Consider the following 90,458-nt stretch of genomic DNA (forward strand, 5'->3'; position numbering starts at 1 on the left):
GACGTTGACGGAGGCACGTCCCGTGGCGGCGGCATGGAAAGCGGGATCGATATAGTCGGGCCCGCTCTTGAAGCACTGCACGTTCAAGCCGCGATTGCGCCAGGCGCGTGCGAGCGCCAGCGTCAGCGTGGTCTTGCCGACACCGGAGGCCGGTGCGGAGATGACGAGGCCCGCCGCCATCACGACACCTCCGGAAAGCGCGGCGCGGCACCGACCGGCCGATAGCGGCGATCGTAGTCGGCCGCATAGAGGCGGCTCTCATCGAAATCCGCAGCGCCAAGCGTCTTGCCGACCAGGATCAGCGCGGTGCGCTCCATCTCGGCGCCGACGGCTGCATCGAGCGTTGCGAGCGTCGCGCGGATGATGCGCTGGTCGGGCCAGCTCGCGCGCCAGACGATCGCGACCGGGCAATCTGCGCCGTAGTGCGGCGTCAGCTCGGCGACGACCTTGTCGAGCAGATGGATCGACAGATGGATCGCCAGCACGGCGCCGGTCGCAGCGAATACGGCAAGCTTCTCGCCCTCGGGCATCGCGCTGGCGCGGCCCGGCGTGCGCGTCAGCACCACCGTTTGCGCTAGGCCAGGCAGCGTCAGCTCGGCCTCCAGCGCGGCGGCTGCGGCCGAGAAGGAGGGAACGCCCGGTGTGACCGAGTAAGGAATCCCGAGCGCGCGCAGGCGGCGAAGCTGCTCGCCCATCGCGGACCAGATCGAGAGATCGCCGGAATGCAGCCGCGCGACGTCCTTGCCCTCGGCATGGGCGGCGGCAATCTCCGTGATGATCTCATCGAGCGACAGCGGCGCGGTATTGACAATGCGCGCGCCCGGCGGGCAATGCGCGAGCACGCCCTCCGGCACCAGCGAGCCGGCATAGAGGCAGACCGGACAGGCCGCGATCAGATCGCGGCCACGCAGCGTCAGCAAGTCAGGCGCGCCCGGCCCGGCGCCGATGAAATGCACGGTCATGCGCCATCTCCTTCAGCGATCGCCGCGGTCGCGGTGCGATCCTGCGAGACCACCCGCGTCGCAATCAGCCGCGCGCGAGGCCCTGCCGCTGCGAGCGCCGCGGCTTCGGCGACGGAGCCCGTGCCGAACTTGTCCGCGACGAGCTTTGATTGCGTTGGTGTCTCGACGCGCGCGAGCAGATCGGCCGGAACAGCCTTGATCGGCACACCGCATTCGCGCGCGAGCTGCTTCAACGGCTCCGCATCGGCCTTGTCGCTGACGGTCGCGACCGCCGCCAGGCCTTCAGTACCGCCGGCCGCCTGCAGCGCCTCGCGCAGCGACGCCAGCGTGACATCCGTCTTGAATCCGAGCCCGGCGACCTTCATCGGACCGCACTCCACTGCACCACCGGCCGCGCCGCCTCCCAGGAGCGATAGCGGCCGAGCGGACCGGCATGCGCGATCTCGACCCGCATCAATTCGCCGCCATGACGCTGATGCAGCTCGCCGAGCAGGGCTTCCGTCTCCAGCGTGACTGAGTGTGCAACGAGCCGCGCGCCCGGCGTGAGTCGCGACCAGATCGCCTCGAACATCGCACGATCGAGGCCGCCACCGATGAAGACGGCATCTGGCGCGTCCAGCGCCGCGAGAGCTTCGGGCGCCCTTCCCGTGACGACAGTAATCCGATGCGCCAATCCAAACGCGGCCGCATTGCTGTGAATGTTTGCGGCGCGATCCTCGCGCGCTTCGATCGCGGTCGCCGTCCCGCCGCACAGGGCCCACTCCACCGAGATCGAACCCGAGCCCGCACCGATGTCCCACAGCCGTTCGCCCGCACGCGGCGCCAGTGCCGAGAGCGCGAGCGCACGCACCGGTCGTTTGGTGATCTGTCCGTCGTGGACGAAGAGATCGTCCGAAAGACCGGAACTGCGGGGAATGCCCTGGCCTCCCCACGCCTGCAGGGCCACCGCAACCAGATTGCCGTCAAGATCCTCAGCAAACAGGTCGGCGCGATGCTGGCCAATGTATTCGCGTGGGCCGCCCAGCGCTGCGAGAGTCCACACGAGTGAGGCGCCCCATCCACGTTCGGTCAACCATTTCGCGAGATCGCCTGGGGCCTTCGCATCACGCACGAGACAAATGATCCGCGCGCCCGGCGCAAGGTGCGGCACGAGGCGCTCGAACGGCGCGGCATGGAGACCAAGGCAGGCAATTGTCTCGAGGCGCCAGCCAAGTCGCGCGGCGGCAAGCGAGAACGTCGACGGCGCCGAATGCGCGCCCCACTCGCCTGCTTCAAGCTTCTCGGCAAGGCTTGCGCCGGCGCCGTACCAGAACGGATCGCCCGAGGCGAGTACTGCTGTCGGCCGGCCGCGGCAGCTCAGCACGACCTCTGCGTCGAATGGCACAGGCCACGCGCGGCCGCGGCTTTCTACATCTGCAAGAGCGAGATGACGCTCACCGCCAAAAACAGTTTCTGCTTTGGCAAGCGCCTTTCGGCTTGCTTCGGACAGGCCTGCAAGGCCATCTTCGCCGATACCGATGATAGTCAGCCAGGGATCAGCCAAGGAATCAGCCATGACGCGCGCCCTTATTCTGGGCGGAACTGCCGATGCGAGCCTGCTCGCCGCGGCGATTGCGCGCGCCGGCATCGACGCCGTCTATTCCTATGGCGGCCGCACCCGCGCGCCAGCCGATCAGCCCCTGCCGACCCGCATCGGCGGCTTTGGTGGCGTCAGCGGGCTTGCCGCATACATCAGGCGTGAAGGCATCACGCATGTCATCGACGCAACGCATCCCTTCGCGGCCGAGATGAGCCGTCATGCGGTCGAAGCCTGTGCGGACACCGGCACGCCGCTGATCGCGCTGGAGCGCGCGCCCTGGATCAGAGCGGCCGCTGACAACTGGATCGAGGTCGCCGACGTCACCGCCGCGGTCGCCGCGCTGCCCGAAGCGCCCACAAAGGTGTTCCTCGCCATCGGTCGCCAGCACATCGCGCCCTTCGCGCGCAAGCCGCAGCACGCCTACACGCTGCGGTTCGTCGATCCGCCCGAAGCGCCCCTGCCCTTTGTAGCTGACGTGATCGTGTCGCGCGGACCGTTCACGCTTGACGGGGAGCTGGAGATGCTGCGCACGCGCGGCATCGCCTGGATCGTTGCCCGTAATTCCGGTGGCGACGGCGCCCGCGCCAAGATCGACGCCGCGCGTAGGCTCGGCCTGCCCGTGATCATGATCTCGCGGCCGCAATTGCCCGCGCGATTGCAGGTCGAGAGCGTGGCCGAGATCATGCAGTGGCTCGGTCATTCGACCCGCCTTGGCGCATAGACCCAACGGCCGACGCGGCGCGTCTGCGAGTTGCCGACGATGACAAGCGTGCGCATGTCGGCCATCTCGGGCGTCGCGTCGTTCAACATGACGGTCGTGATCGTCTCGTCGGCCGCGCTGATCGCGCGCGCGAAGATCACGAGGCGATCGCCACAACCGGCATCCTTCAAGACCGCGAGCGCACGGCCAAATCCTTCCGGCCGGCTCGCCGAACGCGGATTGTACATCGCAATCGAAAAATCGGCTTCGGCAGCAAGCCGCAGGCGCTTCTCGATCACCGTCCAAGGCTTGAGGTTGTCCGAGAGATTGATCGCGCAGAAATCGTGGCCGAGCGGCGCACCCGCGCGCGCAGCCGCAGCCAGCATCGCGGTGATGCCGGGCAGCACACGGATCGGAAGCTGCTGCCATTGCGGCGCCTGTTCCAGCGCCTCGAACACGGCCGAAGCCATCGCAAATACGCCGGGATCGCCGGAGGAGACGACGACGACCTGCCCGCCTTCGGCTGCAAGCCGCAGGGCTTCGCTCGCGCGCCGCAACTCCTCACGGTTATCGGAGGGATGCAGGGTGAGTCCGGGCCGCGGCGGCACGCGCGCGACATAGGGGGCGTACCCCAGAATGTCCGTTGCGGATGCGAGCGCGGCGGAGACCTCCGGCGTCACCAGCGCATCGCTGCCCGGCCCGAGGCCCGCGATGGTCAGCGTGCCGGTCATTCGGCGGCGTCCAGATGCCGGCCCTTACCGTGCACGAGCACGATCGCAAAATAAGGACAATCGGCGGCATCGATTTCGGCGAGCCGCAGCACCCGCTCGCCCGGCATGGTGCCGCGCTCGACCAGCCAGGCATCATCCAACCGGTCGGCAGCAGCGAGCGCACGGCGGACTTTCGCGAGATTGCGCCCGGTCTTCATGATGACCAGCGCATCGGAATCGCGCATGCGGCGTTCGAGCTCGCCTTCGGGAAGCGTACCCATCAGCACCGTCGTCACGTCGTCGCCGAGCGCGATCGGCTGGCCGACGCCATTCCAGCAGCCGACCATGCCGGGGATGCCGGCGATCACCTCGATCTCGACGCGCCCCTGCAGACGGCTGTGCAGATGCATGAAGGAGCCGTAGAAATAGGGATCGCCCTCGCAGAGCACGACGACGTCGACCGCGCGCGCAAGCCGCGCCAGCCGCTCCGCCCATTCGTCGTAGAAGCCGGCGAGCAGCTGGACGTATTCAAGACTGTCAAACGCGATCTCCGTCGTGACCGGATACTCCATGGGATATTCGGTGACGTCGGCCGCCAGCATGCCCTCGACGATGCGCCGCGCCTGGCCGGGCCTGCCCTTCTTGCGGAAATAGGCCACGTGCTTTGCGCCGCGCACCGTGCGATCGGCGCGCACGCTCATCAGATCAGGATCGCCAGGGCCGAGACCGCAGCAGATGATGCGTCCCATCTCTATTCGCTCCGGCTCGCCAGCGCGTTCACGGCGGCAACCGTGATGGCGGAGCCGCCGAGGCGGCCCTCGACCGTCAGCGCCGGCACCGGCGGATCGGCCATCAGCGCCGCCTTGGATTCGGCCGCGCCGACGAAGCCGACGGGGCAGCCGATGATCGCCGCCGGCCGCGGACAGCTTTGGTCCTCGAGCATATTGAGCAGATGAAACAGCGCGGTCGGCGCGTTGCCGATCGCGACGATCGCACCACTGAGATGCGGACGCCACAGCTCCAGCGCGGCAGCCGAGCGCGTGTTGCGCATGGATTGCGCCAGCGCGGGAACGGACTCGTCACTGAGCGTGCAGATGACGGCATTAGCCGCAGGCAATCTGGCGCGCGTGATTCCTTCGGAGACCATGCGGGCGTCGCACAGGATCGGTGCGCCCTTCTGGAGGGCAACACGCGCTGCCGTCGCCATGCCTGATGTGAAGCGGATATGAGCTTCGAGGCCGACCATGCCGGCGGCGTGGATCATCCGCACCACCACCTGCTCCTCGTCGGGCGTGAAGCGGGCGAGATCGGCTTCGGCGCGGATGGTCGCAAAGGATTGCCGGTAGATCGCCGCGCCGTCGGTTTCATAAGTATGCGGCATCAGTGCCCTCCCATCAGGATGGAGGGATTCTTGACGATGTCGTCGCGATCCAGGCCACGCAGGATAGGCTCATCGCGCGTCGATCCGCCGCGCACGAGGTCGAAGCCGGCGCCGGTCGCAACCAGCGTGACCGCGGCCGCACCGGAATGCGCGCAGCCCTTGGCACAGCCGGAGACGTGGAGCCGCGCGGCCGAGCCGATATTCGGCGCAAGCGCCGCCGCCAGCGCGCGGGTGTCGGCATGAGCCTCGCGGCAGCGCGGCGCGCCGCTGCAGGCGATGACGCGCAGCGCCGGATCGTAGGCCTCGGTTATGAGGCCCGCCGCCGACGGCATCGTCCGCTTGCCTTCGCTCAGCACCATGCGCCAGGGCGTCATGCGTAGCGCATGCCCGCAGCCAGCGAACTGGCTGAGCGTCGCATGCGGCATTTGCCCGAAGGCGACGCCGACCATCGCACCTTGCGGATAAAGGCCGGGGCGCGCCGCAGCCATGATCGGCGCCGGCTCGGCCTCGCCACGCAGCGTCTCGGGCAGGATGGCACCGGCGGCGAGATGCGCCGCCATGCGGCCGCGCCCGCCTCTCGCACCGCCCAACGTCACGAACCAATGGGTGAGCGCGAGTGCAGCGGCCACGGCTTCGCCGCGCGCAACGGAGCGGCCGAGCTTCGCACCATCAGCCCGCACCAGGAGGCCGCCGGCACGATCACGCTCGATCCGCACATCCGCGGAATCGCCTGCCAGCACGCGCGAGGTGCCGTCATCGATGGCAAAGCCGAACTTCGTCGGAAGCGCGAGCGCGCAGCCCTCGAGCGCCTCTTCAAGCTCCGCAGCAAGCGATTGGCTCTCGTCACCATCGCGCCAGAACGGTGTGACGATGATGTTCCGCCGGGATTCGGTCTCGGTGTCCGGATCGAGCAACGCAAGCTGCGCAAGACCGTCAAGCAGCAGGCGGTGGCTGGTCTCAGTGACGCCCCTGATCTGGAGATTGGCGCGACTGGTCACGTCGATCAGACCATTGCCATGGCGCTCCGCCAGATGCGCAAGCCCGGAGATCTGCGCTGCATCGAGCCTCCCGCCGAACGGGCGCACGCGGACCACCAGCCCGTCGCCCGATTGCATCGGGCGCAAGGCACCGGGACACCAGCCCTTGATCATGGACGCGCTCATGATGCCTCCCGCAGCGCAGCCGCAATCGAGTTGCGGCGCGTTCGCCAGAGCGAGGCTTCGTGCAGGCGCGTGAAGCAGATCTCCATCGCCGCGAGTGCCGCCGGATTTTCGCGGGCCATGAAGGTGCGAACGTCGGCATCGCCGAGCGTCGCGTCATAATAGAGATCGAACAGGTGCGGCGGCACGGCATCGGCCAGATGCGCAAACGCCGCCATATGTTCGAGCGTCGCGGTAATCTCGGCGGCACCGCGAAAACCGTGGCGTATCATGCCGGCGATCCAGGCCGGATTGGCCGCGCGGGCGCGGACGACGCGAGAGATCTCTTCCGTCAGCGTGCGCGCGTGCGGCTCGTCGGGGCGCGTCGTGTCGAGATGATAGAGCGAGGGTCCCGTCGCGCCGAGATGAACTGCGGCCGCCGCAATGCCGGCTTCATGCGCGGCATAGTCGGCCGCAAGCAGCAGATCGGTTTCCGGCAGATCCTGGACGTGAACGAACGCGTCCGCAGATGCAAGGCGCTGCTCGATGCCGATGCGATCCGGCTTGATCTCGCCATCGGCGGAGAACGCCCAGGACGATGCCGACAGCCAGGCTTCGCCGGCGGCATCGCGGGTCTCGGGCGTAAAGGCATCGGGGATCGCAGAGAGGCCAACACCATATTGACCGGGGCGCGGCGCGAACACGCGGGAGGCGCGATGGCGATACGGATTCTCCTCGCCCTCGTCTTCACGGCTTGCGAGCGCTGCTGTGGCGGCGTCGAACAATTGCGCAAGACCCGCGAAGACATCGCGGAACAGGCCTGAGACCCGCAGCGTCACGTCGATGCGCGGGCGGCCGAGCTCGGCCGGCGCGATGATGTCATAGCCGGTGACGCGGCCGGAGGCGTGATCCCAGCGCGGCGCAAGGCCGGCGAGATGCAGCGCCATCGCAAACTCCTCGCCCGCGGTGCGCATCGTCGCCGAGCCCCAGAGGTCGACGACGAGGCCCTTCGGCCAATCGCCGTGATCCTGGAGATGGCGGCGCAGCAGCTCTTCCGCGAGCTTGATGCCCTGCGCATGCGCCGACGGCGTCGGCACCGCGCGGGGATCGACCGCGAAGAGATTGCGTCCCGTCGGCAGCACGTCCTGGCGCCCGCGATAGGGCGAGCCGGATGGTCCCGGCGCAACGCGCTGTCCTGCGAGCGCCGCACGCAGCGCGTCCCGCTCGGCATCGCCGCAGGCGCCGCGGCCGAACACGTGCAGGCCGTCGCCGAACTGGCTTTCCTTGAGATCGCAGACGAAGCGATCGATGCGCGGGATCGCTTCGGCGGGCGCGGCCGATGCATCGAGACCGAGATCGTCTTCGAGGCCTGCTGCGCGCGCCTCGTCGCGGATCGCGGCGATCAGGCGCCGGCGGCGGGCGGGATCGAGACCATCGGCGGTCGAATATTCGTCGAGCAGGCGTTCGAGCCGGCGCAAGCCTTCCGGCACCGCGGATATTTCCAGCAGTGGCGGCAGATGGCCGATGGTGACGGCACCGATGCGCCGCTTGGCCTGCGCAGCCTCGCCGGGATCGTTGACGATGAAGGGATAGATGATTGGGAGATCGCCGATCAGAGCTTCGGGCCAGCAGGCGGACGACAGCGCCACGGATTTCCCGGGCAGCCATTCCAGCGTGCCATGCGCGCCCATGTGCACGACGGCATCAATCCCCTGCCCGCGAAGCCAGAGATAGAAGGCGACATAGGCGTGGCGCGGCGTGCGGGCGAGATCGTGATAATCGCTATCGCGTGTCACCGCATCACCGCGCTCCGGCTGGACCGCGATGATCGATTGGCCGCACGCGACGGCCGGGAAATGGAACGCGCCATCGCGGCAGCTCGGATCGCTGTCCGGCGCCCCCCAGGCTTGTGCGAGATCGTCCTGCAAGGTCTGCGGCAAACGCGCGAGCGCCGCGCAGTAATCGGCGACGCTCCAGGTCAGATGCTGATTCAGCAGCGTCTCGCCGAGCGCTGGGACCGGCGCGACACCGAAGCCGGCCTCCGCAAGATCGGACATCAAGGCCTCGACGGAAGCCAGTGCATCCAGACCAACCGCATGCGCGATCTGGTGCGGGCGACCCGGATAGTTCGAGAGCACCATGGCGACGTGCTTCTCCGCAGCAGGCTTTTCCGCAAGGCTCCGCCACGCCGCGACGCGCGCGGCGACAGCCGTCACGCGTTCCTCGTCGGCCCGATGCGCGAGATGCGAGAACTGCAGATCGGAATCGCGCTCCGCGGCGGATTTGAAACTCACCACGCCCGTGAACACGCGGCCATCGACCTCGGGCAGCACAACATGCATCGCGAGATCGCCGGGCGACAGGCCGCGCAGCGACTCCGCCCAGTCCTCGCGCCGCGCGGTCGAGAGCGCGACCTGGAACACGAGGCAAGACGCCGCATCGAACGGCGTCGTACCGTCGTCACCGATGGCGGAGAACGCCGTCGCATTGACGATCGCCGCCGGAGGATTCTTCGCGAGATGCTCACGCAGCCAGTCCGCAACACCCGCAGCTTTCAGCGAGGTGGCGAACACGCCGTACGCGTCAAATCCCTTCTCGCGCAGCGCCGCGATCAGGGCATCGACCGGGCCGGAGTCCGCGGCAGTGAGATAGGAGCGATAGAAGGTCACCAGCGCCCGCGGCTTCCGTTCACTGGCTGTCGGCGCGGCAATGACACCGCGCTCCGGATCGTAGAAGCCCATTTCAGGCACGGTCATCTCGCCGACGACCGGACCGGCATAGAGGCCTGAGGCCAGCGCGAGCTGCGCGATCGCCGCCTGCGCCGCGACGGGACCGCCGGTGTCGCAGAGCACTTTGAGCCGCCGCAACGTCGAGACCGGCAAGGTGGAATACGAATCCAGCCGCGTGTCGTCGCGGCCATCGGCCGGCAGCACGGCCAGCACGATGTTGTGGTCCTTGGCGAGCTGCTGCAGAGCCGCAAGGCCATAGGGCCAATAGGACTCACCGCCGATCAGCCGCACCAGAATGCCCCGCGCCTGCGACAGCGTGCGCTCGATATAGGTATCGACCGACAGCGGATGACGCAGCTCCGCAAGATTGGCGAGCCGCAGCGACGGCAGGCTGCTCTGGCCGCGCCGCCAGCCGGCCGCAAACGCTGCAAGGTCGGAATCCGAGTACGAGAGCACCACGAGATCGGCCGGGTCCTGGCCGATGTCCCTTGGCGTCGCGGTCTCCTCCAGACCGCGGCTCTCGCGGAAGACGACGTGCATCAGACTCCCAATCCCGCCTTGATCGCGGCCTCGTCGATATCGCCGTGCTCGCCGATCACGACGAGCTTTGACTGCCTGTTGCCTGCGCCCCAGGGCTTGTCGAACTGGTGGCGCACACGCTCGCCGACGGCCTGCAGCAACAGGCGCATCGGCTTGCCTGCCACCGCGATGTAGCCCTTGGCGCGCAGCACGTTCTGCTCGCGCGCCAGCTTCTGCACGGAGGCGACCAGTGCGTCGACATCCGCCACTTCCGGAAGATCGATCACGACGGAGGCGAAATCATCGTGCTCGTGCTCCTCCTCGCCATCGTGATGCGAGGGACGCGCGGCGAGATCGTTCTCGGCGGCAGCGCCGAGGCCGAGAATGACGCGCGCATCGATCGCGCCGTCGGTGATGGGAAGCATCGGCACGCGGCGCGGCATCTCGGCGATGATCGCCGCCTTGGCCGCTTCCAACCCGGCCGCACCGGCAAGGTCCGCCTTGGTCAGCAGCACGATATCGGCGCAGGCGATCTGGTCCTCGAACACTTCCGAGAGCGGCGTCTCGTGATCAAGATTCTCGTCCGCCGCGCGCTGGGCTTCGACCGCATCCGGATCCGGCGCGAAGCGGCCGGCGGCGACGGCCTCGGCATCGGCGAGCGCGATCACGCCATCGACCGTGATGCGCGAGCGGATCTCCGGCCAGTCGAATGCCTTGAGCAAAGGCTTGGGCAAAGCGAGGCCCGAGGTCTCGATCAGAATGTGATCGGGCCGCACCGGGCGCGCCAAGAGCTGCTCCATGGTCGGAATGAAATCGTCGGCGACGGTGCAGCAGATGCAGCCATTGGCGAGCTCGACGATGTTCTCCTCCGGGCAGTTGGCGTCGGCGCAAGATTTCAAGATCTCGCCGTCGACGCCCTCGCTGCCGAACTCGTTGACGAGCACGGCGAGCTTCTTGCCGTTGGCATTGCTGAGCAGGTGCTGGATCAGCGTCGTCTTGCCGGAGCCGAGGAAGCCCGTGACCACCGTCACCGGGACTTTTGCAAGCGAGTTCATTCAGCGGCCTCCGGCAACACGGCAATGGGGGGAATGCGGGCAAGCGACTGCTTGCGGAAGATTTCGGGACGGCTGCGCCAGGGCACGAGGCCGTCGGGCGCGGCCGCATAGGCCGCGGCGCCGGCGACCACGTCCTGCGCATTCGCATCCGACAGGCGGCCATAGACATAGGACCAGCGGCCGGGCGCACTGAGCGCCACAGAGCAGCCTTGGCTGCATGCAGACAGGCATTCTACGGGAACCACGCTGACGCCCTCGGGCACGCCGGCCTCGAGGATCGCGCCATGCAGTCGCTTGCCCGGGGTGGTCTCGCCCTCGCCCAGCGTCTGGCCGGCGCGGCAGGTGATACAGACGTGAAGTGTGACCGTCATCGCCTCTTCCAGGATAAACAGCGGGAGGCGATGAGGCGCACGGACCCTGACTTGAGAGGCCGTTTCCCCGTCGCGGAACACCCCGTCCGCCGGTCCAAAACTCGTCCGCGCTGGCAGGTCTCCCGGCTTGCGGAGCAGGGTTTGGGCCCTTCGATCCCCGCCTTCCCGATCCCGCGAGGGATCAGTGGCTTTGGGCATCTCTCCGGTCACGGTCGCGGGGGCGGCTGCAGTTTGGATCAAAATCTTGCCGATTCGGACCCTATCGCATTCCCTCTTCGCCTGTCATAGGACAGGAACCAACGCCGGGCCACCATTTGCCCCCGGCCGCCTCTTGTCAAGCCGAAGGACCGGGTACGATGACGCCAGAACCGGATACCCAAACAGCTGAGGAAACCGACGCCCGGCACGCCCAGAAAATGGCGAAGAAGAAGGCCGCCCGCGACAAGATCATGGCGACCAAGAGCGGCGAAAAGGGCCTCATCATCGTCCACACCGGCGCCGGCAAGGGCAAGTCGTCCTCCGCCTTCGGCATGATCGTCCGCTGCGTCGCCCATGGCTTCCCCTGCGCGGTCGTGCAGTTCATCAAGGGCGCCTGGGATACCGGCGAGCGGCGGCTGCTCACCGGCCATTTCGGCGAGCTCTGCCAGTTCCACGCCATGGGCGAAGGCTTCACCTGGGAGACGCAGGACCGCGCCCGCGACATCGCCGCCGCGCGCGCCGGCTGGGAGAAGGCCAAGGAGCTGATCCTCGATCCGAACCTGCGCATGGTCGTGCTCGACGAGATCAACATCGCGCTGCGCTACGACTATCTCGACATCGCCGAGGTCGTCGAATTCCTGACGACGCAAAAGCCCGAGATGACGCATGTCGTGCTCACCGGGCGCAACGCCAAGGACGAGCTGATCGAGATCGCCGATCTCGTCACCGAGATGACGCTGGTCAAGCATCCGTTCCGCTCCGGCATCAAGGCGCAGGCCGGCGTCGAGTTCTGAAGTCGATGGCACGCGCGCTGATGATCCAGGGGGCCGGCTCGGACGTGGGCAAGTCGCTCATCGTCGCCGGCCTTGCGCGCGCCTTCACGCGGCGCGGCCTGCGCGTGCTCCCCTTCAAGCCGCAGAACATGTCGAACAACGCCGCCGTCACCGTCGATGGCGGCGAGATCGGCCGCGCCCAGGCGCTGCAGGCGCTCGCCGCCGGCGTCGAGCCGCACACCGACATGAACCCGGTGCTGCTCAAGCCCGAGACCGATGTCGGCGCGCAGGTCGTCGTCCACGGAAAACGTATCGCGACCGCCCGTGCGCGCGAATACGCGGCCATGAAGCCGTCGTTGATGGGCGCGGTGCTGGAGAGCTTTGAGCGGCTGAAGGCTCGCGCTGATCTGGTGCTGGTCGAAGGTGCCGGCAGCCCGGCCGAGGTCAACCTGCGCAAGGCAGACATCGCGAATATGGGCTTTGCGCGCAAGGCCGACGTGCCGGTGGTGCTGGTCGGCGACATCGACCGCGGCGGCGTCATTGCGCAGCTCGTCGGCATCAAGACGGTGATCGATCCTGACGATGCCGCGATGATCCAGGGCTTTGTCATCAACAAGTTCCGCGGCGATCCCACGCTGTTCGACGACGGTTATAGGCTTATTGCGGAAAAGACCGCGTGGCGCGGCCTCGGCGTACTGCCCTGGTTTTCGCGCGCCGGCGAGCTGCCGGCCGAGGATGCGCTGGGCCTCAGTGACTCGCGCAAGCCCGGCCAGTGCAAGATCGCCTGTCTCGCGCTGTCGCGCATCGCCAATTTCGACGATCTCGATCCGCTCAAGCTCGAACCCGGCGTCGATCTCGTGATGGTGCGCCCGGGCGAAGCGATCCCGGGCGATGTCCGCCTCGTCATCATCCCCGGTTCAAAATCCACCCGCGGCGACCTCGCCTTCCTGCGCGCGCAGGGCTGGGACATCGATCTGCTCGCCCATCACCGCAGGGGCGGCCACGTGCTCGGCCTCTGCGGCGGCTATCAGATGCTCGGGCAGAGCGTCGCCGATCCCGATGGCATCGAAGGCCCTGCCGGCGACACACCGGGCCTCGGACTTCTCGACGTGGCGACAGTGATGAGCCCGCAAAAGACGCTGACGCGTGTCGCGGCCGTGCATGCCGCCACCGACCAGCCGATCGCGGCTTACGAAATCCACATCGGTCGCACCTATGGGCCCGATCGGGCCCGCCCGTTCGCGAAGCTGAACGGCGAGCCGGAAGGCGCGATCTCCGGCGATGGCCGCGTGCAGGGCAGCTATCTGCACGGTCTGTTCACGTCGGATAATTTCCGCAAGGCTTATCTGGCAAAACTGGATATTCCAGCCGGCAACGAGCCCTATCACGCCAGGGTCGAAAGTGCGCTCGATGCCCTCGCCGATCACATCGAAAAGCATCTCGATGTCGAAGGCCTGCTCGCGCTAGCACGCTAGAACCTCGGCGAGGCGCTCCCATTCGGCTTCGCTGCCGGGAAGCCCGAGCCGCAACCATGTTGGCTCTCTGGAGAATACGCGCGACCAGATGTGGCTGCGCGCCAGCTTTTCCTGCGCGGCGCATGCATCTGGCGTCTCGTAGAGACGAAATAGCGGTGCACCGCCAATGAGCGTCCAGCGCTGCGCGTGCGCCATCTCGTCGAGGCGAACACAGTCCTGGGTGAGCCGCGCGGACGTGGCTTCGGCCCAGGCGCCGTCACGCAGGGCGCGGCAGCCGATTGCGATTGCCGGTCCGGACACGGGCCATGGGCCTGACAATGTCGCTAGCTTGTCGATGTCGACCGCATTGCCGATTGCGAACCCAAGCCGCAAGCCGGCGAGGCCATAAAACTTTCCGAACGAGCGCAGGATCAGCAGTCCCGGCCGATCCGCTTCCGGCGCAAGCGAGAGCTGCGGAACGGCATCGGCAAAGCTCTCGTCGGTCACGAGACGGCCGACGCGCGGCAGCAGCGCGAGCAAATCCGTTGGCGCAAAACTCCGGCCATCGGGATTGTTGGGATTGACGACGATGGCGAGGTCCGCCCCTGCCAGCGCGTCGAGTTGCGCGACCTCCTGGACATCCCAGCCCGCAGCCGACAGCACGCCGGCATATTCATTGTACGTCGGCGCCAGGATGCGCGCGCGGCCGGGCGCAGCGAGCTGCGGCAGCAATTGAATGGCGGCTTGCGCACCGCCGAGCGCGACGACCGGCGCGTTCGTGCGATAGGCGTGCCGCGCCGCCTGGTGCAGCGCCTCGATCTCGGCGCGCGCCGGCAGCGCGCTCCATGCGCGCGCGCTCACCTCGCCCACGGGATAAGGCACCCGGTTGATCCCGGTCGACAGATCGATCCAGTCCTCTGAGCGTCCGCCAAAACGCTGCTGGGCCAGATCGAGATTTCCACCGTGCTCGCGCATGCCCTGTTCTTTCACGCGAAGGCGAGGATCGCAAGGACGCCGGCGAGCAGCAGCATGGCGCGGCGGTAGACGGTCAATCCCTCGGCGATGTCGGCGGCGAGCGGGTCGCGCTCACCTTCGTTGAGCCAGGGCTCGTCGGTCGCGCTGCCGTGATAGATGCGGGGGCCGCTGAGCCGCACGCCGAGTGCGCCGGCCATTGCCGCTTCCGGCCAGCCGGCGTTGGGCGAACGGTGATGGCGCGCATCCCGTGTCATGCACGACAGCGCCTCCGATCGTCGTGGGGCCAGCAGCACGAACAGAAAACCGGTCAGGCGCGCCGGAATGAAGTTAGCGACGTCGTCGATGCGCGCCGCGGCCCAGCCGAAGGCTTCGTGCCGTTCGCTGCGATGGCCGATCATGGAATCCAGCGTGTTGATCGCCTTATAGCCGAAGATGCCGGGCAGACCGAACAGCGTGCCCCAGAAGACCGGCGCAACGATGCCGTCAGAGGCGTTCTCGGCGAGGCTCTCGATCGCCGCGCGTGCGATGCCGGCTTCATTGAGCGCCGCCGGATCGCGGCCGACGATGCGCGAAACAGCTTCTCGTGCGGCGGCGATGTCACCGGCCCGCAACGGGTTCGCGACGGCAGCCACGTGATCGTGCAACGAACGCAAAGCAACCAGCGGCCAGGCCAGGACGCCGACCAGCACGATCTGGATCCAGCCCCATGGGAGCATGGACTGCAGCACCGAGCCGAGTGCAACGGAGATCGCGATCACCACAAGCGCTCCGGCGATACCGGCGGCACGGCGGAGCGCCGGCGTAGCGGCCTCGCGATTCCAGGCGGAATCGACGGCGCCGATCAGCCGGCCCAGCCAGGTCACGGGGTGGCCGATCCGCGCGAACAGCCATGACGGCCAGCCCAGGAGGGCATCCACCGCCATCGCCACCACCATCGCGCCCGCAAAGCCCAAACCCGCCTCCTGTCCCGCCCCTGTTGCGCAAAGCCAGCGGCGAGCGCAAGCCCCTACCCGCCTGATTTCGGCTTTGTCTTTGGCCGCGTTTGGTGATTAGTCACGCCCACAGGAGAGTTTGATGGCCGTCATCTTGATCACGGGCGGAACGCGATCGGGCAAGAGCAAGCGTGCAGAAATGCGCACGCGCGCCTTCCCCGGGCAGCCCGTCTACGTCGCGACGGCCGAGGCGCTCGATGCCGAAATGGAAGCACGCATCGCAAAGCACCGCGCGCGGCGCGGAACCGACTGGATCGAGCGCGAAGTGCCGCTCGACCTCGTGCCCGCGCTGGTCGCAAGCGATGGCGGTGGCGCGAGACTGGTGGACTGCCTGACGCTGTGGCTCTCCAATTTGATGCACGCCGAGCGCAACTGGGAACGCGAGGTGAGCGAGCTCGCGGGCGCCCTGCCCCGCCTGAAGAGCCCCGTCGTCTTCGTCACCAATGAGGTCGGCCTCGGCATCGTGCCCGACAATGCCTTGGCGCGCAGCTATCGCGACGCCGCCGGGATCATGAACCAGATCATTGCTGGCGTCGCCGACGAGGTCGAGTTCGTCGTCGCCGGCCTGCCGATGAAGCTGAAATGATGCCGCGCGCCGACTTTCTCAAAGACATCGTCGCCGATCTCCGGATGGCGGCATCGTTCGTCACGATCCTCCCGGTGGCATCGGCGAAGCCCGCGGCCGACGGCACTGTTGCGCGCGCGACCTGGGCGCTCCCGCTCGCGGGGCTGCTGGTCGGCCTTGCCGGCGCTTTCGTCTACAAGGTCGCGAGCCGGCTCGGGTTGGCGCCGAACATTGCCGCCCTGCTCGCTCTCGCGGCCACCGCCCTCATCACCGGTGCGTTGCACGAGGACGGCCTCGCCGATACCGCCGACGGGCTCGGCGGCGGTCGCACGCGCGAGCGCAAGCTCGAGATCATGCGCGACAGCCGGATCGGCACCTATGGCGTCTGCGCGCTGATCCTGTCGTTCGGCCTGCGCTGGAGCGCGCTCGCGACGATCGCAAGTCCCTGGGCCGTCACGCTCGCGCTGTGCGCGGCGCATGCCGCGGCGCGCGCGGGCGTGCCTGCCTTCATGTCGCTGGTGCCGGCGGCGCGGCCGGACGGACTTTCAGCGAGCGCGGGCGTGCCGCCGGGCCGCAGCGTCGCCATTGCCTTCGCGCTTGGAACGCTTGCCCTCACCCTCGCGCTCGGTCCGGGCAAGGCCCTTGCCGGTCTGATCCTGCTGTCGCTCGCCGGCCTGCTGCTGGCGCGGCTCGCCATCCGCCAGATCGGCGGGCAGACCGGCGACATCCTCGGCGCATTCGAGCAAACAGGCGAGATCCTGATCCTGCTCGTCGCCGCAGCCTTCCAGATGGGACGCTGACCTCATGGTCGAGTTCGACGACACTTTCCGCCGGCAACTGCACGAGCTGTTCGTGTGGCGCCGCGACGTGCGCCGCTTTCGCAGCGATCCGTTGCCGGACGGCGCCATCGATCGCCTGATCGAGACGGCTTGCCTCTCCCCCTCGGTCGGCCTCAGCCAGCCCTGGCGCTTCGTCATCGTCGATGATGCCGCTCGCCGCCGCGCCGTGATCGACGACTTCAGGGCGTGCAACGCCGATGCCCTGAACTGCTATTCCGGCGAGCGCGCCGCGCGCTATGCCGCGCTCAAGCTGTCGGGCCTCGAACAGGCCCCCGGCCATCTCGCCGTGTTCGCCGACAAGGCCAGCGACATCGGCCACGGCCTCGGCCGCGCGACCATGCCGGAGACCACGGAATATTCCGTGGTCGCCGCGATCACCGCGATGTGGCTCGCCGCGCGCGCCGAGGGCATCGGCCTCGGCTGGGTGTCGATCCTCAATCCGGACCGCATCCGCGCTCTTCTCGACGTGCCCGCCTCCTGGAAGTTCATCGCCTATCTCTGCATCGGCTATCCCCAGGTCGAATGCGACCAGCCGGAGCTTGAGCAGGCAAAATGGGAACACCGGCGCGGCACGGACGAGTTCACGCTGCGGCGCTGACCCCAAGCTCGCCAGCCAGACAGGAGCGGTCGCACCATCCTCCGTCATTGCGAGCGCAGCGAAGCAATCCAGAAATCTTGCCGCGGGACTCATCTGGATTGCTTCGTCGCAAGAGCTCCTCGCAATGACGACGGAGAGAGGCGCGCAGACGAAGAGAGAGGACGCAGTTTCTAGCTACGACTTGCTCCTGCCGGCCGCAGCCGCCACCGGCGCAGAGCTTTCCGGCTTCTGGAACATCAGCAGCGGCCGGAGGATGACGCGGCCATAGGCCTCGTAATGGTTCTGGGTCGAGACAGCCATCTTCAGCGGCGTCGCGTAATTCGCCTCGAACGTCATGAACTGTGCGTAGGTCCAGGAGAAGCCGACTCCGACCGAGGCCATTTCGGTCACGCCGGGGAATGTCGAATACACCGCGCCCCAGTCGGTGAAGACGTAGGTGTCAAATCCCCTCAGCCATTGCGACCAGTTGTAGTGCAGCTCGGCGTTCACATAATAGCCGCTGTCGCCGGAGGCCGCATTGGTTGGATAGCCGCGCACGGTGGTGGGGCCGCCGATCGAGAAGATCTGGTCGCCCGGCAGCAGCTTTTCCTGCGTGTACTGCCAGCTCGCCAGCACATTGGCGCTGAAGTTCGCCGGACCGGCGGCGCTGCTCGCGATCAACGACCCGGTATAAGTGTTGAACGTGCGGTTGTTGTTGGAGAGAACGTGGTCCTGCCATTCGATGTAGTTGATGGCCGGCGAGACCGTGATCGAATAGGTGTTGCCGGAATTCGTCACCGAGACGCCGGCCGTGGCCTTGTCGTAGTGGTCATCGGTCACCGAGACGCTGGAGAAGCGGCTGACCGTCTTGCCTTCGGTCTCGGCGGCGTTGAGCAGCACCAGCCAGTTCTGCGTCACCCAGACCGGCTGGCTGAAATTGACCGCCGCCTGGCTCGACCGTCCCGTGACGTCGAGCGCGACGAACGGTCCCTGGATGATCTTGATCTTGCCTTCGGTATAGCTGACGCCGGCGCGGCCGCCCCAGGGATTGACCGGAACGCTGTAGGCGACGTTGCCGTTCAGATTGCCGTCGGAGCGCACCCCGTAGAAGGTCAGGCGGTCGTCGACGCCGAACAGGCCGTGGCGCTTGTAGAAGGCCCCGCCTTCCCAGCGTCCGGTGTTCTCCACGCCCTGGTTGTCGGTGAAGAGCTGCAAGGTGTCCACCGGCGGCTCGATCACCGCGAACTGGAGGTCGGTGAGGCCGAAGTTCGTGCCGGGCTGGAGCAGCGCCTTGATCTGGACGTCATTTGTCCGGTTGAACCAGATCACGTCGCGATTGAGCTTGGGAACGTCGAGGACCTCGCCTTCGGGCTCCTTCACGCGCTGCAGGATGTAGTCAGTGCGGGTCTGCTTGTTGCCCTCGATGGTCGTCTTCTGCAGCCGGCCTTCGGTCAGCTTGATCTTGACCACGCCGTCCTTGGGATCCTGCTCCGGCAGCGTCGCGATCCCCGTGACGATGCCGCGCGCGGCGTAGATGGCGTTGATGTCGGCGACGAGCTGCAGCAGCGCGGCGATGTCGACATTCTTGCCGACATATTTCTTCGCGATCTCGTCGAGCTCCGCCGGCGTGATGAACTTGGACGGGTCGAACTCCAGCTTGCGCAGGCGGAATTTCGGCCCGCCCGGCTTCAGGAGCATGGACTTCTCCCGCTCGCCGCCGACCACGGCCGGCCCGGTCAGCTTCGGCGGCGCACTCTGCTGTTCGAACTGCCGTCGCTGCCGATCGATGTCGTTCTGGATCGCACCGGGATTGATCGAAGGAATCTGGGCGCGCGCGGGCACGATGCAGCAAGCTGCAAGCCCCACACCCAACACTGCCCCCCAAATCCGCATCCCGAATCCCGCTACCATGCCTGTGCGAGACGGCCAACGGCCGGCTTCGCCATCTCAACAGAAGCGTCCCTCCAGCTGGTGCGACCGCCGCGCTGACCGTGACGGAAGCGCTTGCGCAGGTCGCTCAGTCCCTCGATGTTGACGGCCGGACCGGAGCCGATGGTCTCGACCGGCCGCGGCATCAGCAGCGCATCGAGCCGCGCCTTGCCCGAGAGACCGAGCAGGTAGAACGCCCCGCCATCCTTCTGCGCAAGCCAGCTTTCGAAACTCTCGCTGCCCTCGCCGTCGACGGAGATGTTGCGCATCGCGCTGGCGCCGGTGAAGTCGGCGCAGCAGGTGTGGCTCGGCAGGTAGTTGGTGACGGTCGCCGAGATGTCGCCGGTGTAGAACACCACATAGGCGTTGCTGACATTGGCGTTGCCGATCTGGGTCATCGTGAACACGCCGCTCGGCTGGTAGAGCTGGAGCGTCGGCCTGCTAGTCGGCGACGGCGAGCGGTTGTTCATGAGCACCTGCTCGGTGGCCGTGGTGAGAACGAGCTGGCCTGGGACATAGCCGTTCAGGATCGCGACGGCCTGCGCATCGGTGAAGAGGTTCGCGTCCACCACCCTGAACTGATTGATGATGAGGCTGCTCGGATCCATCGAAATGTCGGCCGAGGTCGCGACGCCGCCGTTGTAGCCGGTGACGTCCATGATCAGCGGGATCGGCGGATTCGAGCGGATCTGCTCGCCCTTGACGTTGATCGTGTTGGCCGCGAGGTCGAGCTCCTTCACCACGCTGACGAAGCCGATCGTCAGGTCGCCCGGCGAGGACAGCCTGACCGTGTTGCCGCGGATACGGTCGAGCGAGATCGACCCCGCGGAGTCGAAGTGGGTGTCGCCGTTGGTCGAGATCGATCCGCCACGGATCGAGCCCGCGTCGGAGCGCAGGTCGATATCGCCGGCATCGCCCGGGAGGCCCGTGGTCGTGAGCTGGGCGAAGACGATGTCGTTCGCGGCGTGCAGGGTCTGCGTGCCGCCGCTGACGGCGGTGCCGAGCGTGATCGCCCCTGATGTCGCGGTGATGCCGAGCGTGCCGGCGACGTTGAGATTGTCCCACTTGACGATCGTGCCTTGCAGCACAGCGTTGCCGGTCGCGGCCGTGACATTGTGACCGGTGTTCGTTCCCGCAGCGATCAGCCTGGCCGAGCCGTTGGCCGCGACCGAGCCGAGCGTGGGCACACCGCCGGACATCACCGTCTGCCCGACGATGAAGCCATTGTCGGCGTTGATGTTGACGTTGCCGATGTCGCCGGCCATGCCCGTCGTCGTCAGGGCATTGAAGGTGACGTTGTCGCGGACATGGATGGTCTGCGTGCCCCCGCTCTGCGCGGTCTGGAAGGTGATGCTGCCCTGGCTCGACGTCGCGCCCAGCGTGGTCGCGATGTTGAGTGTATTCCAGTTGATCGGGCCGCCTGCGGTGAGAAGGCCCGAGCCGGTGATGGTGCCGAACGTGTTGCCGGTGATGGTCGTCGCGGCAAGCAGGCTCGCCGAGCCGTTGGCGGAGACCGAACCCTGGCTCGTCACGCCAACCGACGTCACCGTCTGCGCCAGGATGAAGCCGTTGGCGGCGGTGACGCTGATGTTGCTGATATCGCCGGCAATACCCGTCGCCGTCAGCGCATTGAAGGTGACGTTGTCGTCGGCGTGGATGATCTGCGTGCCCCCGCTCTGCGCGGTCTGGAAGGTGATGCTGCCCTGGCTCGACGTCGCGCCCAGCGTGGTCGCGATGTTGAGTGTATTCCAGTTGATCGGACCGCCGGCCGTGAGCAGGCCCGAGCCGGTGGTGGCGGCCAGCGTGTTGCCGGTGATGGTGGAGGCGGCAATCAGGCGCGCCGAACCGTTGGCCGAAACCGAGCCCTGGCTCGTCACACCGCCCGACGTTACCGTCTGCGCCAGGATGAAGCCGTTGTCGGCGGTGACGTTGACGTTGCCGATATCGCCGGCAATGCCCGTCGCCGTCAGGGCGTTGAAGGTGACGTTGTCGCGGGCGTGGATGGTCTGCGTCCCCCCGCTCTGCGCCGTCTGGAAGGTGATGCTGCCCTGGCTCGACGTCGCGCCCAGCGTGGTCGCGATGTTGAGTGTATTCCAGTTGATCTGGCCGCCGGCCGTGAGCAGGCCCGAGCCGGTCGTGGCGGCCAGCGTGTTGCCGGTGATGGTGGTGGCGGCAACGAGGCTGGCCGAACCGTTGGCCGAAACCGAGCCCTGCGTGGTCACACCGCCAGAGGTCACCGTCTGCGCCAGGACGAAGCCGTTGTCGGCGGTGACGTTGACGTTGCCGACGTCGCCGGCCATGCCCGTCGTCGTCAGCGCATTGAAGGTGACGTTGTCGTGGGCGTGGATGGTCTGCGTGCCCCCGCTCTGCGCGGTCTGGAAGGTGATGCTGCCCTGGCTCGACGTCGCGCCCAGCGTGGTCGCGATGTTGAGCGTGTTCCAGTTGATCGGGCCGCCGGCGGTCAGCAGGCCCGAACCGCTCGTTGCAGCCAACGTGTTGCCGGTAATGGTGGTGGCGGCAAGCAGGCTCGCCGAGCCGTTGGCCGAGACCGAGCCCTGGCTCGTCACGCCGCCCGAGGTCACCGTCTGCGCCAGGATGAAGCCGTTGGCGGCGGTGACGCTGATGTTGCCGATATCGCCGGCAATACCCGTCGCCGTCAGGGCGTTGAAGGTGACGTTGTCGTGGGCGTGGAGGATCTGCGTGCCCCCGCTCTGCGCGGTCTGGAAGGTGATGCTGCCCTGGCTCGACGTCGCACCCAGCGTGGTCGCGATGTTGAGCGTGTTCCAGTTGATCGGGCCGCCGGCCGTGAGCAGGCCCGAGCCGGTCGTGGCAGCCAGCGTGTTGCCGGTGATGGTGGTGGCGGCAATCAGGTTCGCCGAGCCGTTGGCCGAAACCGAGCCCTGCGTGGTCGCGCCGCCAGAGGTCACCGTCTGGGCCAGGATGAAGCCGTTGTCGGCGGTGACGTCGATATTGCCGATGTCGCCGCTGTTGCCGGTCGTCGCCAGCGATTTGAACGTCACGTTCTGGGTGGCGTGGACGGTCTGCGAGCCGCTGCTGTCAGCGGTGCCGATGACGATGCTGCCATTGCTCGCCACGGCCTTGAAGCTGCCGCTTGCGCCGGTCGCGGTGCCCGCCAGGACCTGGTCGAGCGTGAGGCTTCCGGTGCCGAGGATGTCGACATTGCCCTTCACCGCGGACAGCAGGCTGGCCTCGGTATTGGTCAGAGCCTGCAGGTCAATATCGCCGGCGCTCGCGCCCGCCGACAACCGCGCAGCGCTGAGCGTGAGCCGGTTCGTTGCGCTGCCGATGCCGTTGGATGCACTCAGCGAGACTTCGGCGCCCGAGCCGGACGCGACGAACTTGGTCTGGCCGTCGCCATTGTCGAGGATCGCCCCGAGCGTAGCGACGCCGCCGGCGGTGACGACGATCGACGGCGCATTCGAGGCGGCCGCATAGGACAGCGACGAATTGAGCTGGCCGATGGTCGCATCGCCTGTCGTGGTCACCGAGATCACCCCGGCCGCGTTGATGGCCGAATAGGCCCCCATCGTCAGCGAGGCGGAGGCCAGCGTGACGCTGGCGGCGGAGCTGGTCGCAACCACCGGTGCCGCGCTGGTGCCGTCAGCGAATGTCACCGCGCCATTGGCGAGCAGCTGCATCAGGCCGGCGCTGCGGACGTCGGCATTGATGCTGATCGCACCATGCGGCACGTTCAGCGTCAGCGCGCCACCCGCGGTCAGCGTTCCGTAAGTGCCGGTTGCGCCGACATTGAGATCGCCCGCGACGGCGAGGATGCTGAGGTCGCCGACCGACGAGCCGGTGAGCGCACCCGACAGGTGCACCTGCAACGGCTGGAACGTCGTGCCGTTGAAGCCGATGTTGCCGCCGGCGCGCAGATCGAGATCGGCGCCGACGATATGCACGGCGGTGCGATCGGTGAACCCGGCTTCGGCATAGATGCTGCCGGTCGCGGCAAGCTGGATCGTGCCGTTCGCCGAGACGTTGCCGACGACGAGGTCACCGGTGGTCTGCTTCACATAGATGTTGCCCTGCACGGCCGACACCTGGTCGAGATGGTCGGTCGTCGGGCTCGCGAAGGCGATCTGGAGCGCGTTCGGGTTGTTCGCCGGACCATTTCCGGAGGTGTCGACGCCGCCGATATTGCCGTGCTCGGCGATCAGGGTGAGGTTCGGAATGTCGCCGGAGATCACCGGCACGCCGCTCACCCCTGCGGAGATGCTGGTGACGGCGTCGAGCTTGACGTCACCGCGGCCGGTGATCTGGATGCCGTTGGCCTGTGCGGCGGCAATCGGGCCGTATTTCGCGGCGGCGATCCCCCCGAGCACGAGGCTGTTCTTGCTGCCGAGATAGACCTCGGACGCCGCCTTGGCCGTGACCGCGGACGGGTTGTCGAGGATCACGAGGCTCTGCTGCGACAGGGTCACGTGGTAGGTCACGATACCGGTCGTCGGGTCGGTCGAGGAGTCGACGACGAGCTGTCCGGGACCGGCCGATGCGAGCAGCCCCTTCTGCGCAGCCGTCAGCGACGAGGCGTTGACGCTGGTGAAGGTGAAGGTCTGCGGCGCCGCCAGCTGGCCGACCGAACCGTTCGGCGTGTACAGCATGACCTGGTCGGCCTTGATGTTGGGCACGGTGGTGTCGCCAATCGGCGGCGGCGGCGCGCCGACGGCCGACGAGGACACCGTATAGGCGAGCTGGCTCTGCGACCACTGCGAGCCCGCGGTGATCAGGCTGTAGACCTTCTCGGTCGATGCGAGCGTGTAAGTGTAAGTGGAGCTGTAGTGGCCGGCGGCGAGCGCGGCCTGCAGCGCGGTGTTGGTCGGCATGAACTGACGATCAGCGGCCACGCCGTCGAACAGCTTGGTGAACAGGGTCGAAGAGAGCGAGCTGCCGAACAACGTCGCCAGCGGGTCGGTCGGCGCCGTACCATACAATGTGGTCAGCGAGGTCTTGAGCTGATCGGTGCTGATCAAGCCGAGCAGGAACTGGTCCTTCAGCAGGCGCGTCGTCGCCTCGTTCTTGATGTCCGTCGTCGAGACGGCGGAAGGATCAATGCCGAGCTTCGCGGCCACCTGCGCCCGCAGCACCGTCAACCCCGTCGCGGTCGGATTGTAGGCGCCGCCATTCGGGAACGCGATGTTCTGGAGCTGGGAGTAGTCGTTATAGGCGGACGTCACCATCGACTGGTAGCTGTTGACCGCGACGGCGCGTGCATTGCCGCTGAGCAGGTCGAGGCTGGTCCAGACATCAGCGAGATGCGCGCTCTGCTCGGCGGTCAGGCCGCCCGACGACAGCCCGTTCAGGATGCTGGCGCGGTTGCCGTCGGAAGCGGCGGCTTCCAGGAACACCGGGCCGGCCTGCGACTGGACCGTGCCGAGCCTCAGGTCGCCCTTCGACTGCACGATATAGGTGCCGGTCTTCGACGAGCTGTTGAACAGGCCGCCGTCGACGCTGCCGTCGGCCCGCGTCGTGCCGGTCGCCTGGATCACCAGCGGGTTGATGTCGGTGAGCACGGCGTTGCCACCGCTGACACTGGACTTCGCGCCGATCGCACCATTGATCGAATTGATCTCGATGTTCTTGCCGACCACGACCGGATTGGCGACGTTATAGGGCGACGCCGAGTTGATGTCGCCGGTCGCCGAGAGGAAGACGCTGCCCCGCGGCGCGTTGCCGGCGATCGCCGAATTGACCTTCACCTGGTTGATCGACAGCGAGCCGATGGCGGAGATCGCGATGTCGTGGTCGATGGTGTTGGCGGTGAGACTGCCGCCATAGACCTGCACCGAGACCGGCGCCCCGCCCGATCCGATCGCCCCGATGCCGCCGTCCGCGGACAGCGTCACGCTGGTGCCCGAGATGACCGGATTGTTGGCGTTCGCACCGACCGTGATCGCCGAGTTGGCGCCGGTGGCGGTGATCGTCGTGGTGCCCTGGAGGTTGTTGATCGGCCCGTTGACGACGATGCCGGAGTTCGAGGTGACCGCAACCGTGCTGGTGCCGCCGCCGTTGAACTTGATGTTGATCGGGTTCGATGCCTTCACCGTGTTGGTCAGCGTCAGGGTCAGGTGATCGTAGATCTGCTGGTACCAGTTGTAATGACCGTCCGCACCGCAGCACTTGTCAGCCGTCGTGTTATAGCCGGCCCCATGATAGCTTCCAGTCGCGGTGACGACCTCCTGAAAGTTGGTGTCCTGCAAATCATTGGTGGCGACGCCGTTGACGACCTTCTTGACGTCCGACACCAGGCTGGTGGTGCGGACGAAGACGCTGCCGCTGTTCGGATCGCGCGAGGTATACTGCCAGCCATAGTCGAACTGGGTGCTGGTGCTCGGACGCGCGAGCGTCGCCTGGTCGACCCACTGATAGTACATGTTGGGGGTCGTCTCGTACTGAATCCCCGCCGTGCCGGTCACCGCCCTGATTGTCGCGGACGTGTACTGGCTCGTCGTGACGTCGTTGGCCTGATACTGCGTGACCTGCTGGCCGCCCGGCGCCGCCGGATTGTAGACGTACCAGGTCGTCTGTCCCTTGAGCTGGTCGACGATCTGAATCACGCTGTTGGCGCTGACGCCGGTGTTGATCGTGTTGGTGACGAGCTGGACTCCGGTCGTATTGTTCACCGTGATCGTGCCGGCGCCGCCGTTGACGATGATGTTGCCCTGCACGGTTCCGTCGGTCGACGTCGAGATGATCTTGCCGTTCAGATAGACGTAGCCGCCCGAGCCCTGCACCACGCTGCTCAGGACGATCTGGTCGGTGGCGGCGTTGTACTTGGCGCCGACCTGCACGTCGGAGGTGTTCACCTTCGACAGATATTGCGTCAGGTCGATGTAGCTGCCGTGCTGCGCGTTGGTCTGGGCCTGCGCGAAGGCCGTCGCATTGCCCTTGAGGTCATTGATGGCCTGCAGCGCGCTGTCGCCGATGTTGACGGAGTAGTTGCTGCTCGATCCGCTCTGGATCGTGCCGTTGATGTTCAGCACCGATGCCGACAGGATGATGGCCTTGCCGACGATAAAGGGCGCGTTGTCGGGCGGACTTTGCGCCACGTTCGCAGTCTTCGGCGTGATCACCTCATTCTGGATGTTGATGACCTGGAAGTACTCCGCGCAGCGCGCGCAGTTGAACGGGCTGCTGTTGGTGTAGACGCCCCGGTTGTCAAAGGTTGCGGCCTCCCACGGCGAGGTGGTGATGGTCTGGCGCGTCGGGCCCTCAATCGACGGCAGCGTGGCTGCGTTCGGCATGCCGACGGCGGGATTGCCGGGAGTCCCCTGTCCCATCGGCAGGAAGATCGCCGAATAAAGCGACTGTCCGTCGAAGAACAAATCCAGCAGGCGGGCTGTGAAGACCGCATTCGACGCGGGCGTGCCGGTGCCGGTGCAGCAATACGCGGAATAGGGATGCAAATTGGCGGCGCCGTTCACATGGACACCCGAATCCCAGTCGCCGTACGCACCGAGATAGGTCGCGGCCGCCATCACCGCCGTCAGCGTATCCCAGTCATCCGGCTTGTACTCGGTGTTGGCCCATTGCGAGGCCACGTCGTGGTTGGTGCTGAAGATGCTGCCGACGCCGCCGTTGAAGGTGAAGGAGCCGTTCGGCACCACCATCTGGATCGTCGCGGCATCGAGGGTCTGCGACGCCACCACGTTGCCGAGGTTGTTGGTGATCTTGAGCAGGCCGTTCTGGTTGGTGACGACTCCGTCGAAATAGATGTCGGGGGTGCGGGTCAGCGTCTGGCCGTTGTAGACGGGCAGACCGGTCGACGGATCCCTTGTGTTGTAGGTCGCCGAGATGTCGATCAGCGGCGTGGCGCTGTTGTTGGACGTGAAGGTCACGTTGGACCCGGAGCCGGCGGCGACGTCCGGGTGCGTGACCAGTCCGCCGGTCACATTGGTGATCGTCAGGTTCGACAGTGCGATGAAGTCGAGGCCCTGGTTCTCGATCTTGATCAGCGGCGAGGAGCGCGCGATGACGGACGGCGCCGCATTGCCGGCGCCACCTGCCCCGGTCAGGGTCTTCGCGACGATCGAGACGTTGCCGCCCGACACCAGGATGTCGCCGAACGCGAAGGCGTTGCCGGCCGCGTTGGCGGCGAAGGGCGCCTGCTGGATCAGCGTGTTGATCTGGCGCTGGATGTCGCCGGTCGGGTCGGAGCCGGTGAACGTGATCTCGGGATGCGTCGCGGTCAGCGCGGTCTGGACCTGCGTCGTCGTCAACCCGCTCAGCGTGGCGATCTGGGACACGATCGTCTGGTAGGGATTGAAACCGCCGACGATGGTGTACTGGATCTTCTGATGGTTCCAGCTCTTCACCGCACTGAAGTGATTGACGTCGGAGACGTATTGCAGCGACAGCGGATCGTAGGGGCTCGTCGTCGACAGCGTCGGCGTGCTCGCCCCGAGCGCAATCGTGATCATCTCGTCGTTGTGGATGCCGGCCACGACCAGGCCATTGAGCGCGACGGTACCGGTTCCGCCGTCGTTGATATGGCTATGGTTGTCGCTGTTCTTCTGGCTGAATATCTCCAGATAGGGATTGTAGTTGCTGCCGAGACCGGATGCGGCGACCAGGCCCGGGGTCGCGGTGAGATTGATGTCGTTGGCGCCGAGCACCTTCGATCCGATGGCGAGCGTCAGGCTGGCGTCGTTGTCCGCGTTGGCCGTGCCGCGGTAGAGGCCCGAGATCGGGATGACCGTGTTGTTGTAGACGACCGTCGTCGCGGTCGCGGAAATGCTGCTGTAGACGCTGCCGTCGCCGGCGAGACCCGCGGCGATGTTGATCTTGCCCCAGGCCTCCACCGTCGAGCTGCCGCCGACGTTGACGTTCTGGGTCGCATGGGCCCAGGTGTTGGTGCTGGCGCCGACGCCGCCGACCGCGCCGTAGATGTTGGCGTTGGCATTATTGCTCGCCGCCATCCGCGAGGCGGAGCCGATATAGATGTTGCCGGCGCTGAACAGCTCCCTCGCCTGAATATTGACCGTGAGCGTGGCGTTCGCGGTCATGTCGGATTCGGCGCCGCCGCCGGCGAAGAGGCTGGCCGTGGCGATGCTCGCCGTGTCGTTCGTGTTCAGCGTGTTGTAGGCCTCGATATTGATCGCGGCCGTCGTCGTGCGCGGATCGGCGTTGAGGCTCAGGATCGTCCCAGTATCGACGTTGGTGTTGACGGTCTGGGTGACGGTCGAGTTGCTGAGTGCCGCGGCGCCCGAGAACATGCCGCCCGAGCCCGAACGCGCGCCGCCGCCGGCCTGATTGACGATGTCGTTGGCGATGACGTCCATCTCGCCGCCGGCCGAGTTGATGATCAGGTGGGTGCCGACCTCGGCGGTGGTGGTCGAGGTCACGGTGTTGGTGGCGCTGCCGCCGGAGACGCCGGCCGTGGAGGCCTGGTAGGCATCGCCGCTGGCTGAATAATTCGTGGTGTGCTTGGCGCGGATGTTGAGGCCGCCGAAATAGAGCGTGTTGTCGGTCGCGTTGCCGTAGAGCGTGGCGTTGGTCACGGCGGTCGAGGTAGTCGTGCCGACGGCCGCGGCTCCGGCATAGGTGCCGCCCGCGCCGACGATGGCGCTGGAGACGTTGGCATCCGTGCCGGTCGCGGTGATCTGGAGAACGCCCGTGTTCGACGCCGACGTGATCGCGCCCGCGCCGAGATAAGCGTAGGTGTGCGAGCTCGACGAGGTCTGCGCGACGCTCGCGCCAAGTGCCAGGAACCCGCTCGAGAGGCCGGTTGCCTCGGCGTATTGGGCGCTGTCGTTCTCGGCCGCGATGACCACGTCGCCGTTGGGAAGCGTGATCCCGGTGCCGCCATAGGCGCTGACCGTCGCGTTCTCCGAGGCCTTGGCGTAGCTGCCCTGCGCGCCGATCAGCGAGCCGCCGCCGCCCGCGAGGGCCTTGGCGTAGGTCGACGTGCCCGTGCCAGCCGGAACCAGTGCCATCGCCGTCACGGCGAGCGCGCCGCCCGAGAAGATGGCGTTGTCACCGACATCGGCGGTCACCGTGGCGCCGACCGTGGATTGGGCGATGGCGACGCCGACGGCACCGCCACCAACCGAGACGCCATACGCTTCGCTTCGAAGATTGGGCGTGATCGACGCCGAAACCAGCGTGCCGGCACCGGTCGCAGACGTCGTGATCGTGGCGCCGGAGCCGATCTCGGCCGTCACGCGCGAGTTTTCGTGGGCCTCGGCATCGGCACCGATGCCCGAGATGATGCCGCCGCCAAGCGCCGTTGCGGTCGTGGACACGGTGCCGGCGCCCGAAGCGCCGACCGCCAGTGCCGTCGTATTGACGACGGCGCCGTCGAGAACCTCCGCGGCAACGGTGCTCGATCGTCCTGCCGTCGCGACCGAGGCGCCGACCGCTGCGGCGCCGGCGGTGACACCGCCCGTGAAGACGACCTGGCTGGTGGAGTCCATCGCCATAACGGCAGCGCCGGTGCCGCCGGTGCCGTTGACGTGGCCGCCGAGCTGCGCCGTCACCTGGTTGGCGACATTGCCGACCGCGACGGCTGCATCCGCGCCGAAGTAAAGCGCGGCACCGCCGGCGATCGCCTCGGTGTCGATGGTCTTGCCGGCATAGGGGCCGGTGCTGGCGTCCTTAACGACTGCCGCGACGGTGACCGAGGGCGCCGTGACGTTCGCGGTCAAATCGGCAAGCACGTAGCTCTTGACGCTGGTGTAGCCGATGCCGGCGCCGATACCGAGATCCTTGGCGAAGCCGGCGCCGAGCAGATACATCTTGGCCGCATTGGCGCTGGTGGCGGCGACGTTGACCTGCGAGCCCACGACATTGCCGCCAACGACCTGCGCCGTGACGCCATCGCGGCCGGCGTCGGTCAGCACGGTGTTGACCCGGTAGGTCGACGTCACGTTGGCATTGCTCGGACTGCCGGCGGTGCCGCTCGCGACCGCGTCGCTGCCGTGCGAGGAACGGGTTTGGGCGTCGACGGCGTCGAGCGTGCCGGTGAGTTGCCCCTGCTCATGCGCATCGCCGAGGTTCTCGCCGATGATGATGACGCCGACGGTCGCGCCGATGCCGACGCTGCCGCCGATACCGGCCGTCACCGCATAGGACTGCACTTCCTTGGTGCTGAGCGCATTGACGTTGATCGCGCCGGCCGAATTCAGGTTGCTGTTGATGCTTTCCGCGGTTGTCTGGGTCTTGAAGACGATCACGTTGGCGGCGGCGCCGACGCCCACGCCTCCCCCGCTGGCGCCGACCGCGAGCGCGCCGGCGATCTCCTTGATCGCGACGTCCTCGGTCGCGTTGATGGTGACAGCACCGGCCGTGCCGCCGGTCGGCGATTGCAGCGTCACGTCGTAGACGCCGGCGATCGTGGTGTTGCTGGCGATCTCGATGTTCGCCATGCCCGCGACCGCAGCCGAACCCGTCGCGAGCGCGCCGCCGACCGCGTAGGCCTCGAAGCGGTTCTTGGTGGCGGCTTCGACGTCGAGCGCGCCGGTCAGGTTGATCGCGGTCGGGTGCGTCGCGGTGCCGCCGTGAGAGGCATACTCGTCGCCGACATAGGCCTCGGTCCGGTTCGAGGAGACCTGGACCAGGAACGCCGCGCCGATCGCGGCCTGGCTGCCATAGGCGCCCGACCCGTTCGCGGAGAAGATGCCGGTGTTGTTCTTGGCGTTCACCGTCAGCGACTGGGCCGTCAGCGCGCCGCCGTCGACATAGGCTTCCGTCGTCGCCTGGAACACGTTCAGGCCGACCGAGCCGGTGTTGAAGCCGATCGCAATCGAGGACGCATCCTGCTCGGCATTCGCCTTCACGATGACGGCGCCGACCGTCGGGCTCGACGACTGCACGCCCCCGACCGTGGCATTGGTGATAGTGGCGAAGGTATCGCGCATCATCGTCGTGCTGATGATGGTGGCGCCGCCGCCGGCGGTGCCGGTGGGCGGAACGATGCCGGAGCCGAACGCACCGGAATAGGAGAAGCTCGACGCGGCCACCTCGATCTGCGGCACCAGCATCGAAGAGGTCAGGCGCGTGTCGATGGCGGCGCCATCGATATAGGCCTTGGTCGACCCGCTCATCACGTTGGTGATCGGGTTGATCATGATGGCGATGCCGCTGCTCGCGGCGATCGAGGCGACGTTGGTCACGACCGCCTGATGCGAGCTCGCGACAACCGCAAGGCCGCGCACATTGTCCTGGTTCTCGGAGAGATCGGGCGTGGTGTCGGTCGGCGCATGGGCGGTGCCGAGATCGAAGGCGTGCACCAGCGTGCCGTTGTTGACCGACAGCGTATCGGTCGCGCTGGTTCCGAGCGCATCGACCTTGGTGTTGGCACCGCTGATATAGGCCGCGGTGGTTCCGGTGATCTGGCTCACGACCAGCGATCCGGCGCCGCCGACCGAGCCCGTCGAGATGGAAAGCGCCCCGGCGATCGCCGACAGCTTGTCCGAATTGCTGGCGAGCACCCCGACATTGTTGGTCGCCATGACGTCGGCGCCGCCGGTGATACTGGCGCTGACACTAGTGCCCATCAGGCTGGTGACGACCGAGCCCGCGAACCCGACCTGCGAGGACAGCGCCACGCCGATGGCGACCGTCTTGATCGTGCTGACCGAAGTGGCCCTGACCACGGCGTCGCTGCCGGCGACGACCTGCGCGGACGTGATGTTGGCGCTGACCTGGTTGTCGATCTCGTTATAGACGAGGGAGAGACCGCCGGCGCTACCCTGGCTGGATGCGCCCGCGACCGCCGCCGTGGCGTTGATCGCAGCGGTGTCCAACGCCTGGACGGTCACGTTGTCCGCGTTCACCACCGTATTGGCAGTGGTCGAATAACCATCGCCGATGGCCGCAGACACGTTGTTCCTGATGGTGCTGATGACGGCACCGCCCTGCCCGGCAAATTGCCCGGTCGCAAGACCAAAACCGACCGCGACGGACTTGATCTTCGAGGAGTCTTCCGCCGAGACCAGCACGTCGCCGCCCGTCACGGTCATCAGGGACTTGGTGATGTAAGCCGAATGCGTCGTGCTGATGCCATCGACCACGATGGCAACGCCGATGTTGTTCTTGCCGGCCTGGACGATGCCGGCAACTGACGTGATCGCTGCTCCGGGTCCGGCGCCGACGCCGCCGTTCAGCGCGGCGCCGGTGAAGTCCACGCAAGCCTGCGACCCGTGCGAGGTGGTGCAATTGTCCTGCGCGAGCTGGCCGCCGTTGGTGCTGCGCACCAGCGTCCCGAGCGCGTCGTCCAGCGAGGCGACGTCGATGCTTTCGGCGTTGACGATGACGTTGCCGCCCGAAACCGTCATGTTGCTCGAGGTGATATAGGCGAGCACGCTCGGGCTGATCTCGCTGATCACGATGGAACCGGCCAATCCGTTCTCAGCATAGCCGCCGGACGCGCCGCCGGCTGCGATCACGGCAGCATTGTCGCCGATCACCGTCAGCGAGCTGAGCCCCGTCACGGTGGAATTGGAGATATGCGCGTCGACGGCATTGCCGCCGCCGGGATTGCGGATCTCGGCATAGGTGAGCGCGATACCGGCCGCGTTCTTGTCGCCGTTGAGATAGAGCGAGCCGCCGCCGATCGCGATACTGGAGGTCTGGTAGGCGTTGATGTTGGCCGCGTTCGACGCGCCGCCGCCCACGCCGGTGATGGTCGAGCCGTCGATATAGGCGGTCGCCGTATCCGAGATGGAGCCGACCGAAACCGAGACCGAGGCGGCCGTGCCGGTGCGTGTCGCGGCGAGCGCCAGCGCCACCGCCGTCTGCGAGCCGCCGCTGAGCGCCCCGACATTGACGGCCGTGACATCGACGATGGTCGAATTGGCGATGTAGGCCGTGGTCGAATTGCTGGACAGCGCGATCGCGATCGCACCGGCGATCGCAGCGCTCGTCGCGCTTCCGCCCGCAAGGTTGAGCGCGGCAGAGCCGGAGCCGTTGGTGGTGATGGTGTTGTTGAGCGCCTGGACCTCAACCACGGGCGCGTCCGTGGCGGTATAGGGACTGCCGCTGTTGACGCTGACGCCCTTGATGTAGGCCGTGGTGCCGAGAGAGGTGGCCGAGACCGCCGAGCTGCCGGCGATATCAATGCTGAACTTCGAGGTTCCGTTCTTCTTTGCGGCGGCCTGTTTGAGCACCTCGAGGGCCCCCAATCCGCCGAAGTCCGGCGCGCTGTAGAGCGCCCCGGCTTTCTTGACATAGCCGACCTGGGCGAACGGGTCGGATTCCACCGCCGCCACCGCGGCGACCGTCACCCGGCCCGCGGTCGCGGCGTTGACCTGCAGGCTCTTGGTGGTCACGTGACCGCCCGAACCACTCATGGGATTCGAATCGTCGCTGCTGAACGGGCCGTCGGTGATGTCCTTGCGGTTATCGCCGATATAGGCGGCGGTATCGGTGACAGCCGTCATGTAGGCAGCGGAAACACCGACGCCGGAGGTGGTACCGAGCTGAATTGCGCCCGACAGCGAGAACAGCGACACGTTCTGGTTGGCCGAGACGTTGATCGAGCGCGGCGAGAGAATGGTCGCCAGCGAGCTGATCGAGGCGTGGGTCGTGTTGTTGATGAACGCCATCGACAGGATGCCGTTCAGCGCGAGGCTGCCGCTCGACGAGCCGGATGTCGGCGCGATCGCAAACAGCATGTCGGTCGTGTTGGCGGTGACCGAGACGTCGCTTGCCGAGGTGAGCGTCGCGCCGGAAGAGACGCCGGCGATGGTGTTGCTGGTGGATTGAATGAGGTTGAACGTTCCGCCCGCCGCGGTCCCGGGGCTGTCGGAGCCCGGCAGCAGCACCAGCGGCCCGAACACGCCGCCGATGTCGATCGACATGTTGTAGGTGTTGGCCGACACCGTCAGCGCCGAGGCGAAGCCCTGCGAAATGATCACGCCGTCGATGTTGGCGAACGCCGTCGCCGTCCAGCTGCCCGCGCTGGCCAGCGCATGGGTCGACGTCAAATTGGCGCCGCTGCCGACCCATGCCGTGGTGTTGTCTTTCAAGCCGAAATAGGAGAACGAGCCGGCAACGGAAACGGTCTGGCCGCCGCTGGCGTTCGCGTTGGCGTAGGTCGTGACGATATTGTTGACGACGCCGAAATTGGCATTGAGATGGCCGAGCACCTCGCCGATGCCGTTCCACTCCGTCCAGGAATTGGTGTTGGGGATCGTCGTCGAGGCGGCGACGCCGATGTCGGAGGCGCGGATCACCACGTTCGAGCCGATATAGGCGTTCGAATTATGGCTGTAATCGCCGTAGGCCATGGCGGCCGCAATCGCGACCTTGGGGCCGTTGTCCGCGGTGCTGACGTTCACCGTCGACGAGGAGTTGTTGCGGATCTGGTCGTCGATCAGCTGGCTGACCACGCCGACATCGCCGGACGTGTAGATCTGCGGCGCCACGCCGTTGCCGGTGCTCGTGATGGCGGCATTAGCGGATTCCGAGGTCGTCGCGAGCGACAGCGCACCAGCCACCTTGAAGGGCAGGCTGACGCTGGCAAGCGGCTTCAAGAAGCCATCGAAGAATCTGTAGGGGGTGGTATCGGCCTTGCCGGCCGCGCCGGTAATGATGGCGCCGAGCAACCCGGGCGTTCCGAGCGTGACGGACGAACTGGTCGAATTCTTCGCGATGTTGGTCGCGGCGGCCACCAGGACGTTGCCGGCCTCGTTGGCGCCGCTGCTGCCGAAATTGGCGCCCAGGATTGCCGTGGTCGCAACATTGAGGTTGCTCAGGGCCACCGCGCCGCCGACGCCGCCCGGATCGCTGGAACTCGTCACCAGCGGGTTGAATGCGAACGCCGTCGCGCTGACCGAGAAGTTGCTGTAATTGTTGGCGCTGACCTGAAGACCCTGGCTGCCACTGTCGAGGATCGCGCCCGAATTGACGATGGCCTGGGTCTTGATGTCGGCGAGGCCGATCGCAACCGTTGCCTGAAACTGACCACGGGTCGTGACCGAAAGCGCCGATACGTTCAGCGTGGTGTCAGTGGCGGCACCGATCAGAATGCCCTGCCCCGCCCTGATCGCGGCGCCGGACGACACGATCGTCGAGACGTCGGCCGTCACCTTGCCGACGACGACGGCCGCGCCAAGCGGCGAAAGGAAACCGGCGGCCATCACCGGATCTTCGGCGTCCTGGGTGCCGCGAGCGGAAATCAGAACGTTACCACGGGCGTTGAGATCGGCATGGCTCAAGATCGCCACCTTGGCGACCGTATCGGCGGCGACGTACCCGCCGTTGACGCCCAATATCGTCGTGCCGATCACCTCGGCGATCGTCGCGAGCTTGCCGAGGGTCGTGCTCGTCAGGTTTGAGGTCGCAGTCGATATCGCCTGGATGATGATGGCGCCGCCGGTGATCTTGCCGTCGACGTTGATGGCGGTGGTCGCGCTCGCAAGCCCCGACAGCAGCGTCTGGCTCGCGGTCGCCGTCAGCCTGACGTCGCCGTCGGTGTAGGTCGATCCGCCGCCGTTGATTGCCTGCGCCCTGATCTCGGCCCCCTGCGCAATCGTGATCGTCGGCGCGTTCAGTGTGACGCCGAGCGCATTGTGCCGGGACACGTTCAAGGCGTTCAGGAAACGCGTGTCGATGATGCCGCCGCTATCGATGGTGATCGAATTGTTGGCCGCGATCGTGAACGTGTCCGCACTGACCGCGGCCAGGATCAAATTGGCGATCGTGGCGTTGCTGACGAACCCGGCGGCCCCGGCGTTGGGGTCGCCGGCCGCTCCGATGATGACGTTGTCCTGATCGAAGCCGATGCCGACGCCCCGCGCCTGAATCTGCGCGCCGGATACGACATTGAGCGTGCCGGACGACAGCCCGACATTGATCGTGGTGCCGCCATTGATCCTGGCACTCGCGGTCAGCGTCAGGGCGTGGTTCGGGGTCGACAGGACGAAGGTTCCGCCCGCCTGCATGGCGGCGATGTAGGTTGCGATCACGTCATTCGACAGCACGCCGGTCGAACCGTTGTTGCCGCTGGAGTTATCGACGCTCTCGTCAGTCGTGAAGCCGAACTTGACACTGCCTCCGCTATCGGCGGCCAGCGAGGCGGACGGATTCGTGACGTTGATCCCGTGCCCGGACAGCGAGACCGAACTGCCCTTGATCGTCCCGGCGACCGTGAGCACGCCGGAGGCGGCGACCGACACGGCGCCGGACGTGTAATGGCTGCTCGCCGTATTGGCGGCCTGGGAATCGATCACGGCGCCCGCGGCAACGGTCACCGAAGCCGACGAGAGCGCAATGCTCACGCCGTTGGCGGTCGAGTGGGAGCTCGAATCCTTGATCGTGCCGTCGATCTTGCCGCTGGCATCGACGGTGATCGAGTTGGACGCGGACAGCGAAATCCGGCCGACGCCCTCCAGCGCCGTCACGTAACGGGCAATGGTGGCATTGTCGATGAAGCCGGCCGCGCCGGCATTGACGTCGGTTGCGGCGTTGCCGATCACCATGTCGCTGGTGCTGGTCAGCAGGACCTGGGCGGCATTCAGCAGCAGCGGCGCCTGTGCGGTGATCGTCGTGCCACCGGTCCGTGCGCCATTGACGGCGAGCGTACCGTTGCGGCCGGCGTTGAGCAGGACCGTGTTGCCGGTCAGCGTCGAATTGGCCGCGAACGAGATCAGCGAGCCCGCGGTCAGGTTGACGTTGCGGGCCGCGCCGGCGGCGATGCTGGCGCCGTTGTCGACGTAGAGCGAATTGGCCGCGGTCAGCGCAAACGTGCTCGAACCGGCCAGCGCGGCGAGATAGCTCGCGATCGTCGCGTTGCTCAGGAAGATCGTGCCGGCGGGCGGAGCGACGCCGTTCGGATCGTTGGCCGGCCCGACATAGATCGTCCCTGCCCCCGCATTGAATGTCACGACACCGCCGTTGATGGTGCCGGCGCCGGCCGTGATGCTCGTCGCCGCCAGCGTGATGCTGCCGGGCGTATAGTAGGTCTGCCCCGCGACGTTGCTGACGTCGGTCCGCAGGCTGGCACCGCTCTCGATCGTGATCGTCGGCGCCGCCAGCGCGAGGCTTCCGGAGATGCCGGACGAATGTCCGCTGGCAGCGTCGTAATGACGGAGATCGACCACGCCGCCGTTCTTCACGGTGATCGAAGACGCCGCGCTCAGCCTGAGCGTGCCGACCGAGCTGCTGCCGGAGAGATAGCCGGCAATGGTGGCGTTGGTCAGGTTGACGGCCGCGTTGCCGCCATCGCCGACCACCATGTCGGCCGAGCTGGTGAGATTGAGGACCGAGGCCACCAGCGTGAGCTGCGGCGAGATCACGGCGCCGCCGGTCACGCCGGCGTTGATGGTGACGGTCGGGCTGTTGATGTCGACGCTGCCGCCCGTCACGGTGCTGTTACCGGCCAGCGAGATCGACGTTCCCGCCGAGAGCGCGACGCCGGCCGCGCCGCCGGCGATCACGCCGTGCGCATCGATCGCGAGCGTATCGATCGCCGACAGCTTGGCGACCCCATAGCCGCCGAGCGCAGCGATATAATTGGCGACCGTGGCGTTGGAAATGAAGCCGGCGCTGGACGCGTCGGCCGCATCCAGCGTGGGATCGCCGACGATCACCGCGCTGCGCTGGATGTCGTAAACGACGGAGTTCGCGGTAAACTGCGCGCCGCTGGTGACGCCGACGGTCGGCGCCTGCAGCGTGATCGCGGCCGTACCTGCCGGAATGGAGGCCGCAATCCGGGCCGCGACTCCGACACTGACGGAGGCGCCCGCCATCAGCGCGACATTGGCGCCGGTGATCGCCCCGTCGGCGGTGACCGTGCCGCCGGCGACGGCGGTTGCGTCGAAGGTGACGGTGCCGCCGACATAGGTATTGCTGCCGGAATTGATCGCGCCGGCGAGGATCTGGCTGCCGGCCACGGCGGTGACGCTGCCCGCGGTGATCGTGACGTCGCCGGAATTACCGAGCGCGTTGCCGCTGGAATCGCGATTGCGGGTGTCGACGACGGCGGCGGAATGCAGCGCCACCGAGGCGCCCTTGAGCGTGACGCTGCCGCCGGAGAGCAGGCCCGCGACCGTCACCGCACCCGGCGCCCCCGACGTCGCGTCGAGCATGATATTGCCGGCGGTGTACATCACGTCCGACGTATTGATCGATTGCGCGAGCACCTGGCCACCGGACGCGATGGTGATGGTCGGCGCCTTGAGCGTGACGTCGAGCGACTTTCCGTTCGAAACGCCGTCGCTACCGAGCTGGCGCGCATCGATGATGCCGGTGCCGTCGACGGTCAGCGCGGTGGCCGCGCTCACGGTGAGGTCGCCCCGCCCGCCCATCGAAGCGGAGTAGCGGGCGATGCCGGCATTCGAGATGAAGCCTGCCGCGTTCCTGTTGGCCGAGCTGGTGCCGTCGCCCACGAACGCGGTGGCCGCGCTGGTCAGATTCAGATGCGCGGCGATGAACTGCAGTGCGGTGTTGGTCACCACCTGCGCGCCGCCATTGGCGGCGGCGTTGACGTTGATGGTGCCGGCAGCACCGGCATCCAGCAGCACCGTGTCGCCGCGCACATAGCTGCCGGCGAGAAGGCTCAAGGTTGGTGCGGTCAACGTGACGTTGACGCCGCTGGCGCCGGCGTCGACCCGGCCATGCTGGCTGATCGTGATCGAATTGCTCGCCAGCAGCGTGAAGGTGCCAGTGCCGTTCAGCGCCGCGATGGCGGCCGCGACCGTCGCATTCGACATGTTGACATTGGCATCGCCCTGGGCGGCGTCGCCGATGATGATGTCCTCGGGGTCGAGGACCAGCGTGCCCTGCTTGCCGTTCGGCGCCGCCAGATTGACCTTGATGTTGCCGATATCGAACTTGCCGTCGGCGCTGAAGTCGACCAGACCGCCATTGCCCTTGGCGGAGCTGGCATTGATCTTGGCACCGCTCTTGACGGTCAGGTCGCCGTGGGTCTTCAGCGTGATGTTGCCGGCATCGGCGGTCTTGCTGGCGGTGCTGATCCGCGCATTCTGGCCAACCTCGATGGCGTTGCCGGCCGTGACGGTGATATTGCTGGGCGTCATGGTCGTGCTGCGCGCGGTCAGCCGTCCGTTGACATTCGCCTTGTTGACGGCACCGATATGGATCGAGCCGTTGCTGACGGTGATGGCGCTGGCGCTGCGCAGGCCCTTCGAATTGACGGAGGCCGCGAACTTCGCGGCGTGATCGAGATTGGCGATGTCGCGCTGGCTGGCGCCGCCAACGAAAACGTTCTGTCCGGTCAGGCGGACGCCGTCGATGGCGTTGATCCGGCCGTAGATCCTGACATTTCCGTCCGGAGACACCGGGAACGAACCCGCCATCAGGTTGCCGACGGCCGTGCCGTTGATCGCACCTCCCGGGCCGATCAGGCTGTCGGTGAACTCACGCGTCGGCGTCGAGACATTGAGGCTACCGACATTCACCGTACCGGAACGGCCGACGACAAACCCCTTGGGATCGGCGAAATAGACGTTACCGCCGATCGCACCGTTCATGTAGGAGTTAAGCGTGCCGTTGACGTAGACCGGCGCGTCGCGAACGATGTTGACGAGGTTCTGCGTGCCGGTCGGCAATTGCAGGTTGACGGTGTTGCCCTGCCCGACGCTGAACTGCGAGAACGAGTTGAAGGCGTTGTTGCCCGAGACCGTCGACGTCGTGACGTTGGTCACGCCGCCGGAGGTCTGCAGGTTCGTCCCCGTGCGTCCATCCGGAACGATGACGTTCGCCGTCTGCGCCTGGAGGCGGACGCTGAACACCGGAAGGAAGACCATCTGCATCGCGCAGAGCAGCGACATCGAACGGAAGCTCGCCAGCCTCCGCAGCGTCGTCACCCCGTTCTTGTCTCGCGTCGCAGATGGTCCGCGCATTTCAGATCCTCGTCATCGGCATTGGCGCCGATCCACAACCCGGTGGGAGAATGTCGAGAGAAGCGTCCGGTCTCAGAACTGGCCGGGTGGCAGCTTGAAGATGTCGGGGCTCTTGGCGTCGGCCACGTAGAACAGCAGCAGGCTGGCGGGCGTCAGCACACGCTGGTTGTTCTCCTTGTTCTCGAACGTGCCCTGCAGCAGCAGGATCACCGAACGATCCTTGGCGTCGCTGCCGCGGAACATCACGATGCCGCCGCTGACGGGCATATTGACCGCGATCGAATCGGGCTTGAAGCCTTCGTTGAGGAAATGAGCGCGCAGGATGTTGGCGTTGGAGAACAGCTTCTCCGGCGTCATCGCGGTGTCGGTCGTCTTCGACCAGACCGCGCCGATCTGGATCAGCGACTTGGACTTGTAGCCGAACACATAGGAGAGCTCGGCGGTGCCGCCGTTCGGGAGCAGTTCCGGAACGGAGAGTAGCAGGCTGTGCGTCAGCTCGGACGCGTTGTCCTGTGCCCGGATCGCGTCGGGCTTGGCGTTGAAATCCTTCGTCATGGCGGCGCGCACGTCGGCGTCGTTCATGCCGAACTTGGCGGAGCGGAAACCGTCGATCGCCTTGCCCGCCTTGTCGTCCGCACCGGCGGACGGCGTCTCGGTCGCAGCCGCGACCGGCGCACCGGCGGCGGCAGTGGGCGCTGCACCCGCAGCAGCCGCTCTGGGTGCAGGCGCAGCCTTCTGCTTCGGGACTGCTCCCTGAGCAGCCAATGGACCCGCAGCAACGGAAGTGAGGACACCGGCGAGAGCCGGAATGAGATAGATTTTGCGCATCGAAAACCTTCGAAACAAGCTTGAAACAACGCTTCAAAAATCGGCAGCTACGAATCGACTTTTCCAAACCGCCGTCGCGACCGGGACGGAAAATATTGCAACGCCACAAGACGTTACGAAACGTCACGGAATAGACAAGGATCGAAACAGCGACTCCTCAGCGGGTGTAGGAATACGGTATCGGACTGCGCATGGCTGCGAATGAAGGTTCACAAGCGCATTTTTTCATCAATTGTGGTCGTTAGGCTTTCGCGTTATGCACAACGTCAGGGACAATTTTTGCGAAACATTTCATGACTCAGCGGTCCACTCCTGCCCGCGATTTGCCGGCGGTCGACCGCCGCGATTTCCTTCGCCTCGCCGGCACAACGGCGGCGGGATTTCTTGCGCTTGGCGCAACGTCCGATCACATACGCATCGTCGCGTCGCTGACGAGCCTGTCGCTCGATGACGAGTTGACCAAGCGCAACATGTCCGACGGCAACGTGGCCTCGCGCCTCGGCGGACTCATCGCGGGACTGAAGCAGCGAGGCTGGGTCGAGGGCGTCAATTACCGCTTCGAGATTCGCTCGACGTTCGGCGGACCCGACAAAATGAAGACGGCGGTTCGCGAGCTCATCGATCTCAAACCGGACGTCATCCTGACCGGCTCGACGGTCGAAACCGCGGCCGTCATGGCGGCCACCAAGACGATCCCGATCGTCTTCGCGACGGCCAACGATCCGGTCGGCAACGGCTTCGTCGAAAGCCTCGCCCATCCCGGCGGCAACGTCACCGGCTTCACCAGCAGCACCGCCGAGATGGGCGGCAAATGGCTTCAGCTCATCCGCGAGGCCGTGCCTGACATCGCGCGCGTCGGCGTCCTGTTCAATCCGGCGACGACACCGCGCGCCGGTCGCTTCTTCCTCGATTCCATCGAGCAGGAGGCAGCAGCATCCGGACTTGCCGTCGTCCATGCCCCGGTCAGCACACCAGCTGACATCGACGGTGCGATCGGCCGCTTTGCCGAACCGCCGCGGGCGGCGATGATCTCGCTCGTGGACAGTTTTCTGGTCATCAACCGCAAGGCGATCATCGCGGCAGCCGACAAGTACCGCGTCCCCATGATTTATCCGTTCCATTATTTTATGGATGCGGGCGGGCTGATGAGCTACGGGCCGACCCTCGAAGTACGCTCGGCCGACTATGTCGATCTGATCCTGCGCGGCACCAAGGCCGGCGATCTGCCGGTGCAATCGCCGCGGAAATACGAGCTCCTGATCAACCGCACGGTCGCGCGCGCGCTCGAACTGACGATTCCCTTCACGCTGCTCGCGCGCGCCGACGAGATCCGCGAGTGAGCGAGCCGATCGACCAGGGAGATTTGCGGACGCCTCCCGGCAGGCTGTTCCGGAAATATCTCTACTCGATCGTCGCCCTCGCCTTTGCCGCGCTCGCCATTAACACCGGCTTCGACGTCTGGTTCTCCTATCGCGAGCAGAAGCAGCTCCTCGCGGCGACCCAGCGCGAGCAGGCCGCAAGCGCAGCGATCCAGATCGGCCAGTTCATCGGCCAGATCGAGAACCAGATCCGATGGCTCTCCCGCCTGCCCCCGGAGCTGTCGAGCAACGAAGACGAGCGCCTGAACGCCATCCGCCTGTTGCGCCTCTCGCCTGCGATCGCGGAGATCACTGAGCTCGACGCACAGGGCCGCGAGCAGGTGCGGGTGTCGCGCCGCGTCGCCGACAGGATCGGCAGCAAGACCGACCTCTCGGATTCGGCCGCCTTTCGCGGCGCCAATGATAGCCGCGCCTATTACGGACCGGTCTACTTCTTCGGCGACACCGAGCCGTTCATGACGCTCGCCACGCGCGGCAACGGCCCCGCGCCCAATGTGGTCGTTGCCGAAGTCAATCTGCGCTTCATCTGGGATCTCGTCGCCGGCATCAGGGTCGGCAATACCGGCAAGGCCTATGTGGTCGACCGCATGGGGTTGTTGATCGCGCATCCCGATCTGTGGCCGGCTCTGCGCCGCAGCGATCTTTCCGGCCATGCCGACGTGCGCGCCGCGCTCGATGGCGTCGGCCCGCCCTCGGGGGGCCTCGTCAAGGAAGATCTCTCGGGCCAGCGCGTGCTCTCGACCTATGCAACGGTGCCGTCGCTCGGCTGGCTGGTGTTCGTCGAGCTTCCGCTCACCGAGGCCTACGCGCCGATCTATGCCTCGATCGGCCGCTCGACGTTTCTGCTGGTCATCCTGCTGGCCTGCGCGGTGCTGGTGTCGCTCTGGCTCAGCCGGCGCATGACGGTGCCGATCCAGATCCTGACGCAGGGCGCGCGGCGGATCGGCAGCGGCGATCTGGGGCTCCGGCTGGACATCAAGACCGGCGACGAGCTGGAAGCGCTCGGCGACCAGTTCAACCGGATGGCCGCTCATTTGCACGAGTCCTACGCGACGCTCGAGCGCAAGGTCACCGAGCGGACCTCCGAGCTCGAAAAGGCTCGCGATCACGCGCTTGCCGAGCACGACGCGGCCGAGCGCGCGCGCAGCGTGGCCGTGCAGGCCAACGAGACCAAGTCGCGCTTCCTTGCCGTCGTCAGCCACGAGCTGCGCACGCCGCTCAACGGCGTCATGGGCGTGCTGCAACTGCTTGACGACGGCAGCCTCAGCGACGCGCAACGACGCCACCTCGCGACCGCCGCCGCGTCGGGCGAGACGCTGATCGCGCTGGTCGATGCCATCCTGGAATATGCGCGCCTGGAAGCCAGCACCGAAACGCTGGAAACGCGCGACTTCCGCCTCGACCAGCTGATCGAGACCGCCGCGGACCTGATGCGTCCGCAGGCGTTCCGCAAGGGCCTCTCCTTCGACCTCTCCTGCGATGCCACGGTCAGCACCTCCGTGCACGGCGATCCCGTCCGGCTCAATCGCATCCTGCTCAACCTGATCGGCAATGCGATCAAGTTCACCCCGCGCGGCGGGATCGCGCTGACGGCGTCTGCGGAGCAATTCGACAATCACGTTCTGCTGCACATCACGGTTCGCGATACCGGCATCGGCATCGCGCCCGACATGCATGAGCGGATCTTCGAGGATTTCGTCCAGGCCGACGACAGCATCGCACGGCGGTTCGGCGGCACCGGCCTTGGCCTTGCGATCGCGCGACGCCTGACGCGCCTGATGCGCGGCGAGTTGACGGTGGAGAGCACGCCGGGCGCGGGCAGCACGTTCACGGTCGAAGTGGCGCTCGGCCGCGCCGCCAGCGGCATCGCGCAAGGCGCGCTGCCGCCGCCGACGCGGCAGCTCCGCATGCTGCTGGTCGACGACGACCCCGTCAATCGCGAGGTCGGTGAAGCGATCCTGAACCGGCTCGGCCACTGCGCCGCGATCGCAAGGAACGGCGCGGCCGCCGTCGCGCTCGCCGGCAGCCAGCCGTTCGACGTCATCCTGATGGATCTGCACATGCCCGACATGGACGGCGTGGAGGCGGCTACGCGCATTCAACAGCTTCCCCTGCAACCCATGCCGCGGATCATCGTCGTGACTGCCGACGTGTCGCGTAGCACCCGCGAGCGACTCACAAGTGCCGGGATCACTCAGGTCGTCAGCAAGCCGATCCTGATCAACGCGCTTCGCGAGGCGATCGAGGACGAGCCCGAAGAAGGCACGACCGACGCACCGCTTGCGGCCGGCACATTGATCGACCGGCACTTTCTCGACGACCAGAAGGAGCTGCTCGGCGCCTCGCAGATCGCCAAGCTGCATCATCTGCTGAGAGCGACCAGCGAAAAGCTGATCGCCGATATCACCGCTGCGGCCGCGGCTGGCGATCACATTCAGCTCGCGCGCTCCGCGCACCAGCTCGGCAGCGCCGCAAGCGCGCTCGGCCTCGTCCGCCTGTTCGAGCGCTGCCGCGAGATCGAGCTGGCGGCAGCCACGATGTCTCCACCCGAGTACCAGGGTGCCGCGCGTGAGCTGGCTGCGCTGCGAGCAGCGTCGATGAGCGCGCTCGACGATCTGCTCCGGCCCGCCGAGCAGCGTTCGGTCAGCTAGATTTGCTCAGATTGACTTCTTCGCGTTTTGACCCTGAGCAGACCAAGACAGCTGAATCGCACATTGACGTCTGCGAGTCCCCGGCGTTGAATGGCGTTTTGGCTGGGGCGGAGGAGCAGCGACGTCCCGTCGCCCGACAAGCGGTCGGTTTCGGTTAGCCGCTCCTGATCTTCGCCTTCGAAAGTACAGTTTGGCTTCGCCGACGCGCTGGGGAGGTCGAGAGCCATGAGATTTCCGACCGCTCTATGGGCGTTCTCGTTGGCACTGCTCACCGCGGCAGGGGCGCATGGGCAAATCCAGGAGAGCCCGCCAGCATGGGCCTACCCGGTAAACCCGCCCAATTTTCAACGCACGCCTGACGATGGTACGATCAGGCAGGTTCCTGACAGCTCCGCCGGTTTTACGCTCACGCAGGTGCGCGATCTGTTCGCCGCGCCCGACTGGCATCCGGACGATCATCCACCAATGCCAGAAATCGTGGCGAAGGGGAGAAAGCCAGAGGTGTTCGCGTGCGGCGTTTGTCACCGGGCCGACGGACCGGGAGGTCCTGAGAATGCCAGCCTATTTGGCCTCTCCGCGGAATACATCATTCAGCAAACGGCGGAGTTCAAGACGGGCCTGCGCACGAACTCGGCGCCTCGCGTCGCCACCGACCTGATGATCAAGTTGTCCAAAGCGATGACCGACCAGGAACTCGGAGAGGCCGCAGCGTACTTCGCCTCCATCAAGCCGAGATCGAATATTGCCGTCATAGAAGCCGAGGCGGTGCCAAAAACACAGGTGAGAGACTTGTTCTTGGCTCCGCTGGACGGCACCGAGAAAGAACCGATCGGTCAGCGCATCATCGAGATACCGGAAAACGTTGAACACTTTGTCAGCCGGGACTCGCGCGCTCGTTTCATCGCCTTCGTCCCGGTAGGCAGCGTTCAGAAAGGACGGACGCTGGCAGCGAATAGCGATCCGCGCGTCCAGTGCGGGACCTGTCACGGTGCTGACCTCAACGGGACTGCCATCGCGCCGAGGCTTGCGTCCCGTTCGCCCACCTACATGTTCCGGCAGCTCTATGACTTCAAATCGGGTGCGCGGAAGGGCGCCAATAGCGAACTCATGAAACCGGTTGTCGAGAATCTCAGCATTGACGACATGATCGCGCTGGTCGCCTTTGCAGCGTCGCTCAAGCCCTAACAATCTCCGGGTACTGTGCAGGACGAGCCAGCCGGCGCGTTATGGGTCTACGGCCTAGCCTCCGCACGTCTACGCCCGGCGGCTTCGTCCGCTTCACCGCTGAAGCGTTCGACCAGAAAATCGATGAACAGCCGCACCTTCACCGACAAATGCCGCGTCGGCGGATAGACTGCATAAAGCGCGAGCGACGGCGCAGAATAATCGTCCAGTACCGTCCGCAGTTCGCCCTTCCGCAAAGCGTCGGCGGCAATGAACTCGGGCAGCAGCGCGAGCCCCCTGCCCTTGATCGCGACGTCGCGAAGCACTTCGGCATTGTTGACGCAGAGCGACCAGGCCGGCTGGATCCAGTGATCGCCGTCCGCACCCGTGAGCTTCCACTGATTGCCGGTGAGCAGGAAGCCGTAGGTGAGCGAGGCATGCTCGCGCAGATCCTGCGGATGCTTTGGCGTGCCGTGACGCGCGAGATAATCGGGCGAAGCGCAGATCATGCGCGCCACCGGCATGATTTTTCGCGCGATCAGGCTCGAAGATTCCAACTCCGCGATCCGCAACGTCACGTCAAAACCGTCCTCGACGGGATCGAGCAGATCGTCGCTGAGCACGATCTGAAGCTGAAGCTCGGGATAGCGCGCCATGAAATCGGCGAGCACTGGTCCGAGCCGCATCGTGCCGAACGACATCGGCGCGTTGACGCGCAGCAAGCCGCGCGGCGCCGACTGGGCCTGCGTCACTGCCTGGTCGGCGGCCTCGATCTCCGAGAGGATCACCACCGCGCGCTCGAAATAGCGCTGGCCGTTCTCGGTCGGGCTGGCATGCCGCGTGGTCCGGTTCAGAAGCTGGACGCCGAGGCTCTCCTCGAGGTCGGCGATGTATTTGCTGATCGCCGAGCGCGACAGCCGCAGCTGCCGGCCCGCCTCGGCAAAACTGCCGCTTTCGACCACCTTCACGAAGGCCCGGAGGCTGGCAACCTTATCCAACGGCCGCCCCCAGCGATTGTTTCCAGATCGTAGACATAGCCGTCATATTTGCATGGATTGTCTCCAATCCAAAGCGGAACGATATTTCCACCCAGAGCAAGACCGCTCCCCGAGCTTTGGAGGACCACAATGTCTGGACTGCACCATGTCACCGCGATTGCCGGCGATCCGATCCGCAATTTCGGCTTTTACACCCGGGATCTCGGCCTGCGCTTCGTCAAAAAGACGGTCAATTTCGACGATCCGGGCACCTATCACTTCTACTATGGCGACGAGACCGGCCGCCCCGGCACCATCCTCACCTTCTTCCCCTGGGCCGGCGTGTCGCCCGGCCGCCGCGGCGTGGGCGAGACCCATCAGACCGCCTTCCGCGTGCCGCAGCGTTCGCTCGGCTACTGGACCCAGCGCTTCATCGAGAAGGGCATCGCCTACGAGGCACTTGAGAAGCGCTTCGGTGAATCCGTGCTGCCGTTCACCGATCCTGACGGCATGGCGCTCGCGCTGGTCGGCATTCCCGGCGCCGAGAACGAGCCCGGCTGGAGCAATGACGACGTGCCGGCCGAGCATGCGATCCGCGGCTTCCACGGCGTGACCTTGCTGCTCGACAGCGCGGCCAAGACCGCCGCCGTCCTCACCGACGTGTTCGGCTTCAAGGAGACGGGCCGCGAAGGCTCGGTGATCCGCTTCAAGGCGCCTGGAGATGCCAAGGGCAGCGTCGTCGACATCTACGAGGCCAAGGGCTTTCTACGCGGCCATCAGGGCGGCGGCTCCGTGCATCACATCGCGTTCCGTGCCGCCGACGATGCCGAGCAGAGCCAGATGGCGCAGAAGCTCGTGAGCAATCACGGCCTGCATCCGACCGAGCAGAGGGATCGCAACTACTTCCGCTCGATCTACTTCCGCGAACCCGGCGGCGTGCTGTTCGAGATCGCGACCGACATCCCCGGCTTCGCCGTCGACGAACCCGTCGCGACGCTGGGACGTGACCTGAAGCTGCCCAGCTTCCTCGAGCAGCACCGCAAGCAGATCGAGGACGTGCTGCCGAGCCTCGAAGAAAGCGTGTCATGACCGAGACTGCCTTCATCCATCGCTTTGAGCCCGCGACCAGTGCGGGCTCCCCCCCTTTGCTGCTGTTGCATGGCACCGGCGGCGACGAGAACGACCTGCTCGGGCTTGGAAAAATGATCTCGCCCGGCTCGGCGCTGCTCTCGCCACGCGGCCGTGTGCTCGAGCACGGCATGCCGCGCTTCTTCCGCCGTCTGGCTGAAGGCGTGTTCGACGAGGAGGACGTACGCCGTCGTGCGTTCGAGCTCGGCGAATTCGTCGCGGAGGCGCGGAAGCAGTACGGCATCAGCGCGCCGGTTGCGGTTGGGTTCTCCAACGGCGCCAATATCGCCGCCGCGTTGCTGCTGTTGAAGCCGGACGTGCTCGCGGGTGCGATCCTGCTGCGCGCCATGGTGCCGCTGTCGGATCCGCCCAAAGCGGAGCTCGGCGGCAAGCCTGTCCTGCTCCTGTCCGGGCAGGCTGATCCAATCGTGCCGGCGAGCAACTCTGCGCAGCTCGCAGCCCTGCTCTCGCAAGCAGGCGCCAGCGTGACCCACAAGGTGCTGCCGGCGGGCCATCAATTGTCACAGGCCGATGTGACGCTCGCCCGCAACTGGATCGGCAACGTCGCCGCCGAAGTGGCCTGACCGAGGAAGCGGCGCACCTGGCCGGTGCGCCGCTTCAACATTCCGGCAAGCGACCTTCCGCCGCATCTGCGCAATCGGGCGCCACCCTGCGCGAAATTTCCGCTTGCCCGTTTCTGCGTCAGGCTTAGAATTTGGGACAAGGTTCCGGAATTTGGAACCCCCTTGGATCAGCCTGCATGAGCGCCCTCACCAACGCGATCGAGATTCTCCGCTGCTTCTCCGGCGCGCGGCCGGATCTGTCGTTTGCGGACGTGATGGCATTGACCGGCAAGCCGAAGAGCTCGACCTCGCGGCTGCTGCGATCGTTGCGCGATTGCGGCCTGCTCGAGCAGGATCCGCACACCCGCCGCTACCGGCCGGGCCTGCTCACCTTCGAGCTCGGCCGGCTGCACCGCGCCCATGACGATCTCATCAGCATGGCCGAGCGCGAGCTGCGCGAAGTCTGCGCGCGCACCGGCCACACCGGCTACATCGCCGTGCTCGACGGTTTCGAGCAGGTCGTGCTGAGAATCGTGCCGGGCTCCAATCCGCTGCGCGTTGTGAATCCCCCGGGCCAGCGCACCCCGGCGCTCGCGACCTCGAACGGCCGGGCCATGCTCGCGCGCCTCTCGGACGAGGACATCCGCGCGCGGGTGCCTGCGACCTATCCGAAGCTGCCGCGCAACTCGCCGCAGAGCTTCAAGCAGTTGATGCTGCGCCTGAGCGAGATTCGCGACACCGGCGTGTCGGAAGCATCCGACGAATCGATCGAGGGCGTCGGCTCGCAGGGTTTTGCGCTGAAGAGCGGCGAGACCGGCGAGATGATCGGCATCGCGGTGTCCTATTCGGTGCAGGCGACCACCGCCGCCGAGCGCGCCAATGTCCGCCGCGAGCTGGCGGCGATGGCCGCGAAATTGCGACGGCTGACCGGCGACCCGCTCGATCAGGAAGCAGCACGGATCCAGACGGGGACGCGATGAGCAACGCCGCGACCACCCGCCCCAACGGCCTTGCGCTCTTCATCCTGCCGAGCGCGCTGCTGTTCGCCTTGTTCTTCTTCCTGCCGATCGGGCTGATGGCGGTGATGAGCGTGCTGACCGGCAATCCCGTGGTGATGCCGAAGGTCGCCTTCACCACGCGCCACTACGCCCGCATGATCGACGATCCCTATTATCTCGAGGTGATCTGGACCACGATCCGGATCGGCCTCGTGACCACGCTGGTCGCACTCGCGATCGGCTATCCCTTGGCGCACTGGATGGCGCGCATCAAGAGCCGGACCGGACATGCGCTGCTGTTGATGGCGGTGCTGGCACCGATGCTGACCGGCATCGTGGTGCGCACTTTTGCCTGGATGACGCTGCTGTCCGACAAGGGCGTGGTCAATCACACCCTGATGTCGCTCGGCCTCATCTCGCAACCGCTCAAGCTGATGTACACCGAGACCGGCATCGTGGTCGGCCTCGTTCACATCTACGTCCCCTTCATGGTGCTGACGCTCACCGGCGTAATCGGCCGCATCGACGAGCGGCTGGAGCAGGCCGCGGAGAATCTCGGCGCGAGCCCGTTGCGCGCCTTCCTCGAAGTGACGCTGCCGCTCAGCCTGCCCGGCATCCTCGCCGGCTCGCTGCTGGTGTTCGCGCTGGCGATCAGTGCTTACGTCACGCCGATCCTGCTCGGCGGCTTCCAGATCATGACACTGCCGATCCTGATCTACCAGCAGATCTCCGCGAACTTCAACGTCGGCTTCGCCGCCGCGCTCGGCATCGTGCTGCTCGTGATCTCGCTCCTGCTCGTCATCGCCTATAACCGCGCGCTCGGCCTCGTCTCCGGCCAGCGCGAATTGCAGTGAGGCCGGTGATGAGCACGTCCACCTCGCACAGCCCATCGCTGGCGGCACCTCGGCAGGCAACGCGCGCAACTGTGGCCGCGCGGCCGTACGGCCGTTATCTCTATCTCGCGATCAACATCGCCATCCTGGTCTTCCTGCTGGCGCCGATCGCGATCGTCGTCGTGTTCGCGCTGAACCCGACGCCGTTCATCCAGTTCCCGCCGGTCGGAATATCGACGCGCTGGTTCGAGAAGTTCTTCGCCTCGCGCGACTTCATGCATGCGCTGTGGTTCAGCCTCGAAGTCGCCGTGCTCACCACGCTCTCCGCAACGATCCTCGGCGCCTCCGCGGCGCTGGCGCTGGCGCGCGGTAATCTGCCGGGCACGCGGCTGATGGTGGCGACCATGCTCTCGCCCCTGATGCTGCCGGCGATCCTGACCGGCCTTGCCCTCTTCCAGACCTATGTGCTGCTCGATGTCGGCCGTCCGACCTGGGGCCTCGTCGCAGGCCACACGCTGGTGACGCTGCCCTACGTGGTGCGCACGACGCTCGCGGTGCTGCACAATTTCGACACGCGCCTGGAGGAAGCCGCGCGCAATCTCGGCGCAAGTCCCTTGCGCACCTTCTTCGAGGTGACGCTGCCGCTGATCAAGCCGGGCGTTCTCGCCGGCGCGATCTTCGCCTTCATCGTCTCGTTCGACCAGTTTCCGGTCTCGCTGTTCCTGGTCTCGCCGGGCAACGAGACGCTGCCGGTCACGCTGTTCAACTATCTCAAGTTCGATCTGGACGGCACCATCGGCGCTGCCTCGGTGGTCTCGATCGTGCTCGCCTTTGTCGTCGTCATCGGGCTCGACCGCACGGTCGGCCTGCGCTCCTACGTCAAATTGTAACCGCTCATTGCACCGAAGGAATCGAGACATGATGAAAGCTCTGGGATCGTCACGGCTCAGCCGCCGCCGCTTTCTGACCGCGAGCGCCTCGCTCGGCATCGGCACGATCGCCGCGCCCTACGTCGCGCGCGCCGACGATCCGACGCTGCGCATCACCGGCTGGGGCGGCAAGTGGGGCGAGGTCATGAAGGCCGAGATCGGTCCCGCCTTCGAGAGCGAGTTCAAGTGCAAGCTCCAGATCGACTCCGCCTTCCCTTATCTCCCGAAGCTCCAGGCGAGCTCGCGCTCGGCGCCGATCTACGACGTGATGCACACCAATTCCAACGAGCAGTGGGCGGCGGCCGAAATGGGACTGGTCGAGCCGAAGATCGATCCCAAGCTCGTGCCGAACCTCGCCGACGTCTATCCTTACGCCATCAGCGACAAGATCGTCGGCGTCTCGATCTTCACCAGCGCCATCGGCCTCGGCATGCGCACCGACAAGGGCTATAGCGGCGTCACCTCCTGGAAGGAGCTGTGGGACGCGAAGTACAACGGCATGCGCGGCGGCTATGTCATCCCGGTCAACAGCCTCGGCCAGGCCTTCCTGATGATGTGCGGCACGCTGTTCGGCAAGGGCCAGACCGATCTCGACGCAGCCTACACGGCGCTGGAGAAGCTGAAGCCGATCAAGATCGTCGATTTCACCGGCGCGATGGAGAAGATGCTGTTGTCGGGCGAAGTCGGCCTTTGCATCATCCACGATTCCGGCATCTATCGCTATGACGGCCAGAACCAGCCGACCGACTTCGTCTCGCCGAGCGAAGGCGTGCTGTCGCTGGAGCAGGTCCTGACCATCACACCCGGCAGCAAGATGAAGGAGCTCGCCAACGCCTATGTGAACTACATGCTCCGTCCCGAGGTGCAGAAGCGCCTTGCCGAGACCGTGTGGTACTCGCCGGCGAACAAGAAGGTGAGGCTCGACGCCAAATACGACGCCAAGCTGCTCACCACGCCCGAGAAGGTCTCGAAGCTGATCCAGGTCGATTGGAAGTGGTACAACGAGCGCAAGGACGAGATCGACCAGCGCGTCAACCGAATCTTCCGCGCATGAGCGCATCGATCGAGATCGCCGGCGTCAGCAAGGTCTATGACGGCGGCGTGCGCGCGGTGGACGCGGTCGCGATGGACATCAGGCAGGGCGAGTTCTTCTCCCTGCTCGGCCCGTCCGGCTGCGGCAAGACCACGACACTGCGCATGATCGCCGGGTTCGAGATGCCGAGCTCGGGCGCGATCCGCGTCGACGGCGCCGACATCACCCATGTGCCCGCGCACAAGCGCGACATGGGCATGGTGTTCCAGAACTACGCGCTGTTCCCGCACCGGACCGTCGCCGAGAACGTCGCTTTCGGCCTGCGCATGCGCGGGCTCGACAAGGCGAGCATCGCGACCAAGGTGAAGGCGGCCCTCGCCATGGTCGAGCTGTCCGGGCTGGAAGATCGCCGTCCCGCCCAGCTCTCCGGCGGCCAGCAGCAGCGCGTCGCGCTGGCCCGCGCCATCGTGATCGCCCCGCGGGTCCTACTCTGCGACGAGCCGTTAGGCGCGCTGGACAAGAAGCTGCGCCAGCAGATGCAGTTCGAGCTCAAGCAGCTCCAGAAGAAGCTCGGCCTGACGCTCGTCTTCGTCACCCACGACCAGGAAGAGGCGCTCGCAATGTCCGACCGCATCGCCGTGATGAACGGCGGCCGCGTCGAGCAGGTCGGCACACCGACCGAGATCTACAACCAGCCCACGACGCGCTTCGTCGCCGACTTTATCGGCGACACCAACATCCTGCGCGGCGAGCGCACGACGACGAGCACCGTCGCTTCGGCACTCGACGTCGGCAAGGGCCTGATCCTGGCGCTGCCGCCCTCCGAAGCGCAAGGCACCGGCGTGCTCTCGGTGGCGCTGCGCCCCGAAAAGATCAGGCTCTCGCCTCGCGCCGATGCCCCGACAACGGCCGGCAGCTCCGCCCATGGCATCGTCGAGAACACCAACTTTCTCGGCGGCGCCGTGCTCTACCGCATCACGCTCGAGGGCGGCCATCGCGTCCTCGTGCAACAGCCCAATGCAGGCACGAGCCGCCTGTTCGTTCCCGGCGACGGTGTCACACTCGCATGGACACCGGCCGATCTCGTCGTCTTGAAGGACTAGACCAGATGAATATGCCATTGAAGCATCAGCGCATCGGCGTGGTCGTGATCGGCCAGAGCCCGCGCCCCACCGTCGCCTCGGAAATCGCCGCCGTGCTCTCGCCCGGGATCCAGATCGAGCTGCGCGGCGCGCTCGACGGCATGACCCGCGCCGAGATCGACGCCATCCCGCCGATGGATGGCTACGACACGCTGTTCACGCTGCTGCCGAACGGCGACGGCGTCACCATCAGCAAGAAGGAGGTCGAGCGGCGCGCGAGCCAGCAGATCACCCGCTTCAAGCACGAAGGCGTCGGCGTGACGCTGATGGCCTGCACCGGAAAGTTTCCCAATCTCGCGGCCGACGGCCTCGTCATCCTGCCCTCGGCCATCCTGCACAATCTCGTCGAGGCCGTGCTGCCCAAGGGCCGGCTCGGCGTGTTCTCGCCGCTGGCCGAGCAGACCGCGCTGATCGACAAGAAATGGCAGCGCGACGGCGTCGAGGTCGTCGGCATCACGCTGCGCCCCGGCTCCAGCGATGACGTCGTCGACGAAGCCGCACGCACGATGGCGGACCTCGCGCCCGATCTCGTGGTGATGGACTGCATCAGCTACACCAGCGCCAACAAGGCGCGCGTGCGCAAGGCCTATCCGGGTCCCGTGATCCTCGGCATCGCTGCCGCGGCCCGTATCGTCGAGGAGCTTGTCTCGTGAGCAAGGCGGAATTGAAGACGATCAGCCTCGAGGAGATCGAGGCGCTCGCGGTCGGCGCGTGGATTCTCGGCACCGGCGGCGGCGGCAGCCCCTATCTCGGCCTGCTCAACCTGCGCCGGCTCTATGCCGAGGGCCATCGCGTGCAATTGATGTCGCCGCTCGACCTCGACGACGAGGACTGGGTCGCCGTGGTCTCCAACATGGGCGCGCCGCTGGTCGGACAGGAGCGGCTTGCCGACAGCCGCAACATCGCGCGCGCCGTGCGCATGCAGGAGGAGATCAACAACATCAAGTTTCGCGCCGTGATGTCGGTCGAGATCGGCGGCGGCAACGGCGTGCAGGCGCTAATGGCAGCCGCGCATCTCGGCATCCCCGTCGTCGATGCCGACTGCATGGGCCGCGCCTTCCCCGAGGCGCAGATGACCTCGGTCGCGATCGGCGATTTGCGTCCCTATCCCTGCACGCTGTACGATCCGCGCGGCATCGAGGCCGTCGTCACCAAGGTGCCGACCTGGAAGTGGATGGAACGGGCGAGCCGCAAGATCTGCGTCGAGATGGGTTCGATCGCCTCCACCAGCAAGGCCCCGCGCACCGGACGCGAGGTCAAGGATTGGGGCATCCACTTCACCACCACCAAGGCGATCCGCATCGGCCGCGCCGTGCAGGAGGCGAACCGCCGTCACGAGGATCCGATCGCCGCGCTGCTGGCGACCGAAGGCGGCCAGAAGCTGTTCACCGGCAAGATCGTCGACGTCGCCCGGCGCACCACCGAAGGATTTTTGCGCGGCACCGCGATGGTCGACGGCAGCGACGCCGATCGCGGCACAAAGCTCAAGCTCTCGTTCCAGAACGAATGGATCGTGGCCTGGCGCGGTGAAGAAGCGATCGCGACGTCGCCCGATCTGATCTGCGTGCTCGACAGCGTCAACGGCCACGGCATCGGCACCGAGACCATCCGCTACGGCCAGCGCGTCACCGTCGTCGCGCTGCCCGCACCGCCGGTGCTGACGAGCGCCCGCGGCCTCGAATTCGTCGGCCCGCGCGCCTTCGGCTACGACCTCGACTTCCGTTCCCTCTTCTCGCCCGCTGCGGCCGGAGCTTAATATCCCATGAAGCGTATTGGCATCGATGTCGGCGGCACCAACACGGACGCCGTGCTGATCGTCGACGAGAAGGTCGTTCATTCCGTCAAGCGGCCGACCACGGCCGACGTGACCTCGGGCATCCTCGATGCCCTCAAGGCGCTCCGTGCCGAGCCCGCCGCCGCGGTGAAGGTCGACGCGGTCGTGATCGGCACCACGCATTTCATCAACGCCGTGGTGCAGCGCCGCCACGTGCAGAAGATCGGCGCGATCCGCATCGGCATGCCTGCCAGCGCCTCGCTGCCGCCGTTCTGCGACTGGCCGGCCGATCTCGCCTCGCTCGTCAACGGTGAGATCTTCATGCTCGAAGGCGGCCACGATTACGACGGCCGCCCGTTCATGCCGCTGGATGTCGCCGGCCTCAAGACCGCCGCGCGAAAGATCAAGGATGCCGGGCTGCGCTCGGTCGCGGTGTGCTCGAGCTTCTCTCCGCTCGATCCCTCCTGCGAGACCACGGCGCGGGAGATCCTCGCCGATATCTGCCCTGACGTGGCGGTGACGCTATCGCACGATCTCGGCCGCATCGGCCTGCTCGAGCGCGAGAATGCCGCGCTGCTCAATGCCTCGCTGCACGACCTCGCCGTCACCACGGTTGCCGCCTTCCGCAAAGCCATCGCCGACAGCGGCATCGATGCGCCGCTGTTCCTGACCCAGAACGACGGCACCGTGATGCAGGCCGAGATCGCCACCGCCTTCCCGGTGATGAGCTTTGCCTCCGGCGCCACCAACTCGATGCGGGGCGCTGCGCATCTCTCCGGCCTCGACGACGCCATGGTGGTGGATGTCGGCGGCACCACCAGCGACATCGGCCAGCTTCGTCACGGCTTTCCACGCGAGGCGAATGCCGTGGTCGAGGTCGGTGGCGTACGCACGCTGTTCCGGATGCCCGACCTGCTCTCGATCGGTCTCGGCGGCGGCAGCCATGTCGACGAGGACCCGGTCCGCGTCGGCCCGCTCAGCGTCGGCTATCGCCTGACGTCGGATGCGCTGGTGTTCGGCGGATCGCGCCTCACCGCCACTGACATTGCGGTGGGAGCAGGTCTCATCGACATCGGCGATCGCTCCCGTGTCGCCAATCTGCCGAAGCGCCTGATCGATGCCGCGCTGCGCGATGCCTGGCGCAAGCTGGAAGAGGACATCGACCGCATGAAGACCGAAGCCGGCGACGTCCCGCTGCTCGCGGTCGGCGGCGGCGCCTTCCTGGTGCCGGATCGCCTGCCCGGCATCTCCGAGATCGTCCGCGTACCGCATGGCGACTGCGCCAACGCGGTGGGCGCCGCGATCGCGCAGGTCTCCGGCGAAGCCGACCAGGTGTTCCGCGACCTCAGCCGCGAGGATGCGATCGCCGCCGCACGCGACATCGCAGCCGACCGCGCGGTGCAGGCGGGCGCCGCGCGCGCCAGCCTCAAGACCGTCGACGTCGAGGACATGCCGATCGCCTATCTGCCCGGCAACGCGCTGCGCGTCCGCGTCCGCGTGGCAGGGGCGATCGCCGATCCGGATCTGCCGGCGGCGGCGTAGGCGAACACAAAAGTTGGAAAACAACCCCATGCACAGTAGGCGGGGATAGCAAGATCAAGGGGTTATGCGTGCAGGCCCGCGGTTTGACTCGTCGGGCAAAACAGGGGTATATTGCCATCATCGGAAAATCCGCAATGCCGTCCTACCCCCGTCATCCTGAGGTGCGCGCTCTTTGCGCGCCTCGAAGGATGTACGCCCGAGATGCAGCCGGGCCGTCGCCCTTCGAGGCTTGCTTAGCGGCACGGTGCGCCGCAGAGCGCGCACCTCAGGGTGACGGTAGCGGGCTTGTCGCAAGGCGAGTGGAGCCGCTTGTGAGCCGTGCCGCTGCTTTTAGTCCGTTCTGAGCACTTCGAAATCGGAGCAGCTTCCTACCCGTCATCCTGAGGCGCGAGCCGTGGGACGCAGCGCGTCCCGCGGGGAGCCTCGAAGGATGTACGGCCGAGATGCAGCCGGACAAGCGCTTACGTCTTCGGCCTGGGTGCTCCAGCGCGACGCTGCGCAAGCTGGCGCACCGATGTCCAATCCGAGCGAATGAGCGCTTCCTTCTTGGCGCGGCTCCATCCCTTGAGCTGCCGCTCAGCCGCAATGCCGTCGGTGATCCGATCGAAATACTCCGACCACACGAGAACGACCGGCCGGCGCGCGTAGGTGTATCCTTGATGGGCGCCTGCATTGTGCTCGCCGACACGCCTCGACACATCGTCGCCCGTAGCGCTCCCGATGTAGAAGGAGCCGTCCGCGCAGCGCAGCATGTAGACGTAGATGCCCACAACATCATCCTTCACGCACAAAATCATCCTTCGAGGCTCCCCACGTGGCGCGTTGCGCCACGTGGGGAGCACCTCAGGATGACGGCGGCGTGCGTGTTGTCAATGCAACATGGAACAACTTGTGAGTGTGCCGCTGCATTTATTTCGTTTGGGCGCTTCGGGGACCGCCCCTTCTTACCCCGTCATCCTGAGGCGCGAGCCGTGGGACGCAGCGCGTCCCGCGGGGAGCCTCGAAGGATGTACGGCCGAGATGCAGCCGGGCCGTCGCCCTTCGAGGCTTGCTCAGCGGCGCGGAAGCGCCGCTGAGCGCGCACCTCAGGGTGACGGTGATGGATGCCCCCTTACTCCCAATGCCAGGTCGAGAAATCGTTCTCGTATTGCGGGATCTCTTTCCAGACGCCTTTCAGCTTCCTGCTGGTGATGGTGATGAGCTGCGGCTGGAAGAGGTAGGCGGAGACGGCGTCGGTGGCGAGCATACGCTGGGCGTCGCCGAGCAGCTTGGCGCGGGAGGCTTCGTCGGGCGTCGAGACGATCTGCTTGTAGAGCGCGTTGAACGCCTCGTTGTTGTAGCCGAGGTAATAGTCCGGCTCGGTGATCTTGACGAGGTCGAACGGCTCGACATGGCTGACGATGGTGAGGTCGAAATTGTGCGGACCGTTGCCGGCGAACACCTGCGACAGCCATTGCGCCCATTCGACGTTCTCGATCTTGGCGATGATGCCGACCTTGGCAAACTGGGCTGCGACGATCTCGCCGCCCTGCCGCGCATAGGACGGCGGCGGCAGCTTGAGGGAGAGCTCGAGCGGCGTGGTGATGCCGGCCTCCGCAAGCAGCTTCTTCGCCTTCTCGGGGTCGTAAGGGTTGATGCCTGTCGTGTCGACATAGCCGAGCGAGCCCGGCACGTAGAAGCTGCCGATCGGCGTGCCGAAGCCGTCGACGGCGCCGTCGATGATGGCCTTGCGATCGATCGCGGCGAGGATGGCGCGGCGAACGCGGACGTCGTCCAGCGGCTTCTTGCGCTCGTTGATCGCGACGATGGTCTTGGCCTTGGAGCCGCCGACCAGCACGGTGAAGCGCGGATCGGCCTTGAACTGGGCGATGGTGCGCTGGGCCGCGACGCGCGGGAACGCGTCGACGTCGCCCGAGAGCAGCGCGGCGGTCTGCGCCGCCGGATCGGAGATGAAGCGGATCGTCACCTTCGACAGCTTGATCGCGGCAGCGTTGCGGTAGTCGGCCCATTTGGTCAGGGTGATCGAGGAGCCCTTGGCCCAGGCGCCAAGCTGATAAGGTCCGGTGCCGACCGGCTGCGTCACATTGGTCGGCGCGCTCTTCGGTTCGACGATCGAGCCGCTCGCCTGCCCCAGCAGGAACGGCAGGTTCGGCTCGGAATGCTTGAGTGTGATCACGACCGTGTCGGCGTCGGGCGCAGCAACGGACTCGAAGCTCTGGAACAGGCTCTTGTCCTTGTTGGTGCTGGTGGCGACCGCGTTGCGCTCGAACGAGAATTTCACCGCGGCGGAATCGAACGGCTCGCCATTGTGGAACTTGACGCCCTTGCGCAGCTTGAACGTATAGGTCTTGAGGTCGGGCGAAGCGGTCCAGCTCTCCGCCAGCAGCGGCGAAGTGGTCCCGTCCTCATTGATCTTGGTCAGCGTCTCGTAGATGTTGTAGAGCGTGACCTCGGCGATCGCGGCGGCGGCCGCGTTGGTGGGATCGAGCCCCGGCGGCTCCAGCGCCATCGCCATGACGACGCTGTCCTTCTTGCTCTGCGCCAGAACCGGCAGCGGCGCTGCGACGAGCGCGGCGGCAAATGCGACGATCGATAATTTCTTGAACATGCCCAACTCTCCGGCCCTCTGTCGTCTCAAGACTACGCCAATCCCGTTTGGGACACTAACCTTCCATGGCGGCTAGCGGCAACGCCATCACGGCCTCCGCCTTGTGACAGGCGGCCAGATGTCCCTCACCCACCCTGCGTAGCTCAGGCAGGGCCTCGCGGCAATGCTGGTCGGCGAGTGCACAGCGCGCGACATAGGGACACCCCGTTGCGAGCGCCGATTGCGAGGCGATCGCCTGCGCCCCGCGGCGGCGCCGGCCGCCCCCGGCGCGGGCCCGCGGCACGGCATCCAGCAGCGCCCGCGTATACGGATGAGCGCAGCGCTCGAACAAATCCTCGGGCCGCCCCTGCTCGACGATGCGGCCGAGATACATCACCGCGACCTCGTCGCAGAGATAATCGACGACGGCGAGGTCGTGGCTGATCAGGATGTAGCTGAGGCCGAACTGCTCCTGAAGATCCTGCATCAGGTTCAGGACCTGCGCCTGCACGGACACGTCGAGCGCGGAGACCGGCTCGTCGGCGACGATCAGCTTCGGCTGGGTGATCAGTGCCCGCGCGATGGCGATGCGCTGGCGCTGGCCGCCGGAAAACTCGTGCGGATATTTGTCCATGTCGGCTTCGCGCAGGCCGACCTGCTTCAGCACCGCTGAGACGCGCGCGCGGAAGGTGGTCCGATCGGCACCTTCCAGCACGGTCAGCGGCTCGGCGACGATGCGCGCGATGGTCTGGCGCGGATCGAGCGAACCATAGGGGTCCTGAAACACCATCTGGAAATCGCGGCGGGCGCGGCGCAGCTCGTCGGGCGGGATGCGATTGAGATCACGGCCGAGCAGCGCCACCTGCCCCGAGGTCGGCCGCTCCAGCGCCATCACGACGCGCGCGAAGGTGGACTTGCCGGAGCCGGACTCGCCGACGATGCCGAGGCTCTTGCCGGCCTCGACCCGCACGCTGACACCATTGAGCGCACGCACCTGGCCGGGCGGGCGGAACAGGCTCTCGCGCGGCAGCGTGTAGCGCTGCTCGAGATCCTTCACGTCGAGAAGGGGCGCGGTGCTCATGCGGACAGCGCTCCGACATTGGCGGCCATGGAGACGTCGGTCCTGATGCAGCGCACGACATGGCCGGGCCCGACATCCGCCATCGGCGGCAGCGCCGCGTGGCACGGATCGATCACCAGCGGACAGCGATCGGCAAAGGTGCAGCCCGCCGGCAGATCGGCAAGCTCCGGCACGGTGCCCGAGATCGTCGTCAGCCGCGTCCCCTTGCGCGCGCCGAGTTTTGGGCGGGCGCGGAACAGGCCCTGCGTGTAGGGATGCCCCATGCGGCGGAAGACTTCGTTGGTCGGCCCGCTCTCGACCACGGTGCCGCCATACATCACCATCATGCGCTGCACGTTCTCGGCGATGACGCCGAGATCGTGCGAGATCAGGATCATCGACATGCCGCGCTCCTCGACGAGATCGGCGATGAGGTCGAGGATCTGGCCCTGGATGGTGACGTCGAGCGCGGTGGTCGGCTCGTCCGCGATCAACAGATCAGGCTCGCAGGCGAGCGCCATCGCAATGGTGATGCGCTGGCGCTGGCCGCCGGAGAACTGGTGCGGATAGGCATCGACGCGCCGCGCCGGGTCGGGCAATCCGACACGGTCGAGCAAGGCGATCGCTTCTTTGCGCGCCTGCGCGGCCGAATATTTCTTGTGACGCCGCAGCGGCTCGGCAACCTGATGGCCGATCGTGTGCATCGGATTGAGCGCGGTCATCGGCTCCTGGAAGATCATGCTGATGCGGTTGCCGCGGAGGCGGCAGTAATCCGCGTCGGCAAGTCCGGCGAGCTCGTTGCCGTCGAGCCTGATGCTGCCGGTGACCACCGCGCTGTCCGGCAACAGGCCCATCAGCGACATCGCGGTGACCGACTTGCCGCAGCCGGATTCACCGACGAGGCCGAGGGTCTCACCGCGCTTGAGCGCGAAGCTGACGCCGCGCACCGCCAGTGCCGGTCCGCGGCTGGTGTTGAGGCGGACGCCGAGATTGGCAACCTCGATCAGCGGCATGTCGGAGCGCTCGGCCATCGTCATCGCTCCCGCGCCAGGCGGGGATCGAGCAGGTCGCGCAATCCGTCGCCAAGAAGATTGAGGCCGAGCACGGCGATTGCGATCGCTGCACCGGGATAGACCGCGAGCATCGGCGACTGAAACAGCAGCGTCTGCGCATCGTTCAGCATGCGGCCCCAGGACGGCTGCGGCGGCTGCGTGCCGAGGCCGAGGTAGGACAGCGCGGCTTCGGCAAGGATCGCGAGCGCGAACTGGATGGTCACCTGCACGATCAGGATCGACAGGATGTTGGGCAGCACATGCTCGATGGTGATGCGGAATTTGCCCTTGCCCGAGGCGCGCGCGGCCAGCACGAATTCGCGCGCCCAGATCGCGTTGGCCGAGCCGCGCGTCAGGCGGGTCAGCGTCGGGATCTGGAAAATGCCGATCGCGATGATCGAGGTCAGCATGCCCGGCCCCGCGACCGCGGCGAGCATGATCGCCGAGAGCACGGCCGGAAAGGCAAAGGTGAAGTCGGAGAAGCGCATGATGATCTCTTCGGTCCAGCCGCGCTTGGCCGAGGCGATCAGGCCGAGGCAGACGCCGAAGGTGAGACCGATGCTGACCGCGATGATGCCGACCATGATGGTGGAGCGGGCGCCGGCGAGCAGCAGCGAGACGATGTCACGGCCGAAGGCATCGGTGCCGAGCCAGTGCTCGGCCGAGGGCGGCCGGAGCTTTGAGGCGATGTCGATCTCGTAGGGCGACCACGGCGTCCACACCAGCGAGAGCAGCGCGGAGGTAAGCACCAGCAGGCTCAGCGCTCCGCCCAGCACGAAGCTGCGGTGGCGCAGCGCGCGGCCCCAGAAGGTCCTGGCCGGCAGACGGCGCGTCGCGGCCGGCGCATCGATCGGTGTGGTCAGGGGCGCGCTCACAGGTCGTGGACCTTGATGCGGGGATCGATCAGGGCATAGAGCACGTCGACCACGAAATTGACGATGACGACCATGGTCGCTAGCAGCATCACGCAATTGCGCACCACGATCAGGTCGCGGTTGGCGATCGACTGGAAGATCAGGCGGCCGAGGCCCGGCAGATAGAACACGTTCTCGATCACGATGGTGCCGGCCAGCAGATTGGCGAATTGCAGCCCCATCACCGTCATCACGGGGATCATGGCGTTGCGCAGCACGTGGCTCCACAGCACCTCGCGCTTGCCGAGCCCCTTCGCGCGGGCGGTGCGGACGAAGTCCTCGCGCAGCACTTCGAGCACGGCCGAGCGCGTGACGCGGGCGAGGATCGCGGCCTGCACCACTGCGAGCGAGATCGCCGGGAGCAGGAGCGACTTGATTCCGAGCCAGATACCGTCCTCCCAGCCGGCGAAGCCGCCGGCGGAGAGCCATTGCAGCCGCACGGCGAACAGCAGCACCAGCAGGATCGCAAACCAGAAATTCGGCAGCGCGATGCCCACTTGCGTCAGCGACATCACGCCGACATCGCCGAGCTTGTTGTGGTTGGCAGCGGTGTAGATGCCGGCCGAGAGCGCCAGCGTCACCGTGATCAGCATCGACATGATCGCAAGCGGAATGGTCAGCACCAGCCGCTCCGCGATCAGGCCGGCGACCGGCGTGCCGTAGACATAGGAGTTGCCGAGATCGCCGACGACGAGGCCCTTGATCCATTGCAGATAGCGAACCGCCAGCGGCTGGTCGAGCCCGAGCTTGACGGTGAGCGCGCGGACCGCGTCCGGCGAGGCATCGGCGCCCATCAGCATCTGCGCGGCATTGCCCGGCAGCGCGTCCAGCACCAGGAAAATGATCAGGGATGCGCCGACCAGCGTCGCCAGCAAGGTCAATAGACGTCGGAGGACAAATACGCTCATACGCGCTCGGATTCAGGGCTCATCGGCGGCACGATCAACATGTCCGGACCGTAGACGCAAGTCCTTTGCGCGCAAGGGCTTTGCTGCGTGCGCATGTCGTCATTCCGGCCGGCGGGACAGGAGGCCAGTGGCGGCCTCGAACAGCGCGCTCACGCGCAGCAATTCGGCATCGGCCCGGAAACGGCCGACGAGCTGGAGGCCGATCGGCAGGCCGTCGCGGCCGAAGCCGCAGGGCAGGCTGATGGCGGGATGGCCGGTCATGTTGAACGGCATGGTCCAGGGGAACCAGTGCGGCCGGACGCTGTCGAAATGCGCCCCGTCGATCTCGATGGTGCCGAACAGGTCCTGCTTGATCGGCAGCGCGGTGCGGGTGAGCGTCGGCATCGCCAGAAACTGCCCGCGCGCAAGCAGGGATTGCACCCGGCGGAACAGCGCGGTGCGCGCGAACATCGCCTCCTGGTAGTCGACCCCGCTGACCTCGGTCGCGAGCGCGAGCTGCTTGAGGAAGGCTTCGCTCAGCTCCTCGCCGTGCTCGGCCGCGAGTTTTGCAAAGCGCGTGCGCCAGACGGTGTGGTTGATGGCGCGCCAGATCGGCTCGATGTCAAAACCCTCGCCGGAGAATTCCTCGAGCTCGGCGCCGAGGCCCGCCAGCAGGTCGAGGCTCGCCCGGAAGCTGGCCTGGACTTCGGCCGACACCGGACGGCCCGGCGGGGTCAGGCAGTACAAAATCCTCTGCCCGCGCAGGTCGCCGCGCTGGGCGGCGGTGCCGACGAAATCGGGCACCGGCAGGCCGATCGACCAGGGATCGACGGCGTCCTCGCCGGCCATCGCCTGCATCATCAGCGCGGTGTCGGCGACGGTGCGCGTCATCGGCGTGACATACGTCTGGTTGCCGAACACATCGAGCGCCTGGCTGTGCGGGATGACGCCGTTGCTCTGCTTCAACCCGACCACGCCGTTGCAGGCGGCCGGAATGCGCGTCGAGCCGCCGCCGTCGGTCGCGATCGCCAGCGGCGCGATGCCGCTCGCCACCGCCACCGCCGCACCGCCGCTGGAGCCGCCGGAGGAGCGGCAGGCGTCCCACGCATTGCGGGTGCGGCCGAACAGCGGCGAATCCGTCAGGCACTTGCTGCCGAATTCCGGCGTCGTGGTCTTGCCGATCAGGATCGCGCCCTCGCTGCGCAGCCGCGCAACCGCGACGGCATCTTCCGCCGGCACATTGTCCTTGTAGGGCACGGCGCCGAAGGTGGTCTTGACGCCTTTGGTGTTGACGATGTCCTTGACGGTGACGGGGATGCCGTGCAGCAGGCCGAGCGGCTCGCCGGCCATCACCTTGCGCTCGGCCGCGCGGGCCTGCGCCATCGCCTCGTCGCCGCACAGCGTGATGAAGCAGTTGAGTTCGGGCTGGAGCGCCTCGGCGCGGGCGAGCACGGCGCGGGTGAGCTCGACCGGCGAGATCCGCTTTTGCGCGATGAGGCCGCGCAATTCAGTTGCGGACAGCAGACAGGGATCGCCGTTCATCGTCAATACGCTCCGAAGCCGGCCGCCTTTGGCCGATAGCATTGACAGCGAGAATGACAGTTTTGTTAACTCGGCGTCCAATACGATTTTGATCGCCAACCCATACGTTTTCGGTATGCCTATGGATCTTCGCAGGCTCCGCTATTTCGTCGCCGTCGCCGAGGCACGCAGCATCGGCATGGCCGCCGAGCGGCTGCGAATGGCGCAGCCGCCGCTCTCGGTGCAGATCCGCAAGCTCGAGGCCGAGATCGGTGCGCCGCTGTTCCGCCGCGGCACGCGCGGTATGGACCTCACCGAAGCCGGCCACGCGCTGCTGGCGCGCGCCAGCGAGGCGCTGGCGCTGGCCGCCGACGGCGCTGAAGCAGCGCGCGCCGTCGCCTCGGGGCGGCGCGGGCGGCTGTCGGTCGGCTACATGTTCGTGCTGGCGAACGCGATGCTGCCGCGGCTGATCCCCGAGCTGCGCCGCGCGGTTCCCGGCGTCGACCTCGACTTCGCCGAGCTCAGCGCCTCGACGCGCGAGGCACGGCTGCTCGACCGCAGCGTCACGGTCGCGCTGTGCATGCCGGCCATCAACCACCCTGAAATCCAGGTGGCGCGGATCGGCGCGCAGCCCTTCATGCTGGTGATGCCGACCAGCTCGCCGCTCGCGCGCCTCCGCGCCGTGCCGATGGCGAGATTGCAGGGCCATCCGCTGATCGCCCTGCCGCATCCGGACCGCGGCCCCGCCTCTTCCGCCGTCGTCGCCTTGCTGCGCCGGCACCATGTGGTGATGCCGATCGCGAGCCGGGTCGAGACGGTGCATTCGGCGATGAGCCTGGTTCTGGCGGGCGAAGGCCTCGCCATCCTGCCGGCCTGCGCGCAGCTCGGCGCGCCGCGCGGCATCGTATTCCGGCCCTTGCGCGACGCCACCGATTCCATCGACATCGCGGTGTGCTGGCGGCGAGATTCGCAGAGCCCGCTGATCAAGACCTTCCTCAAATGCGCCGAGAAGGTCGTCGCCTCGCTGTGAGGCGGGCTACAGACTCCATGTTACCTCATGGCTCCAGGGCGGATCGGCGCCCGGGCGCGTGCAGGTCAGGCCGGCGCAATTGGCGGCGAAGGTGAGCGCGCGGCGGAGCTCGTCGGCACTGATGTGCTTCAGTTGCGAGCGGGCGAGCCTGCCCTGCTTGTGCAGGGCGAATAGCAGGGCGGCCTGAAAGCTGTCGCCGGCGCCGATGGTGTCGGCGACCTCGACCTTGGGCGCGGCGACCTCGATCTGCCCTGCTCTCGCATGCCAGACGATGGCGCCGTTGTTGCCGCGGGTGATGACGACGAGGCTTGTGCCCTGCCCCAGCAGCGCATTGGCGCGTTGCTCGTAGGGCTCGTCGCCGAAGAGGTAAGCGAAGTCGACGTCCGACATCTTGATGAGATCGGCGCTGGCGGCGAACTCCGCCATGCGCGCGAGATAGGCCGGCTTGTCCGTGACGAGGTTGGGCCGGCAGTTCGGATCGAAGGAGATCGTCGACGTCGCCCGCGCGTCCGCGATCAGGGTCTTCGTCTCGGCGGCGCCCTGGTCGTTGACGAGCGTGGTCGAGCCGACGTGGACGGCTTCGACCGTCGCGAAGGGAATGGTGCCGCGCCGATACATCCAGTTCCGCGTCGCGGTCTCGGCGTCATAGAAGGCGTAATGCGACTCGCCGGCAACGATGCGCACGAAGGCGAGCGTGGTCTGGAGATCGCTGCGGGTGGCAAGGCCAAGCTCGACATGCGACGCAGCGGCATGATCGGCGATCATGCGTCCGAACAGATCGGTCGAGATGCCGCCGACAAAGCCGGTCGGTACGCCCAACCGCGCCATGCCGATCGCGACGTTGAGGCAGGAGCCGCCGACGGCGGGCATCACCGCCTCGCGGCCGTCGGCATTCTTCGTCGGCACGAAATCGATCAGCGCATCGCCGCAGGCAATCAGCATGTCTCTCAACCCTTGGGAATGTCGCGCATCGCAGCGCGGCTGCCGCGATCGACCTCGCGCAGCAGCTTGTAGACCTCGCGCTTGCGGACGTGAAAGGCGGCCATGTCGGGTGCGGTCGGCTCGCTCTTGCGTCCGAGCGCCGACATCTTGGCCATGGTCTCGCCGATCGAGGCATAGGCGCCGCCGGCCACCGCGCCCAACATCGCAGCACCTAGCAACACCGGCTCCTTCGTCTGGGGCAGCGCCACGGTGAGGCCGGTGGTGTCAGCCATGATTTGCCGCACCAGCAGACTGCGGCTGGCGCCGCCGCCCATGATCATGATGCCGGCGCGGACGCCGTGCGCGGCAAAGGCCTCGATCACTTCGGCGAGCCCATAGGCGAGACCGCAGAGGCCGGCGACGAACAGGCGCTCCATCGAGCCGATATCAGTGTCGAGATCGAGGCCCGCGATCACGGCCCGCGTGTCGGGGTCGGCGTAGGGCGAGCGGTTGCCGATGAATTCAGGCAGCACATGCACGTCGCGGGCGAGCAGCGCGGCACGGCTGGCATCGCCGGCGCGCGCGATGATGCGGCGCTCGAGGAATTCGATGAGGTCAACGCCCTCGCCGCGCGCCGCCGCGCTCGCTTCCGCGTGTCCCGGATGCGACTTGAGGAGATGGTCGATCGCGGCGCCCGCGGCGGACTGGCCGCCCTCGTTGAGCCAGAAGTCCGGCACCATGCCGGAGTAATAAGGACCCCACACGCCGGGCACGAAGCACGGCTCTTTCGTCGTCGCCATGATGCAGGCCGACGTTCCCATGATGTAGGCCAGGCGATCGGTGACATCAGTCGTTCCGCCCGATCCATCGCGGCCGCCGATCGCGCCGATGCCGCCGGCATGCGCGTCGATCAGGGAGGCGCCGACCGGCGTGCCTGGCGAGAGGCCAAGATCGGAAGCGGCGGCGCGCGTCAGACCGGCGCCGAGCCGCGTGCCGGGCGCGACGATCTCGGTGCCGATGCGGGCGTAGTTCTCGGTGACAAAATCGGACAGGCCGATACGCTTGAAGAACGGCGCGCTCCAGCCGCCACCGTCATGGGCGAGGTAGTTCCATTTGCAGGTGACGGTGCAGGTCGAGCGCTGCAGCGAGCCGGTCGCACGCCAGGTCAGATAATCCGCCAGATCGAAGAAGTGCCCGGCGGCATCGAAGCTCGCGCGCATATGGCGCTTGAGCCACAACAGTTTCGGCATCTCCATTTCGGGCGAGATCGAACCGCCGACATAGCGCAGCACGTCGTGGGCGGTCTCGTTGATCAGCCGGGCCTCGGCGACGGCGCGATGGTCCATCCAGACGATGACGTTGCGCTGCGCCTCGCCGGAGGCGCTGACGGTGACCGGCGCGCCCTGCCTGTCGAGCACGACCAGGGAACAGGTGGCATCAAACCCGATGCCGCCGACGCTGTCGGGCACGATGGCAGCCTCCGCCATCGCCGCCCTCACGGATTTGATGCAGGCGTCCCAGATATCCTCGGACGATTGCTCGACGATGTCGCCGGCCTCGTGCCAGATCCGAATCGGATGCCTGGCGGTCGCCAGCATCGTGCCGGCCTCGTCAAACACCCCTGCCCGCGTGCTCGTGGTCCCCACGTCGACGCCGATATACGCTCGCGGCATTGTCGCTCCCGGTCGCTTTCCGTCAGTTTTGACGATAAGCCTACCAGCAAGTGTAGCCGCCATCCACCAGCACGATGCTGCCGGTCATCAGGCTCGCAGCCTCCGACGACAGGAACAGCACCACGGAGGCGATCTCCTCGACCTGCCCCATCCGCGCCATCGGGGTTCCACCGATCCAGGCGTCATACATTTTCGGATTGCTCTTCACGAAGGCATTGAGCGGCGTCTCGATATAAGTCGGCGCCACCGCGTTGACGCGGATGCCGCGCGCGCCCCATTCAGCGGCCAGCGATTTGGTCAGATGGTGCACGCCGGCCTTGGAGGCGTTGTAGAAACACTGCTCCTGCGGCTTGTTGACGATGAAGCCGGACATCGAGCCGACATTGACGATGGCACCGCTTCCCGCCTTCAGCATGTGCTTGCCGAATTCGCGGCAGCACCAGAAGGTGCCGTTGAGATTGACGTCGATGACGTTGAGCCAGTGCTCGTCGGTCACGGTCTCCGCCGGCGTCTCGCTGCGGGCGATGCCGGCATTGTTGACGAGGATGTCGACCTTGCCGTGGCGGGCAACGAGGTCGCCCGCGACCTCCGCGACGCGCTTCGTATCGGTCACGTCCATGATCGCGGTCTCGATGTCGTAGCCTTTTGCCTTCAGCTCGGCCTTGGCGTCGCCGGCGACCTTGCTGTCGCGGTCGCCGATGATCACCTTGGCGCCGGCTTCAGCCAGCGCTTCGGCGCAGCCAAGGCCGATGCCCTGCCCGCCGCCGGTGATGAACGCGGTCTTGCCGTTCAGCTTGAATTTTTCCAGATACATGGTGGTCTTCCGTTTCTTGTTAGCCGCGAAGTGCGTTGCCGCTCTGGTCGAAGCGGTGGATGCGTGCGGGGTCCGGCAGCAGCGACACGCGGTCGCCGGCATGCAGGCTCAGCTCGCCGATGTAGCGCGCGGTCAGCATGCCCAGCGGGCCGGCATCGACATAGAGGAACGTGTCGCTGCCGAGATGCTCGGCGACCGAGATGGTGCCCTGCCAGCCGCCGGCGCCATCGCGCTCGATCTTCAGATGCTCCGGCCGCACGCCGATCGTGGCGGCACCGCGTTGCAGGGCATTCTCGCCGGTCACGAAATTCATCTTGGGCGAGCCGATGAAGCCGGCGACGAAGAGATTGGCGGGCCGCTCGTAAAGCTCCAGCGGCGAACCATATTGCTCGATCTTGCCGCCATTGAGCACGACGATCTTGTCGGCCATCGTCATGGCCTCGACCTGGTCATGCGTGACGTAGATCGCGGTGGTGCCGAGCTGCTTCTGCAGCCGGGTCACCTCGATGCGCATCTGCACGCGTAGCGCGGCGTCGAGGTTGGAGAGCGGCTCGTCGAACAGGAACGCCTTCGGCTCGCGGACGATGGCGCGGCCGATCGCGACGCGCTGGCGCTGGCCGCCGGAGAGCTCGCGCGGCTTGCGGTCGAGATAGGGCGAGAGATTCAGCGTGGCGGCAGCGGCCTCGACCTTGCGGTTGATCTCGTCCTTCGGCAGCCCGGCCATCTTCAGGCCGAAGCCGATATTGCCGCGCACGCTCATATGCGGATAGAGCGCGTAGGACTGGAACACCATCGACAGCCCGCGCTTCGCCGGCGGCGTGTCCACCACGTTCTTGCCGTCGATCAGGATGCTGCCGCCGGAGACGTCCTCGAGGCCTGCGATCAGCCGCAACAGCGTGGTCTTGCCGCAGCCGGAAGGACCGACGAAGACGACGAAGGAACCGTCGGCAATGTCGAGGTCGGCGCCCTTGATGATGTGCACGGGGCCGAAGGATTTCTGCACGCCCTGAAGTGTGATCTGACCCATGATCCGGCAGCCCCTCTACTTCACCGCGCCGAAGGTGAGCCCGCGCACGAGCTGCTTCTGGCTGAACCAACCGAGGACGAGAATGGGCGCGATCGCCAGCGTCGAGGCCGCCGACAGCTTTGCCCAGAACAGTCCTTCCGGACTGGAATAGGAGGCGATGAACGTGGTGAGCGGCGCGGCGTACGAGGTGGACAGATTGAGCGTCCAGAACGCCTCGTTCCAGGCCAGGATCAGATTGAGCAGCAAGGTCGACGCCAGGCCCGGGATCGCCATCGGCGTCAGCACGTAGACCAGCTCTCGGCCGATGGTGGCGCCGTCCATGCGCGCGGCTTCGAGGATGTCGCGCGGGATCTCCTTGAAATAGGTGAACAGCATCCAGATCACGATCGGCAGATTGCCGAGGCAGAGGATGAAGACGAGGCCGGTGCGGGAATCGAGCAGGCCGAAGGCCTTGAAGATCAGGTAGATCGGCACCAGGACGCCGACCGGCGGCATCATCTTGGTCGAGAGCATCCAGAGCAGGATGTCCTTGGTGCGCCTGGTTGGCGAGAACGCCATCGACCAGGCCGCGGGGATCGCGATCAACAGCGCGATCAAGGTCGAGCCGCCGGCGATGATGACCGAGTTCATCGCGTGATGGAAATAGTCGCTGCGCTCCTGCACCGTCGCGTAGTTCTCGGTGGTCCAGTGGAAGAACAGGAAGGACGGCGGAATGGCGAAAGCCTCCAGCTCGGTCTTGAAGCTCGCCAGCACCATCCAGAGGATCGGGAAGAAGATCAGGAAGCCGAAGAACCACGCCCCCATCGTCGAGACCACCACCCGCTGCGTCGTCGCCATTCGCGCCATGCTTCATGCCTCCAGATTGCGGCCGACGATGCGGACGAGGAAAAAGGCGACGATGTTGGCGATCACCACAGCCACGAGGCCGCCCGCCGAGGCGCTGCCGACGTCGAACTGGATCAGCGCCTGCGAATAGATCAGGAAGGCGATGTTGGTGGTCTGCAGGCCCGGCCCGCCGCCGGTGGTGACGAAGATCTCGGCGAACACCGTCAGCAGGAAGATGGTCTCGATCAGGATCACCACGGTGATGGGCCGCGCGAGGTGCGGCAGCGTGATGTAGATGAAGGTCGAGACGGCGCTGGCGCCGTCCATCTCGGCGGCCTCCTTCTGCTCCTCATCGAGCGATTGCAGCGCGGTGAGCAGGATCAGCGTCGCGAACGGCAGCCATTGCCAGGCCACGATCAGGATCACCGCAAACAGCGGCACGTCATTGAACCAGTCGACCGGCGTCAGCCCGACCAGCTTTGCGAGCCAGGCGAACAGGCCGGAGACCGGGTGCATCAGCAGGTTCTTCCAGACCAGCGCGCTCACTGTCGGCATCACGAAGAACGGCGCGATCACCATCAGCCGCACGAAGTTGCGACCCACCACGGGCTGGTCGAGCAACAGCGCCAGGGGAATGCCGAGCAGGATGGTCAGCGCCAGCACCGAGCCGACCAGCACCAGCGTGTTCTGGAGCGAGGCGAGGAAGGCAGGATCGGTGAGGAAGTAGCGGAAATTCTCCAGCCCGACGAATTGTTCGGAGCCGGGATCGAGCAGGCTGTAACGCAGCGTCGAGAAATAGATCGTCAGCGCGAGCGGAACGATCATCCAGATGAACAGAAGCCCGACGGCCGGGGTCAGGAGCGACCGCGCAAGGAATTGCGTCTGCCGGGTTGCCATCACCTTCTCCTCGGGCGGGGAAGAGGCGGCCATCCACCCGGGGCTGGGCTGGCGGATGGCCGCGAGTTGGAGCTCAGGGAGAGCTCGGGTTCACTTGATGTAGCCGGCGCGCTTCATCTCGCGCTCGGTTGCGGACTGCGCGGCGGTGAGCGCCGCATCGACCGTCATCGAGCCCGCAAGCGCGGCGGAGAACTGCTGGCCGACCTGGGTGCCGATGCCCTGGAATTCAGGAATGGCGGCGTATTGCACGCCGACATAGGGCACCGGCTTCACCGTCGGCTTGTTCGGATCGGCCGCGTCGATCGAGGCCAGCGTCAGTTTCGCGAACGGCGCGACCTTCAGGTACTCATCGTTCTGGTAGAGCGAGGTGCGCGTGCCCGGCGGCACGTTGGCCCAGCCCTCCTTCGACGCCACCAGCTTGGTGTAGTCCTTGCTGGTCGCCCAGGCGATGAACTTCTCGGCGGCTTCCGTTTTCTTGGAGCCGGCGGGGATCGCGAGGTTCCAGGCCCACAGCCAGTTGGCGTTCTTACCCAGCCCTGTGTTGGGCGCGAGCGCGAAGCCGACCTTGTCGGCAACATTGGAGTCCTTCGGGTTGGTGACGAAGGACGCCGCGACCGTCGCGTCGATCCACATCGCGCATTTGCCGGCGTTGAACAGCGCCAGGTTCTCGTTGAAACCGTTCGAGCTCGCGCCGGGAGGGCCGGCCTCCTTCATCAGATTGACGTAGGTCGTGAGCGTCGTCTTCCATTCCGGCGTGTTGAACTGCGGCTCCCATTTCTCGTCGAACCAGCGCGCACCGTAGGAATTGGCCATGGCCGAGAGGAACGCCATGTTCTCGCCCCAGCCGGCCTTGCCGCGCAGGCAGATGCCGTAGACGCCGGCGTTCTTGTCGGTGAGCTTCTTGGCGGCATCGATGACGAAATCCCAGGTCGGCTTTTCCGGCATCTTCAGCCCGGCCTTCTCGAACAAATCGGTGCGGTACATCACCATCGAGCTCTCGCCGTAGAACGGCGCCGCATAGAGCTTGCCGTCGGCGGAGACCGCGTCCTTGATCTTGGGCAGGAGGTCGGCGACGTCGTAATCGGCACCCAGATTGGCGAGCGGCACCAGCCAGCCCTTCTTGGCCCAGATCGGCACCTCATAGGTGCCGATGGTGAGCACGTCGAACTGGCCGCCCTTGGTGGCGATGTCGGTGGTCACCCGCTGGCGCAGCACGTTCTCCTCCAGCGTCACCCATTTCACGGAGATGTCCGGGTACTTCTTGGTGAATTCGCTTGTCAGCCCCTGCATGCGGATCATGTCGCCATTGTTGACGGTAGCGATCGTCAGGGTCGTTTCGGCCATCGCGGGGACGGCCAACAGGACAGACGCGCCGCAGACGGCGCCGAGAACATGCTTCACGGTGACCTCCCTCAACTCGCGTTTTGAGCATATGCCCACGCGTTGGGCGTATGTTCGGACGAGGGGCAACAGTTGTCAAGCAGTCGCAAGGGCGTTCGCGCAACTTATGAGTGCTGCGGTGCGGGAGGGGTGGCGGCCAGACATCGGTGTCATGCCCCGCCACCGGGTCTCGCCTTCGGCGAGCCCGATGACAGGCTCCGGCGGGGCATCCAGTACTCCGTGTCGCAAGTTTGTTTGCCTCAAGTGGGGCCGCGGCGTACTGGATCGCCGGCCTGCGCGGGCGATGACAGTGGGGCGATCGGAACGACCGCCCCGCCTCGCGGGCACGCTGGAAGCGCGAGCTCCGCCCCTAGCGCTCCAGAATCGCCCTCGCCGTCGCCTCGTCGGTGATCAGGCCGTTGATCAGTCCGCCGCTCAGCGCCGCGGCGATCGCCGGCACCTTGGCGGCGCCGACGGCGGCGCCGATGGTCGTGGTCTTGGCCGGCACTTCCGGCGGGATGCTGGTGAGGCGCTTGTTGGTGCCGGCCTTGAGCAGGCGTCCCTTGGCATCATAGGCCCAGCCGGTGATCTCGCCGATCGCGCCCTGCCGCATCATTTCGAACAGCTCATCGCGGGTGACGAAACCGTCGACATGGACCTGCGCCTTCTGGTCCATCTGGCCGATGCCGACGAGGCGCAGATCGGCCTTGGCGGCGACCGCCTTCACCTTGGCGATCGGCTCGATGCGGACCATCTTGTTGCGCTCGTCCTCCGACGACATCAGGAACGGCAGCGGCATCGGATAGTGCCGCGCGCCGGTGCGGTCGGCGAGCCGGCCGACCGTGTCGTAGAAGCTCGCCGAGCCGTCGGCGGAGATGTTGCCGACCAGCGAGACGATCTGGTGATTGGGGCGGTCGATCGGGGTGACGCGCTCGACCGCGGCGCGGACCGCCCGCCCCGTGCCGAGCGCGACAATGACGGGTGTCTCGGAACGCAGCGTCGAGTCGAGCAGATTGGCGCAGCGCTCGGCGATGCCGGCGGTGGCCTGCGGCGCTGCAGGATCGGCCGGAACCACCTCGCAATGGACGAGATCAAACCGCTCCTTCAGGCGCGCGGCCAGCTCCATGCAGGCGGCGATGGGATGTTCGAGGCGGAAGGTGATGAGACGCTCCGCAAGGCACAGCGAGACCAGCCGCTGCGCCGAGGCGCGCGAGACCTGGAGCATTTTTGCGATCTCGTCCTGGGTGTGACCGGCAATGAAATAGAGCCAGCCGGCCCGCGCGGCATCGTCCAACCTCGACTTGTCGTTCTCGCCGGCCAAGGCGTCAGGCCCCCTTCCAGAAATCGCTCATGCGCGCAAAGACCCGATCGGCTCCGGCGGCCGACAATATAGCGTGGCCGTCGCGCCCCGGATAATGGCTGCCGCCGACAAATCCCCAGACGATCATGCCGGCGGCCTTGGCGGCCTGCACACCGCTGACGCTGTCCTCGATCACCAGCGTGCGCGCGGGCTGCGCGCCCATCTTGCCGGCCGCGTAGAGAAACAGATCAGGCGCCGGCTTGCCGCGCGCGACCATTTGCGCGGTGTAGATCCGGTCGCCGAAATGCGGCGCGAGGCCGGTGACATCAAGCGACAGCGCGACGCGGTCGAGATCGCTCGACGACGCCACGCAACAGGGTGTGCGCAGATCGGACAAGACAGTATCGACATCCGGAATCGGTCGGAGCGCCGCCCGGAAGGCGGCGAGCACGCGCGCCTTCAGCCGGATGGGAAAATCGACCGGCACCGCCCGGCCGAGCTCGCGATAATGCTGAATGACCGCGCTCACGCTTCGCCCGAGAAACAGTTCGAGTGCCTGCGGAAGTGTCAGCGATATGCCAAATTCCGACAGCTCGTCGGACAGGCAGCGGCAGCTCAGCAGCTCGCTGTCGACGAGGACGCCGTCGCAATCGAAGATGATCAGCTCGGGCTTTGGCCGGAATGGGTCCATCCGGCTATTCGATCATATACCCAACTGGTGAGCAATAGTTCACCCACCATGCCACCGTCCGGGGGTTTTGTCTCACTGGTTTCAATGGGCCACCTGTCGGCAGATCGCCGGCAGCGCCGCGGGAACATGACAATCCAGACCAGATCGACCATATGCCAGAAGGCACCGCCGGTCTCGACGCCGGGGATTTCGGCGCGGCGGCAGACCACGGCGAGGATGACGATGCCGAGACCGACATGCAGGAGATGGAAGCCGGTATCGGCGGTGAGCCTCTCCGCTGCGATCGCGACGGTGCTGTTCACGACGCAGTAGCCCGGGACTGCCGATGCCGAAACGATCAGCTATCGCCGATCGGGCGCCATTCTCGGCAGGATCAGCTGAACCCGCGTCCCCGCGCCGGGCAGGCTCTCGAGCCGGAGCTGCCCGCCCAGCCGGTCGACGACGATGCTGTGCACGATATGCAGGCCGAGGCCGCTGGCGCCGTCGTACCGGCGTGTGGTGAAGAATGGGTCGAAGGCCCGCCGTTCCACATCGGGAGCCATGCCGCAGCCGTCATCGGCGAAAAGCAGCTCAACGTGCTCATCATTGATCGCACGGAGCGAGACGTTGATCGTCCCGCTCTCGCCGTCGGAGAACGCGTGCGTCATCGCATTGACCGCGAGGTTGGTGAGCACTTGGCCGAAAGGCCCGGGATAGCTGTCCATGGCGAGATTGGTTTCGCAGTGGAGGCTGAACGCGATGTCGCGCGCCCGCAACTGCCGCTCGAACTGCGACAGAACCTGGCCGGTCAGCTCGCCTGCGTCGAAGCTGCGTCGAAGTGACTCGGTCTGGTCAGCCGCCACCTGCTTGAAGGATTGCACCCGCTCGGCGGCGCGGCCGAGATTCGTGACCAGCTGAGCCGACGCATCGCTGACCAGTTGCAGAAACCCCGTCAATGTCGAACGCTTGAGATTGCCCCGCGCGACCTCCGCCGCGAACTGCTCCGCCTTGCGCTGGAGCGTCGATGCCACCGTCAGGCTGCTGCCGAGCGGCGTGTTGATCTCGTGCGCGACACCAGCAACCATACGCCCGAGCGCCGCCAGCTTCTCCGCCTCGATCAGGCTGTCCTGGATATCGCGCAGATGGCGAAGCGCGGTTTCCGCGGCATCCCTGGCGCTGCGGATCTCCCGCTCGGCACGCTTCCGTTCGGTGATCTCCTCCGCCGCCACGTTGACCGCGACAATCTCGCCGTCCGGCATTCGCAGCGGGTGCCAATAGGTGACCCAGGAACGCTCCTCGACCTGATCGGCCCGCTGCCCCGCCACCTCGATGCCGATCACGGGCTCGCCCGTCGCGACGATCGAGCGCACGATCTGCTCGACGGAATCCGCCAGCGCGGGCACGCAGTCCCTGACCGTATGCCCGAGATGGCCTTCGACGGATATGCCGCAGATCTCGGTCAGACGCTGGTTGATCAGCAGATAGCGGCAGTCCGGCGAGAGACAGGCCAGCCCGATCGGAGCTGTATCGTAGATCAGCTGCAACGCCGGCAAAGTCGAGACCAGCATCACCTCCGAAGCCGGTGATGACCTCACTGTACTCGTCACTCAGGTTCCCCGTGGTCCCTTGCGTCGACTACATGAGATTAGCACGGAATAAGCGATCGGTTGATCTAGATCAACAATACACGCCTGCCTGGCGTTGGCCCAGACCGAGACAGATCACAGGGTGGGAACCAATGGGCGCACGGGCCGTAGCCCGCATGGAGCGCAGCGGAATGCGGGAACAAGCGGCCCCGGATTACGCTTCGCTCCATCCTGGCTACGCAATCACCTCCGCTGATTATACACGTCGATGCACACGGCCCCGAGCAGCACAAGGCCCTTGATGACCTGCTGGTAGTCGATGCCGATGCCGAGGATGGACATGCCGTTGTTCATCACGCCCATGATCATGGCTCCGACCACGGCGCCGCCGACGCGCCCCACTCCGCCATAGGCCGAGGCTCCGCCGATGAAGCAGGCGGCGATGACGTCGAGCTCGAAGCCGAGACCCGCCTTGGGGGTTGCGGTGTTCAGTCGCGCGGCGAAGACGAGGCCGGCGAGCGCGGCCAGCACGCCCATGTTGACGAAGGTGAGGAAGGTCAGCCGTTCCGTCTTGATGCCCGACAGGCTCGCCGCCTTGGCGTTGCCGCCGACCGCATAGATCTGGCGGCCGATCACGGTGCGGCGGGTGACGAAGCCGTAGAGCGCGATCAGCGCAGTCATGATCACCAGCACGTTGGGCAGGCCTCGATGCGAGGCGATCAGATAGGTGAAATAGAGCACCGCGCAGGCGAGCAGAATGCTCTTGCCGAGGAAGAACGCGTAGGGCTCGACCTCGATGCCGTGCAGCTGCTCGCGCGAGCGGCCCTTGGCGCTGGCATAGACGAGGCCGAGCGCAAGCACCGCGCCGATCAGCATCGAGGTCGGATGCAGCGTGCCGGCCTCGGGCAGCAGCTCCGGAATGAAGCCGGAGGACAATTTCTGGAAGGTCGGCGGGAACGGCCCGAGCGACTGGCCCTGCAGCACCGCGAGCGCAAGACCCTTGAACACCAGCATGCCCGCCAGCGTGACGATGAAGGACGGGATCTTGAAATAGGCGACCCAATAGCCCTGCGCGGCGCCGATGGCGGCGCCGACCACAAGGCAGGCGATGAAGGCGAGCGTGTAATCGACCTTGTAGGTTACCATCAGCACGGCCGCGACAGCACCGACGAAGCCGGCGACCGAGCCGACCGACAGGTCGATATGCCCGGTGACGATCACCAGCAGCATACCTAGCGCCATGATGACGATGTAGCTGTTCTGCAGTACCAGGTTGGTCAGGTTGAGCGGCTGCAGCAGCGTGCCGCCGGTCATGACCTGGAAGAACAGCATGATCGCGACCAGCGACATCAGCATGCCGTAGTTGCGCAGATTGTTCTTGATGAAGCTGCCGTGCCGACGCTCCTCGGGCAGCGAAACCGTCTTGTCGGTCATGGCTGCGATCCTCCCATCTCCGCGGCCTCAGGCACGCCGTTTCCATTGTTTCGTTCGTTGCGCATGATGGCGCGCATGATCTTCTCCTGCGTCGCCTCCGTCCCCTTGAACTCCCCGACAAAGGCGCCGTCGTTCATGACGCAGATGCGGTCGCAAATGCCGAGCAGCTCGGGCATCTCCGAGGAGATCACCACGACGCCGCGGCCGGCCTCCGCAAGCTCGTTGATGATACAGTAAATCTCGTATTTGGCACCGACGTCGATGCCCCTGGTCGGCTCGTCCAGGATCAGCACCTTGGGATCGGTCATCAGCCATTTCGACAGCACCACCTTCTGCTGGTTGCCGCCGGAGAGCTGGCCGGTCTCCTGGTAGACGTCGGAGCAGCGGATCCGCATCCGGTTGCGGTAGTCGCTGGCGACCTTGAGCTCGGCGATGTCGTCGATCACCCTGCCCGGCGCGACCTGATCGAGGCTGGCGAGCGTGATGTTCTTGCGGACGTCGTCGGCCAGGATCAGCCCGAGCTGCTTGCGGTCCTCGGTGACATAGGCAAGGCCCGCGTCGATCGCGGCCGCGACGCTCGGCAGCGCGATCTCGCGGCCTTCGAGCTTGATGCGGCCGCCGATATTGGTGCCCCAGGAGCGGCCGAACAGACTCATGGCGAACTCGGTGCGACCGGCGCCCATCAGCCCGGCGATGCCGACGACTTCGCCACGCCTGACGCCGAAATTGATGGTCTTGATCACCTGCCGTTCGGGATGGATCGGGTGATAGACCGACCAGTTCGACACCTCGAGCACGGGCTCGCCAATTTTCGCGCTGCGCTCGGGGAAGCGATGCGCGAGATCGCGGTTGACCATGCTGCGGATGATGCGGTCCTCCTGGATCGGCTCGGCGTGGCAATCGATGCTGTCGACGGTGCGGCCGTCGCGCAGCACGGTGATGTGGTCGGCGACGCGCGCGACCTCGTTGAGCTTGTGCGAGATCAGGATCGAGCCGATGCCCTGCTCGCGGAATGCCATCAGGCGTTCGAGCAATGCGGCGCTGTCGGCCTCGTTGAGGCTCGCGGTCGGCTCGTCCAGGATCAGCATCCGCACGCGCTTTGAGAGCGCTTTCGCGATCTCGACCAGCTGCTGCTTGCCGACACCGAGATCGGTGATCAGCGTATCCGGGGATTCCCTGAGGCCGACCTGCGCGAGCAGCTCGCGCGTGCGGCCGTAAACCTCGTCGCGGTCGATCACGCCGAACTTCGACGGCGGATGCGACAGGAAGATGTTTTCGGCGATCGACATCAGCGGGATCAGCGCCAGCTCCTGGTGGATGATGATGATGCCGAGCGCTTCGGAATCGTTGATGTCGCGGAACCGCCGTTCCTCACCCTCGAAGACGATGGTGCCCTCGTAGCTGCCTGCGGGATAGACGCCGCTCAGCACCTTCATCAGCGTCGACTTGCCGGCGCCGTTCTCGCCGACGAGGGCGTGGATCTGGCCAGCCTTGACCGAAAAATTGACGTCGCGCAGCGCCTGCACACCGGCAAAGCTCTTGCTGACGTTGCGCATCTCCAGCATGGCGGTCATTACGTCGTGTCCTTTAGTGCCCGGGTGGAGAGAGCCCCTCACCCCGACCCTCTCCCCGTAAGAACGGGGAGAGGGAGAGGATAGAAAGAAGTCTTACTGGAACTGCGACTTCTTGTAGTAGCCGCTATCGACCAGGGTCTTCTCCCAATTGTCCTTGTACACCACGACCGGCTTGAGCAGGTAAGACGGCACGGTCTTGGCGCCGTTCTCGTAGGTCTTGGTGTCGTTGACGGTGACCTGCTTGCCGGCGAGCGCGGCGTCGACCATGTCGGCAGTCACCTTGGCGAGATCGCGGGTGTCCTTGAAGATGGTCGAGTACTGATCGCCCCGCAGCATGGCCTTGATCGAGGGCACCTCGGCATCCTGACCCGAAATGATCGGCATCGGCTGGTCGGCGCTGCCGTAGCCGACACCCTTCAGCGAGGAGATGATGCCGATCGAGAGGCCGTCATAGGGCGATAGCACGGCGTTGACCTTCTTGTTGCCGTAGTAAGCGCTGAGCAGATTGTCCATGCGGGCCTGGGCGGTGGCGCCGTCCCAGCGCAAGGTCGCGACCTTGTCCATGCCCATCTGACCGGAGGCGACCACGAGCTTGCCGCTGTCGATATAGGGCTTCAGCACGCTCATCGCGCCGTTGTAGAAGAAGTAGGCATTGTTGTCGTCGGGCGAGCCGCCGAACAGCTCGATGTTGAACGGGCCCTTGCCGTCCTTGAGGCCGAGCCCCTGCACGATCGACTCCGCCTGCAGCACGCCGACCTGGAAATTGTCGAAGGTCGCGTAATAGTCGACGTTCGGCGTGCCGCGGATCAGGCGGTCATAGGCGATCACGGTGATGCCTTTCGCTTTCGCCTGCTTGAGCACGTCGGACAGCGTGGTGCCGTCGATCGCGGCGATCACCAGCGCCTTCGCACCCTTGGTCACCATGTTCTCGACCTGCGAGAGCTGGTTCGGAATGTCGTCCTCGGCATATTGCAGATCGGTGTTGTAGCCGCGCTCCTTCAGCACCTTGACCATGTTGTTGCCGTCGTCGATCCAGCGCGCGGAGGATTTCGTCGGCATGGCAATGCCGACGGTCGCCTTCTCCTGCGCGGAGGCTGCGCCTGCCGCCATCGTCGCGGCGCCGGCGAGCGCCAGCGCGAGGAATGTGATCTTCAATTTCAGCATGTTTCACTCCCTTTGGGTGTCAGACTGTTTCTTGGGTCGTCAAGTTCTTGGGTCGTCGAGAACGAAGGTAGAGGTCGGCTACGGATCTCCTATGCGAGCTTGACGTCGGGCTCAGCGCGGCCGCGCGCGGATGCCTCCAATAGAAAGGTGAAGCCGGCTTGCGGATCGGCGGCACGCGCGGCCGCGTCCATGTCCTGCCAGGCCGAGGTGACGAGAAGCCGCGACAGGTCGGGGCCGACGAAAGCGGGACAGCTCGACTGCTTCGCCGGCACGCTGAGTGAACGCAGCCGTTCGCCTTGCGGCGAATAGACATCGATACGGCCAGCACCCCAGCAGGCGTTCCAGATCTGCCCGTCGGCATCGCAGACCGAGCCATCGAGGCCGCCGATGCCGGTGTGCCGCAGCAGCACCTCCGGCTCGCCGCGCGGCAGGCCTGTCGCCGGATTGAGCGGCACGGCGTAGAGCACCGCGCGCGCGGTGTCGGTGAAATAGCCGGTAGCGCCGTCAGGCGAGAAGCAGATCGAGTTGGGAATGCTGATGCCCGGAAACAGCGTCGAGATCTTGCCGCGATGAAACGCGTAGATCGCCCCCGCCCCGCGCTCGGCCTTCTTGCCCATGGTGCCGATCCAGAACGTGCCGGACTGGTGCACGCGGCAATCATTGGAGCGCGTCGTGGGATTATCGGCTTCGAGCGGACAGAGCAGCGTCATCGCGCCGTCGGCCACGTTGCGGACGTAGAGGCCATCCTCCGCGACGATCAACTGCCGCTCCGCATCGATCCGCCCGAGCGCGCTTGCCATCCGGCCAAGCGCGTGGACGCGAATGCTGCTGCTGCCGAGCTGCGCCTCGAACAGCCGCCCCTCGCGAATGTCGAACCACCAGGCGGTGTCCGTGGTCACGTCATAGGTCGGCCCCTCGCCGAGATGGCAAGGATGATCCGAGAGAACAGCGGTCGGCACCTGTTCGATCATGGCGCCCTCGCACCGAAACGATAGACCGTGTGATGCCGATAGACCTTGCCGGGATCAAGGCGCGGGCTCGGGAAATCCGGCCGGTTCGGCGCGTCGGGCCAGATGTGCGGCTCCAGGCACATGGCGTCCGATTGCCGGATCAGCTTGCCGCCCTTGCCCGAGATGGTGCCGTCGAGATAGTTGCCGGAATAGACCTGAACGCCGGGCTGATTGGTGAACAGCTCCATGACCCGCCCCGAGCGCGGCGCCTCCAGCCGCGCGGCGAGCGCGAGCTTGCCGTCGCGGCCGAGGCAATAGGTGTGGTCGTAGCCCTTGCCGTTGCGCAATTGCTGATCGCTCTCGCGGATGCGCTCGCCCACGGCATGCGCGGTGCGGAAGTCGAACGGCGTGCCGGCCACGCTGCGCGGCGGCTCCGGCAGCGGGATCGCGGTCGGATCGATCGCGAGGAAATGGTCGGCCGCAACCGTCAGCTTGTGGTCAAGGATGGGCGTGCCCGAGGTCGCGCCTTCCAGATTGAAGAAGCTGTGGTTGGTCAGGTTGACGATGGTCGGACGGTCGGTCCGCGCTTCCATCATGAGCGACAGCTCGGCCGGGCCGGTGACGCGATAGGTCAGGCGCACGTCGAGCTTGCCGGGATAATTCTCTTCCCCATGCGGGCTCGTGTAAGTGAGCGTCACCGCGGGTTCGGCGCCCTCCTCGATCGCGGCAATGTCCCAGAGCTTGCGATCGAAACCGTCGAGGCCGCCATGCAACGCATTCGGGCCGTTGTTGACGGGAAGCTGGAAGCTCTCGCCGTCGAGCGAGAACTGTCCCCTGGCGATGCGGTTGGCGTAGCGGCCGACGGTCGCGCCGAAAAACTTGCGTTCGGCGAGATAGCCGGCGAAGGCGTCATGGCCGAGCACGACGTCGTCACAGCCGCCCTGCGCATCCGGCGCGATCAGCGCCTGGATCACCGCGCCATGGGTGATGATGCGGGCTTCGAAGCCGCCCTCGCCGCGCAGCACGATGCGCTCGACCTTGCGGCCATCAGGCAGCGTTCCGAAGACGTCTTTTTCTATCTTCTTTGGGCCAGCCATGTTCAGTCCACAAATGGTTCGACCAGAGTGCGCTTGCCGAGCAGGAAGGCATCGGCGACGAGACGCAGCGGCGCCAGATCAACGTCGCTCGCGCCCGTTGCGGCGAGCCTCACGAAGCGCCGGTACAGCTCGCGATATTCCTCGTCGGGCGCGTCGGCAACAACCTTGCCGTTAACAGCCATGATCCGGCCGCCGCGGGACAACGTCATCTGCCCCTCATCGGTTTCGGCGAGGATATCCCAGCTCTGGGGCCCGGTCTGGCGGAAATCGAACTCGGCCGTGATCGGCAGGCCGCCGATGTCGGTCAGGGTCAGGTTTGCGGCGATCGGCGCCTGGCAATTGGACGGGAAGGCCAGCTCGGCCGCCGTGACGAAGACAGGCCTCGGCAAGATGCGGGTCAGGATCGACAGCGCGTTGATGCCGGGATCGAACACGCCGAGCCCGCCCGGCTCCCAGATCCAGGCCTGCCCGGGATGCCAGACGCGGACGTCTTCCTTCCAGTTGATGTGCACCGATTTGATCCGGCGGCTCGCCAGCCATTCGCGGGCCGGCTCGACCGCGGGTGCATAGCGCGAATGCCAGGTCGCAAACAGCGTCCGCTTTGCGTCCGCCGCCATCGCGACAAGCGGATCGAGCTCGGCAACGCCGATGCCCGGCGGCTTCTCCAGCATGACATGCTTGCCGGCGGCGAGCGCCGCGGCGGCCTGCGTGCGACGCACCTGCGGCGGCGTGCAGAGCGAGACCGCATCGATCGGCGGTCCCTTCTCCAGCAATTCCTCGATGGTCGAAAAATGCGGCAGCCCCGGCAGCGAGGCGTTACGGCTGGCGACAGCAGCAAGCGTCGCGCCCGGGACGGCGGCAATCGCGCCGACATGCTGGTCGCGCGCGATCTTGCCGAAGCCGACGATGGCGATGCGAAGGTCTGTCACGTTTACTCTCCAGTATCAGCAGATGGCAGCGGGCCCGCCGGAGCGGTCTCGATCACCGTGCCCTCGTGGCGGCGCATGCCGTTATGAATGACATAGACCATCGCTTCCGATGCGGCGTCGGCATCGCCGGCCGCGATGGCATCGACGATCTTCTGGTGCCAGAGCAGCACGGTGTCGCGGTCCTCCGGCTCGACCGGGGCGCTGAGCAGGAACGAGGCGCGAAGCGCGGCCTCGATGACATGCCCGATCGAGCGCATGAAGAGATTGCCGGAGGCCCGCGCCACCCCGACATGGAGCGCGAGGTCGGCGTCGGCAAAGCCGACGGAGTCGGACGCCTCATGCCGCATCCGCTCCATGCTGCGACGGAGCTCGGCGATGTCCTCCTCGGATCGCTGAGCGGCTGCGAGCATGGCGGCGCGCGGCTCGACCGCGAGACGAATCTCGGCGAGATCGTTGAGGAAGCGCTTGTCGATGCCGGCATCCAGGTGCCAGGCCAGCACATCGGCGTCGAACATGTTCCACGCCGCGCGCTCGCGCACGACGGTGCCGACCCGCGCCTTGGTGGTGAGCAGGCCCTTGGCTACCAGCGTCTTCACGCTCTCGCGCAGCACCGGGCGCGACACGCCGAACATCGCGATCATCTCGGCATCGCCAGGCAACCGCGTGCCTTCCGCATAACGGTCGGCGATGATGTCGACGCCGATCGAACGCGCCACCTCCGCATGGTTGGAATGGGCCCGCCGCGTCGGGATGACGACGATGCGCGAGGTCATGAGGCTGCTCCCGCGCGCTTCGTCACCGGCCGGCGCGCCAGCGCGACCAGTCCTTGTTGCAAGGCGATGAAGGCGAACAGCAGCACGCCGGTCGCGATCTTGGTCCACCAGCTCGACAGCGTGCCGTCGAAATTGATGTAGGTCTGGATCATGCCCTGGATCAGCACACCGAGGAAGGTGCCGATCACCGAGCCCTGCCCGCCCGTGAGCAGCGTGCCGCCGATCACGACGGCGGCGATGCTGTCGAGCTCGACGCCGACGGCGGAAAGCGAATAGCCGGCGCTGGTGTAGAAGGAGAAGACGATGCCGGCGATGCCCGCCAGCAGGCTCGACAGCATGTAGATTTTCACCGTCATCTTGCCGACGGCAACGCCCATCAGGCTGGCGGTCGTGCGGCTGCCGCCGAGCGCATAGACATTGGCGCCAAAGCGCGTGAGATGCAGCAGCAGGGCGCCGCCGATCACGATCAAAAGCATGATGATCGCGATTGCCGTCAACCGCCCGCCGCCTGGCATGCGCAACGCGAAGTCCGACACGGTGGAATAGACCGGCGCGGTGATCGGCACCGATTCCGTCGAGAGCAGGAAGCTCGCGCCGCGCGCCAGGAACATGCCGGCGAGCGTCACGATGAAAGGCGGCAGGTCGAAGACGTGGATCACCGCCCCCATCGCCGCGCCAAAGGCCGCCGAGAGCACGAGGATGACGACGAAGGCGACCGGCGGCGGCACGCCCCAGCGTTCAATCGCGAGCGCGACGAACACGGTGGTGAAGCCGATCACCGAGCCGACCGAGAGGTCGATGCCGCCGGAGATGATGACGAAAGTCATGCCGATCGCGACGATGCCGAGGAAGGCGTTGTCGGTGAGGAGATTGCCGACCACGCGGGTCGAGGCGATGTTGGGGAATTGCAGCGCGCAAAGTGCAAAGCCCGCAACGAGCACGATGGCCGTGATCAGGACGGACGGCAGGCCTTTCATGCTTTGGTCCTCCGCAGTCGCGACATGACACCGGCAATGCCTGACAGTTTCGGCGATTGCAACAGCAGCACCGCGAGCACAACCACGGCCTTGACCAGCAGATTGAACTCCGGCGGATAGCCGGACAGCAGGATGCCGGTGTTCATGGTCTGGATGATCAGCGCGCCGAGCACGGCCAGCACGAGGCTGAAACGGCCGCCGAACAGCGATGTGCCGCCGATCACCACCGCAAGGATGGCGTCAAGCTCGAGCCAGAGGCCGGCATTGTTGGCATCGGCCCCCATGATGTCGGCGGCCGCGATCACGCCGGCGAGCGCGGCGCAGACGCCGCACCAGACATAGACCGCCAGGATCATCGCGCGGGTGCCGACGCCGGCAAGCTCGCTCGCCCGCGCGTTGCCGCCGGTCGCCTCGATCAGGAGGCCGAGCGCGGAACCGCGCACCACTGCGCCGGTGAGAATGAGCATCCCGAGTGCGATCACGACCGGTACCGGCAGACCGAGCACCGAGCCGTTGCCGAGCCAGACCAGATCCGGCGAACTGAAAGTGACGATGCGCCCTTCGGTGATGAGCTGCGCAATGCCGCGTCCCGCCACCATCAGGATCAAGGTCGCCACGATCGGCTGCATGCCGAGCACGGCGACGAGAAAACCGTTCCACAGGCCGCAGACGAGGCCCGCGCCGAGCGCCGCGGCCAGCACCAGTGGCAAACCATGGCTGTCGGCGAGACTTGCCGCAATCGCGCCGGAGATCGCCATCACCGCGCCGACCGAGAGATCGATGCCGCGCGTCGCGATCACCAGCACCATGCCGAGCGAGAGCAGCGCCACCGGCGTGCCGCGATTGAGCACGTCGATTATGCTGCCGAACAGCCGGCCGTCCTGGAGCCGCAGGTCGAAGAATTGCGGCGATACCACGCGGTCGACCGCGAGGATAACGATCAATGCGAGGATCTGGGCAAGGCCGCGGCGCGGCAACAGCGCTGTCATGCCCGGCCCTCATGCGCGGTGGCTGAGCCATCGGCGGCAATGGCCGCGAGAATGTTGGTGACGTCGATCGCCTCGCCCGCGAGCTCCTCGACATGGGCGCGGTCGCGCAGAACGACGACGCGGTCGGAATAGGTCACGATCTCGTCGAGCTCGGACGAAATCACGAGCAGCGCCAGGCCGTCGTCGCAGAGCTCGCGGATCAGGCGGATGATCTCGGCATGCGCACCGACGTCGATGCCGCGGGTGGGTTCATCCAGCACGAGCAGCCGCGGCGACGTTGCGAGCCAGCGCGCCAGCAGCACTTTTTGCTGGTTGCCGCCGGACAGCAGCCCCACGGGACGCTCGGGATCGGGCGGGCGGATGTCGAGCATCCGAACGTAGCGGCGCGCGATCTCATCCTGCTCGCGGCGCGACAACGGCCGGTGCAGCCCGCGCTTGGCCTGCAGCGCCAGCGCGATGTTCTCGCGCACGCTGAGCTCGGCGACGATGCCGTCGGTCTTGCGCTCCTCGGGGCAATAGCCGAAGCCGTGGCGCACGCCGTCGCGCGGCGACTGCAGCCGAACGGCCGCACCCTCCACCTTCGCCTGCCCGCGATCGGCGCGCTCCGCGCCGAACACCAGCCGCGCCGTCTCGGTGCGGCCCGAGCCGAGCAGGCCGGCGAGACCCACGACCTCGCCATGGCGCAGTTCGAGATTGAACGGGGCGACATAGCCGGCCTTGCCGTAATTCTCGAAACTGACACAGACCTCGCGGGCCTGATGCTCGCCCGTCGCGGCCCGCGCGCTGGTGGTCTCGGCCAGCTCGCGGCCGAGCATCATCCGGATCAGCTCGAGCCGCGGCAGCGAGGCGGTCTCCCGTTCGCCGACCAGGCGGCCGTTGCGCAGGACGGTGATGCGGTCGGAGATCTCGTAGACCTGATCGAGGAAATGGCTGACGAAGACGATGCCGATGCCGCGCCCCGCGAGCTGGCGCATGATGCCGAAGAGAATCTCGACCTCGTGGCGATCGAGGCTCGCGGTCGGCTCGTCCAGGATCAGCACGCGCGCGGACAGATCGACCGCACGGGCAATCGCGGTGACGTGCTGGATGGCGACGGAGTAACTGCCGAGCGGTGCAGCGACGTCGATGTCGAGGCCGAATTCGGCGAGCAGCGCCTTGGCGCGACGGCGCATCTCGCCCTCGCGCACGATGCCGAAGCGCATCGGCTGGCGGTCGAGGAACAGGTTCTGCGCCACCGAGAGGTTCGGCAGCAGATTGACCTCCTGGTAAACCGTAGCAATGCCGGCCCCAAGCGCGGCCTTGGCCGAGCGCGGCGCAACCTCCTCGCCATCGAGCCTGACGATGCCGGCATCGCGCGGAAACACGCCGGTGACGACCTTGATCAGCGTGGATTTGCCGGCGCCGTTCTCGCCGAGCAGCGCATGGATCTCGCCGGCGCGAAGCGTGAAGTCGACCTCCTGCAACGCACGCACTGCACCAAAGCTCTTGCTGATCCCGCGCACCTCCAGCAGGGGCGAAGCAGGATCAAGGCCGTTCTTCATGGCAAATTCACTCCCACCGGTGCCCGCTGCTGACGCGGACACCCAGCCTAGTCATTCGCGCAGCGGATTCGAAGGGCGCCGCCGGATGATTCATCGCGGCGGCGCCTTTTGCCTCAGTAGCCCAGGCCCTTCTTGCGGTCGTAGATCTTCTGCGGTTCGTCGGCAGCGGTATAGAGCTTGGAGTCCGTCTGGATCCATTTCGGGGGCACCGTGCCCTTGTCCTTGAAGGCGGCGACGGCATCGAGCGCGGGACCGGCCATGTTCGGCGTCAGCTCGACCGTGGCATTGGCTTCGCCTGCGGCCATCGCCTTGAAGATATCAGGGACCGCGTCGATCGAGACGGTGAGGATCTCCTTGCCCGGCTTGAGGCCGGCTTCCTTCATCGCCTGGATGGCGCCGACCATCATGTCGTCATTGTGCGCGTAGACCGCGCAGATGTTCTTGCCGCCGCCTTCGGCCTTGATGAAGCTCTCCATGACTTCCTTGCCCTTGGCGCGGGTGAAGTCACCGGTCTGGCTGCGCAACACCTTCAGGTTGGCGTGCTTGGCGATCGCGGTGTCAAAACCCTTCTTGCGGTTGGCCGCGACGCTGGCGCCGACCGTGCCCTGCAATTCGACGATGTTGCAGGCCTTCGTCCCGACCGTCTTGGCCAGCCAGTCACCGGCGACCTCGCCTTCGTGCACGCTGTCCGAGGTGACGGCGGTGAGATAGAGGTCCTTGCCTGAGGGATCGATGTCGCGGTCGAGCAGCACGACCGGAATCTTCGCTTCCTTGGCTTCCTTCAGCACCGAGTCCCACCCCGTCGAGACGACGGGCGCGAGGAAGATCGCATCGACATTCTGCGCGATGAAGGAGCGGATCGCCTTGATCTGGTTCTCCTGCTTCTGCTGGGCGTCGGCAATCTTGAGATTGACCTTGCGCTTGGCGGCCTCCTGCTTGGAGACCGAGGTCTCGGCCGCGCGCCAGCCGGATTCCGATCCGATCTGCGAGAAGCCGATGGTGAGCTCGGCGGCACTGGCCGGCAGCGCGAGCAGCAACGCGGCGGTGGCGCAGGCCGCAAAGAGGACTTTAGGGGTCATCAGGCGTGTCTCTCCCAACTGTTATCTCGGGGGCCAATTGGTATGATGGCACCCGCAGGCCGGCCTTTGCGGCGGCGGGAGGGACTATTTCACGGAAGTTTGGTTCCGTATAGTCATATTATCTGACTATTGAGGCGAATGATGCGGGCGGCGGGCTGGTGGCGTAGATGACACGCCAAGCGCGATTTAGTTCCGGAGATACAACGCGGGGCTGAAGGAATTTCTGTGGAGGGGTCGGCGCGTTCCCCACGGGGATGGGGGACGGTTTGACGCGCACACTCTCCACCTCGTCATTGCGAGCGCAGCGAAGCAATCCAGAATCTGTCCGCGGAGGGACTCTGGATTGCTTCGTCGCTTCGCTCCTCGCAATGACGACGTGGGGAGAGCTCCGCGTAAATCGACCAAATCGACTCGTGGAGAGTCCCCTCACCCGCCACGCTTCGCGTGTCGGCCTCTCCCCGCGTGCGGCAGGGCTATCGCATATGGCCAAACAAGGTGAGGAGGAAGCTGTCGTCCCAGCCGGCGCGCTTGATTTTTCGACGTATGGAGGTTGGGCTGGGACAAGATCGAAGGATGTTGAGTGCAAGCCTG

65 protein-coding genes, 2 pseudogenes and 1 riboswitch (1 of these 68 cut by a window edge) are annotated in these 90,458 nt (G+C 66.3%); of the genes and pseudogenes, 20 read left to right on the plus strand and 47 right to left on the minus strand.

From position 1 onward, the window contains the following. The 4 genes in view from RAD16_RS18560 to cbiE are tightly spaced (each overlapping or abutting the next) and all read right to left on the minus strand, a layout consistent with a single transcriptional unit that may run on beyond the window. Window positions 1-180, minus strand: the 5' end (the start) of a protein-coding gene (locus RAD16_RS18560; RefSeq protein ID WP_458159335.1) for a cobyrinate a,c-diamide synthase. The gene continues 1,131 nt to the left of window position 1, outside the view; 180 of the gene's 1,311 nt are visible here — the first part of the coding sequence; its start codon is at window positions 178-180; its stop codon lies beyond the left edge, outside the window. Next, the gene (cobM, locus tag RAD16_RS18565) at window positions 180-962 is read right to left on the minus strand and encodes a precorrin-4 C(11)-methyltransferase (RefSeq protein WP_458159336.1); all 783 of its coding nucleotides are present in this window, start codon (window positions 960-962) and stop codon (window positions 180-182) included. Before cobM ends, RAD16_RS18560 begins: the two co-directional genes overlap by 1 nt. After that, on the minus strand, window positions 959-1,327 hold the full coding sequence (locus RAD16_RS18570) for a cobalamin biosynthesis protein (RefSeq protein WP_458159337.1): 369 nt from the start codon (window positions 1,325-1,327) through the stop codon (window positions 959-961). Before RAD16_RS18570 ends, cobM begins: the two co-directional genes overlap by 4 nt. Continuing rightward, a complete protein-coding gene (gene cbiE / locus RAD16_RS18575; RefSeq protein WP_458159408.1) occupies window positions 1,324-2,505 on the minus strand; it encodes a precorrin-6y C5,15-methyltransferase (decarboxylating) subunit CbiE in 1,182 nt (393 codons plus the stop codon). The genes RAD16_RS18570 and cbiE overlap by 4 nt, the downstream gene beginning before the upstream one ends. A gap of 10 nt (window positions 2,506-2,515) precedes the next feature. On the opposite strand from cbiE, the gene RAD16_RS18580 reads away from it, so the two are divergent. After that, on the plus strand, window positions 2,516-3,262 hold the full coding sequence (locus tag RAD16_RS18580; protein ID WP_458159338.1) for a cobalt-precorrin-6A reductase: 747 nt from the start codon (window positions 2,516-2,518) through the stop codon (window positions 3,260-3,262). Here the strand turns inward: RAD16_RS18580 and cobJ are convergent. The 7 genes from cobJ to RAD16_RS18615 are packed head-to-tail and all read right to left on the minus strand — an operon-like array spanning window position 3,238 to window position 11,145. Further along, on the minus strand, window positions 3,238-3,972 hold the full coding sequence (gene cobJ, locus RAD16_RS18585) for a precorrin-3B C(17)-methyltransferase (protein WP_458159339.1): 735 nt from the start codon (window positions 3,970-3,972) through the stop codon (window positions 3,238-3,240). The genes RAD16_RS18580 and cobJ overlap by 25 nt on opposite strands. Next, window positions 3,969-4,700 carry a precorrin-2 C(20)-methyltransferase gene (locus tag RAD16_RS18590; RefSeq protein ID WP_458159340.1) on the minus strand — a complete coding sequence of 244 codons (732 nt, stop codon included), beginning with the start codon at window positions 4,698-4,700 and terminating at the stop codon, window positions 3,969-3,971. The genes cobJ and RAD16_RS18590 overlap by 4 nt, the downstream gene beginning before the upstream one ends. A 2-nt stretch (window positions 4,701-4,702) precedes the next feature. Further along, window positions 4,703-5,332 carry a precorrin-8X methylmutase gene (locus RAD16_RS18595; protein WP_458159341.1) on the minus strand — a complete coding sequence of 210 codons (630 nt, stop codon included), beginning with the start codon at window positions 5,330-5,332 and terminating at the stop codon, window positions 4,703-4,705. Next, window positions 5,332-6,495, minus strand: a complete 1,164-nt coding sequence (gene cobG / locus RAD16_RS18600) for a precorrin-3B synthase (protein WP_458159342.1) — start codon at window positions 6,493-6,495, stop codon at window positions 5,332-5,334. Before cobG ends, RAD16_RS18595 begins: the two co-directional genes overlap by 1 nt. Next, on the minus strand, window positions 6,492-9,740 hold the full coding sequence (cobN, locus tag RAD16_RS18605; protein ID WP_458159343.1) for a cobaltochelatase subunit CobN: 3,249 nt from the start codon (window positions 9,738-9,740) through the stop codon (window positions 6,492-6,494). Before cobN ends, cobG begins: the two co-directional genes overlap by 4 nt. After that, on the minus strand, window positions 9,740-10,774 hold the full coding sequence (cobW, locus tag RAD16_RS18610) for a cobalamin biosynthesis protein CobW (RefSeq protein ID WP_458159344.1): 1,035 nt from the start codon (window positions 10,772-10,774) through the stop codon (window positions 9,740-9,742). Before cobW ends, cobN begins: the two co-directional genes overlap by 1 nt. Next, entirely contained in the window at window positions 10,771-11,145 is a 375-nt protein-coding gene (locus RAD16_RS18615) for a DUF1636 family protein (RefSeq protein WP_458159345.1), read from the minus strand. Before RAD16_RS18615 ends, cobW begins: the two co-directional genes overlap by 4 nt. Window positions 11,146-11,240: 95 nt before the next feature. Continuing rightward, window positions 11,241-11,461: riboswitch (cobalamin riboswitch) on the minus strand. A gap of 40 nt (window positions 11,462-11,501) precedes the next feature. Here RAD16_RS18615 and cobO point away from each other — a divergent pair. Both cobO and RAD16_RS18625 read left to right on the plus strand, forming a co-directional pair. Then, entirely contained in the window at window positions 11,502-12,137 is a 636-nt protein-coding gene (gene cobO / locus RAD16_RS18620; RefSeq protein WP_128922604.1) for a cob(I)yrinic acid a,c-diamide adenosyltransferase, read from the plus strand. A gap of 5 nt (window positions 12,138-12,142) precedes the next feature. Next, window positions 12,143-13,591, plus strand: coding sequence for a cobyric acid synthase (locus tag RAD16_RS18625; RefSeq protein WP_458159346.1), 1,449 nt, complete (start codon window positions 12,143-12,145; stop codon window positions 13,589-13,591). Here RAD16_RS18625 and cobD read toward each other — a convergent pair. Further along, the gene (cobD, locus tag RAD16_RS18630; RefSeq protein WP_458159347.1) at window positions 13,580-14,545 is read right to left on the minus strand and encodes a threonine-phosphate decarboxylase CobD; all 966 of its coding nucleotides are present in this window, start codon (window positions 14,543-14,545) and stop codon (window positions 13,580-13,582) included. The genes RAD16_RS18625 and cobD overlap by 12 nt on opposite strands. 11 nt (window positions 14,546-14,556) lie before the next feature. Beyond that, window positions 14,557-15,498, minus strand: coding sequence for an adenosylcobinamide-phosphate synthase CbiB (gene cbiB, locus RAD16_RS18635; protein WP_458159348.1), 942 nt, complete (start codon window positions 15,496-15,498; stop codon window positions 14,557-14,559). A 121-nt stretch (window positions 15,499-15,619) separates the two neighbouring features. On the opposite strand from cbiB, the gene cobU reads away from it, so the two are divergent. Genes cobU through bluB form a run of 3 tightly spaced genes read left to right on the plus strand, consistent with a single transcriptional unit; the run spans window position 15,620 to window position 17,539 of the window. Then, window positions 15,620-16,123 carry a bifunctional adenosylcobinamide kinase/adenosylcobinamide-phosphate guanylyltransferase gene (gene cobU / locus RAD16_RS18640; RefSeq protein ID WP_458159349.1) on the plus strand — a complete coding sequence of 168 codons (504 nt, stop codon included), beginning with the start codon at window positions 15,620-15,622 and terminating at the stop codon, window positions 16,121-16,123. Beyond that, window positions 16,120-16,902, plus strand: a complete 783-nt coding sequence (cobS, locus tag RAD16_RS18645; RefSeq protein WP_458159350.1) for an adenosylcobinamide-GDP ribazoletransferase — start codon at window positions 16,120-16,122, stop codon at window positions 16,900-16,902. The genes cobU and cobS overlap by 4 nt, the downstream gene beginning before the upstream one ends. A gap of 4 nt (window positions 16,903-16,906) precedes the next feature. Continuing rightward, the gene (bluB, locus tag RAD16_RS18650) at window positions 16,907-17,539 is read left to right on the plus strand and encodes a 5,6-dimethylbenzimidazole synthase (protein ID WP_458159351.1); all 633 of its coding nucleotides are present in this window, start codon (window positions 16,907-16,909) and stop codon (window positions 17,537-17,539) included. Between the two features lie 174 nt (window positions 17,540-17,713). Here the strand turns inward: bluB and RAD16_RS18655 are convergent, their stop codons facing one another. From RAD16_RS18655 to RAD16_RS18665, 3 genes are all read right to left on the minus strand, one after another. Further along, on the minus strand, window positions 17,714-19,411 hold the full coding sequence (locus tag RAD16_RS18655) for a ShlB/FhaC/HecB family hemolysin secretion/activation protein (RefSeq protein WP_458159352.1): 1,698 nt from the start codon (window positions 19,409-19,411) through the stop codon (window positions 17,714-17,716). 11 nt (window positions 19,412-19,422) lie between these two features. Then, window positions 19,423-40,275 (minus strand): leukotoxin LktA family filamentous adhesin, encoded by a 20,853-nt coding sequence (locus tag RAD16_RS18660; RefSeq protein ID WP_458159353.1) that lies wholly within the window; start codon window positions 40,273-40,275, stop codon window positions 19,423-19,425. 72 nt (window positions 40,276-40,347) lie between these two features. Next, window positions 40,348-41,103 carry a hypothetical protein gene (locus RAD16_RS18665; RefSeq protein WP_458159354.1) on the minus strand — a complete coding sequence of 252 codons (756 nt, stop codon included), beginning with the start codon at window positions 41,101-41,103 and terminating at the stop codon, window positions 40,348-40,350. Window positions 41,104-41,396: 293 nt separating this feature from the next. Here RAD16_RS18665 and RAD16_RS18670 point away from each other — a divergent pair, with 293 nt between their 5' ends. The 3 genes from RAD16_RS18670 (at window position 41,397) to RAD16_RS18680 (ending at window position 46,318) form a co-directional block, all read left to right on the plus strand. Continuing rightward, window positions 41,397-42,443, plus strand: a complete 1,047-nt coding sequence (locus RAD16_RS18670; RefSeq protein ID WP_458159355.1) for an ABC transporter substrate-binding protein — start codon at window positions 41,397-41,399, stop codon at window positions 42,441-42,443. After that, window positions 42,440-45,133, plus strand: coding sequence for an ATP-binding protein (locus tag RAD16_RS18675; protein WP_458159356.1), 2,694 nt, complete (start codon window positions 42,440-42,442; stop codon window positions 45,131-45,133). The genes RAD16_RS18670 and RAD16_RS18675 overlap by 4 nt, the downstream gene beginning before the upstream one ends. Before the next feature lie 225 nt (window positions 45,134-45,358). Next, the gene (locus RAD16_RS18680; RefSeq protein ID WP_458159357.1) at window positions 45,359-46,318 is read left to right on the plus strand and encodes a c-type cytochrome; all 960 of its coding nucleotides are present in this window, start codon (window positions 45,359-45,361) and stop codon (window positions 46,316-46,318) included. Window positions 46,319-46,365: 47 nt separating this feature from the next. Here RAD16_RS18680 and RAD16_RS18685 read toward each other — a convergent pair whose 3' ends face one another. Then, window positions 46,366-47,295: a LysR family transcriptional regulator gene (locus RAD16_RS18685; protein WP_458159358.1), complete on the minus strand. Its 930-nt coding sequence runs from the start codon at window positions 47,293-47,295 to the stop codon at window positions 46,366-46,368. Between the two features lie 129 nt (window positions 47,296-47,424). Between RAD16_RS18685 and RAD16_RS18690 the strand changes: the two genes are divergently transcribed. The 10 genes from RAD16_RS18690 to RAD16_RS18735 all read left to right on the plus strand — a co-directional run bounded on the left by RAD16_RS18690 (window position 47,425) and on the right by RAD16_RS18735 (window position 57,216). Next, window positions 47,425-48,363: a ring-cleaving dioxygenase gene (locus RAD16_RS18690; RefSeq protein ID WP_458159359.1), complete on the plus strand. Its 939-nt coding sequence runs from the start codon at window positions 47,425-47,427 to the stop codon at window positions 48,361-48,363. Then, window positions 48,360-48,986, plus strand: a complete 627-nt coding sequence (locus RAD16_RS18695) for an alpha/beta hydrolase (protein ID WP_458159360.1) — start codon at window positions 48,360-48,362, stop codon at window positions 48,984-48,986. Before RAD16_RS18690 ends, RAD16_RS18695 begins: the two co-directional genes overlap by 4 nt. 176 nt (window positions 48,987-49,162) lie before the next feature. Beyond that, window positions 49,163-49,945, plus strand: a complete 783-nt coding sequence (locus RAD16_RS18700; RefSeq protein ID WP_458159361.1) for an IclR family transcriptional regulator — start codon at window positions 49,163-49,165, stop codon at window positions 49,943-49,945. Beyond that, window positions 49,942-50,817, plus strand: coding sequence for an ABC transporter permease (locus RAD16_RS18705; protein WP_458159362.1), 876 nt, complete (start codon window positions 49,942-49,944; stop codon window positions 50,815-50,817). Before RAD16_RS18700 ends, RAD16_RS18705 begins: the two co-directional genes overlap by 4 nt. Before the next feature lie 8 nt (window positions 50,818-50,825). Further along, window positions 50,826-51,686: an ABC transporter permease gene (locus tag RAD16_RS18710; RefSeq protein WP_458159363.1), complete on the plus strand. Its 861-nt coding sequence runs from the start codon at window positions 50,826-50,828 to the stop codon at window positions 51,684-51,686. Window positions 51,687-51,714: 28 nt separating this feature from the next. Beyond that, window positions 51,715-52,779 carry an ABC transporter substrate-binding protein gene (locus RAD16_RS18715; RefSeq protein ID WP_458159364.1) on the plus strand — a complete coding sequence of 355 codons (1,065 nt, stop codon included), beginning with the start codon at window positions 51,715-51,717 and terminating at the stop codon, window positions 52,777-52,779. Beyond that, window positions 52,776-53,861 carry an ABC transporter ATP-binding protein gene (locus tag RAD16_RS18720; RefSeq protein ID WP_458159365.1) on the plus strand — a complete coding sequence of 362 codons (1,086 nt, stop codon included), beginning with the start codon at window positions 52,776-52,778 and terminating at the stop codon, window positions 53,859-53,861. The genes RAD16_RS18715 and RAD16_RS18720 overlap by 4 nt, the downstream gene beginning before the upstream one ends. 5 nt (window positions 53,862-53,866) lie before the next feature. Further along, entirely contained in the window at window positions 53,867-54,553 is a 687-nt protein-coding gene (locus tag RAD16_RS18725; RefSeq protein WP_458159366.1) for an AroM family protein, read from the plus strand. Continuing rightward, entirely contained in the window at window positions 54,550-55,656 is a 1,107-nt protein-coding gene (locus RAD16_RS18730; protein ID WP_458159367.1) for a DUF917 domain-containing protein, read from the plus strand. Before RAD16_RS18725 ends, RAD16_RS18730 begins: the two co-directional genes overlap by 4 nt. Window positions 55,657-55,662: 6 nt before the next feature. Beyond that, window positions 55,663-57,216 carry a hydantoinase/oxoprolinase N-terminal domain-containing protein gene (locus RAD16_RS18735; RefSeq protein ID WP_458159368.1) on the plus strand — a complete coding sequence of 518 codons (1,554 nt, stop codon included), beginning with the start codon at window positions 55,663-55,665 and terminating at the stop codon, window positions 57,214-57,216. A 461-nt stretch (window positions 57,217-57,677) separates the two neighbouring features. Here RAD16_RS18735 and RAD16_RS18740 read toward each other — a convergent pair whose 3' ends face one another. From RAD16_RS18740 to RAD16_RS18770, 7 genes are all read right to left on the minus strand, one after another. Then, complete coding sequence (locus tag RAD16_RS18740) at window positions 57,678-57,986, minus strand: GIY-YIG nuclease family protein (RefSeq protein WP_458159409.1); 309 nt, start codon at window positions 57,984-57,986, stop codon at window positions 57,678-57,680. A gap of 341 nt (window positions 57,987-58,327) precedes the next feature. Further along, window positions 58,328-59,824, minus strand: coding sequence for an ABC transporter substrate-binding protein (locus tag RAD16_RS18745; RefSeq protein WP_458159369.1), 1,497 nt, complete (start codon window positions 59,822-59,824; stop codon window positions 58,328-58,330). Between the two features lie 55 nt (window positions 59,825-59,879). Continuing rightward, on the minus strand, window positions 59,880-60,884 hold the full coding sequence (locus tag RAD16_RS18750; protein ID WP_458159370.1) for an ABC transporter ATP-binding protein: 1,005 nt from the start codon (window positions 60,882-60,884) through the stop codon (window positions 59,880-59,882). Then, window positions 60,881-61,894: an ABC transporter ATP-binding protein gene (locus RAD16_RS18755; RefSeq protein WP_458159371.1), complete on the minus strand. Its 1,014-nt coding sequence runs from the start codon at window positions 61,892-61,894 to the stop codon at window positions 60,881-60,883. The genes RAD16_RS18750 and RAD16_RS18755 overlap by 4 nt, the downstream gene beginning before the upstream one ends. A 2-nt stretch (window positions 61,895-61,896) precedes the next feature. Beyond that, the gene (locus RAD16_RS18760) at window positions 61,897-62,790 is read right to left on the minus strand and encodes an ABC transporter permease (RefSeq protein WP_458159372.1); all 894 of its coding nucleotides are present in this window, start codon (window positions 62,788-62,790) and stop codon (window positions 61,897-61,899) included. After that, window positions 62,787-63,737 (minus strand): ABC transporter permease, encoded by a 951-nt coding sequence (locus RAD16_RS18765; protein WP_458159373.1) that lies wholly within the window; start codon window positions 63,735-63,737, stop codon window positions 62,787-62,789. The genes RAD16_RS18760 and RAD16_RS18765 overlap by 4 nt, the downstream gene beginning before the upstream one ends. 99 nt (window positions 63,738-63,836) lie before the next feature. Beyond that, window positions 63,837-65,258: an amidase gene (locus RAD16_RS18770; RefSeq protein WP_458159374.1), complete on the minus strand. Its 1,422-nt coding sequence runs from the start codon at window positions 65,256-65,258 to the stop codon at window positions 63,837-63,839. 121 nt (window positions 65,259-65,379) lie between these two features. On the opposite strand from RAD16_RS18770, the gene RAD16_RS18775 reads away from it, so the two are divergent. Beyond that, complete coding sequence (locus tag RAD16_RS18775) at window positions 65,380-66,267, plus strand: LysR family transcriptional regulator (protein WP_458159375.1); 888 nt, start codon at window positions 65,380-65,382, stop codon at window positions 66,265-66,267. Window positions 66,268-66,273: 6 nt separating this feature from the next. On the opposite strand, the gene RAD16_RS18780 is transcribed toward RAD16_RS18775, so the two are convergent. From RAD16_RS18780 to RAD16_RS18890, 23 genes and pseudogenes are all read right to left on the minus strand, one after another. Continuing rightward, on the minus strand, window positions 66,274-67,209 hold the full coding sequence (locus tag RAD16_RS18780; RefSeq protein ID WP_458159376.1) for a carbohydrate kinase family protein: 936 nt from the start codon (window positions 67,207-67,209) through the stop codon (window positions 66,274-66,276). Between the two features lie 5 nt (window positions 67,210-67,214). Further along, entirely contained in the window at window positions 67,215-68,861 is a 1,647-nt protein-coding gene (locus RAD16_RS18785) for an FGGY-family carbohydrate kinase (protein ID WP_458159377.1), read from the minus strand. A gap of 40 nt (window positions 68,862-68,901) precedes the next feature. Next, the gene (locus RAD16_RS18790; RefSeq protein WP_458159378.1) at window positions 68,902-69,675 is read right to left on the minus strand and encodes an SDR family NAD(P)-dependent oxidoreductase; all 774 of its coding nucleotides are present in this window, start codon (window positions 69,673-69,675) and stop codon (window positions 68,902-68,904) included. A 19-nt stretch (window positions 69,676-69,694) separates the two neighbouring features. Continuing rightward, the gene (locus RAD16_RS18795) at window positions 69,695-70,702 is read right to left on the minus strand and encodes an ABC transporter ATP-binding protein (RefSeq protein ID WP_458159379.1); all 1,008 of its coding nucleotides are present in this window, start codon (window positions 70,700-70,702) and stop codon (window positions 69,695-69,697) included. Between the two features lie 15 nt (window positions 70,703-70,717). After that, the gene (locus tag RAD16_RS18800) at window positions 70,718-71,548 is read right to left on the minus strand and encodes a carbohydrate ABC transporter permease (protein WP_458159380.1); all 831 of its coding nucleotides are present in this window, start codon (window positions 71,546-71,548) and stop codon (window positions 70,718-70,720) included. Between the two features lie 3 nt (window positions 71,549-71,551). Next, a complete protein-coding gene (locus RAD16_RS18805; protein ID WP_458159381.1) occupies window positions 71,552-72,424 on the minus strand; it encodes a carbohydrate ABC transporter permease in 873 nt (290 codons plus the stop codon). Between the two features lie 90 nt (window positions 72,425-72,514). Continuing rightward, window positions 72,515-73,825: an ABC transporter substrate-binding protein gene (locus RAD16_RS18810; protein WP_458159382.1), complete on the minus strand. Its 1,311-nt coding sequence runs from the start codon at window positions 73,823-73,825 to the stop codon at window positions 72,515-72,517. A gap of 349 nt (window positions 73,826-74,174) precedes the next feature. Then, a complete protein-coding gene (locus RAD16_RS18815; RefSeq protein WP_458159383.1) occupies window positions 74,175-75,125 on the minus strand; it encodes a sugar-binding transcriptional regulator in 951 nt (316 codons plus the stop codon). 4 nt (window positions 75,126-75,129) lie between these two features. Beyond that, on the minus strand, window positions 75,130-75,795 hold the full coding sequence (locus tag RAD16_RS18820) for an HAD family hydrolase (protein WP_458159384.1): 666 nt from the start codon (window positions 75,793-75,795) through the stop codon (window positions 75,130-75,132). Between the two features lie 119 nt (window positions 75,796-75,914). Then, window positions 75,915-76,052 (minus strand): annotated as a pseudogene (locus RAD16_RS18825) (cytochrome c oxidase subunit 3 family protein); the annotation flags it as partial. Window positions 76,053-76,136: 84 nt separating this feature from the next. Beyond that, complete coding sequence (locus tag RAD16_RS18830) at window positions 76,137-77,342, minus strand: sensor histidine kinase (RefSeq protein WP_458159385.1); 1,206 nt, start codon at window positions 77,340-77,342, stop codon at window positions 76,137-76,139. 261 nt (window positions 77,343-77,603) lie between these two features. Further along, entirely contained in the window at window positions 77,604-78,794 is a 1,191-nt protein-coding gene (mmsB, locus tag RAD16_RS18835; protein WP_458159386.1) for a multiple monosaccharide ABC transporter permease, read from the minus strand. Then, complete coding sequence (gene mmsA, locus RAD16_RS18840; protein WP_458159387.1) at window positions 78,791-80,368, minus strand: multiple monosaccharide ABC transporter ATP-binding protein; 1,578 nt, start codon at window positions 80,366-80,368, stop codon at window positions 78,791-78,793. Before mmsA ends, mmsB begins: the two co-directional genes overlap by 4 nt. A 93-nt stretch (window positions 80,369-80,461) precedes the next feature. After that, window positions 80,462-81,532 carry a multiple monosaccharide ABC transporter substrate-binding protein gene (gene chvE, locus RAD16_RS18845; protein ID WP_458159388.1) on the minus strand — a complete coding sequence of 357 codons (1,071 nt, stop codon included), beginning with the start codon at window positions 81,530-81,532 and terminating at the stop codon, window positions 80,462-80,464. A gap of 89 nt (window positions 81,533-81,621) precedes the next feature. Further along, complete coding sequence (locus RAD16_RS18850) at window positions 81,622-82,503, minus strand: SMP-30/gluconolactonase/LRE family protein (RefSeq protein WP_458159389.1); 882 nt, start codon at window positions 82,501-82,503, stop codon at window positions 81,622-81,624. Then, on the minus strand, window positions 82,500-83,579 hold the full coding sequence (locus tag RAD16_RS18855; RefSeq protein WP_458159390.1) for an aldose epimerase family protein: 1,080 nt from the start codon (window positions 83,577-83,579) through the stop codon (window positions 82,500-82,502). Before RAD16_RS18855 ends, RAD16_RS18850 begins: the two co-directional genes overlap by 4 nt. Window positions 83,580-83,581: 2 nt before the next feature. Then, complete coding sequence (locus tag RAD16_RS18860) at window positions 83,582-84,508, minus strand: Gfo/Idh/MocA family protein (protein ID WP_458159391.1); 927 nt, start codon at window positions 84,506-84,508, stop codon at window positions 83,582-83,584. A gap of 2 nt (window positions 84,509-84,510) precedes the next feature. Further along, a complete protein-coding gene (locus RAD16_RS18865; protein ID WP_458159392.1) occupies window positions 84,511-85,281 on the minus strand; it encodes a FadR/GntR family transcriptional regulator in 771 nt (256 codons plus the stop codon). After that, a complete protein-coding gene (gene yjfF, locus RAD16_RS18870) occupies window positions 85,278-86,258 on the minus strand; it encodes a galactofuranose ABC transporter, permease protein YjfF (protein WP_458159393.1) in 981 nt (326 codons plus the stop codon). Before yjfF ends, RAD16_RS18865 begins: the two co-directional genes overlap by 4 nt. Next, the gene (locus RAD16_RS18875) at window positions 86,255-87,247 is read right to left on the minus strand and encodes an ABC transporter permease (protein WP_458159394.1); all 993 of its coding nucleotides are present in this window, start codon (window positions 87,245-87,247) and stop codon (window positions 86,255-86,257) included. The genes yjfF and RAD16_RS18875 overlap by 4 nt, the downstream gene beginning before the upstream one ends. Then, window positions 87,244-88,788 (minus strand): sugar ABC transporter ATP-binding protein, encoded by a 1,545-nt coding sequence (locus RAD16_RS18880; protein WP_458159395.1) that lies wholly within the window; start codon window positions 88,786-88,788, stop codon window positions 87,244-87,246. Before RAD16_RS18880 ends, RAD16_RS18875 begins: the two co-directional genes overlap by 4 nt. Before the next feature lie 113 nt (window positions 88,789-88,901). Further along, entirely contained in the window at window positions 88,902-89,867 is a 966-nt protein-coding gene (gene ytfQ / locus RAD16_RS18885) for a galactofuranose ABC transporter, galactofuranose-binding protein YtfQ (protein ID WP_458159396.1), read from the minus strand. Window positions 89,868-90,340: 473 nt separating this feature from the next. Continuing rightward, window positions 90,341-90,458: pseudogene (locus RAD16_RS18890) on the minus strand (ISAs1 family transposase); the annotation flags it as partial.

The organism is Bradyrhizobium sp. 18BD (assembly GCF_054185225.1).

Excerpts from the sequence above, each read along its gene's own strand:
- RAD16_RS18580 (WP_458159338.1), top strand. The coding sequence starts at position 2,516 with ATGACGCGCGCCCTTATTCTGGGCGGAACTGCCGATGCGAGCCTGCTC.
- RAD16_RS18805 (WP_458159381.1), bottom strand. The coding sequence starts at position 72,424 with ATGGCAACCCGGCAGACGCAATTCCTTGCGCGGTCGCTCCTGACCCCG.
- RAD16_RS18725 (WP_458159366.1), top strand. The coding sequence starts at position 53,867 with ATGAATATGCCATTGAAGCATCAGCGCATCGGCGTGGTCGTGATCGGC.
- RAD16_RS18705 (WP_458159362.1), top strand. The coding sequence starts at position 49,942 with ATGAGCAACGCCGCGACCACCCGCCCCAACGGCCTTGCGCTCTTCATC.
- RAD16_RS18790 (WP_458159378.1), bottom strand. The coding sequence starts at position 69,675 with ATGTATCTGGAAAAATTCAAGCTGAACGGCAAGACCGCGTTCATCACC.
- yjfF (WP_458159393.1), bottom strand. The coding sequence starts at position 86,258 with ATGAAAGGCCTGCCGTCCGTCCTGATCACGGCCATCGTGCTCGTTGCG.
- mmsB (WP_458159386.1), bottom strand. The coding sequence starts at position 78,794 with ATGACCGACAAGACGGTTTCGCTGCCCGAGGAGCGTCGGCACGGCAGC.
- bluB (WP_458159351.1), top strand. The coding sequence starts at position 16,907 with ATGGTCGAGTTCGACGACACTTTCCGCCGGCAACTGCACGAGCTGTTC.
- RAD16_RS18625 (WP_458159346.1), top strand. The coding sequence starts at position 12,143 with ATGGCACGCGCGCTGATGATCCAGGGGGCCGGCTCGGACGTGGGCAAG.
- chvE (WP_458159388.1), bottom strand. The coding sequence starts at position 81,532 with ATGCTGAAATTGAAGATCACATTCCTCGCGCTGGCGCTCGCCGGCGCC.
- cobS (WP_458159350.1), top strand. The coding sequence starts at position 16,120 with ATGATGCCGCGCGCCGACTTTCTCAAAGACATCGTCGCCGATCTCCGG.
- mmsA (WP_458159387.1), bottom strand. The coding sequence starts at position 80,368 with ATGACCGCCATGCTGGAGATGCGCAACGTCAGCAAGAGCTTTGCCGGT.
- RAD16_RS18755 (WP_458159371.1), bottom strand. The coding sequence starts at position 61,894 with ATGGCCGAGCGCTCCGACATGCCGCTGATCGAGGTTGCCAATCTCGGC.
- RAD16_RS18595 (WP_458159341.1), bottom strand. The coding sequence starts at position 5,332 with ATGCCGCATACTTATGAAACCGACGGCGCGGCGATCTACCGGCAATCC.
- RAD16_RS18750 (WP_458159370.1), bottom strand. The coding sequence starts at position 60,884 with ATGAGCACCGCGCCCCTTCTCGACGTGAAGGATCTCGAGCAGCGCTAC.
- RAD16_RS18735 (WP_458159368.1), top strand. The coding sequence starts at position 55,663 with ATGAAGCGTATTGGCATCGATGTCGGCGGCACCAACACGGACGCCGTG.
- cobU (WP_458159349.1), top strand. The coding sequence starts at position 15,620 with ATGGCCGTCATCTTGATCACGGGCGGAACGCGATCGGGCAAGAGCAAG.
- RAD16_RS18665 (WP_458159354.1), bottom strand. The coding sequence starts at position 41,103 with ATGCGCAAAATCTATCTCATTCCGGCTCTCGCCGGTGTCCTCACTTCC.
- RAD16_RS18670 (WP_458159355.1), top strand. The coding sequence starts at position 41,397 with ATGACTCAGCGGTCCACTCCTGCCCGCGATTTGCCGGCGGTCGACCGC.
- RAD16_RS18865 (WP_458159392.1), bottom strand. The coding sequence starts at position 85,281 with ATGACCTCGCGCATCGTCGTCATCCCGACGCGGCGGGCCCATTCCAAC.
- cobG (WP_458159342.1), bottom strand. The coding sequence starts at position 6,495 with ATGAGCGCGTCCATGATCAAGGGCTGGTGTCCCGGTGCCTTGCGCCCG.
- RAD16_RS18720 (WP_458159365.1), top strand. The coding sequence starts at position 52,776 with ATGAGCGCATCGATCGAGATCGCCGGCGTCAGCAAGGTCTATGACGGC.
- cobD (WP_458159347.1), bottom strand. The coding sequence starts at position 14,545 with ATGCGCGAGCACGGTGGAAATCTCGATCTGGCCCAGCAGCGTTTTGGC.
- ytfQ (WP_458159396.1), bottom strand. The coding sequence starts at position 89,867 with ATGACCCCTAAAGTCCTCTTTGCGGCCTGCGCCACCGCCGCGTTGCTG.
- RAD16_RS18770 (WP_458159374.1), bottom strand. The coding sequence starts at position 65,258 with ATGAACGGCGATCCCTGTCTGCTGTCCGCAACTGAATTGCGCGGCCTC.
- RAD16_RS18820 (WP_458159384.1), bottom strand. The coding sequence starts at position 75,795 with ATGGACCCATTCCGGCCAAAGCCCGAGCTGATCATCTTCGATTGCGAC.
- cobM (WP_458159336.1), bottom strand. The coding sequence starts at position 962 with ATGACCGTGCATTTCATCGGCGCCGGGCCGGGCGCGCCTGACTTGCTG.
- RAD16_RS18695 (WP_458159360.1), top strand. The coding sequence starts at position 48,360 with ATGACCGAGACTGCCTTCATCCATCGCTTTGAGCCCGCGACCAGTGCG.
- RAD16_RS18765 (WP_458159373.1), bottom strand. The coding sequence starts at position 63,737 with ATGAGCGTATTTGTCCTCCGACGTCTATTGACCTTGCTGGCGACGCTG.
- RAD16_RS18795 (WP_458159379.1), bottom strand. The coding sequence starts at position 70,702 with ATGGGTCAGATCACACTTCAGGGCGTGCAGAAATCCTTCGGCCCCGTG.
- RAD16_RS18830 (WP_458159385.1), bottom strand. The coding sequence starts at position 77,342 with ATGCTGGTCTCGACTTTGCCGGCGTTGCAGCTGATCTACGATACAGCT.
- RAD16_RS18655 (WP_458159352.1), bottom strand. The coding sequence starts at position 19,411 with ATGCGGATTTGGGGGGCAGTGTTGGGTGTGGGGCTTGCAGCTTGCTGC.
- RAD16_RS18715 (WP_458159364.1), top strand. The coding sequence starts at position 51,715 with ATGATGAAAGCTCTGGGATCGTCACGGCTCAGCCGCCGCCGCTTTCTG.
- RAD16_RS18775 (WP_458159375.1), top strand. The coding sequence starts at position 65,380 with ATGGATCTTCGCAGGCTCCGCTATTTCGTCGCCGTCGCCGAGGCACGC.
- cobN (WP_458159343.1), bottom strand. The coding sequence starts at position 9,740 with ATGCACGTCGTCTTCCGCGAGAGCCGCGGTCTGGAGGAGACCGCGACG.
- RAD16_RS18680 (WP_458159357.1), top strand. The coding sequence starts at position 45,359 with ATGAGATTTCCGACCGCTCTATGGGCGTTCTCGTTGGCACTGCTCACC.
- RAD16_RS18615 (WP_458159345.1), bottom strand. The coding sequence starts at position 11,145 with ATGACGGTCACACTTCACGTCTGTATCACCTGCCGCGCCGGCCAGACG.
- RAD16_RS18700 (WP_458159361.1), top strand. The coding sequence starts at position 49,163 with ATGAGCGCCCTCACCAACGCGATCGAGATTCTCCGCTGCTTCTCCGGC.
- cobO (WP_128922604.1), top strand. The coding sequence starts at position 11,502 with ATGACGCCAGAACCGGATACCCAAACAGCTGAGGAAACCGACGCCCGG.
- RAD16_RS18785 (WP_458159377.1), bottom strand. The coding sequence starts at position 68,861 with ATGCCGCGAGCGTATATCGGCGTCGACGTGGGGACCACGAGCACGCGG.
- RAD16_RS18710 (WP_458159363.1), top strand. The coding sequence starts at position 50,826 with ATGAGCACGTCCACCTCGCACAGCCCATCGCTGGCGGCACCTCGGCAG.
- RAD16_RS18570 (WP_458159337.1), bottom strand. The coding sequence starts at position 1,327 with ATGAAGGTCGCCGGGCTCGGATTCAAGACGGATGTCACGCTGGCGTCG.
- RAD16_RS18745 (WP_458159369.1), bottom strand. The coding sequence starts at position 59,824 with ATGTTCAAGAAATTATCGATCGTCGCATTTGCCGCCGCGCTCGTCGCA.
- RAD16_RS18850 (WP_458159389.1), bottom strand. The coding sequence starts at position 82,503 with ATGATCGAACAGGTGCCGACCGCTGTTCTCTCGGATCATCCTTGCCAT.
- RAD16_RS18855 (WP_458159390.1), bottom strand. The coding sequence starts at position 83,579 with ATGGCTGGCCCAAAGAAGATAGAAAAAGACGTCTTCGGAACGCTGCCT.
- RAD16_RS18780 (WP_458159376.1), bottom strand. The coding sequence starts at position 67,209 with ATGCTGATTGCCTGCGGCGATGCGCTGATCGATTTCGTGCCGACGAAG.
- RAD16_RS18590 (WP_458159340.1), bottom strand. The coding sequence starts at position 4,700 with ATGGGACGCATCATCTGCTGCGGTCTCGGCCCTGGCGATCCTGATCTG.
- cobJ (WP_458159339.1), bottom strand. The coding sequence starts at position 3,972 with ATGACCGGCACGCTGACCATCGCGGGCCTCGGGCCGGGCAGCGATGCG.
- RAD16_RS18690 (WP_458159359.1), top strand. The coding sequence starts at position 47,425 with ATGTCTGGACTGCACCATGTCACCGCGATTGCCGGCGATCCGATCCGC.
- RAD16_RS18880 (WP_458159395.1), bottom strand. The coding sequence starts at position 88,788 with ATGAAGAACGGCCTTGATCCTGCTTCGCCCCTGCTGGAGGTGCGCGGG.
- RAD16_RS18660 (WP_458159353.1), bottom strand. The coding sequence starts at position 40,275 with ATGCGCGGACCATCTGCGACGCGAGACAAGAACGGGGTGACGACGCTG.
- RAD16_RS18800 (WP_458159380.1), bottom strand. The coding sequence starts at position 71,548 with ATGGCGCGAATGGCGACGACGCAGCGGGTGGTGGTCTCGACGATGGGG.
- cobW (WP_458159344.1), bottom strand. The coding sequence starts at position 10,774 with ATGAACTCGCTTGCAAAAGTCCCGGTGACGGTGGTCACGGGCTTCCTC.
- RAD16_RS18875 (WP_458159394.1), bottom strand. The coding sequence starts at position 87,247 with ATGACAGCGCTGTTGCCGCGCCGCGGCCTTGCCCAGATCCTCGCATTG.